Source organism: Bacillus suaedaesalsae (assembly GCF_016890225.1).
In the GTDB taxonomy this organism is placed as follows: domain Bacteria; phylum Bacillota; class Bacilli; order Bacillales; family SA4; genus Bacillus_BS; species Bacillus_BS suaedaesalsae.
Window position 1 is genome coordinate 57,672 of record NZ_JAFELM010000031.1, and the last position, 115,343, is coordinate 173,014.

Genomic DNA, 115,343 nt, shown 5'->3' on the forward strand with positions numbered 1-115,343 from the left:
TCTAGATTTGGATTCATCCAAAGTTTATACAAAACATCACAATGAGCATCGAATACCTTCACTTTTACTCCTCCTGTTTTAGAAGCTACTTTTTAAACTCTCCCTACCCTTTTAACCTATAATACTAATTGCATAAAAGAAAACCTGCTCGCATTGAAGCAAACAGGTTGAATGTATGAAAATCAATAAAGATAAGCATTATCTTGGTTCAACAATTAATTTAATTGCCGTACGCTCTTCGCCATCAATCATAATATCTGTAAAAGCAGGGATGCAAATAAGATCTACTCCACTTGGAGCTACAAATCCTCTTGCAATCGCAACCGCCTTCACCGCTTGGTTAAGCGCCCCAGCACCGATTGCTTGGATTTCTGCGCCACCACGTTCTCTTAGAACACCTGCTAGGGCACCAGCTACAGAATTTGGATTAGATTTTGCTGAAACCTTTAAAATTTCCATTTCTAGTTCCTCCTTGTACATTTCAGTAAATGATGTAAGTTCAATAGAACAGTTAGTAAAATATCATTCCACTGATACTATATTCACGAGGAACTTCGTGTATTCCTGCTTGTTTAATGTAATTTTTCTAAAAATTCTAAATAAGGGGAAGTTTAAGAGAAAAACGGATGGTCATCATTAATTAATAGACGTGAAATTGATTTAGCCATCCCTGTTTTAGGGTCTAAATCTATTATTACACCGTTTAATTGGTTTCTTCCTTCTTTCACCACTTCAAACCGAACTGGTAACTCGGTTAAAAACTTTTTTAATACTGCTTCTTTTTCTACCCCTAATATCCCATCATATGGTCCTGTCATACCCACATCCGTTACATAGGCAGTTCCTTTGGATAGAATACGTTCATCAGCTGTCTGCACATGTGTGTGTGTACCAACTACTGCTGACACACGACCATCTAAGTACCATCCCATCGCTTGCTTTTCACTTGTTGCTTCTGCATGAAAGTCAACGAAGATAAATGGTGTACGCTTTCTCGCTTGCTCAACAAGCTCATCTGCTTTTCTAAAGGGACAATCAATTGCAGGTAAGAACGTTCTACCTTGTAGATTAATAACTGCAACCTCTGTTCCATTTACTTGCAAATATACTATGCCTACCCCAGGATTACCTTCAGGAAAATTAGCAGGTCTTACTAAATATTTTGCTTCGTCAATAAACTCAAATACTTCTTTGTTATGCCACGAATGGTTTCCAAGTGTAACGGCCCCTGCACCCCATTCTAAAAATTGTCGATAAATTTTCCCCGTTATCCCTTTACCGCCTGCCGCATTTTCACCGTTAATTATGGAAATCGTCGGTTTATATTTTGCCTTCAATTGTGGTAAGTATTGCTGGACCATTTCTCTTCCTGGGGAACTTACAACGTCACCTATAAATAATATTCTCATAATTGTAATTCCTTTCCTTGCTCTACTATGTAATCTACCTTAATAATATGTACGACACCCTTACTAATAATGACTTAATTAAAGAAACTGTGTAAAACAATAATGTTGATTTCTGCGATGTCCACGCTTTTCAGTCGATGACACCTTCCACTACATTCACATTGTACTTTAATTCAGCAAATAAAAAAATAAAGCGACGAATAATCGCCGCCTTATTTTGCATATTCCACAGCTCTCGTTTCACGAATAACTGTTACTTTAATATGTCCTGGATAATCCAGTTCTTCTTCAATACGCTTTCGAATGTCTCTTGCTAAGCGATGAGCATGTACATCATCAACCGTATCTGGTTTTACTAATATACGTACTTCACGTCCAGCTTGTATTGCAAATGACTTCTCCACACCTTCATAGGATTCAGAAATCTCTTCAAGCTTTTCTAAGCGACGAATATAATTCTCCAACGTTTCGCTTCTTGCACCAGGTCTTGCCGCTGATAATGCATCGGCTGCAGCAACTAAAACTGCAATAATTGACTTTGGCTCTGTATCACCATGGTGGGAAGCTATACTGTTAATAACAACTGGATGCTCTTTATACTTAGTAGCAAGTTCTACCCCAATTTCAACGTGGCTACCTTCTACCTCATGGTCAATTGCCTTACCGATATCGTGAAGTAAACCAGCACGACGAGCTAGCATTTCGTCTTCACCTAATTCAGCAGCCATTAAACCAGAAAGATAAGCAACTTCCATTGAATGCTTGAGAACGTTTTGACCGTAGCTTGTACGGAATTTTAAGCGACCTAGAATCTTAATTAAGTCCGGATGTAGTCCATGAACGCCAACTTCAAATGTAGTTTGTTCGCCCACTTCACGTATATATTCATCCACTTCACGTCTGGATTTTTCTACCATTTCTTCAATACGTGCTGGGTGAATACGTCCATCTTGAACTAACTTATCCAGGGCAATACGCGCAGTTTCACGACGGATTGGATCAAATCCTGATAAAATAACAGCCTCTGGTGTGTCGTCAATGATGAGATCAATACCTGTTAACGTTTCAAGTGTACGAATATTACGACCCTCTCTACCGATGATACGACCTTTCATCTCATCATTTGGTAAGTTTACAACGGAGACAGTCGTTTCAGCAACATGATCAGCCGCACATCGTTGAATCGCAAGAGAAAGGATTTCCTTTGCCTTCTTGTCAGATTCTTCTTTTGCACGATTTTCACTTTCTTTAATCATCATTGCAATTTCGTGATTTAATTCATTCTCTAATTTTTCAATGATAATATTCTTAGCTTCTTCGCGAGTTAAGCTAGAGATGCGTTCAAGCTCAGTTTGCTGCTTCTTTATCATCTCTTCCACTTTGCTTTCCATCTCTTCAATTTGCTGTTGTTTTTGGACAAGCGATTGTTCTTTCTTTTCTTGCATCGATTCACGATTGTTTAACGTATCATCTTTACGATCAAGATTCTCTTCTCTTTGCAATAATCGATTTTCCTGCTTTTGAAGTTCGTTTCTACGATTACGAATTTCTTGTTCAGCGTCAGTACGAAGAGTGTGAATCTCATCCTTCGCCTCTAACAATGCTTCTTTCTTTAACGCATCGGCTTCACGTTTTGCATCCTCGACGATTTGCTCTGCGGAGCCTCTTGCTCCTACAATTTTCGCTTCTGCAATAGATTTTCGAACAAAATATCCAACAACTGCACTAATGATCGCGGTTAGCAAAATGGAGATGATAGTAGCGATAGTATTCATCATTTCACCTCCATTGCTTTAGAGATGTTCAAACGATCGAGAATATAGCCCATCTATGCGTTGGTTACTTCACTGATATTAATCAGTAATGTGCGTATCGTTTCATGTACCCCTCATAAGAACAAGGTGACTTAAAGATTACGACCTATAACATTATTAGCTAATAACCTCGTATTTGAACAAACTCTTATAATAGTTGAATACTATAATCGGCTAGCACATGACATACCAATTATATAATTCGAGTTTCGTTCAATAGTAGCTAACAAATGAATAAGCAAATAGCATGCTGTTAAATGGTGCTACTCAGTAGTAGATGCTCATTTGTTTTTTTGAACATTGGGTTTCAAATTGCGTAATTTCGCATCTTACAATTTTAATAAGATATAAAAATATACATTTTTATTGTATAGTTGGAAAAATTTATTGTCAAGGGTTGTCCCAATTCTCTGAGAATAAGAAATTTCTTTCTCTTTTTAGCTTAGTCAAGTATGACTATACCAAGGTTTTATTATACAAAAGGGGCTGTTAAAACAATAACGTTTAATGGAAGACACTCACCGGATACCACGGACGTCGGTGAGTCCCGCAGGATTCTCGCACCTTCGATAACAATCAACATATAGCCAAATTCTGTACTTTAACAGTTCTATACGAACAAAAAGTTCAGGGCCCCGCGTTTAGATTCGGGCATAGCAAATATCCAGGAGGGGCTTGGTGCTGGAGCTAGATTAAGAATACATCAATACATAAGATAGAATTTTAAACTTTTCTTAAACTGAAAAAAAGGAGCATTAAGCTCCTTTTCTTTCATTATCACGTTTATAGTCGAAGCCTATTCGTCCAATAAGTCGAATATTTCATCTTTATTTTCTTCTACTGTATTCACTTCATCAAGTTTGTAGTGATCACGGATTTTTTGTTGGACTTCTAAACGAATTTCAGCATTTTCTTTTAAGAATTGCTTTGCATTTTCACGCCCTTGGCCAAGACGCTCTTCATTATATGAATACCATGCTCCACTCTTTAGAATAATATCAAGGTCGGAAGCCATATCTACTATTTCTCCAACTCTTGAAATTCCTTCTCCATACATGATATCTACTTCAGCAACGCGGAAAGGAGGAGCTACTTTATTTTTTACAACTTTAATTTTTGTCTTATTACCTACAATGTCATTTCCTTGCTTTAATGCTTCAGCACGACGAACTTCTAATCGAACAGATGAGTAGAACTTTAACGCACGACCACCTGGAGTTGTCTCTGGGTTTCCGAACATAACCCCAACTTTTTCACGAATTTGGTTGATGAAAATCGCGATTGTATTGGATTTGTTAATTGCACCTGAAAGTTTACGTAATGCTTGTGACATTAGACGAGCTTGAAGACCAACGTGTGAATCTCCCATCTCCCCTTCAATCTCAGCCTTTGGCACAAGTGCTGCTACTGAGTCAATTACAAGAATATCAACGGCACCACTACGAACTAATGCTTCAGCGATTTCTAATGCTTGTTCTCCAGTGTCAGGTTGTGAAAGTAATAATTCATCTATGTTAACACCAAGCTTTTGTGCGTATACTGGATCCAGTGCATGTTCAGCATCGATAAACGCAGCTTGTCCACCTTTTTGTTGAACTTCTGCGATTGCATGAAGAGCAACAGTCGTCTTACCAGAAGATTCAGGACCATAAATTTCGATAATACGTCCTCTTGGATATCCTCCAACTCCTAATGCAACATCCAAAGCTAATGAACCACTAGGAATAGTTGAGATTCTACGATCTGTTTGTTCACCAAGCTTCATAATGGAGCCTTTACCAAATTGCTTTTCTATTTGTTTTAATGCCATTTCTAACGCGGCCTGACGATTATTCACCATATTTCCTCCCTTAACTATGAAACTATTATCTACTATACCCTTTTTTTCGTCATTTGCCAAGTAAAAAGTAGAACACTTATTCGGTTATTTTATTTGGTAAATATAAAGGAAAATTCCATTTCCTTGTGAGAGAAATGGAATTTTCCTTTAACTTTATAGTGATTAAATTATTTTTTATTGATTTAAAATTTCTTTTATTAAATACTGACATCCATATTTAACAGAGCGCTCTCTTATATTTTCACGGCTACCAGCTAACGATAACGGATATATTTTCACATTATCATTAGGAAGTGCAATGCCAATATAAACAGTACCAACAGGTTTTCCTTCAGAAGTGTCTGGTCCCGCTACTCCTGTAAAGCTAATCCCAATGTCTGTATTCATCAGCCTTTTCACATTTAAAGCAAGCTCGCTAGCACATTGCTCGCTAATCGCCCCATCGTTTTCAAGAGTAGCTTTTGAAACATGTAAGATAGAACGTTTTGATTCATTCGAATAGCAAACCACTCCACCTTGAACAACACTTGAAGCACCTTTAATTGCAGTTAAATACTGAGAAAACAAACCTCCCGTTAAACTCTCTGCACTAGAAATAGTTAGTTTCTTTTCCTTTAAAACTTTCATTGCTTCATTAGGCAGAGTTGTATCATTATAACCAAAGAAAAACTGACCAACACGTTCTTGGATTAGTTTTTCAACTACATCCAGAAGAGTTGTTGCCCTTTCTACCGTTGAATGTTTTGCAGTTAATCGGAGTGTTACTTCATTTTCTCCAGCTAAAGGTGCAATGGTTGGATTCGTCTGTGAATCTATTAAATCTGCTATATCTGTCTCTAATTGTGATTCTCCAATTCCGAAAAAGCGAAGAACACGAGATTCAATTACTTCGATAATTTTCATTTCCTGTAGAATGGCTTGTCTGCCAAACTCAAGAAACATTGGCTGCATCTCTTTTGGAGGTCCTGGTAACAGCATATAGTTCATTTCTTTTATAGAAAGGAACATACCCGGTGCCATTCCATTTTTGTTTGGCAAGACGATAGAACCTTCTAAAACGAGTGCTTGTTTTTTATTATTTTCAGACATCGCTCTGTTTACTTTACGATAATAATCCTCAATCGATTCTAGCGCTTCTTGATCCATACGTAATTTTTTCTCAAGCACTGAAGCGATTGTTTCTTTCGTTAAGTCATCCTTTGTAGGACCAAGACCGCCGGTGAAGATTAATAAGTCGGCACGAGTTTGTGCAACGTTTATGGCTTTTTTTAGGCGATCCGGGTTATCTCCCACAACCGTGTGATAATACACATTTACCCCGATTTCAGCGAACTGCTTGGATAGGAATTGAGCATTTGTATTTGCTATTTGTCCGAGTAATAATTCAGAGCCAACTGCAATAATCTCTGCATTCATGAACAATACCTCGCTTTAGCTACATTATTTCGATCTTAAAAGAGCATCTTTGTTTTTCACAAAATAATCCCATCCAGAGTAAATAGTGAAAATAACAGCAATCCATAGCGAGATCATCGCAAACGGAATATTCACCAATTCAAATGGCAGGTTATGTAGTAATAGTGCTGAAACTGCAATAATTTGAGCCCACGTTTTAATTTTCCCTAGCATATTTGCAGCCACTACTTCTCCTTCACCTGCTAACACCAGGCGAAGTCCTGTTACAGCAAATTCTCTACTAATGATAACAATAACCATCCAAGCAGGAGCTAATTGCAATTCAACCAATGTAATAAGTGCAGCTGAAACAAGTAACTTATCTGCTAGTGGATCTAAAAATTTCCCTAAATTCGTTACTAGATTAAGTTTTCTTGCATAATAACCATCTATCCAATCTGTACAAGATGCAATTATAAATATAATAGCACCTACTAGGTGTGTAACTGGTAGGCTATAATCTCCTACTTGTAAGTCTCCCCATGAAAATGGCACGAGCATGACAATTAAAAACAACGGAATTAAAAAAATACGTGAGATTGTGATTTTGTTAGGTAAATTCATATATGTATGCCTCCTTACTTCCATTTTGCCACAAAACATGAAAATAAGCCCACAATTTTAGTGGGCGTTTTTCAAAAATTATTGGGCAGCTTCCTTTTGGAAGTTTATGGTGATATTTTGAACGCTTTTTGGTTCCTTTGGAATTTCCACTACTTGACCATTAACTTTTATTGTTGCAGTTTCTGCATAGCCAAGTCTAATAACAGCTACTTCTTCATTTGTAAAATCATAAGATGTTACATTCGGAATATCATCCGTTTCCTTATTATTTAACAAAGCACTGTAGAACTTTTTGTTCTTTCCGTTTTTCAAGTCTAGCCATGTTTCAGTTGTTGTAGAAACTTCTACAACAAATTTATCTGTATTCGATAAAGTATAGGTTGAGTTTTTACCTGTTGATTGAACTAAATGAATCTGTTGAGTGAATTGAACTTCATCCTCAGCATTAACCTGATCTTCATCAGCCTCTTCTCCAGTAGATGCTACTTGATCAGTATCATCTTCCTGTTTTTCCTTTTCTTTATCTTCCTTCTCTTCTTTTGCAGCAGTCTTTAATGGATCGTTATTATTCTTTTCAATTTCAGAAGATTGTGTCTCTGTTTTAGGCGATTCTTGCACTTGATTATTTTGAGAATTTTGCAATAATGTCCATACTGTTATGGCAATACCAATAATAACAACAGCTACTAACACTTTGGGAAAAATTTGAAATACTTTCGATGTTGAAGCATTCACTTCATCTCTTGTCCGCTTTACTCTTGAAAGATGTTCTGGAATTGCTTCCTTTTGAGTACTAGGAATTTCGTGCTTATATTCCTCAAAGATCATTTCAGGATCTAGACCCACTGCTTCTGCATATTGTTTCACAAATGCACGAGCATAAAATACACCTGGTAAAGCATCAAAATTTCCTTCTTCAACATTCTGTAAGTACCTTTTTTGAATTTTGGTGATATTTTGGAGTTCCTCTAGTGAAAGATTCTTCTCTGTTCTCGCCTCTTTAAGACGTTGTCCTACTTCAGTCAATGATTACACCTACCATCTAAATTGCTTTTTTAACTATAATTATACATATTAAAAATCAAAGGTTGAAAATGATGCATCACTGGGCATTTGTTGTTGTTCTACTACTTCATACGTTATTTCTTCATCGGGATCATTTCGAAGCTCAATAATATAGTCAAAATCATCTAACGTATATTCTGTTTCACGAACAAATATATCTGGGTGTTCAACTACTTTTGTTGCAGGTAGTCTCATAATTTCCCTAACCAGTTGCCAGTGTCGTTCATTAGCTCTTCGTGTTGAGACAATTCCATCAATGATGAATAAGTTTTCTTCGTTATACTCATCCTCGATAAGCTGACTTCTAATTGTTTGTTTTAATAAAGTAGAAGATACAAATAACCACTTCTTATTTGCACATACACTAGCTGCTACGACAGATTCTGTCTTCCCAACTCGTGGCATCCCTCGTATTCCGACTAGCTTATGACCTTCTTTCTTATACAATTCAGCCATAAAATCAACGAGCAAACCAAGTTCATCTCTTACAAAGCGAAATGTCTTTTTATCGTCAGCATCTCTTTGGATATATCTTCCGTGTCTAACAGCCAGGCGATCACGAAGTTTAGGCTCCCTAAGCTTTGTAACGGTTATATTATCCATTGTTCGTAAAATTGATTCAAGTCTGAGGATTTGTTCCTCATTATCCGATAAAAGCAGCATACCTCTTCTCATATCTTCAACACCATTAATGGTCACAATATTAATGGAAAGCATGCCAAGCAATGAAGAGATGTCACCTAACAGTCCAGGTCGGTTAATATGTATTTCATATTCTAAATACCATTCCTTCTTCCCCACGTAGGCATCCACCTTTCATATCATAATTTCCTCACACATCTTAACTATAATATGAAAGCCTATACCTCCATATTAGCCAAAATGTTCCTTTGTAAGTCTATAATAAAGCATTTTATTTTAATATGAAAGTCTGGTAGGGAACAATTTACGACATCTACAGCTTTTTTACATGTATTTTATCATTGATGTCCATTTCTCGTACCTATTTTGAAGAAAATAAAAAAAAGAGGGGAAATTCCCTCTTTTTAGCGAGTACCATCATTTTGTACTAATTTTAACATCATATTCGCAATTGCATGTTGTTCTTCAGGAGTTGCAACGCTCCAAAGGTCAGCAAGAACTTTTTCTTGCTCATTTTTTGGGTCTACTTGCTTAGCTAAGTATCCACCAATTTGATAAGCGAGATCATTAATTGTGCTTTGTTCCATACCTTCGTTTTGAGCATGGTGTAAGCGATCACCTAAAAAGTCTTTCCATTGTTCCCAGTTATCTAAAACAGACATAAAGTTCCCTCCTTAAGATTGGTACAGAGTTATTTTGTCTGTTTCAAAAAAAATTATACAACATGCTAAACTATGCTGCTATGTATACCATGCTCCGTTGACTGAAACAATGTGCCCATTTATATAAGATGCCTGATCTGATAAGAGAAATGTAACTACGTTAGCTACTTCGTTTGGATATCCCATTCTTCCCATCGGGATATCTTGTTCTAATAACATTTTATCTTCTTCCCCTAGATGTTGAAGCATGTTCGTATTAATTGCTCCTGGAGCTATTCCATTCACTCGAATATTTGAAGGTGCTACTTCTTTTGCTAATGCTTTTACAAACGTATTTTGACCGCCTTTTAGCATTGAGTATAGAACTTCACAGGATGCTCCAACTTCGCCCCAAATAGAAGTGATTAAGACGATATTTCCAGCTTTCATTTTAACCATTGACGGTAGAAGTGACTGGGTTAGCAAAAATGGACTTGTACAGTGGAGCTGCACCATTTCTATAACTTCCCCTTCAGTCATATCGGTCATTAAACCGTAATAGCTATTTCCACTATTTAAGATGACATCATCAATCGGATCATGAATTTGAGACAAAAGTTTTTGAACACCATCTGGCTTTGATAAATCTGCTCCTACAAGTGTGATTCTTTCGTTACCAAATTCATTGGCTATTTCCTCTAGGTGTTTTATATTCCTGTGATAATGCAAATACAATTTATATCCTTGGTTGAGTAATTGAAAAGCAATTGCTTTTCCGATTCCACCACTAGCTCCCGTTAATAAGGCAGTTTTACTGTTCATTTATTTATTACCTCTTTTACTATAATCTCCTCAAACGAAAAAAGAGAGGACATTTGTATTGTCCTTCTCTTCTTCAACTATTGTCAAGTTACTTAGGAACAACTTGACATACCGTCATTCTTTCTTCAGCAATTAGATCTTTTGCACTCTTTTCAATATCCGTTATCGTTAGCGACTCTAACACTTTCACGACGTCAAACATGTTCATCTCATTAAACGAATATCTCGTGAATTGATTTGCAATATATTCAGGGGAGTTCAATGCGCGTAGGAATGAACCAATCTTCTTTTTCTTTACTCTTTCTAAATACTCTTCAGAAATTGTACCACTATAATTTAAAAGCATCTTAGAAAGGGTATCGGCTAACTCATCGGGTTTCATTGTATCTCCACCCACTAATCCAAAGCCAAACTCGTACTCTTCTGTATAGTCATAAGCAAAGCTTTCATCAATAAGACCTGATTGATATAGTTGTTCATAATTTTTCGAGCTTTTTCCAAACAACATATCTAATAATACATTTGTCGCAAGTTCATTACGTAATAATTCTTCACCTGATTTACCTGCATTCTTTACCTTAAGACCTACTAAGCATTTGGATGATTGTACTGACATTTTCAGGATAGTTTTCTTTTCAGCCACAGATTCTTGCTCATCATCGAAAAAGCGCTGGATTTCTTGTTGTTTCGTAAAATCCTTTTTCGCTTGGTTATCACGAATTTGTTTCATGATTTGCTCAGGGTTAACTGGACCAACGACAAATAAAAGCATATTACTTGGGTGGTAGAACGTTTCATAACATGTATAAAGCATATCCTTTGTAATTTTTGCAATAGAGTCAATTGTTCCGGCGATATCAATTGCGACAGGATGATTTTTAAACATATTTTGAATAAGTCCGAAATACAATCTCCAGTCTGCATTATCATCGTACATTGTAATTTCCTGTCCGATAATTCCTTTTTCCTTTTCGACTGTTTTCTCCGTGAAATATGGTTCTTGAACAAAATCTACTAACGTTTCAAGATTCAATTCTACATTCGAAGTACTCGAGAACAAGTATGCTGTTCTTGTAAAAGATGTAAATGCGTTCGCTGAAGCTCCTTGCTTACTGAATTGTTGAAAGACATCTCCGTCTTCTTTTTCGAATAACTTATGTTCTAGAAAGTGAGCGATTCCATCAGGTACATGGACTTGCTCATCTTTACCTGGCAGATTGAATCGATTATCAATGGATCCGTACTTCGTAGTAAATGTCGCATATGTTTTGTTAAAGCCTTCTTTCGGAAGAATATATACCTTTAATCCATTTTCCATCGTCTCATAGTATAGCTCTTCCTTTAGTTGTTCAAAAATCACCTTTTCCATTACGCCTCCCCCTTTCCTTTTAAGAAGTAGATCGTATCTAGTTCAATCTTTTCAGCCGCTTTTACGATATCCTCTTTTGTAACGCTATCGATTTGTTGTAAGTATACATCAACTGGATATGATTTTTTGGCCATTGCATCATTATATAACACCTCAATTAACCCTCTTGAAGTATCAATGGTTTCAAGTATTTGATTTTTAATTACAGCCTTTGTTTGTTCAATTTCCTTGTCAGTGAAGTCACCTTTTTTCATCGCATCCATTTGTTCTTTAATAATCGTCACGGCTTGTTCATAGTTTTTTGCATCTACTCCTGACATCACCATGAGCAGACCTTTGTGGCTTTCAACTCGTGAAGCTGCATAATAAGCAAGGCTTGCTTTTTCCCTTACATTTATAAATAACTTTGAATGAGAAAATGCACCATATATACCATTCATTACTTGCAATGCAAAGTAATCAGCATCATCATACGTAATGTTAGTTCGATAACCTGCATTTAACTTTCCTTGTTTTACGTCTTGTTCTTCAATCACTTCATTTTCTTTCTCGATTGAATGATGATTATCTGCAATTGTGATTGGATTACGCTCTTTCAATTGGAACATACTTGAAACCTTGTCTGTTAATGAATCACTATCTATATCTCCAACAACATATAAATCAACTCGATCTTCTGCTAATGCTTTTTTATAATAAGCATACAATGATTCTGCCGTTATTGACTCCACATCTTCTTTTATCCCATTTACATGAAGGGAGTATGGTTCATTTTTACACATTTCCTCAACTAAACGTAGACTTGCATATCGCATCTTATCATCAAATACGGATTGAATTCGTTGAACTAAAGATCTTTTTTCTTGTTCAACAATCGAAGAAACAAATGAATTTCCTTCCGTTGCCGGGCGAAGTAATACGTCAGCCAAGAGACCAAGTGCTTGTTCTAAGAGTGGAGTTTGATCTGATAAATAGTTTTCGTTCGCTACTTCAATACGTATCGTTATAATATGGTACTCACCTTTTTTGGATAAATCCACTTGCAACGACGCTCCATAAAGCTCATCCAAATACGTACGTAATGCTGAAGTTGTTGGATATTTATCGGTCGCACTTTGTAACACATACGGCAATAACGCCCGTTTTGTTACATCTTCTTTCGCTAGAGGAGCTCTCATTTTTAAAACAATGCTATTTGTTTTGTATTTTTTTGTATCTACAACGTGAACTGTCATTCCTTTAATCACTTCTGATTTTTCTTTATCAAGCTTCACCTTCATTACCTCCTTTTGGTAGGTTCGCCTACAGAATAGTGTTTCTTTTTCTACGTAAATTTAAACTATAACCACTATATCGATAAAAAGGAATTTTTTACAAGTGAAAGGATTTAGTGAATCATAACTTAAACAATACTCATCGACAGGTCATCCTATTCTCAAAATGAAAAAGAAAAAACCTCAGTAGAAACTGAGGTTCTCAAATTAACGCTTTCCTTTTTCGTAAGGAGTTCCTAATGCTTTAGGAGCTTCTGCTCTACCAACAAATCCAGCAAGAGCAAGGATTGTTAATACATAAGGAGCAATCGTTAAATAAATTTTAGGAATTTCTTGTAGTACTGGAATTGATTCACCCGTGATACTTAATGATTGAGCTAACCCGAAGAATAAAGCTGCTCCCATTGCTCCAAGTGGATGCCACTTACCAAAGATCATCGCTGCTAGTGCCATAAATCCTTGACCAGAAATTGTACCTGCAGCGAAGTTACCTGAAATGGAAGTCGCATATACAGCTCCTCCAAAACCAGCAAATACACCAGAAAGCATAACACCGATATAACGCATTCTATTAACTTTAATACCCATTGTGTCTGCAGCCATTGGATGCTCCCCAACGGCACGTAAACGAAGACCAAATGGAGTCTTATAGATCACATACCACACGACAATTGCTAAAAAGATTGCAATGTATGATGTAATATAAATATTCGAGAAGAATATTTTCCCAAGCACAGGTATATCAGATAGAACTGGAATATCACTTTTGTAAATACGGTTATCGATAAAGTCTGTTTGACCTTTGTTGAATATTAACTTAATTAAGAATACTGAAAGACCAGCAGCCAAGAAGTTTATGGCAACACCACTAACTGTTTGGTCAGCCTTAAAGGAAATGGTCGCTACCGCATGAATTAATGCAAATAGCCCACCAACTACTCCGGCAATTAGAATTCCAATCCATGGAGCAACATCCCCTAATGCAGCCTGTGTAAATAATGTTGTTAATATACCGATAAATGCTCCGAAAAGCATAAGTCCTTCTAAACCAATGTTAACGACACCAGATTTTTCACTAAATACTCCACCAAGTGCAGTTAAGATTAAAGGGGCAGCAGAGTATATTGCTGCTGGAATGATGATCGCTAAAATATCAAGAAAACTCATCTATTTCCCCTCCTTACTAAAACGCGTAAACAACCAACGAATAATATAACTTGAAGCAACAAAGAAGATAATTAAGGCAATAACAATTTCTACTAATTCTGTTGGCACTCCTGCTGCTGATTGCATTGTTAGAGCACCGATTTTTAAGCCTGCAAATAATAGAGATGCAAAAATAATACCTAATGCACTGTTTGCACCTAATAAAGCAACCGCGATTCCATCAAATCCTTGACCAGTAAAGCCACCATTAATGGTCATATACTGATATGTTCCTAGACCTTCCATTGCTCCAGCCGTACCTGCAAAGGCACCTGAAATCACCATTGCCAGGATGATGTTTTTAGAAACGCTCATACCTGCATATTGTGATGCATGCTGATTAAATCCTACTGCTTTTAACTCGTATCCTTTTGCTGTTCTTTCTAAAAGGAACCACATAATGATTGCACCTATAATTGCAACAATTATTCCATAATGAAGACGAGAGTATTGAGTTAATTGCATTAAGAAATCAGAAGCTAATGACGCACTAGTATTAATCGTACCTGTTCTTTCACCTGGAACAAGTAAATATGTTCTGATTAAAGCATTCGTTACGTGTAAAGCAATATAGTTCATCATAATTGTTACAATTACTTCATGAACTTTAAGCTTTGCTTTTAGTAAGCCAGGAATGAATCCCCATAAAGCACCTGCTAGTGCAGCAGCCAGGATAGCTAATGGAATATGAATGATAGCCGGTAGATCGAATGCAATACCTACCCATACAGATGCTAACCACCCTACAAGTAATTGCCCTTCAACACCAATATTAAATAAGCCAGTTCTAAAGGCAAAGCCTACAGCTAATCCTGATAAGATAAGAGGAGTCATTGCACGAATTGTTTCACCAATTTGATAAGAATCCCCAACAATCCCATCTAATAATGATACATAGCCTAGTATAGGGTTATATCCGCTTATAAGCATGATGATTGCCCCAACTAATAATCCTAAAATTACAGCAAAAATTGGAACTGCAATATGAAAGAAACGCTCATTTTTCATCATTTTTTGCATCATGCGTCACCTTCTCTCTTTCTCTTACCGCCTGCCATTAACTTACCTAGTTCTTGTTCGTTCGTTAATTTTGGATCTACGATATCAACAATTTTACCTTCGTAGATGACGGCAATACGGTCACTAACATTTAATACTTCATCAAGTTCTAAGGAAACTAGTAAAACACCTTTTCCTTTATCTCGTTCTTCAATTAATTTAGAATGAATAAATTCAATTGCCCCTACGTCTAAGCCACGAGTAGGTTGAGCAGCAATTAATAAATCTGGACTGCGGTCAACTTCACGTGCAATAATTGCTTTTTGTTGGTTCCCTCCCGATAATGCACGAGCAGGCGTATTTTCGCTCGGTGTACGAACATCAAATTCTGCTATTAAACTTTTAGCTTTTTCATGTATGGCTTTAAAGTTTAAGACCCCACTTTTAGAGAACGGTTGTTGGTAGTATGTTTGTAACACCATGTTTTCACCAATAGAGTAATCAAGGACTAGGCCGTGTTTATGACGGTCTTGTGGTATGTGCCCTATACCCGTTTCAGTAATTTTACGCGGTGTTAGTCCCGCAATGTTTGTGCCTTTTAATTCAATTGATCCAGCATTCACTTTTCTTAGACCGGTAATTGCCTCAATCAGTTCACTTTGACCGTTACCATCAACTCCGGCAATACCTAATATTTCACCGCGCTTTACCGTTAAGCTTAAGCCATTTACCGCTGGTACATTTCTAGCATCATTAACGACTAAGTTTTCAATCTTTAAAACTTCGTCTCCAACTTTTGCTTCTGTTTTTTCAGTTTTAAAGTTAACCGCACGTCCTACCATCATCTCAGCTAATTGGTCTGGATTTGTTTCAGAAACGGTAACCGAACCAATTCCTTGTCCTTTACGGATAACTGTACACTGGTCACACACTTCCATAATTTCTTTTAGCTTATGCGTAATTAAAATTATCGATTTTCCTTCTTTCACAAGCTTCTTCATAATTTGAATTAATTCTGATATTTCTTGTGGTGTTAATACCGCTGTCGGTTCATCAAATATTAAAATTTCTGCACCGCGATATAACGTCTTTAAAATCTCCACTCGTTGTTGCATACCAACAGAAATGTCTTCAATTTTTGCATATGGATCTACTTTTAATCCATATTGCTCAGAGATTTTTTGAACCTCTTCAGCCGCCTTAGCGATGTTAATACGTCCGCTAGCCGTAGGTTCGTTTCCAAGGATGATATTTTCAGTAACCGTAAAGTTCTCAACAAGCATGAAATGTTGATGAACCATCCCAATTCCTAGTTCATTCGCTACGTTTGGATCTGTAATTTTAACAGGTTTTCCATTAACGCGAATTTCACCTTTCTCAGGCTGATACAAGCCAAATAGAACATTCATTAACGTCGATTTCCCGGCTCCATTCTCCCCTAAAAGAGCATGAATCTCACCTTTTGCCAGTCTTAATGTAATGTTGTCATTCGCTACGATGCCTGGGAACTCTTTACGAATATTGAGCATCTCAATAACATATTCCAACATAATCACTCCTAAAAAAGCATGAATAGTATAATTCCATATTTCAAACAAACTTTGTAAAGTCGTTTTGTAACGGAAAGGTATATTTCTTCTTACGTATAAAAAGTAAGAAGTAAAAGGTCAAGCTCGTTTGTTTAACCTTTTACGTCCAACTTCTAAAAATGATTCAACTATAAAGGGAAAAATAAAGGCTAGTAGGTTTGTACTAGCCTTTATTAAAGAAATTTATTTCTTTAAGTACTCTTCGTACTCTTCATCTGTTGCAGGAACTTTGATTTCACCAGCAAGAATCTTTTCTTGGTACTCTTTAACTAGAGCTAAAGATTCTTCAGATACGTTTTCTTGAGTTGGAGCGATACCGATACCGTCGTTATCTAATCCAAACTCAACAATTGTTCCACCTGGGAACTTGCCTTCCTTTGCCATTTTAGATACTTCATAAACTGCTGTATCTACACGCTTAACCATTGAAGTTAATGTTACGTTTTCTGGCATACCTTCTTCGTGTTGGTCTTTATCAACACCGATTACCCATACTTTTTTACCTTGCTTTGCACGGTTCTTAGCTTCTGTGAATACACCGTTACCAGTTCCACCTGCTGCATGGTAAATGATGTCAATGTTTTGGCTATACATTGTGTTTGCAATTTGTGTTCCTTTTTCAGGAGCGTTGAAGTCTTCAGCATATTGAACTACAACTTCAGCGTTTGGATTTGCTGCTTTAACACCAGCTTTGAATCCGTTTTCGAATTTCTTGATAAGTTCACCTTCAACTCCACCAATAAATCCAACTTTCCCAGTTGTAGATTGCTTACCAGCGATAAGTCCTACCAGGAATGAACCTTCATGCTCTTTAAACGTGATGTTTGCAACGTTTGGTAAGAAATCACCATTGTCATCTGTTACAACCATATCTACAATTGCAAGATTAGCTTCTGTTTGTTGTTGAGCAACCTTTTTAACATCGTCCCCTAAAAGGAATCCGATTCCGTAAACTAGGTTAAAGTCTTCACGAACTAATGCATTTAAGTTTGGAGCATAATCAGTTGCTGCAGAAGATTGAAGATATTTAAATCCTTTTCCTTCTTCTAGGTTGTTGTCAGCACCAAATTGCTTTAAACCTTCCCAAGCAGATTGGTTAAATGACTTGTCATCTACCCCACCTGTGTCAGTTACCATTGCTACCTTGAATTCAGCAGCTTTGTCAGAACCATTTGTTCCTTTTGCATTGTCTTCCTTTTCTCCAGCTCCACAAGCACCTAAAATCGTACTTGCTGCTAAAAGAAGAGAAAGAGCTACACCATACTTACGCTTTGTCATTCTCTTTACCCCCTAATTTTAATTAATCTATTGTCACTAAAATAATGACCGAAATCGTTTTCAAAACCCTGTAACGTTTTCTAGTCCTCACCTCCTTAAAATGTACGGAAACTGAAAAAATTATTATACTCGTTTTCTGAGTACGTGGAAGCTAAACTTATCTGCTCTAAAATAATTTAATGAAAATAGAACAGGTACATCATTTTGATCAAAATGCATTTGTTTAAGTAATAGCAGTGCTGTTTCAGGTTCACATTCTAATATCGGTGAAATCTTTTCATGATAACCCAATGGTTCTATGTGCACCACTGCGTGAGAAATATAGCGCCCCTCTTGTTCAAGAAGGTGCAGTAATGACTCAACGTTATGATTAAAACCATTAGAAGGTAAATATTCGCTCGGAATTTTGTCAATACAATATACAACAGGTTCTCCGTCTGCCGTACGGACACGTTCTACTAATAAAATCTCATCATCAATGGAGCATTCGAATCTTTTGATATCTTCATCTGTAGGTCCCTGTTCTGAAGAGGATAGGAAAATTGTCCCTGCTTTCTTTCCAGCTTGGATAATCATATCCGTTACAGAATTTAATTGTTCGATCCCCGATGAGAATAATGGCTTTGCATTTACAAACGTTCCGACACCATGTCTACGAATGACAACGTTTTCTTCTTCAAGTATACGAAGTGCCTCTCGCAGTGTTGCGCGGCTAACTCCTAATTGCTTAGCTAAATCAAATTCTGAAGGAAGCTTTTCTTTTTCCTTATAGATTCCTTTTTCGATATCGCCTTTTAGCCTATCAATAACTTGTAAGTATAAATGCCGATTGTCTGACTTAATCGTCATATAAAGCCTCCTAAGTAAATAAATTGATAAGCAAACTGGAGGTACAAATAGGTATGATGTCTTACTTGTGTACTTCCTCTAATCGAAAATACTATAACACTTTTCCTAAAAGAAATAAATAGAAATTATATAAAATTTGTCGAAATGTAGTGAAAAATAAAGTAATAAATTCATAATAAAAATTCGTTACACGATTTTTTAGCGAAAATCCCTTCAATTCAAACTTTTCAGAAAAAATTTTCAGTAAAAATACATAAAAAAAAGGGGGATATCCCCTTTTTTAAGACGTTGCTTCTTCATTCGATTTTGTCATTAACACTTCTCTTGGTTTACTACCCTCATATGGTCCTACGATTCCACGTTCCTCCATAGCGTCTATTAAGCGAGCCGCACGGGTGTAACCGATCCTAAATCTCCGTTGCAGCATAGAGACAGAAGCAGTTTGCATTTCTAAAACAAGGCTCACAGCATCATCAAATATGTCATCTTCTACTTCAGTTTTTGAAGTAGGAGCATCTGTAGGAATCATATTTTCCTGATATTGTGCTTTCTGTTGAGAAATGACAAAGTCAACAATATCTTCTACCTCCTGATCGGATAGGAAAGCACCTTGAACTCTGACTGGCTTTGACATTCCAGCCGGTAAGAACAACATATCTCCTCTGCCTAAAAGCTTCTCGGCTCCCCCCATATCTAGAATAGTTCTTGAATCTGTTTGTGAAGAGACACTAAATGCAATTCTTGAAGGAATGTTGGCTTTAATGACACCGGTAATGACGTCAACTGATGGTCTTTGAGTAGCAATAATTAAGTGGATTCCTGCTGCACGAGCCATTTGTGCCAATCTTGTAATTGCATCTTCGACATCAGATGATGCCACCATCATTAAGTCAGCGAGCTCGTCTACGATTACCACAATAAACGGTAATAATGGTTGCTTCACTTCTTCTTCCTGGTTTTGCCTCTTAATATAATCATTATAACCCTCGATATTTCTCGTACCTGTATGAGAGAAAAGCTCATACCTTCTCTCCATCTCAGAAACAACCTTTTTCAATGCTTGTGAAGCCTTTTTAGCATCCGTTACGACAGGTGCTAATAGATGTGGAATGCCGTTATAAACATTCAATTCTACCATTTTGGGGTCAATCATCATCATTTTTACTTCATGTGGCTTTGTACGCATTAAAATACTAGTGATGATTCCATTAATACATACACTTTTCCCACTACCTGTTGCACCCGCAACTAGTAAATGTGGCATCTTATTTAATTCTGCTAGCACCGCTTCACCTGAGATATCGCGGCCAAGCCCTATCAATAGCTTCGAATCCTTGTTTGAAACCCGTGGAGCTTCAAGTACCTCTCTCAATGTTACCATGGATACTTCTTCGTTTGGAACTTCAATTCCAATCGCTGATTTCCCTGGTATTGGTGCTTCAATACGAATATCCTTAGCAGCAAGGGCTAAAGCTAAATCATCACTTAAGTTTACAATTTTACTAACCTTTACACCTACCGCTGGGTAAACCTCATATTTAGTCACTGCAGGACCTAAATGTACTTTTTTAACACTTGCTTTTACACCAAAGCTTTCAAACGTTCTTTCAAGCTTTTTAATATTCGTTCGAATTAATTCATTGTCATGCCCACTTTTTCGATTATTCGGTAAAGATAGTATATCAAGAGAAGGAAGGAGATAACTTAAATTTTCCTCCTCAATAAATGCTGATTGTGGAATAGGATCGATTTCCTCTACTTCAGTTTCTTCCTTCTTTACTTCAGACTTTACTTTGACAACCAGGTCAGAATCATCGTCTGTGGCACTATGATCTTGAAAGTTTGAAATAATTGGCTGGATAATCACTTCTTCCTCTTCTGGTTCAATAGTCATTTCATTTGACTGGTTATCCTTTGATAAAGGAATTGGTTGCTCTTTTTTATTCTTTGTTTTTGCCCGCTTGTTCGTTTGCTTTTTACCTATGTTACTGAACCATTCTTTTACATCAGTTGTGAATGCAAGATATTGCTCCTTAATAAAGGTAAACACGGGAGATACAATTTTCACCACTACATCCATTAGGGATCTTCCTGTAACTAAAATAATACCCACTAGCAAGAAGAGCAATGCAATAAATTCTGTACCTTTAGCGGCAAAGAGCACATGAAATAATGCAAATAAAACAGCACCTATCATACCACCGCCAATATCGTTTGTCTTCGTCTCACCCGTTGTCTCCATCCAAAATAATTCCCATGTATTTCGAATTACAGAAGGTTCTTTAAATACGCCATCTTTAATAAGTAATTCAAATAAGTTGACATGACTGAATAGCAAGAGAGCAGAAATAATAAAATACACTCCGATAAAGCGCTGTGAAAAAATATAAGGATGGTTTCGTTTCCAAATATAATATACCGATAGTATGAGTAATGATAATAGTAAAAGCATATACCATTCTCCCATAAAAAAACGAGTCAGAGTTGTTAGTAGTTGTCCAACTGCTCCAAGTCCTGAGATTCCAATACAAGTCATGGCAAATATAGTAAGTCCAGCTAGTTCGAACTTTAATGTATGCTTCCACTCCTGTTTCTTTCTTTTTTGTCGTTGCTTAGGCTTTGCCATTTTTTACACCTCAGTTTAGATATGTATCGCTTTATTATAAAAACATTTCTACTTACAGTTCAATCCTTGTTTCTTGATTATAAAGCCTTTCAGTCAATTTAAAAAGAGGAATAAGTACAAGCTTTTGTTCATTCACTTGTTAAATGAGGAAAAAAGTTAAGAGGCTTTCTTAATGATTTCGTAGAACAAAAGGCGCAAGCGCCACATTTAGCCTTTGGAAGGCCGGGGTTGGAGCTGGATTCAAATGACCCAAGCAAACATCACAAGTGATTTTATTATTATTTCCTAGGGCCAAAAAAAAGAGCTTATGAATACTCATAAGCTCTTTAAGGAAGTTTAACCGTCATCCCAGGTGAATATTCTGCTGTTAAATAATGCTGTGGATCTGTACTTAATAATCGAACTATTCGATATTGCAGTTCTTCATTTCGTTCCACAATCATCGAAACCCCATTCACTTCTACACATTGTTGATTCGTATAAACGTTTGTTTCTACTGGGTAAACAAGCTCATTCGGCATTATGGTATATAGAATCACTGTAGCAACTTCCCTTCTTGTTCAGAAACGCCTTTATGTTCTATAAGCTCATTTAATTTTGCAATTGCCTTTCCGATACCCCCAACTTCATTTATGAGTCCGTATTTCACTGCATCTTCACCCACAACATTTGTACCGATATCTCTTGTTAAATTTCCTTTTGAAAGCATAAGTTCTTTAAAGCGATCCTCTGTGACATTTGAATGCTTTGTTACAAATCTCACGACTCGATCTTGCATTTTATCTAAGTATTCAAAAGTTTGAGGAACACCAATCACTAGCCCTGTCAATCGAACTGGATGGATCGTCATGGTTGCTGTTTCAGCAATAAAAGAATAGTCTGTTGAAACTGCGATTGGAACACCGATCGAATGTCCTCCACCTAGAACAATAGAAACTGTTGGTTTCGAAAGGGATGCAATCATTTCTGCAATCGCAAGTCCAGCCTCTACATCTCCCCCTACTGTGTTTAAAATGATGAGTAAACCTTCAATTTTAGGATTTTGTTCAATTGCCACAATTTGAGGAATGAGATGCTCATACTTTGTCGTTTTATTTTGCGGAGGAAGTTGAATATGTCCCTCTATTTGTCCAATAATCGTAAGTACGTGTATTTTCGAGTCATTTGCTAACTGTGGTATGTTTGTTTGACCTAATGCTTGTATTTTATCTAGTAATCCTTCTTTATGTTCTTCTTTTTTTTCTTGTTCCTGTTCATTCATTTGCCCAGAAAAGATTTCGTTCTCCATTGAATGGATTTCCCCTTTCAAACAATAAGATAAACTTAGTATGAACTCTTCCATCAATTTCATTCCAAAACGTAAAAAACACAGGTACTTAACCAAACAGGTAACTGATTTACGTTCCTGCAACTAGCCTTCCGCAAAAGTTGGCCAAAAACCAAAGTACAGGACAAAAGCAACTTTAGCGGAAAAGTCTTATTAACAGGTTACCTAACCGTATAAGCCTTTCTTACTTAAATCTTATTTTCAAACCTAAAAAAAGCCTAATTCTACGATGCAGTAGAATTAGGCTTTATATTAAATTTCCATGATAATCGGTAAAATCATCGGTCTCCGCTTTGTTTTCTCATATAGGAACTGATTTAAAGAATCACGGATGTTTATCTTTAATGATGACCAATCCACAATCTGGTCTTCGATACACTTTTGCATAATCCCTTTTACTAGGTCCGTTGCTTCCACTAATAGCTTTTCCGACTCTCTTACATAAACGAAGCCTCTTGATATAATTTCTGGTCCAGCAATAAGCACATTCCTTGATCTACTTAATGTAACGACTACAACAAGAATACCATCCTGAGACAGTAATCTACGATCTCTCAATACAATGTTCCCAATATCACCGATTCCTAAGCCATCGATCAATACATTTCCAGCATAGACCTTTGATCCATAAGAAGCTTCTCCTTTATAAAAGTCAATTGCTTCTCCCTTGTCTAAAAGAAAAATATGATCTTCTGGAATACCGATGGATTGAGCAACCTTGGCATGAGCCTTTTGCATCCTATATTCACCATGTACAGGAATTACATATTTCGGCTTCATTAAATTCAGCATCAGTTTAATATCTTCTTGACTACCGTGTCCTGATACATGCATCTTGTTCTTACCAGACACAACATTCGCTCCTGCACGGTAAATTAAATCAACTGATTTTGCGATACTAATTTCAGTTGCAGGGGTAGGAGCTGCTGCAAGAATTACAGTATCACCTTCTGTAACTTGGATTTGCTTGTGTGTACCCTTTGCAATTTTCACAAGAGCACTTACAGGCTCACCTTGGCTACTCGATGTCACAATTACCACTTCACTTGGAGGTAATTTAGAGATTTCATTAAAGGAAACAACAACGTCCTCTGGCAGAGTTAAATATCCAAGGTCTTGAGCAATTTCCACCATTTTTTGAATCTTCGCACCAACAAAAGCGACTTTACGGCCACTTTCAGTAGCTGCTTGAAGCAAACCTTGTGTACGTTGAATATTTGTTGCATAAGTCACTACTAGTACTCGTCCAGATGCCTTATAGAACGCCTCACTAAATTCTTGGCCAACTTGTTGTTCTGAGCCAGAGAAACCTGGCCTCTCAGCATTTACACTGTCTGAAAGTAGACAAAGCACCCCTTTTTTACCTATTTGGGCCATCTTATCTAAATCTGCACCGAAAAGATTTGCAGAAGTAGGATCAAATTTATAATCCCCTGTATGAACTACCGCCCCTTGTGGAGTATCAATGATTACACCAACAGAACCTGGAATGCTGTGTGTTGTTCTAAAGAAACTAATGTTAATGCCATCAAATTCTAAATTACTTTCATGAGTAATTTCATGAAGGCTGTATGGAGTATTTACTCCTTCTAGTTCTTCTTTTACTAATTTAAGTGTTAAGTTAGTTCCATAAACAGGTACATTTAATTTTCTTAAAATGTAAGGTAGGGCACCTATATGTTCCTCATGCCCATGTGTTAGAAAAATACCTTTAACCTTTTCTTTGTTATCAACAAGATAGGTAATATCTGGTATCACCATATCAATTCCTAACATTTCATCTGCAGGAATCATTAAACCAGCATCAATCACGAAAATTTGGCTATTTGTTTCAAGAACGTACATGTTCTTTCCACTTTCCCCAACACCACCAAGGGCAAAAATTTTCACTTTATTTGTTTCTCTAGTACTCACTGTCATATCCTCCTATGTCATTTAGAAAAACCGCTTTCTTCTATTCCTAAAGAAACAGAGACTGCCTTTGTTTTCCTTCAACTATATCTATTTTTTTGAAAAACATTTAATTAAGGCTCTATTAAACAATGATGTTTTAAGTTTTATAAACACCGCTGGCACGAAAAAAAACCGTGAGATCTCCCTACTTGTCATGACAAGTTTTTTCGGTTCTCTTCAAAAATCTCCATTCATAGATTGCTTTAACACAGCCTTAACTAAATTTAAATATCAAAACATCATCTAAGTCGAAGGAGCTCCCTTAGATGTATTTGAACGAGTTTGAAAAGAAATATAGTATTCGAAACAGTCTACACAAGCTCCACCACTTATTTCTGTTATCGAAAAGTTATAATCCGTACAATACCTTATCCACATTATAACTGATGAAAGAATTGGAATACAAGTTAAATAATAGAAAGGGAAGCATGACCTTTATTAAATGTAGTTGTTCAAAAACTGTTACCTACAACTTTATTTAGCAACACCTCAAACATAATAAAAAAAACAGCCGAAGGCTGTTTTTAAAGGATAGGGTTAATCGTTGATACTAAGGTATTACGTTCTGTTTCATCTAGTGGAACAAGTGGTAACCTTACAGATCCAACATCTAGCCCTTTAAGCTGCAGAGCTGTTTTTACTGGAGTTGGACTTGGTGCTCGGAACAATGCTTTCATCATAGGTAAAAGTCTTTGATGCTCTTTTGCAGCTTCTTTATAATTTCCAGCTTCAAAGCTAGCAATCATTGCTTGCATTTCATTTCCGATAATATGAGATGCAACCGAAACTACACCAACTCCTCCAATCGCAAGTACTGGAAGTGTAATTCCATCATCTCCGCTATATAAAACAAAGTCATCTGGAGTATTTGCGATTATTTCTGTCATCGCATCAATGTCTCCACTTGCTTCTTTAACTGCAATAACATTCGGCAATTCAGCCAATCTAACAATTGTATCTACTGACATATTCACAACCGCACGACCTGGGATATTGTATAACATAACAGGAAGTTTTGTTGATTCAGCAATTGCTCTAAAATGCTGATACATGCCTTCTTGGCTAGGCTTATTATAATATGGTGCCACTAGCATGATAGCATCTACACCAGCTTCCTCAGCCTTTTTTGTTAATTCAATGGATTGTCTAGTATTGTTACTACCTGTTCCCGCAATAACTGGTACTCTTTTATCAACTACTTTCACTACATGTTTAAATAATGCTACCTTCTCTTCAGATGTTAAGGTTGGTGATTCTCCAGTTGTTCCTGCAATTACCAGGGAGTCCGTTCCGTTGCTTATGAGATAGTTTACAAGTTGTGTTGTTTTTGCAAAATCGATGTTTCCTTTCGTATCAAAAGGAGTCACCATTGCTGTAGATACTTTTCCGAAGTTCATGTAAAATCCTCCTACCTATTATTCATTTTCCGCTTCTGAAAGCTGGAAGGCATTGTGCAGGGCATTAACCGCTTCCACTAAGTCATCTTCTTTCACTAATACCCAAATGGTTGTATTGCTATCAGCTGATTGTAGAATTTGGATCCCGTTTTCTGATAATGCTGTTACAATTTTTGAAGTAACACCTGGCACTCCGTTAATACCTGCTCCAACCGCAGATACCTTAGCACAATTTCTGGATACAACAGGTTCATAACCGATATTAACGAGAACGTCGATTGCCTTATCCGTTTTTTCACCTGAGACCGTATACACTACCTCTGTTGGAGTAATGTTGAAGAAGTCTACACTAATTTCAGCGGTTGCCATCGCTTTAAATACTTCTTTTTGAGTATCGTAATGTCCTTCTTTCGAGAACACTTTAATTTGCGTTACATCTGAAACGTGGGCGATTCCTGTAATTAGACGCTCTTTAAACTCTAGGCCTTTTTTAGCGTCACTTAAAGTCGTTACGAGCGTACCTTCTGAATTAGAATAAGTGGACCTTACTCTCATAGGTACTTTCCCGTGCATCGCAATTTCAACTGCACGAGGGTGAATGACTTTAGCACCTTGATATGCCATATTACAAATTTCTGTATATGTCACAACGTTAATTGGACGTGCATTTTCTACAATACGGGGATCAGCAGTCATAACACCCTCTACGTCCGTGAAAATGTCTATCCATTCTGCTTTTAATGCAACACCTAGTGCAGATGCTGATGTATCGCTCCCACCACGACCTAATGTTGTTACATCTCCATTTTTTGAAACACCTTGGAAGCCGGCCACCACAACTACATCAAACTTGTTCAGCATCTCTTTTAGTTCGTCACATTCCATATCAATGATTTTAGCATGTTGATGGTCGTTATTTGTTCTAAATCCAGCCTTTGCACCCGTGATTGCCGTTGCATTTATACCAAGTTGATTTAACTCATTTGAGAAAACAACTGAGGAAATCACTTCGCCGCATGAAACTAATAAATCATATTCACGCTTACTAACGGAACCCTTTGTACCGTTAACTAGTCCGAGCAATGTATCCGTAGCATAAGGATCTCCTTCTCTCCCCATTGCCGATACAACGGTCACAACTTTATATCCTTCATTTAACGCTTCTTGAATATGCCTGACAGCATGCTTGCGGCTTTCTTCATTTTTCACTGAAGTTCCACCGAACTTTTGTACAATTATTCTCATTTCTCCACCTCGTCTTTTGCCTGAGGACTAAAGAAAGGGAGAATGAATCTCCCTACTTAACTAACCCAAGCTTCACTAAGCTTTCAGCAATTTGGACTGAGTTCCAAGCTGCACCTTTTAATAAATTATCTGAAACCACCCACATGTGGAAGCCTTTATCATCAGTTAAATCTTTACGAATTCGACCAACAAATACGTCATTTTTCCCAACAGAATGGGCAGGCATTGGATAAACTTGTTCTTTAATATTATCTTGCAAGGTAACGCCGTCAGCAGAAGCTAACAACTCTTGAATCTCAGTAGCTGTTACACCGTCTTTTTCAATTTCCACAAAGACACTTTCAGAATGCCCTGTTGCAACTGGTAAACGAACACATGTAGCGGCTACCGGTATATCAGCTTCCATAATTTTTTTCGTTTCATTAATCATTTTCATTTCTTCAAAAGTAAAGCCATTATCTTGAAACTTATCTATTTGAGGAATAGCATTGAATGCGATTTGATATTTTTTTTCATCTGAACCAACAGGCAAAATAGATGGAGTATGCTCTTCCCCATTTAAAATTGACTTCGTTTGATTCATTAGTTCCTCTACCGCAGCTGCTCCAGCACCAGATACTGCCTGGTATGTGGATACAATGATTCTCTTTAAGCCGTATGCCTTACGAATCGGTTCTAATGCAACAACCATTTGAATCGTTGAGCAGTTCGGGTTTGCAATAATTCCATTATGGTCATGAAGTGCATGTTCATTTACTTCTGGTACGACTAATGGAGTATTTTCATCCATTCTAAATGCACTTGTATTATCTACAACAATTGCACCACGTTTTACCGCTTCAGGAGCAAGTACTTTTGAAACAGATCCTCCAGCACTGAATAATGCAATTTGAACTCCTTCAAAGCTATCTGGTGTTGCTTCTTGCACCGTTACTTCTTCACCTTTAAATACAACTTTTTTACCTGCTGAACGCTTTGATGAAAGAAGTGTTAATTTTGATATAGGAAAATCTCTATTTTCTAGAGTTTTAATCATTTGTTCTCCAACTGCACCTGTTGCCCCAACAACTGCAACATGAAAACCTTTATTCATTATATATTCCCCTTCCAATAACTAATCAAATAGTAAATGCCAAGCCAATGAAGGAGAAAACTACTTATCTTCTCCTTCATTTATTACATTTAATTGTATCATATCGATTCGTTTTAGAAGAGTAAATTTTTCTATTCCTCATCTAAAAATCGTTCTACAACAACTGGCTGAACCTGCTTTCCTTCTAGCGCTGCTAAAACTGTATCGTGAAGGCTTTCCATTCTCGCTACCATTGAGTTTGGTTTCTTAACAGGTGCATCTTGACCAAACGGAATGAAGTAAATGTTCTTGGTTGCCATTAATCTCATTAAGTTTACCCCATTTAACCCAAGAGCATCATTTGTGGAAATACCAAGAACTACTGGTTTTCCGTTTCTTAATGTTGCTTTCGCTGCCATTAATACCGGACTATCTGTCATTGCATTTGCAAATTTACTCATCGAATTTCCAGTGAGTGGTGCAATAACCATACAATCTAGTGGGATTTTTGGTCCAAGTGGCTCAGCTTTTACAATGGAGTCGATGATTTTGTGTCCTGTGATTTCTTCTAATTTCGCTACCCAATCATCGCCTTTTCCAAATCTAGTATTTGTATTCATTACTGTATGTGTTGCAACAGGAAGCACTTCTGCTCCCTCATCTATTAATTTTTGTAATTGTGGCATTACCGCATCATAAGTACAATGTGAACCCGTTAAACCAAATCCGATTCTTTTTCCTTTTAAAGAAGTCATAATCTAATTCCCCTTTCTATTTAAAAGATCTTCTCTCAGCAACTGTGCCATGACATTCGCAACGATTTGACCTGCTGTTTTCGGGGCAACAACTCCTGGAAGTCCAGGTGCCAAGAGCGCCTTAATTCCTCTTTTTTCGGCATATCGAAAGTCTGTACCACCAGGTTTTGAAGCTAAGTCGATAATTAATGTGTTAGGTGGCATTTTCGAAATCACACTTGCCGTTACAATATGATGGGGGATGGTATTAATACAAACGTCAATATTTGCTACTTCATCTTCTAGCTTGCTAAGGTGAAATGGCTTCATCCCCATTTCAAATACGCGAGCAAGATGTTCACTTTTCCTTGCTCCAACTTTCACATTTGCCCCTAATGCGTCAAATGCTCTCGCTACACTAAAGCCAACACGCCCCAATCCTAAAACAGCAACCTTTGAATTGTGAATTGTTATTTCTGTATGTTGAATGGCCATCATAATGGTTCCTTCTACTGTAGGAATGGAATTATAAATCGCAACATCATCACGTTCAAAAAGCTTAACAAGCTTCCGGTTCGTTGACTTAATAATATCGTCTATATATTGGTTACTAATCCCAGAGTATATTGTGCAATGCTCCGGTGTTTTTGTAACAAGTTCTTCTGTAAATACGACAGTCTCATTGGAGAAGATTGTATCTACTTCACCTTCACTATTCGCTCCTGATGCAGGAAGAATAATAGCATCAATTGTTGAAAAGTCAACTTCATCAATCTGATCTTTTGAAGCTCCTGTAAAGTTATGATCAAGCTGATCAAAGCCAATTAATGATAGCTTTGCATCTAGCTCTGTTAACTTCTTGATAACTTCAAGCTGTCTTGCATCTCCACCTATAACTGCAATATGCAATCCAGTTAGCATGGTTTTATTCACCTTCTTTTTGTAGTGTGGCAAATTAGTACTAAAACCGTATTAACGCTCTCTTTACTCACTCATCTTATGTAAGTAAATAAAATTAGGTGAATGATTGAATGTAGAATCAAAAAATTAAATGTGCCTACTCAAAAAAAAGACCTTCCGCTCACGGAAAGTCTTGCAAGTTTTACTTATGTTTAGGCTCATACATGCTTTGATAGGAATGCTCTTCAGGTATATCTATTATGATCATATCTGTTCCAATTTTCTTTATGTGATGCCAGGGTACTTTAATCTCAGATCCTTGCTTTCTAAGTCCAAACCATTTTATGGTCGGGATTATGAAAGCCTTGATATGACCTGTCGTTTCGTCTATTTCCAAATCAGTTTGACCTAAAATACCCAATCTTTCTGCTTTTTTCAAGTCTACAATTTCCTTGCCGCTTAATTCACTAAGTCTCATTGAATAGATCCCTCCTAAGTGGACTGTCCCTTACTTACAATTGTATAAGCAGCACATCAAAAAAATACCTACAGATTTATTGTCTGTAGGCAATCGTCAATATTAAGAAAGAGAAGGTGGTAATTCACCGTCTGGGCTTACTAGTGATACAGAAGGTGCTGTGTTGAATAATTTTCTTCCTAATTCGTTTACAGTCTCTTCTGTTACCTCATTAATATTTTCTAATATTTCATCTAATGTACGATGTTGTTTTAACAGAAGCTCGTTCTTTCCATTTCTGCTCATGCGGCTATTTGTGCTTTCTAAACTTAGCATTAAGTTACCCTTAATTTGCTCTTTACTATTTTGTAGCTCTTTTGTTGTTATTCCTTTATCCATTAACGTTAGCAGGGTATTCTGGATTGTTTCATATAGCACGTTCAATTGTTGACTACCCGTACCACCGTAAACTGTTAACATTCCACCATCCTTATAGGATGAATGATAGGAATATACAGAGTATGCCAGTCCTCTTTGTTCACGAACTTCTTGGAATAGGCGGCTGCTCATGCTACCACCTAATACATTATTTAACACAATTAAACTATAAATATCCTGGTGCCCTACTGGCAGCCCTTCGTAGCCTAAACAAAGGTGAGCTTGTTCCGTATCTTTCTTACGTGTTAGCTTATCACTATGAAAAGATGGTACGATCGTTTCTTGGGGTGTAGCAGTAGATTCAAAGCTTCCAAAATAATTCTCTATTTCTTTAATAAAGGAGTCATCAATATTACCCGCTACTGAAACAACGACATTTTCCGGAGTATACGTTTCTCTCATATATTGACGTAAGCTATCGCCATTAAAAGCAGATAAGGTCTCTTCAGTTCCAAGAATTGGATATCCTAGTGAATGGTCTTTATATGTAGCACGACTTAATAAATCGTGAACGATGTCATCAGGTGTATCTTCGTACATCTTGATTTCTTCATACACAACATTTTTTTCTTTATTTAATTCTTCTTCATCAAATGTTGAGTTAAAGAACATATCAGCAAGAACTTCTAACGCATAGTTTGAATGATCGTCTAACACTTTTGCGTAATAGCATGTATATTCTTTAGATGTAAATGCATTCACTTGACCACCGATACTATCAAATGATTCTGCGATTTCTCTAGCGGAACGAGTTTTAGTACCTTTAAAAAACATATGCTCTAAAAAATGGGATACACCGTTATTTTCTTTCGTTTCATTCCGCGAGCCTGTTCCAATCCAAACACCTATTGCTACCGAACGAACATGTGGAATATTTTCTAGGACGATTCTAACTCCGTTGTTACAAGTAAATTTTTTAATCAAGAATGTTTCCTCCTATAATGTTGCATCTTCATCTGCGTTATAACAAGTATAAGATTAGTCTGCACGTTTTTCACTTAAAAGACTCGAAACTTCATCAATTCTAAGTTTCTTTGCTCTAATTTCGGTAATGAGTTTATCTAATGACTTGGCAGTTGATTCTGTTGGGTGCATTAAAACAAGTGCACCTGGATGGATTTTGGATAGCACTCGATTCGTTAACACATCAGGAGTAGGCTTTTGCCAGTCAATTGTATCAACACTCCACATGATTGTCTCCATATTGAGCTCGGCCGCAATATCCACAACCTCTTGTTTATAGCTTCCACTTGGCGGAGCAAATAATGTAGGTGTTTTTCCAGTCGTTGCTTCAATGACAGCATTTGTTTTCACCAATTCCTGTCGTACTAGTGACGTAGTTAGTGTTTTCATATTAGGATGACTGTATGAATGATTTCCTACCTCATGGCCTGCATCGACAATCATTTTTGCCATATCTGGGTTTTCCTTTACCCATCTGCCTTCTAAAAAAAATGTAGCATTAACATTGTGCTTCTTTAACGTTTCTAATATCGTGGGTATGTATTCATTTCCCCATGCAACATTAATGATAAAAGAAACCATTTTTTTATCTGGATGCCCTCTATATATAGCATTAGGAGGTAGATCCGATAAATGAACAGATGGTGGAATTTCCTTGAATACTAACTTTTGTGAATCGAATTCTTTTGATTTCTTCATATTTTCATAAGATGCTTTCACATCTACTTTTAATCCATTATATCCAGGTGTTGATTTCCATACTTTATGTACTTCTGCATTTTGCGGAGCTTTCTCATACTCCAGTGCTACTTCTTTTATTTCTTCATACAATGGATCCATTACTTTTGTTACCGGTAATGCATTCTGGTCCGTTTTTAATCCGGATACATATTGGGCAGTAAAGGGATTTTGTACTGTACTGTATGAAGCTAAGGCGATTAAAAAGAAAGCAACCCACTGTATATAAATTCTTTTCATCCTAAATGTCCCCCTTTGTACTAAAAATTATGTATGAGAAGGACAAGGTAGAACAAAAAGTATTGCTTTCACCCTATTTAGAAAGACTGTGTTTACTATGTATTTAATTTAGATGAACTAGAGATGTACCAGTATGACTCTCTGCTAAGGTATGTCACCTGCTGCAGCAAAACACTGGCTGATTACGTCCCTTGTGCAAGCTAAGGGGGCATCGGGACAAAAGACAAAGTAATTTCCGTTGTCTTTGGTGAGATCTCGCAGACAAAAAGTGCCGATATAACTCACCGCCGGAACCGATGAAAACAAGAACCCGTAACGAAATCAACATCATTTTTTAGCACAGCCTCTAGAAAAAAAGAAGCTGGGCTTCAGCTTCTTCATTTTTTATTACATTACGTTGTTGGATTTTTTTCCTTTTGTTCCTTCAGAACTGCTTTACGAGATACATTTACACGGCCTTGCTTATCGATTTCTGTAACTTTTACTAAAATCTCATCTCCGATCGCAACAACATCTTCTACTTTTCCGATGCGTTCTTCTGCAAGCTCAGAAATATGAACAAGTCCGTCCTTACCGCTGAATAGTTCAACGAAAGCACCAAATTTCTCAATTCTCTTTACTTTACCTAGGTACATTTGTCCGACTTCTACTTCACGAACGATGTCCTCAATAATCTTCTTCGCTTTTTCATTCATTGCTTGATCAACTGAAGAGATAAATACTGTACCATCTTGCTCGATATCAATTTTAACACCTGTTTCTTCAATGATCTTATTAATTTGCTTTCCACTTGGTCCAATAACATCTCTAATTTTATCAGGCTTAATTGCCATTGTTAAAATCTTTGGAGCGTATTTAGACAGTTCACTACGCGGTGTATTTATTGTAGCAAGCATAGATTCGAGAATTTGGTTTCTTCCCATTTTCGCCTGCATTAACGCCTCTTCTAAAATTTGGCGTGATAGTCCTTCTATTTTAATATCCATTTGAAGTGCAGTAACACCTTTAGCTGTACCTGCAACTTTAAAGTCCATATCTCCTAAGTGGTCTTCCATCCCTTGGATGTCGGTTAGGATTGTATAGTCTTCTTCTTTCTTAACTAACCCCATTGCAATACCAGCAACTGGCGCTTTAATTGGCACACCCGCATCCATCATCGCAAGTGTACTTGCACAAATACTTGCTTGTGATGTTGAGCCATTAGATTCTAATACTTCAGAAACTAAACGGATTGTATAAGGGAAATCCTTTTCATTTGGAATAATTGGTTCTAATGCACGCTCACCAAGAGCACCATGTCCAATTTCACGACGACCTGGTCCACGAATTGGTCCTGTTTCCCCTACACTAAACTGAGGGAAGTTGTAGTGGTGCATGAAGCGTTTTTCCTCTTCGATGCCTAAACCATCTAAAATTTGTACATCCCCTAAAGCTCCTAATGTACAAATACTTAGTGCTTGAGTTTGTCCACGTGTAAATAATCCAGATCCATGTGTTCTTGGTAATAATCCAATTTCAGAAAAAAGTGGACGAATTTCATCTGCACCACGGCCATCCGGACGAATTTTTTCTTTTGTAATTAGACGACGCACTTCTTCTTTTACAAGCATGTAAAGAACTTCAGATACTTGCTTTAGAACCTTTGCTTCTACTTCTTTTTCCTCGAAGTGTGCAATGATTTCCTTTTTCACTTCATTGATTGCAGCTTCACGCGCATGTTTTTCGTGAACCTGAACAGCTTGTTTCATTTTATTTTCAGCGAGTGTTCGAACTTCATTTTCAATGACAGAATCTACTTCATAAAGAGTGACTTCTGTTTTCTCTTTTCCTATTTCAGCTACGATTTCTTCTTGGAACTGAATTAAGCTCTTGATTTCTTCATGACCAAACATAATGGCTTCGAGCATTGTCTCTTCAGGAACTTCATTTGCTCCTGCTTCAACCATGTTTATAGCATCCTTTGTACCTGCTACAACTAGATGTATATCAGATTTCTCCATTAATTCAACAGATGGATTAATAATAAATTCATTATCAACACGTCCAACTGTAACCCCGGCAATAGGCCCTTGGAATGGAATGTCAGATACACTAAGTGCTAGTGAAGATCCAAACATTGCTGCCATTTCGGAAGAGCAGTTTTGATCCACACTCATTACGATACTGATAACTTGAACTTCGTTACGGAAACCATCTGCAAATAAAGGACGGATTGGACGGTCAATTAAACGACTTGCCAAAATAGCCTTTTCACTAGGTCTTCCTTCACGTTTAATAAATCCACCAGGAATTTTCCCTACTGCATATAAACGCTCTTCATAGTTCACTGTTAATGGAAAGAAGCTTAAATCCTTCGGTTCCTTTGAAGCTGTTGCTGTTGATAAAACAGCTGTGTCTCCGTATCTTACAAGTACTGCTCCATTTGCCTGTTTAGCTAACTGTCCAATTTCAACTGTTAACGGTCTCCCTGCCCAGTTGGTGGAAAAGATTTTTTTCTCTTGTCCCATATTCATTATTACCCCTCTCTTGCTAATGCTAAAAATTGTATGTAGTTATCACAAGTATCCATATTATGTAGTATTTCCTATATATAGATAAAACATATCAAATACAATTTATATATGTAAATAATTTTGTGCTAAAAGTCAGATTTGCGCAATATTATCTTATGTATAGAGTCGTATTCTAAAATTAATTAACTCATTAGATCACCATAGAAAAGAAGCTAACAAAAAAGCGGGATATTCTCCCGCTTTTTGTTATTATCGACGAAGACCAAGCTTGTTGATTAATTCGCGATAACGAGTAACGTCTTTGTTACGTAAGTAGTTAAGTAAGTTACGACGCTTACCTACCATCTTTAAAAGACCACGACGTGAGTGGTGATCCTTCTTGTGTGTACGTAAATGATCATTTAACGTATTAATTTGCTCTGTTAGGACAGCAATTTGAACTTCTGGTGATCCAGTATCAGTTGCATGAGTTTTGTACTCAGCAATGATTTCGTTCTTGCGCTCTTGTGTTAAGGCCATCCTTTTCACCTCCTATTAATTCATCCCCAATTACCGAGCAAGCGTCGGTGACTCGACTTGCCAAGCAATGGTTCATAACATACGCTTTTTAGCATACCCTTTTTTCACGAGAATTGCAAGTTTAATTCGTTACTCGTCCAATTAATATTTCTTTAGCAATCTTCATATCGATTTGAATTCTTTCAACAAGTTGGTCAATTCCCGTAAACTTTTGCTCGTCTCGAATTCGATAGAGAAAGGACAATTCAATAAATTCACCGTAAATCATGTCACTAAAGTCAAATAAATGAACCTCTATCGAAATATTTGCAAGGTTTTCATGAAATGTAGGCTTTTTCCCAATGTTACAAACACCGTTGTACCATTCATCCTTTATTTTCATCTTAACAGCATATACGCCGATTTTAGGAATATAGTAATCCTCTAATGGAGCAATATTAGCCGTTGGAAAACCGATCGTTGATCCCCTTTTCTCACCGTGGATCACGTTGCCTTTTATTTTATAAGGACGACCTAAAAGCGATGATATGACTGACACATTACCATCTTGTAATAGCTTTCGAATGTAAGTTGAGCTTACCTTTTCATCATCCTTTTCTACCTTCGGAACGATTGTTTGTGTAAATTGGTTTCTTGAATGAAAGGGTAACGTCTCCATTGTCCCTTTTCCCATTCGACCATAGGTAAAATCAAAGCCTGCAACCACGTGTTTGACGTTTAGCTTAATGATATAATCATCAACAAACTCTTGTGGTAAAAGCTGCGCAAATTGTTCTTTAAACTCTACAACATATAACTCGTCAATCCCAAGTCTTTCAATTTCCACAATCTTATCATTCAGAGGTGTGATGGCATAATGTACAGCATTCTCTCTTCTTAAAACAATAGAAGGATGAGGATAAAACGTCATTACAGCACTTTTTATACCCTTCTCATCCGCAATTTGTTTTGCAGAACCGATTACTTTTTGATGACCGATGTGAACACCATCAAAAAAACCAAGGGCCATTACTTTTGGCAAACTATTTTCTAGCTTGATTTCATGTGGATGTGAAATAAATATTGTCTTCATTTGTTTCATCACCTTTACTATAGAGAACACGTTCTTCTCTAGCGTTGAAAAAGGTATTAAGACATTTCATTGTATAATACCTTAGTTGGTTTCATTAAACCTTGTTTTGTTTGGTGCTTCTCATATATGGCTAATGCTAGCCCTTGTTGATCTAATAAAAGTAAAAGATCATGATTCTCAAGCAATGGGTCCATTTCTAGTACTGAACCATTCTTCACTTTCCCTGCTACTGTATCATCAATTGTAGTGTTAGGCAAATGTAAAAGGGCACGTTCAATGGGAATCAGAATATCAGAGATCGTACCATCTGCCATTCTATTTTCTACTTCCTCAAAGGTAACACATTCATTTAATGTAAATGAACCTGAAGCAGTTCTTATTAACTTTGACATATGTGAAGGGAACCCTAACATTTCTCCTATTGTAACAGCTAATGTCCGTACATATGTACCTTTACTACAAGTTACCCTAAAGGAAAAGGATACATTATCAGAACCAAACTCCTCACGATCGTCTAATAAAGTCAACTCATGTATAACAATGTTTCTAGTAGGTCGCTCTACCTCGATTCCTTTTCGAGCATACTCATATAGTCGTTTACCATTCACCTTTACAGCAGAATACATTGGAGGTGTTTGGCTAATGGTACCGGTTAGTTTCTGGAAAACAGACAATATTTCCTCTCTTTTTATGATTCGGTCTACAGGTTTTTCCTCAACTATTTCTCCAGAGAAGTCTTCTGTGGTTGTTGAATAACCAAGTGTGACTTCACCTTCATACGTTTTATCACTGCCTGTTACATACTCAGCAATCTTTGTAGCACGTCCAATACAGATTGGTAAAACTCCCGTCACATCTGGATCAAGTGTACCTGTATGACCTACTTTTTTTGTCTTTACTATTTTTCGTACCTTGAACACACAATCATGTGAAGTAAGTCCTTTTGGTTTATGTAGCAGAAGGATTCCGTTCATCATAGCCTCCTAAGTGTACAAATCTATATATTAAAAAGGGATAGACAAAATAAATTGTCTATCCTGCATAGGTCCGGGGAAAGTATTACTCTTCCTTCGGTAATGAAAACGTAGCATGCCTCTACTTAAAGATTTGCCATGTTCTCTCATCATTACAATTACATTTCATCACGGTGTGAAGATTTATTTAGTTCGGCTAAGAGTGATTCTATTCGGTTACCATAGTCAACTGATTCGTCAAACTCAAATGTAATTTCTGGTGTTTTACGAAGTCTAATACGTTGACCAATCTCCGAACGTATAAAACCTTTTGCTTTCGCTAAGCCTTTTAACGTATTTTGTCTCTTCTCTTCATCACCTAATACAGATATGAAAACTTTTGCTTGTTGAAGATCACCCGTTACTTCTACATCAGTAACCGTCACAAACCCAATGCGCGGGTCTTTAATTTTTCTGCCGATGATTTCTCCAAGCTCTTTTTTCATTTGCTCCCCTACTCGAGTAGCACGTATACTCATACGATCACCTCGCTTCAGTACCATTCAAAGCTTGTTTGTGCTCTTTCAATCTCAGGAAAAGAGTCAAGCAACTTCAGAGCATTTTGAAGCTCTCGTTCCGTTGCTTTTTTTGAAGATGTTATGGCAACAATTCCAATACAGGTTCGCTGCCACACATCTTGATGATCCATTTCTGAAACAGATACGTTATATTTTTGTTTTAGCCTTGTCATAATCCGTTGCAATACAGCGCGCTTATCTTTTAAAGATGCAGCGTCATAAATCATGCAATCACATTGGACAAAACCAATCATTTTCTTTCAATTTCCTGCATTACATAAGCTTCAATGATATCTCCTTCTTTAATATCATTGTACTTTTCGATCGTAATACCACACTCATAACCTTGAGCTACTTCTTTCACGTCGTCCTTGAAACGTTTTAACGTGTCAAGTTGACCTTCGAAGATTACGATTCCTTCACGAATTAAACGTACGCCACTGTCACGGCTAATTTTTCCGTCTGTAACCATACAACCAGCGATTGTTCCTACTTTAGAAACTTTAAATGTTGTACGAACTTCTGCTTGACCGATTACTTTTTCTTCGTATTCAGGATCTAGCATTCCCTTCATCGCTGATTCTATTTCTTCGATAGCGTTGTAAATAATTCTGTGAAGACGAATATCTACATCTTCTTGCTCTGCTGTACGCTTCGCATTCACATCAGGTCGAACGTTAAATCCGATTACAATTGCGTTTGAAGCGGAAGCAAGAATAATATCAGACTCAGTAATCGCTCCAACACCAGTATGAATGATTTTTACGCGCACACCTTCAACATCAATCTTTTGCAAGGAAGCAGCAAGTGCTTCTACAGAACCTTGTACGTCTGCTTTTACGATAATATTAATATCTTTAATATCACCTTGTTTAATTTGTTCGAATAAATCATCAAGGCTTAACTTAGCCTTGTCACCACGTTGTTCTGCAACTTGCTTTTGCATACGTGCTTCGCCAACAGAACGCGCAGTTTTTTCATCTGCAAATACCATAAACTGATCTCCAGCCAACGGAACTTCGTTTAATCCCGTAACTTCTACTGGAGTTGACGGTCCTGCATCCTTCACACGTCTTCCTAAATCATTAACCATCGCACGGACACGACCAAATGCATTTCCAACAACGATCGGGTCTCCTACTCGTAATGTACCGTTTTGAACAAGTAATGTTGCAACAGGACCGCGACCCTTATCTAATTGAGCCTCTACAACAGTACCAATTGCAAAGCGCTTAGGATTAGCTTTCCATTCTTCTACTTCACTTACTAAGATAATCATTTCCAGTAGTTCGTCGATACCTTCACCTTTTAAGGCAGACACTGGTACGAAGATTGTATCTCCCCCCCAAGCCTCAGGTACTAATCCACGATCTGTTAGCTCTTGCATCACACGATCAGGGTTTGCAGATGGTTTATCCATCTTATTCACTGCAACAATAATTGGTACTCCAGCAGCCTTAGCATGGTTGATCGCTTCAACTGTTTGTGGCATAACCCCATCATCAGCAGCAACAACAAGAATTGTAATGTCTGTAATTTGAGCTCCACGAGCACGCATCGTTGTGAACGCAGCATGTCCAGGAGTATCTAAGAATGTAACTTTTTTATCGTTAACGACAACTTGGTATGCACCGATATGCTGCGTGATTCCACCCGCTTCACCTTCAGTAACCTTTGTGTTACGAATTGAATCAAGTAACGTCGTTTTTCCGTGGTCAACGTGACCCATTATTGTGACGATAGGAGGACGAACTTGTAGATCCTCTGGCTTATCTTCAATATCATAGCCTTCAAATTCTGTTTCTTCGTATACGATTTCCGCTTCAACCTCAACACCGTAGTCAGATGCAATTAATTCAATCGTATCATTGTCTAGGTCTTGGTTAATTGTTGCCATTATACCTAACATGAATAGCTTCTTAATAATTTCAGAAGGCTCTTTTCCAAGCTTAGCAGCTAATTCTGCAACAGTTAGTGATCCAGTATACGTAATTCTATCTGGTAACTCCGTAACCTTTGCTTGGGTTTGCTGTTTTCCGCCGCCGCCCTTTTTGTGCTTATTTTTCTTGAAAGCTGCATTATCGTTAGCTTTTTTGTTGTCTTTTTCTTTACGCTTATTTGCACCTTTTTTCTTTGCAGGAACATTTACGACAACTTCATCATCGTCATCAGTGCTAAATACTTTTCCTTTAACCTGTGGTTGTTGCTTAACCTCAGGAGTAGCCTTTTTCTCTTGAGCTTTTTCTGTTGTTTCCTTCTTTTCAGGCTTCTCTTCTTTCTTTGTGAAGCGCTCATCTAATTTCTGTACCATATCGTCCTCTATTGTTGCCATATGATTCGACACTTCTACATTCAGTTCTTTTAATATATTAATCACTTCTTTACTTGAAATGTTTTGTTTCTTTGCATATTCATAAACACGCATTTTACTCATACGTTCACCCCCGAATTTATTCCTCGAGCAATGTGTTTAGCTTCTTCGCAAATCCATCATCTAGAATACCAATAACGACTCTTTCCTCTTTTCCAATCGCCTGTCCAAGCTCTGAACGATTTTCAACATAGCGAATTGGTACTTGGTAGTAAGAGCACTTATCTTTAATTTTCTTTTCTGTGTTTTTTGAGGCATCTTTTGAAAGTAAAACCAGTTTTGCTGATTTACGTTGAATCTCTTTTACAACTAATTCCTCACCAGAAATAATCTTCCTTGCTCGAGCTGCTAACCCTAAAAGAGATTTCCATGGTTTTTGATTCATATTATGATTGATTCTCCTTTTCAACAAGAGAAATCAATTCGTCATATAAAGATTCATTAACTTGTGCGTTCAGATGATTAGCTAAACTATTTTTCTTTTTTGCTTGTAATATAACTTCTTTATCTTTACTTAAGTAAGCGCCACGTCCAGATTTCTTACCTGTTAGATCGACGGAAACCTCTCCCTCTTTCGATCTGACAATACGGATAAGTTCTTTTTTCGGCTTCATTTCCTGACTAGCCACACACTTCCTTAAAGGAATTTTGCGATTACTCATCTATCTCACCCCTTATTCAAACTCTGGGGCATATCCGTCATCATCTGTAATGAGTCGGTTACCAGAACCAATAATTCCTAATTTCTCTGCGTCTGAATGACTTTTAATGTCAATCTTCCAACCCGTAAGCTTAGCTGCAAGTCTTGCATTTTGTCCTCGTTTTCCAATTGCTAATGACAATTGGTTATCGGGAACAATAACAGTCGTTGCTTTCTCCTCTTCATTTACAATTACTTCTTCAACTTGTGAAGGACTTAGAGCATTTGCTACGAACTCAATCGGGTCCTTTGACCATTTTACAATGTCAATTTTCTCACCTTTTAATTCGTTTACAATTGCTTGAACACGTTGTCCTTTTGGACCAACACAAGAACCAACTGGGTCTAGATCTGAATTATCAGTGTGTACAGAGATTTTAGAACGATCACCTGCTTCACGTGCAACAGATTTAATTTCAACTGTACCATCATAGATTTCAGGTACTTCTAATTCAAATAGTCGCTTTAATAGTCCAGGATGTGTACGAGATACAAAAATTTGAGGTCCCTTTGTCGTCTTCTCAACCTTTGTAATGAACACTTTAATGCGATCGTGCGGCTTGTAAGTTTCATTAGGCATTTGTTCAGCAGCAGGTAGCAACGCTTCTATTTTCCCTAAATTCACATAAATAAACCTTGCATCTTGACGTTGTACAATACCAGTCATGATATCTTCTTCACGGTCGATAAATTCAGTATAGATAACGCCTCTTTCAGCCTCACGAACACGTTGTGTTACTACCTGTTTAGCTGTTTGAGCTGCTATTCTTCCAAAATCCTTTGGAGTTACTTCTATTTCTAGTACATCTCCAACTACATAGTTAGGATTTATAAGTCTAGCTTGTTCTACTGAAATTTCTAAACGCGGATCGAACACTTCATCTACTACGTCTTTACGAGCAAATACCAGCATTGTTCCACGTTCTAAATTTACGTCTACTCTTACATTTTGTGCTTGATTAAAATTACGCTTATAAGCAGAAATTAAAGCTGCTTCAATTGCATCGAGTAAAACATCCTTGCTAATGCCCTTTTCTTTCTCAAGGATAACAAGGGCATCTAAAAGTTCGCTGCTCATTTATTGATCCCCCTTTAGTTTACACTTTTTTTATATAGTAGAAATCTATGGAAAAGCTATAATAGTTGATTATATAGCTTTACTAAAAACCTTAATTAAAAGTTACAGCTAGTCTTGCACTAGCAACCTTTTGATATGGAATGGTTACCACTTTTTTTCTTGTTTTAATTAAGTATGTGATCGTTACTGAATCACCATCAAAAGCAGTTAACTCTCCTTCAAATTGCTTTTCACCGTCAATTGGTTCATATGTTTTCACATATACTTGTTTTCCAATTGATTTTTCAAAATCCTGAGGTTTTTTTAATGGACGCTCAGCTCCTGGCGATGATACTTCAAGAAAGTATAAGTGATCAATCGGATCCAGTTCGTCAAGCTTTTCACTCAACATGTTACTAACTGTTCCACATTGCTCAATATCAATACCTTTTTCCGAGTCGATAAACACTCGTAAAAACCAGTCTTTTCCTTCTTTTACGTATTCAATATCCACAAGTTCTAATTGAAGGTCGTCTATTATTGGAGTAACGAGTCCTTCAACTATTTCCGTCACTTTTTTACTCATTCAAACCCTCCTTCAGTTTGCTTTGACATTTATTTGTGAGTAAAATTCCCTGCCAAGATAGCAGGGAACGCATGGACTATGTAGAAAAAAGTTGATAGTAATACGAAAGAGTGGGTTTCCCCACTCTCCGTTAACTTCCGTATTCATAGCATTTCCTATTAAACTATAACATAATCACCTAATTTATGCAAATATGACAATGTTGTCAAGAACATTGTTTTAGGCTGTTTACGCATACTTTGTTGCTATTTTTACAAAAAAAGAATTTATTTTAGGTCCGTTGATTTTCGCTTCAGGCACACGCTTTCCGCGGGGAGGGATCTGATGGTTATTTTCACTATTGTGAAAAAACCTACCTCCTCGGCTTCGCCTGCGGGTTCTCACGATTCCCTCTATCTCCCGCAGGAGTCGAGTGCCTTCCGCTCCAATCAACTCAATGTTTTAACAGAGCTATCCAAATAGCAACAATCTTTACGAAATGAGCCTTGTTTTAAAACAAGGCTCTTTTTAATACTGATGCTTATGTCCGTTTTATATGCATACTTTCAGCTAGGAAGCTGGTGAGGTTCCTTTGCGTTAGGAATGACAAAGACGTTACTTTGTCCTTTGTCCCGCTAAACTCTACTATAATCTACTATTAATACCATTATGACATTAATTAGCCTAAAATAATGATAATTGATTTTGCTCCGGAAGTGATTCTAAACAACCTTGACTATCTAAATATTCTAAGATTGTTTTAGAAATTTTGCTTCGTTGTTGAAGGTCTTCTTTTGATAAAAACTCACCCTGTTCCCGTGCTTTCACAATATTCAACGCTGCGTTAGTTCCAAGTCCAGGAATCGCATTGAATGGTGGAATTAAAGTATTCCCCTCTACAATAAAGTCTGTTGCACTTGAACGATAAAGATCAACCTTTTGGAATGAATATCCTCTTTCACACATTTCAAGGGAAATTTCTAAGACCGTTAATAAATTCTTTTCTTTCGTTGAGGCATCAAGACCTTTTGCATTAATTTCTTCAATCTTTGATTTTAACGCAGTTGATCCTCTAACCATTGCTTCAACATCAAAATCATCTGCTCTTACTGTGAAATATGCAGCGTAATATAGAATTGGATGATGAACCTTAAAGTATGCAATACGTACAGCCATTAATACATAAGCTGCCGCATGGGCTTTAGGGAACATATATTTGATTTTCAAACATGAATCAATATACCAAGCAGGTACATTGTTATTCTTCATTTCCTCAATCCACTCATCAGGAAGTCCTTTACCTTTACGTACATTCTCCATGATTTTAAACGCTAGAGATGGTTCTAAGCCTTTGTAAATTAGATACACCATAATATCATCTCGACAACCGATAACCTCACTTAGCGTACATGTACCGTTTGCGATTAATTCTGAAGCATTACCTAGCCATACATCGGTTCCGTGTGATAGACCGGAAATCTGAACTAATTCTGAGAATGTTGTTGGTTTCGTATCTTCTAACATTTGACGTACGAATCTTGTACCGAACTCTGGAATCCCTAGTGTACCAGTTTTACACATAATCTGCTCTTCTGTCACACCTAGAGATGATGTATTTGCAAATATTTGCATAACCTCTGGGTCATCGGTTGGAATGGTTTTCGGATCAATTCCACTTAAATCTTGTAGCATTCTGATTACAGTCGGATCATCGTGTCCTAGTATATCAAGCTTTAATAAATTGTCATGAATGGAGTGGAAATCAAAGTGAGTTGTTTTCCATTCTGACGTTTTATCATCAGCAGGAAACTGAATCGGTGTAAAATCAAACACATCCATATAGTCCGGGACAACAATAATCCCCCCTGGATGCTGACCTGTAGTACGTTTTACACCCGTACACCCCGATACTAATCGGTCAATCTCTGCACCACGAATGGTTAAGTTGTTATCACCTGCATAGCCCTTTACATAACCGTAAGCCGTTTTTTCGGCAACTGTACCAATCGTTCCTGCACGATAAACGTTATCTTCTCCGAAGAGCACCTTCGTATAATTATGAGCTTTAGACTGGTATTCACCTGAGAAGTTTAAGTCGATATCCGGTACTTTGTCCCCTTTAAAACCAAGGAACGTTTCAAAAGGTATATCATGGCCATCTTTCTTATAACGAGCTCCACATTCTGAACAATCTTTATCTGGTAAATCAAATCCTGATCCGACTGAACCGTCATCAAAGAAGTGAGAATGTTTACACTTTGGACATATATAATGCGGTGGCAATGGATTTACTTCTGTTATATCAGTCATTGTCGCAACAAGAGATGATCCAACAGATCCACGAGAACCTACTAGATATCCATCATTTAATGATTTTTTAACAAGCTTTGATGATATTAGATAAATTACTGCAAAGCCATGTCCAATAATTGATTTCAGTTCTTTTTCTAACCGATCCTCAACGATTTTAGGTAATTGGTCACCGTAAATAGAACGGGCTTTATCATAGCTCATTGAACGAACTTCTTCATCCGCTCCTTCAATTTTAGGTGCATACAAATCATCTTTTATCGGTTTGACTTCACCAATCATATCCGCTATTTTATTTGTGTTTGTCACGACTATTTCCTTTGCTTTTTCTCCACCAAGGAAAGCAAAGGCATCTAACATTTCATTTGTCGTTCTAAAGTGTACCTTTGGTAACGTATGTCGGTTTAATGGGTTTGCTCCACCTTGTGACCCGATTAAGATTTTGCGATAAATATGGTCATTCGGTTCTAGGTAATGAACATTCCCGGTAGCAACAACCGGTTTTCCGAGTTTTTCACCTAGTTTAACAATGTTAGAAATAATATCTTGTAATGCCTTCTGATCTCTAATTAACTCAGCTTCAATTAGTGGAGCATAAACCTCAGGTGGCTGAACCTCTAAATAATCATAAAAATGTGCAATATCTTCCACTTCTTCTGGAGATTTTTGCATCATCCCTTCGAATACTTCACCTTTGCTACAGGCAGAACCTATTAAAAGACCTTCACGGTATTTTGCTAGTTTTGAACGAGGGATTCTTGGAACACGATAGAAATAGTCTAGATGAGATGTCGATATTAGCTTAAATAGGTTTTTAAGTCCTCCATCATCCACGGCAAGTAACGTCATATGATATGGACGAGCTCGCTGGTAAGCATTTCCTTGACCCATGTTTTCATTCATTTGATCGTGATACTCAATTCCCTTTTCAAGTGCATCCTTTAACATTTTAATTACCAAGTAGCCTGTTGCTTCTGCATCATAAATCGCTCTATGGTGCTGCGTTAGCTCTATATCAAACTTTTTACACAATGTATTTAAACGGTGATTCTTCATATCAGGGAATAGAAATCTACCTAATTCAAGTGTATCGATAACAGGATTAGCCGCTTTCTCATAGCCTAACTTTTTAAACCCGACATTTAAAAAGCCCATATCAAAGCTTGCATTATGCGCAACTAAGATTGCGTCACCCATCCAAACTCTAAATTTCTCCAGTACTTCTCCAACTTCAGGTGCATCACGTACCATATCATCCGTAATACCTGTCAAATCAATCGTCGTTGCTGACAGCCGATGATGCGGATTTGCAAATGACTCAAATCGATCGATAATTTGCCCGTCCTTAACCTTTACCGCCGCAAGTTCAATGATCGTATCATAAACGGCAGATAAACCTGTTGTCTCAACATCAAAAACAACATACGTATCGGTTGCAAGAAAGCGGTGTTGTTCATTATAAGCGATTGGTACGCCGTCATCTACTAGATTTGCTTCAAGTCCATAAATCATCTTAATTCCATGCTTCTTGGCACTCGAATATGCCTCTGGAAAGGATTGTGCAACTGCATGATCTGTAAGTGCAATTGCAGGATGGCCCCATTTTTTTGCTTGTTCAATTAGCTTGCTTATTGGAGTAATAGCATCCATTTGACTCATTGGAGAATGAGCGTGTAACTCAACCCGCTTTTCTCCTTCTGGTGCAGTATCCTGTCTTTGAATAGGGAATATCTCTTGTATATCATTTGCCATCATGACCAAATCACGGACAAACGTATCATTTTGGATTCCTCCACGAACCTTAAGCCACATACCTTTTTTAATACTTTGGAATATCGGAATATCTTCTTTGTCACGAGAAAACATTTTCACTAGTATAGAACTAGTGTAGTCTGTAATTTTGAATGTTAATAAATGTCTACCACTTCTTAGTTCCTTCGTCTCAGCATCGAAAACATACCCTTGAACAACGACTCTTCTTTCTTCTTCTTGAATCGAATGAATCGTCACAGGCTCTTCTTTTATCGTATAACCAATTGTTAAAGGTCCACTTTGTTCAGTTGAAGCCTCTTTATCTTTCTTTTGCATTTCAACCATTGCTTCTAGTACCCTTGTGCGATCTTCTTGCTCCTTCTGCTCTACAAACTTTTCAAATTCTTCAGTAGAATGCTCGACAATTGTATCAAGTTGCATTGGTGAAAAACCCATGTTTTCATATTGAGTGGAAATAGCTTGTCCATATTTCTTTCTAACAGAAATTGCTTCTGCTTCATTACGAGTTTTAATGGTTAGCTTTGAGCCCGCAATTGCTGGAAGTTGGTCCTTCAATAGCGGTAAAAACATTGGAGATATCGAATCTAGCTGGTTTATACAGATTGGCCAGTATTCAATAATTTCATTTTCTAACACGTTTTTATCTATTGTTTTAACGGAGAAACTTACTGTAGCAAGATGAGAGAAAGTATCATTCAATTTATTTGCAAAAATTTCAAATATAGGTGCTGGTACAACTTTTTTCCAGACAAAATAAAAATGCCATCTCTTTGTTTGAGTTGTCACTTGTAATTTTTCAATTCCTGCACCGTGGAAATATTCACTTATATCAGTTGCCATATTCAATTGTTGAAGTAAAATATTAAATCTTTCTATTTGTTCATTTGAAAGCTCTATCACGGATAGATCTCCTCTCTCCATGTAATCCAAAATTCTATATCTATTTTACACGATTTTTACCTGATAAGGGAAAAAAATAGTTCATATTATAACTTCTGTAAGAACTACTCTTGTTTTGTTCAAGAATCATCATCTTTTCACATATGCCTTATTCCGACATTGATAGCTTTATATTATCTATATTTTTAATACACAATATTGAAAGGTACCTCCAGTCATGAGGTACCTTTTCATGTATATTTCTATTTTACAATATATTTTTCAATTGTGTTCACTAGATTTTCAGTAGTTATTTCCAGTGTTTCACCTGTTCTTCTAATTTTGATTTCTACAATACCTTCAGAAGCTTTTTTACCTACTGTTATTCTCAGTGGAAGTCCAATTAAATCACTATCGGCGAACTTTACCCCTGGACGCTCCTGCCTGTCATCATAAAGAACATCGAATTGTTTCTTTAATAAAGCATATAGTTCATCAGATAATTGTCTTTGCTCTTCTTGTTTTGGATTAACCGTAATAAGGTGTAATTCAAATGGAGCTACAGCCTCTGGCCATATTAACCCATTCTCATCATTAAACTGTTCAGCAATAGCTGCGACTGTTCTTGATACCCCAATTCCGTAACAACCCATAATAATTGGTTTACTTTTTCCGTTCTCATCCAGGAACGTTGAGTTCATAGATTCAGAATATCTTGTGCCAAGTTTAAAAACATGACCGACTTCAATTCCTTTGGCAAATACAATTGTACCCTTACCATCCGGTGACATGTCCCCTTCTTGAATGAAACGAATGTCTTCATAAATGACATGATGGAAGTCACGTTCTGGATTTACACCTTTAAAATGAACTCCTTCTTCGTTAGCACCACAAATACCATTTACTATGTATTTAACTGCATGATCGGCAAGAATTTTTATTTCTTCTGGCGCACCAATCGGACCTAGTGACCCAATTGGTCCCATTACTTTTAAGGCATCCTCTGGAGTTGCAAGCTCTACATTTGTCGCTTCAAAGAAATTTTTTAATTTAACATCATTTACTTCATGGTCACCTCGAACGATAACGATAACAAACTGTTCATCAATTTTAAATAACATTGTCTTTAAACAGTTCTGCGGTGCTACTTGTAGAAATGCAGATACCTCTTCAATTGTCTTTTGGTTAGGTGTATCTACTTTGTTCAATGAAAGCATTGGTTCATCACTTTTCTCATATTGTGCCATTACAGGTGCCATTTCAATGTTCGCTGCAAAATTTGAAGTATCAGAATACGCAATTGTATCTTCACCGATATCAGATAAAACCATAAATTCGTGTGTATCCTTGCCTCCCATTGCACCAGAGTCTGCAATAACCGCTCTAAAATTCAAGCCGCAACGTTCAAACACATTTGAATAGGCAGTAAACATTTTATTGTATACATCATCTAAGCTTTCATTAGATGCATGAAATGAATAAGCATCCTTCATGATAAATTCACGTCCACGTAGTAACCCAAAACGTGGTCTCTTTTCATCACGAAACTTTGTTTGAATTTGATATAACGTTAACGGAAGCTTCTTATACGAGTTAATTTCATCACGGACAAGGCTCGTAATCATCTCTTCATGTGTTGGTCCAAGAGCAAACTCACGATTATGTCTGTCCTTCATACGCATCATTTCCGGTCCATACGAATACCATCTACCAGATTCCTGCCATAATTCCGCTAATTGAAGTGCAGGCATGAATAATTCAACAGCCCCTGCTTTGTCCATCTCTTCTCTAACAATTTGCTCCACTTTATGTAACACTTTCTTACCCAGTGGTAAAAAACTATATACTCCTGCTGAGTTTTGACGGATAAAGCCTGCACGTAATAATAATTGGTGGCTTTTTACTTCTGCATCTGCTGGTACTTCTCGTAATGTTGGAATAAACGTCATACTTTGCTTCATTAATTGCACCTCTTTTTATTAATACATTTATAAAAACTTGGCTATTCGCCAAGTTTTTATGTGAATGCTCTTTTTTAGTCTGTTTTTTTGCAAACTACTTTACATCAACAACTATGTAAAGGATAGCCTACATAAAAATACGTTGAATGTCGTTCCATGTAACAAATAGCATTAAAAGCATTAAAAACGCAAAGCCAACGAAGTGTACGAGTCCTTCTTTTTGACGGTCGATTGGCTTTCCACGTACTGCCTCAACTGCAAAAAACATCAGTCTACCACCATCTAGTGCTGGAAGTGGTAGCATATTAATAATTCCTAGATTAATGCTTAAAATTGCTCCCCATCTCATTAAGTTGTATACACCGGTTTGCGCAACTTGATCTGTTGCCGAATAAATCCCCACAGGTCCAGACAGCATATCAATATTGAATTGTCCTGTAATTAGTTTTCCAAGACCAATAATAATTTCCTTTGTCCAAAAATAAGTTTCTGTGAATCCATATTTGAAGGAACTCAGTACATTCTTCTCGACTGGTCCATACACGCCAATTACGCCATATCCCTCTTCGCCAGGTGCCTTATCTGGAGTAATCACCGATTCAAAGCTTTCACCGTTTCGATTAATCGTAAACGCCAATTCTTCTTGTGGGTGCTCTCTAATAATTGTCACAACATCTTTCCATGTTGTGACACTAACTCCATCAATCGTTTCAATACGATCTCCCTGCTTTAAGCCTGCTTCTTGTGCAGGACTATTTTCAACAATTTTCCCAAGAAGGGCTTCATTTACAGGACTTCCTTGTAATAAGCCTAGTAATAAGAAAATAACAAAAGCTAGTACAAAATTCATCGCTGGTCCAGCAATAATTGCTAGAGTTCTTTGGCCTAAAGTTTTCGATCCAAATTGTCTATTATATGGAGCAATTTGTGTTTCAACTCCATCTACAACAAATACTGCCTTTTCATTGACTGTAAATGTTTCAAGTTTTTCGTCTTGCTCATAACCAGAAATGAACATTTTTTTCTCTACATCAGCATTTTCCACTTCGATAAGACGAGCGTTTGGAAACTTATCTTTATTGTTTAAAATAATCTTTGTCACTTGATCAGATTCATTAAGTATCAGTCCTACGTTAAACCCTGGTTTCAGTTCAATCGTTTCAGGATCCTCACCAGCCATACGAACAAATCCGCCTATTGGTAAAAGTCGAATTGTATAAACGGTTTCGTCCTTCTTAAAGGAAAATACCTTCGGACCAAAACCAATTGCAAATTCTCGACAAAGGATACCTGCTCGTTTAGCAAAAACTAAATGCCCTAACTCATGAAAGAATACTAAGGCGCCAAATATAACTACAAAGGCAATGACTGTGTTCAATGTTCTATCCCACCCTTTACGTTAGTAGTGATGTTACATACCTTCTTGCTTCCATATCAACTGCTTTTATCGTTTCTAAATCCGGGTTTGAAATGGACTCATGCTGCTCCAAAGATTGATCAATTAAATCCTCGATCTGCAAGAATGTAATCTTCCCATTAAGGAATGCGTCCACAGCAACCTCATTCGCGGCATTTAATACAGTTGGAAATGTCCCACCGGCTGTTCCTGCTTCGTATGCAAACCTTAGACATCTAAAACGTTCCAAGTCAATCTTTTGGAAATTCAATGACCCGATCTCCCAAAGGTTTAAACTTTTGGAAATTGGTAATGGTAAACGTTTTGGAAAGGTTAGAGCATATTGAATTGGAACTCTCATATCCGGAGAACCAAGCTGTGCAATTACACTTGTGTCATCATATTCAACCATCGAGTGAATAATACTTTCTTTATGTAAAATAACCTCAATATTTTTGTAAGGAATATCGAATAACCATCTGGCTTCAATAACTTCTAGCCCTTTATTCATCATCGTTGCTGAATCAATTGTGATCTTCGCACCCATCGACCAGTTTGGATGGGAAAGAGCTTGCCCTACCGTTACACCATTTAGTTCTTCTCTAGAACGATCTCTGAAACTCCCACCCGAAGCAGTAAGGATCAGTCTCTTAACTCTCGCTATATCTTGCCCGACCATAGATTGGAATATAGCTGAATGCTCACTATCAACAGGCAGGATCTCAACATTCTTTTCCTTTGCCAAACTCATAACAAGATGCCCTGCCGTCACCAATGTCTCTTTGTTTGCTAATGCAATAGTTTTGCCTTGATTTATCGCTTCTAGTGTTGGAATTAGACCGACACTCCCTATTACGGCATTCACTAAAATGGAAGATTCATGGTGAACGGCAACTTCCACTAAACCTTGTTCTCCATACACAATTTTTGTATCGCTTGAGATCATACCTTCAAGCTTTTCTTTATCGTCCTTTGTCAGTACAGAAACTATTTTCGGCTTAAACTCCTTGATGATCCCCACTCCTAGGGATAAGTTTTTACCAAAAGATAACGCAACTACTTGAAACTCTTCTGGATGTAAACGAAGTAAATCAAGTGTTTGAGTTCCTATAGAACCCGTTGCACCGAGTAGACTTATCTTTTTCATCATTCCAGCTCCTCATTAATTTGGCTATAACTATAATTAGAAAAAATGACTAGTATCTCGGGCAAAACAGATTCAGTCAATAATTTTCTCTATTTCGTAAAGCTAACTAACTCGTCCAATTTTTGCTCTACATGAATTGTAGAAAGTGAAAGATAGGCAATACAAATAATAAACTATCAAAGCGATCTAATATTCCACCATGTCCAGGAAGAATAGAGCCAGAATCTTTAACAGAATAATGTCTCTTCAACGCAGATTCTACTAAATCACCTAATTGCCCAAATACAGATAAAAGAACTGTAATGACAACGACCTTTAAAAATGACTCATCAATAGGAAAAATGAATTGAAATATGCACGCTACAATAACTGCACACACGACTCCACCTAAAGATCCTTCTACAGTTTTATTTGGACTTATTTCTGGCCATAGCTTTCTCTTTCCCCATGCTTTTCCAATAAAATAGGCACCAGAATCAGTAGCCCAAATAAGAAACATAGCAAAAAACAAATAGTGAATGCCTTGTTCTCTAATCTCAATGAAATAATAGAAACCAATTCCAATATATATGGTTGCTAATATAACAAACGCAGCATGATCAAATGTAAATTTATTTTTCGTAACAACCGTGTAGGAAAGTAAAAACAATACTGCTAATAAAGCAATTTCTGCTTTAGTAATATGTAGTTCTCCCAAAATATCTAACGTTCTATCAGGATAAAGTAAAACCCAAATCAAAAGAATACTTAAAATACCTGGAAAGGTAATCAATGAAATTTGCTTCATTCTGAGCAACTCAAATATTGCGATTGTTGCTAATAAATAAATGAAAACTGTAAATGGCAGACCTCCCCAAATAACAAATGGTAAAAATATAGCTGCCGCCACAACAGCTGTTAAAATACGTTGCATCATAAACTATTCATCATCCTTTTATATTCCGCCATACCTACGTCCACGCATTTGAAACTCACCAATTGCTTGAATAAGTTCTTCTTCTGAGAAATCTGGCCATAGCACATCCGTAAACCAAAATTCAGTATAAGCTAGTTGCCAGAGCATAAAATTACTAAGACGGTGTTCGCCGCTTGTACGAATCAATAAATCCGGATCTTGTAATGAACTCGTCATTAAGTATTCAGATAGAAGCTCTTCGGATATTCCCTCTTCAGTGAGCTTTCCATTCTGTACATCTTTAATGATATATTTTACGGCTTGGGTAATTTCGTCACGGGAACCATAGTTTAAGGCAAAATTCAAAATTAATCCTGTATTTTCTTTTGTCTTTTCCATCGCTTTTTCAACAGCACTTCTTGTATGCTTTGGTATTTCTTCAGGATTACCCATCATTTGGACCTTCACATTTTGCTCAATTAATTCTGGCAAGAATGTCCCTAAAAACTCTTCAGGAAGTTTCATTAAGTATTCTACCTCTTGTTTAGGGCGTTTCCAATTTTCAGTTGAGAATGCATAAAGAGTTAATACCTCAACGCCAAGTTCACTTGCTAGCTTTGTAATCTTCTTAACAACCTTCATTCCTTCATGATGACCCGCAACTCGTGGTAAGGCTCTTTTACTGGCCCAACGACCGTTTCCATCCATTATAATGGCAATATGTTTAGGAATAGGCTTTGACTTTACCGCTTCTTTTGTGAAAGATTCATTATTCTCTTTTTTATTCCAACGTCTAAGTTTATCAAGCATTTTCTTATCCCCCATCATTACCATTATAATCAAAGCGTATCCACAGTTCAAAGAAACTATCGATTTATTTTCATTATATGGACTGAATGAACCCGTATGTATTCATTATTACAAAATAATTAAGAACGCGTATATTACTTCATAATAAGTAAAAAACCCCCTAAAATAGAGGGTCTATTTATCCATATAGGTAATTTCACTATACACTATTAACCGATTGCTTAACTACAATAAAAGAGAAAGAATTCGTGTTTATAATTAAACAGCCATAATTTCCTTTTCTTTTTCCTTTGTAACTGCATCAACCTTCGCTATATGGATATCTGTTTCCTTTTGAATATCATCAGTAAAATTACGTAGTTCATCCTCAGTAATTTCACCATTCTTTTCTAGCTTTTTCAGATCATCATTTGCATCACGACGTATATTACGTACTGCAACCTTTGCTTCTTCTCCATACTTCTTAACTAGCTTCGTTAATTCAACGCGACGCTCTTCTGTTAGAGCAGGGATTACGATACGAATAACGGATCCATCGTTTGTTGGCGTAATTCCTAAATCTGATTTCATTATAGCCTTTTCAATTTCACCAAGAGATGTTTTATCATAAGGTGTAATAACAAGCATACGTGCTTCAGGTACATTTACTGAAGCTAATTGGTTTACAGGTGTTGGTGCACCATAGTAATCTACTGTAATTTTGTCTAATAAAGCTGCGCTTGCACGACCTGCACGGATTGTTGCAAGTTCACGTTGATAAGCCTGAATCGCCTTATCCATTTTCTCTTTAGCTGTTTTAATAACAGATTGACCCATTTTTATTTCCCCCTCACGACTGTTCCGATATTTTCTCCTTGAACTACACGTTTGATGTTTCCTTCTTCCATAATAGAGAATACGATTAAAGGAATATCATTATCCATACATAATGAGGATGCCGTAGAATCCATTACAGCAAGCCCCTCTTTTAATACATCTAAATATGATAGTGTTTCATACTTTATTGCATTTTTATCAATTGCAGGGTCTGCAGTGTAAACACCGTCTACATTGTTTTTTGCCATAAGGATAACTTCTGCCTCGATTTCAGCTGCACGTAATGCTGCAGTTGTATCTGTTGAGAAATACGGGTTCCCCGTACCTGCTGCAAAAATAACAACACGTTTCTTTTCTAAATGTCTGATTGCTTTTCTTCTTATGTATGGTTCTGCTACTTGTCTCATTTCAATAGAAGATTGAACTCGAGTTTGTATCCCTAAGTTTTCAAGGCTATCTTGCAGGGCTAATGAGTTCATTACCGTTGCTAGCATACCCATGTAGTCGGCATTTGCCCGATCCATTCCCATTTCACTTCCGGCTTTACCTCTCCATATATTCCCAGCCCCAACAACAACAGCAACCTCAACATCCATTTCAGCAATTTCTTTAATTTGATTCGCAATGGATTGAATAATTGAAGGATTAATACCGAAGCCTTGATCACCTGCAAGCGCTTCACCACTTAATTTTAAAACAACACGTTTATATTTTGCAGTACTCATCTTTACCTCCTATGAACCAATTAAGTATTAGCAAGAATGGCTAGTTTTCAAAAAAAGGGGAACACATTGTGTCCCCTATCCTCCTAAAGTGGTGATTCTTACAATTTGGTAAGGAACAGTATTAGTTAGGTAAGGATAAACAATACCCTTTCCTAACTATACCGAAATCACTATTTAGGACTTTTTATGATTTACTTGTTCACTTGGCTCATAACTTCTTCAGCAAAGTTATCTTGACGCTTCTCGATTCCTTCTCCTACTTCGTAACGAACGAAGTTTACTACAGTAGCCCCTTTGCTCTCAACAAATTTGCGTACTTTTTGATCTGGATCTTTAACGAAACTTTGGTCTAATAAACAAACGTCCTCGAAGAATTTACCCATACGTCCTTCTACCATCTTATTTACGATGTTTTCAGGCTTACCTTCGTTTAGAGCTTGTTGTGTTAGCACTTCACGCTCACGAGCAATCTCTTCTTCTGTTACAGCATCACGATCAATATACTTAGGGTTTACTGCCGCAATATGCATAGCAACATCCTTAGCCACTGATTCTTCAGTAGTTCCTTCAAGAGTTACTAGAACACCAATACGTCCACCCATGTGTAAGTAACCACCGAATGCACCATTGTCACCTTTAGTAGAAATTGTGAAACGGCGTAATGTGATTTTTTCACCAATTTTTGCAATTGCAGAGCTAATGAAATCTGCAACTGTAGAACCGTTATCCATTGTTTGTGTTAAAGCATCTTCAGTTGTAGCAGGCTTGTTCTTTAAAAGGTGCGCAGCTAATTCTTTAACTAACTGTTGGAATCCTTCGTTTTTTGCAACGAAATCCGTCTCAGAGTTAACTTCTAAAATAACCGCTTCATTTCCTTGGACTTCAATGTATGAAATTCCTTCAGCAGCGATACGGTCAGATTTCTTAGCAGCACTTGCCATACCCTTTTCACGCAGGAAGTCAATTGCTTTTTCCATATCACCATTTGTTTCTGTTAAAGCTTTTTTACAATCTAACATACCAGCGCCAGTTTTTTCACGTAATTCTTTAACCATTTGAGCTGTTACAGCCATCGTAAATTCCTCCTTGACTTTATCATTTATGTATTTTTGGATATTTGTATATAATATATCCGAAAAAAGTGAGAATGAACCGTATTTATCCCTTAAAAAAGGTGATAAAAAGGCTTGTGTCCCTCTTATCACCTATACGTATTACTTAAGCAGTTGGTGCAGTTTCTTCACCTTGTTTTGCTTCAAGGATTGCATCTGCAATTTTAGCAGTAAGTAGTTTTACAGCACGAATTGCATCGTCATTTGCAGGGATTACATAATCAATTTCATCCGGATCACAGTTTGTATCAACGATACCAACGATTGGGATGTTTAATTTATGTGCTTCAGCAACTGCAATACGCTCTTTACGAGGATCAATGATGAATAAAGCATCTGGAAGTTGCTTCATATCTTTAATTCCGCCTAAGAACTTTTCAAGACGTTCTAATTCCTTCTTAAGGTTAATAACCTCTTTCTTAGGAAGTACATCAAATGTACCGTCTTCTTGCATTTTTTCAATATCACGAAGGCGCTTAATACGCTTTTGGATTGTTTCGAAGTTTGTTAATGTACCACCTAACCAACGTTGGTTAATAAAGTACATTCCTGAACGTTCTGCTTCTTCCTTAACAGAATCTTGAGCTTGTTTCTTAGTACCAACGAATAACATAGTACCACCATTAGCTCCTAGTTCTTTAACGAAGTTGTAAGCTTCTTCAACTTTTTTCACAGTTTTTTGTAAGTCGATGATATAGATCCCGTTACGTTCTGTGAAAATATACTTCTTCATTTTTGGGTTCCAACGGCGAGTTTGATGACCGAAGTGAACACCAGCTTCAAGTAATTGCTTCATTGAAATTACTGACATGTGTTTTTTCCTCCTAATGGTTTGTATTCCTCCGCTTTTATCATTTTTGAATACAACTGTTAGTACAGCACCAATATCCAAATCTAAAAGCGTGTGTAATTAACACCAAAAACTAATATAACATAAGAACAACTTTCAATCAAGCTTGTTTTCTAAGATTAAGTATTAAATTTTAAAAATAACTCGATTTCTGTCTTTCCTTTGTTCAGTCTTTTTGCAATTTCTTCTACTGTTAGACCTTCTTTGGATAGCAGCTGTACTTGTACATTTAATGGTAAACTTTCAAACGGAGGTTCTTTTGGCTCTTCTTTTTCTTTTATCTTTTCCTCAACTGTTTTTGATTCCTTTTTATCCGTAGTATCATTTGTTATTTCGTTATCTTTCATTATATGAGGCTGTTGTGGCTTTGTTTTCACTTCTCTTTTGAAGGTAGGTAAAAGTTCCATTAAATCTTCGTTTGATATTTCGTCTTCTATCGTGTCAATTTTCGCTTGTGCTACTTCTATTTTTGGAGATGCTTTTTTTGATTTTTCAGCTGGAGTTTTTTTCGTTGATTTCTTAGGTTTATCATTATTTGTTTTTACTTCTTGTATAAATTTCTCATTTTCTTCCTTCATTTCTAGGATATATGATGATAATATATCCTCCATGTCCTTCATAATAGACGCTTGCTTTCGTTCAATATCTCTCATTTTCTCGATTCTAAAGTAAAGTAAAACAATACTTAAAAATGAAATGACATGAAGAATGAAACTTACCACAAGTAGAAATGTACTCATATTGACTCCTTATAAACTAATATCAATCGACTTCCCTTTAAATGGGTGATTCTCTTTGTTCTTCTTTTTTTGATATTGTTTTTCTTCGTGATTGTGTTCTGAACGTAAGTGAAGGGAAGCACCATCCTTTTGCTTTGCATTTACCACTTGACGCCGCTTTCGATCTTCCTGTTTTTGTACTTCCTCTGCAATATGATCTTGCATATGCTGACCTCTATTTTGCATTTGCTCTACTATTTTACTTACGTCCTGTGTTTTTGGTAATGCAACCTGTAATTCCGCTAACCGAATCCCCATAAAAACACATCCTTTTGCTCCGGCTGTTGTATTATTCGTATATGGTATCTAGTATCTTCTTCATTTTGAAGAGAGCTTTTGAATGAATTTGTGAAATGCGTGATGTAGATAAGCTCATTACTTGACCTATCTCTGTTAACGTTAACTCTTCCTTATAAAATAAACTGACAACAAGCTGTTCCTTGTCATTTAACTGTTCAATTACAGAAGTAAGCTTCTCTACAAGTTCATCTTTAAGCATCTTATCTTCTGGAGTAAGTGTCTTTTCATCTTTTATTGTAAATTTAGGAGCATCTGTAGCATCGTCATCCTTTAATCCGTCATCTAAGGATAAAACGTTTGCGAAAAATCCTTCCGTAACTGTTTGTTGTACTTCTTCTTCTGTCATCCCTAATTCTTCTGCAACTTCACTCGGAGTAACTGTGCGCATGTGTTTTTGTTCTAACTTTTCAATTACAGAATCTATTTTCTTTGATTTTTCTCTTGAGCTTCGCGGGAGCCAATCTTCCTTTCGGAGGCCATCTATAATGGCACCTCTTATCCTAAAAGAAGCGTATGTATCAAACTTTAAGTCCCGTGTAGGATCAAACTTTTCTAAAGCATCATACAGGCCAAGCATCCCTAAACTCATTAAATCATCACGATTAACACTTTTCGGTAAACCAACTGAGATCCGTTGCACATGAAAATTAACTAACGGCATGTACAATTTGATCAGGGAATCACCTGCGTTCGTATCACGAGATTCAGTCCATTTTTGCCAATATATTTGATCCTCGTTTGAGGTTACCTGTGTCATTACATCCTCTCCTTTGCCGGACCCGATTCCAAGATAACTTGAAACTAAGTTCCCCTTACATAGTTAGTCCTGCTCTTTTAGCAAGTCTTTTATATAATGAGAAACAGCTTCTGCATCTTCGTCAGTTAAATGATCCATGGAATGACGCAATTGTTCAGCATCCACGCTATCCTTTGGATTTGATTGATTGATATTAGGTTTAGTATTGCCCTTCGGGTTACTGATTATAAAATGAATCATCCATCTAAATATGTAGGCAATTAGAAAGAAAGATACGTAGGCAATCAGCCCTCGTATCAAAGATGTCAAAAATCCGTTATTTGCAAATGCAGAAAAAAAGACAACGATAAAGCCAATCATTGCGAAGATAAAATTCAATACCAATGTGCCAAACATTATAAGATAGACACTCCTTGATTTACAGTGCGGATAGAAAGCTCACATGTTATTGGGTCAAATTCAATTGTTCGACCACTATTTCCACCGGTATCTTCCCCGACTAACGTAATATTTAAGCGCTTTAACTCTTCTTTCACAGCCTCTACATTCCTTGGACCTATTCTCATTAGGTCACTACCAGAAGTGAACTGAAACATTTGTGCACCACCAGCTATTTTCGCTTTTATCTGAGGTTTTTTTCCACCTGATTTCACTATTAATTGTATAAGTTCCTCTATGGCAGTATTTGCATATTTTGCTTTGTTCATATCCCCAGTTTTTGCAAGCTGAGAGTCTGGAAGCATAATATGGGCTAGTCCTGCTACTTTACTCAATGAGTCATAAAGGACAACTCCTACACATGAACCCAATCCAGAAGTTCTAATAATGTGAGGAGGTTTTACTATATTCATATCTGCAATACCAACCTTCACCACTTCTTGATTAGTCATGATCTGTAACACCTAAGGCTTTAAATATAATGGAGAATGAATCAGGATCAGGTAAAAAGAAAAAGTGACCTTTTACACTCTCGCTTATCGGCTGGTCTTCCTCTATTAAAGTTGTATCAATCACAATGGCATAATCACTAACTGTCGATAATTCAATTAATCCAAAGCTAATAATTGCACCAATCATATCTACGCTTATAGCTGGCACTGAAGGATATAAATTAAGCTTTGTAAAATCTGAGAAAGATGATAAATAAGAACCAGTGAGAATGTTACCAAGCTCTTGAAGAGCAGATATAGCAAGTTCTGAGTATGGGGTCTGCTCCATTGAAAATGATGGGTCATTTGTTAAGTGCCGTATAAATCGTGAAGCTTGCTCTAGTGAAAGTATAAAAAACATACTCCCAGGAGCATCTCCTTCTACACGTAAAAAAACACTAGCCACAACATTTTCCGATCCACCAACTAGATCCATCACTTCATTAAATGAAACAACTTTTACACTAGGAACTTTCATATCAACTTTTTTATCAAGCAACTTCGATAGGGATGTTGCTGCATGTCCAGCTCCTATATTTCCTACCTCTTTTAGTATATCTATATGTGTAGAATTCAACTTTTTAATAAATGACATATCCCCATAACCTTCTATCCGTTAATTTCAGTTAATTCTTTAACACTTAAGACTTTCTCAAGTTTTAACAGTACTAATAAACGTCTATCCAGTTTAGCAACTCCGTTTAAATAATCTGCTTCCACTGTACCTATTACCTCAGGAGCTGGCTCAATACTTTCACTTTGTAAATCAATTACATCATTTGCTGCATCGACAATGAGACCAACATCCATTGTTTCTAAAGAAACGATAATTACGCGAGTACTATCATTAAAAGGCAATTCATCTAGCCCAAACCTTACTCTTAAATCAATGATTGGAGTAACAACACCTCGAAGGTTTATTACACCCTTCACATATTTCGCAGTTCCAGGAACTCTTGTAATGTGTAATACCTTCTCAATGGATTGAACTTGCTGAACAGGTATTCCATATTCTTCATCAGCTAATTGAAAGACAATAACTTTAAGATTGTTCGTCAATTCTTCAGACATAACTCGTTCCTCCCTTCTTATTTGATTAACGCATTAGAATCAATAATTAGAGCAACTTGTCCATCACCTAATATAGTTGCACCTGAAATCGCAAATATTGAAGATAAATAGTTACCAAGTGACTTTAGTACAACTTCCTGTTGTCCGATAAATGAATCAACAACAAGTGCCGCAATTTTATCTCCTTTACGAACAATTACTACTGAAATATAGTCGTTATCTGGTTCTTCACCTGGCACATCAAATATTTCTTTCAAGCTAATCAGTGGTATTACTTTACCTCTAAAATCTATTACCTTTTGGCTATGTGCACTTAAAATATCTTCTTTTTTTACAATGGCAGTTTCGATAATAGAAGATAACGGTACTGCATATTTTTCTTTTTGAAGTTCAACTAACATTACTGAAATAATAGACAGTGTTAATGGTAGTTGAATTGAGAAAGTTGTTCCTTTTCCCTCGACTGAATCAATAGTAATTGAACCACCTAATGACTCAATTGTATTTTTCACAACATCAAGGCCGACTCCACGACCGGAAATATCCGAAATAGTTTCTGCAGTAGAGAAGCCTGATGACATAATCAATTCGAATACTTGCTTATCACTTAAAGTAGCAGCCTGTTGTTCTGTTACTACACCTTTACTAATCGCTTTGCTCAGAACTCTCTCTTTGCTAATTCCGCCACCATCATCTTGGATCTCAATAAATACATGATTTCCGCTATGATAAGCCCTTAAAATAACGGTTCCTTCTTCGTCTTTTCCGTTCTTTTTCCGAACTTCTGGCATTTCTACGCCATGATCTAAAGCATTACGTATTAAATGCACAAGTGGATCACCAATTTCGTCTACCACTGTTCGATCTAGTTCCGTCTCTGCACCGACAATACTTAAGTTAATTTTCTTTCCTAAATCTCTTGCTAATTGTCTTACCATACGAGGGAAGCGGTTAAAGACTGTTTCAACAGGCACCATTCTCATATTTAAGATGATGTTTTGCAAGTCCCCTGAAATTCTAGACATATGCTCGACGGTTTCATGTAGTTCTGAGTTGTTAAGTTCTCTTGAGATTTGCTCTAATCTTCCTCTATCAATAACAAGCTCTTCGAATAGGTTCATCAAAATGTCTAAGCGCTCAATATTTACACGAATTGTTTTATTGCTTGCAGCTTTTGCATGAGGTGCTGCTGCATTCTTTTCCTTCTCTGGTGTCGACACTTCTGCTACTGCTTCTTTCTCTTCAAAAGTTGTTGCTTCTACATTTTCTACTACATCTTCAAATGCTTCCCTAGAGAAGTCAATAGCTTGTACCTCTACCTTCTCTACCTCTGATACCTTAAGTACTTTACCTTGAACATCCTCTGGTGAATCCTTCGATACAATTGTTACTGTAAAGGATTGATCAAACTTTTCATCTTCTAGTAATTCAACAGCTGGATTAGATTTAATTACTTCACCAATTTGTTCTAATATTTCAAATACCATAAACACACGTGCTGCCTTTAGTAAACAGTCTTCACGTAAAGATACTGTAACTTCGTAACTATTAAAACCTTGTTCAGTTGATTGCTTTAATACCGTTAACTCAAATTGGTCGTAGCTTTGAGTAGGAGCTGAAGCTGTTGTTACTTCTTCTTGTGCTGCAGGAGCATTTAGAGAAGAGGCACTGGTTGCAATCGGTTGTCCCTTTTCGATGGCTACTAGTTTTTCTACAACACTTCGAACATCACGCTTTCCACTTCCACCTTCAGCAATTGAATGGACCATTGCTTCAAGGTCATCTACTGATTGAAAGACAACGTCCAAAATCTCTGGAGTGACCATAAGCTTATTATTTCTGATTCCATCAAGTACATTTTCCATTTGGTGAGTTAAGCTTGCCAAATCCTCATAACCCATCGTAGCGGACATACCTTTTAATGTATGTGCAGATCGGAATATCTCATTTACAATTGCAATGTTGGTAGGGTTTTTTTCTAATTCTAACAAGTTGCTGTTTACAGCTTGAAGATGTTCCTTACTTTCTTCTATAAAAACTTCCAAGTACTGATTCATTTCCATAAAATCACACACCCCTTTACGTATGTAGCATTTTCATTATTTGTTCTGCTATTTCATCTAATCGTACGATGCTGTCTACTTTATTAGAAGCTACAGCAGCTTTTGGCATTCCGTAAACAATTGAAGTTTCCTCAGATTCGGCAATACTGCGAACCTCTCCGGTATTTTTCAGTTTCACCAGTCCATCTGTCCCATCTGAGCCCATACCCGTCATAATAACAGCCACCTTAGCATAATCCGACAGCTGACTTACAGAATCGAATAATAAATCAACAGAGGGACGGTGTCCATTTTTAGGTGGTGACAGATCTAAACTTACAGCTAATGATGTTCCAATTCTCTTTACTAAGAAATGATATCCACCAGGTGCAATATATGCTATGCCCTTTTTTATAATTTCTCCGTCTTCAGCTTCCTTGACTTCAATTTGACTTAAGGAATCTAACCTAGAAGCTAAAGACTTAGTAAATCCAGCAGGCATATGCTGAACAACAAGTATAGGAGCATCAATATCCTTGGGTAACCTAGTAATAACTTGCTGTAGTGCGCGAGGGCCACCAGTTGATGTCCCAATGCAAATGACCTTTTTTGACAAATTAAGTGGTTTTTTGTCGAAAAATTCATTATTATTTATTTTACTATAATCATTACCATTCGGTATAGTGGTAATCTTCATTTCATTCATTCGATTTAATTTTGCCTTTTTTACCGTTGATGCGTGATAAACTTTGTCCTTTATTTCTTCCTTTACTTTATGTAAGTCAAGAGAAATGGCACCAGAAGGCTTTTCAACAAAGTCAACTGCACCATATTGCATTGCTAGTATAGTATTCTCAGCCCCTTCTTTTGTCGTACTAGATAGCATAACGACAGGAACTGGTTTTATTTTCATTATTTCTTTTAGTGCTTGCAACCCATTTAATATTGGCATCTCTACATCTAAAGTAACGACGTCGGGTTTTAACTCTAGTACTTTTTTGACTGCATCTTGACCGTTACGGGCAGTTCCCACAATATGAAATCTGCTATCTTCTTCAAGAAAGTTAGTGATAAGCTTTCTCATGAATGCTGAATCATCTACAACTAGCACATTGATTCTATCCATAGGTACCTACCTTTCTTGGAAGTAATGTCTTAGCCTGGAGATAAAACTAAATGACTTTGGTTTTTGCTTTCCATTCTCGATGGAGTTTCCGTCAATATAACGGTCAGCAATTTCTTTCAGTGCGATACTAACCTTTGATTTCGGATCAAATACAGAAAAAGGAGTTTGTCTGCTTACAGCTTTATTAACATTACGATCATCAGGTAAATAACCTAACTGCACAATTTCCTTCTTTAAAAATTGTCTCATCACTTCGCTCAGTCTTTTCAACGTACTTGTTCCTTCTTCATGTGATAGTGCTCTGTTGACGATAAGGTAAAATTCTGCATTATTCTCTTTCGTGCAAATATACTTCATCATGGAATATGCATCTGTAATAGCAGTAGGTTCAGGTGTTGTGACAACAAATATTTCATGTACAGATAGTAATAATTGAAGACTATCTTCTGTAATACCTGCGCCCATATCAAACAAAATATAATCATAATCTAATGCAAGCTTACCAAGTTGATTCAAAAAATAGGAAAGCTTTTCTGAATCAAGCTTAAACAAGGTCGATAATCCAGATCCTCCTGATATAAAATCAACACCCTCTGGTCCTTCCTTTATTATGTCTTGAATTGATATACCTTGCTTAAATATATCCACAAAGCTTCCTCTTGAAGGTAGCCCCATTAAAATATCTATATTTCCCATGCCAATATCCATATCAAAGATTAGGACCTTTTGTTTGTTTCTAGAAAGATTTATCGCAAAATTAAGTGAAAAATTGGATTTTCCGACTCCACCTTTACCACTAACAACGGCAATAACCTTTGCTTCGGTACGGTCTTTCATACGTTGAAGTCGCTGGCGTAAGCTTTCAGCTTGATCTCTCATTTGGTATCTACCTCAAGAATCGTATTTACAATTTCAGTTGGAGTTGCTTCCATAATATCATCTGGAACATTTTGACCAGTTGTTAAATATGCAACTCCTTTTTTGTAAGTAGTCATTAAATTTAAAATCGATCCAAATTGTGATGTTTCATCAGTTTTTGTAAAGATTAACCTATTTATAAAAATTAGGGAAAACTGACGATAAATTTCTTCCATATCTCTTTGTTTTGCAGTCAAGGATAATACGAGAAATGTTTCCATCTCCTCAGTAAAATCGATAACCTCTTTTAAGTCTTCAACGTACTGTTTGTTTCTAAAGTTTCGACCAGCTGTATCGATAAATACTAAATCGTAAGAGGAATATTTCTCCTTCGCCTTTTTAAAATCATCTAAGTTATAGCAGACTTCAATTGGGACATCCAAAATTTTGGCATATGTCTTTAACTGCTCAATAGCGGCAATTCTGTAAGTATCAGTAGTAATAAAAGCTACCTTTTTTTTATGTTTTATCACACATTGGGCAGCAATTTTTGCAAGTGTTGTCGTTTTCCCGACGCCTGTTGGCCCAACTACATTAATATATTTTTTCTTGAAAGAAATGCCACCATGTTCGTATTGTTCAACTCTTGTAAGAAGTTCTTCTCTTACCCATTTTTTAATTTCAGTATTACTGCTACTCGCATTATTTTTATACCACTTCTCTAGTAGCTTCGACATAATATCAGATTGCTGCTCTTCGTTTATCTCTTGATCTTCGAGCTCCAATAAGATTTTCTGTAACGGTTCAGGATAAATGGATGTACGGACTGTTGGTTTTGATTGTGTATCTTTTATTAATAATTTGAGTTCACTAATTTCTTTCAATAAATCCATGTCATTTTTTTGATTTAACGATTTCACTAAAGGTGTAATATCTTCAAGCAGAGATGGTTCCCTTTTTGGTTGAATATTTACTGGAACAGTTCGTTCCCTATCTTTCTGAATGGGTTCTTTATCAAATGGTGAAGGATCAACTGCTGCCATCACTTCTATATTTTTCTTAGTAAAGAAGCCGAAGAAACCACCTGTATGAACAACCTTTGAATTTAATATTACGGCATCCTTCCCCAAGTCGGCTCGAACCTTTTTCATAACCTCAGGCATGGAAGGTGCAACATACTTTTTTACTTTCAATCTATATTCACCACCCCAACACTTTGCACTTCAACATTAGCTTCTAGTTCGTTGTAAGATAAGACCGGTACATTTGGTAAATACCTCTCGATTAATTGCTTCACATACATTCGAACAGCAGGAGAGCAGAGTATGATTGATTGCTGTTCTTGCAATGACAACTGTTCTACTTGACTTGCCACTGATGAAATGATAGCTTGGGATACGTTTGGATCTAAGGCTAAATAGTTGCCGTGTTCAGTTTGTTGAACTCCTTCTGCTATTGCCTTTTCAACTTTCCCTGATACCGTTACTACACGTAACACATCTCCTTCGCTAACAAATTGTGAGGTAATTTGTCTAGCTAATGCTTGCCTTACATATTCAGTTAATATATCTGTATCGGTCGTCATTTTTCCAAAATCCGCTAATGTTTCAAATATTACTGGTAAGTTTCTAATTGAAACTTTTTCTCTTAATAGCTTACCCAATACTTTCTGAACATCTCCTATAGATAGAGGATTTGGTGTCACTTCTTCTACTAGTATTGGATATGCTTCCTTTATATGGTCCACAAGTTGCTTTGTTTCTTGTCTACCTAGTAACTCATGTGCATTTGATTTGAGTATTTCTGTTATATGAGTGGAAACAACAGATGGCGGATCGACAACTGTGTACCCAAACATTTCTGCTTGTTCTTTTGTTTCTTCTGTAATCCATTTCGCAGGTAATCCAAATGATGGCTCGATCGTGTCGATACCTTGAACGATGTCATCATCCATTCCTGGACTCATCGCTAAATAATGATCTAGCAGAAGTTCCCCCCTTGCTACTTCATTACCTTTTATTTTTAATCGATATTCATTTGGTTGTAATTGAATATTATCTCGTATTCGAACAACTGGAATGACGATCCCTAATTCGATCGCTAATTGTCTACGAATCATGACGACACGGTCCAATAAGTCTCCACCTTGATTCGTATCTGCTAATGGGATAAGTCCATAACCGAATTCAAACTCTATCGGATCAACATTCAACAGATTTACCACACTCTCTGGACTCTTCATTTCATCTGTCTCAATTTGTTCCTCAAGCTCTTCTAAATCTGTCTTATCCGGTTGCTTTGGCTTACCAAGCATATACCCACCAAAAACTAATAATCCTGCAATTGGAATTGTCAGTAGATCATTAAGTGGTGTGAACAAACCTAGAATAAATATGCTAGCACCAGCTACGTAAAGCATTTTAGGGAAAGCGAATAATTGCGTTGTAATATCTTGACTTAAATTTCCGTCTGAAGCAGCTCGAGTAACGATAATCCCTGTAGCTGTAGAAGTCATTAAGGCTGGGATTTGAGATACTAATCCATCACCGACTGATAATATCATGAACGTATTAGCCGATTCTCCAATACTCATGTCCATTTGTAACATACCAATAACAATACCAACTAAGATATTGATAATTGTAATGATAATTCCCGCAATAGAATCTCCTTTAACGAACTTACTCGCACCATCCATTGCTCCATAAAAGTCCGCTTCACGACCTACCTTTTCTCTTCGTGCTGTTGCATCTTTTTCTGAAATCAGACCAGCGTTTAAATCTGCATCAATAGCCATTTGTTTTCCTGGCATTGCATCTAACGTGAAACGTGCTGCAACTTCAGAGACACGCTCTGAACCCTTCGTAATAACCAAAAATTGTATAATAACTAATATTAAAAAGATTACAAAACCTACTAGTACATTTCCTCCAACTACGAAATTCCCGAAGGTATGAACAACATTCCCTGCATCTCCATGGCTTAATATCGCTCTCGTAGTCGACACGTTTAAACCTAGACGAAATAATGTTAATACGAGTATTAATGAAGGAAAAACAGATAACTGAAGTGGCTCCGTCATATTCATAGAAGTTAACAAAACCACTAGAGCCAGAGCAATGTTAATCATAATTAAAATATCTAATAATAGACCTGGTAATGGTAAAATTAACATCATGATAATTAAGACAACACCAACTATTACGGGTAAGTCTCTTGCTTTCACATTAAACACTCCTTACCTACTGCGTTAGACTTTATGCTTTAATCGGTATACATAAGCTAAAATCTCCGCTACAGCTTTAAAAAATTCTTCCGGAATTGCGTCCCCAATTTCAGTTTGCTCATATAAAGCTCTGGCAAGAGGACGATTTTCTATAGTAGGTATATCATGATTATTTGCAATTGACCGTATTTTTAATGCAATATAATCGACACCACTCCCTACTACATATGGTGTATCCATTTTTTTCTCATCGTACTTTAATGCAATAGCATAGTGAGTAGGATTTGTAATAATTACATCCGCCTTAGGAATATCCTGCATCATCCGAGACATCGCCATCTCTCGTTGTTTCTGCTTAATCTTTCCTTTAATAAACGGATCTCCTTCTGTATTTTTATATTCATCCTTTATATCTTGTTTAGACATTCGGATATTTTTTTCATAGTCAAACTTTTGGTAAGTATAATCAAACACCGATAACAACAATAATGTTATCGTGGCAGCAAACCCCATCTTCATTACTAGTTTTGCCAAGAACAACAGTGATTCTTCAAGGTCTGTTTGCGATAGGCGCATAATGCCATCCCAATCTCCCCAAAGAACAACAAAGGTTACCATTCCAACAAAGCTAATTTTTAATGTAGACTTTATTAGCTCAACAATTGCTCTTATCGAGAAAATATTTTTTGCTCCTTTGATTGGGTCTAGCTTCTCTAACTTGAATTGAATGGTTTCAGTGGAAAATAGAAATCCAACCTGCATATAATTTGCAACCACTCCTCCTACCATTGCTACTACCATAATAGGAGCTAAGATCATAGCTAATTCAGGGAGCAATGTATGCATTAAGCTAAATACATTTTCCTCTGTTAGCTCAATATGCATAAAATCTTCAAAACTCCGGACAAGTATATCCATAATCTTACCTAAAATAAATCCTCCGCTAAACCAAAAAAAAAGGAAAACAAATAGGAGAAGTATGGCTGTATTAACATCCTGACTTTTCGCTACTTGCCCCTTTTTCCTTGATTCCTGGCGCTTCTTTGGAGTTGCCTTCTCAGTTTTTTCTCCGGCAAAGAATTGAAGATTTAGCGAATATCTATACAATTTCTATGCCCCTCCTATAATTTGCATTAACCCTCTCATTGCATATAATGCCTGTTCAAATAAATTACCAACAAGCATAAAGAAAACTGACATTAACACAATTAGCATGATAAATGCAGCACCAATTTTCAATGGCATACCAACGACAAATATGTTTAGTTGCGGTACAGTACGTGCAATAATACCTAATGCGACATCAATTAAAAAGAGTGAACCAACAAGCGGCATTGACATTTGAAATGCTATTATAAACATTGAATTAAATGTTTTGATCATATGATTAAGCAGCTGTTCATCTCCAAACGGTACCCATATCTGATCTAGTGGAATCATTTTATAACTATAAAAAATTCCATCGATTAGCAGGTGATGTCCATTTACCGATAATAGAAATAATAAAGATACTATGTATAAAAATTGGCCCATTAATGGTGACTGTGCACCAGTCTGCGGATCCACTACATTTGCAATGGCAAATCCCATTTGGAAGTCGATAAAACCACCAGCACTTTGAATAGCCGACATAATAATATAAGCAATAAGTCCAATTGATAAACCGACAGCGATTTCCTTTAAGATAAGTAAAATATAAAATTCATCAAGTTGAAGTGAAGGAATCTCGACTGTATAGTACATAATCCAAGATAAAAAAAAGGCCATTCCTACTCGATGCATAGCAGGTATCGTCCTATATGAAAAAATCGGTACTGTTACGAAAAAGGATGTTACTCGGACTAGAATCAATATAAATGCTGATATTTTAACAACAAATTCTTCCATTCCAATTACCCTATATACTTATGAAGATTACTAAATATTTGATAAGTAAAACTAATCATTCTTGAAAGCATCCATGGTCCAAAGAAAATTATGCCAACAAAAACAGCAACTATTTTCGGGACAAAAGCTAATGTTTGCTCTTGGATTTGAGTTGTTGCCTGAAAAATACTCACAAGTAATCCTATGCCCAAAGCTAAAAGCAGTAGCGGTCCACTTATCATTAATACGGTATAAATCGCTTGTTCAGCTGTTGATATTACAAATTCCGAACTCAACATTAATCACTTCCTATAAATCACACATTTTCACTTTTACGATATGTAGACCATGTTAAAAACTGATAAGTAAAGACCTGACTACTAAGTACCATCCATCAACTAATACAAATAATAAAATTTTGAATGGTAAGGAAATCATCACTGGCGGAAGCATCATCATCCCCATAGACATAAGGACACTGGCAACAACCATATCAATGACTAAGAAAGGGATAAAAATCATAAATCCGATTTGAAAGGCTGTTTTCATCTCACTAATAGCAAATGCCGGTACTAACGCAGTTAGTGGTATATCTTCTACTGTTTTAGGTCTTTCTATTCCTGAATAGCCTAAAAACAATGCCAAATCTTTTTGCCGGGTATGTTTACTCATGAATTCTTTCATCGGTAATGAAGCTCGATCATACGCTTCCTCTAGGTTTATTTCATTATTAAAAAGAGGAGTTAAGGCACGATCGTTAACCTCATTAAAGGTTGGTGTCATGATAAAAAACGTCATAAACAGAGCTAAACCGATAATTACTTGGTTTGGTGGCATTTGAGGAGTACCAATTGAAGTTCGTACAAACGACAGGACAATCATTATTCTTGTAAAACTAGTCATTAAAATGAGAATACTTGGAGCTAATGACAGGAACGTCATGAGAAGAAGCAATTTTACAGACGTTGAAACATTTTCTGGACTATTCGTATTAAAAAATTCCATAAATTCATTCATTGTCTTGTTTCCCTTTCTTCTCTAGCTCTTTCAAAATCACTTTTCTCCCATTTGATAACTCCGATAGTTGCTTTGTTAAGTGTGATTTAAAGTCATGTTGTTCTTTACGATGATCACCTTTAAAATCCTTTATTTTCTCTACAACCTTACTAATGATATCAGTTGGTTGAAGCATTTGCTGAACCTCGTTTTGTTGAGACTTCAGAATTTGCTCTATCTCTTCTTTCGAATCAATCTCTTTTAATAATTGTATATCTTCGCCTACACCGACGACTAAAATCCGGTCTCCAACTTTTACTAGTTGAACAGAACGATTTGCGCCAAGACTCGTACCACCAAGGTTCATCATCGTTTTAGTGTAAGTGAAAGCTTGATTCTTCTTTTTAATGAAACGAAGAGTTACATATAAAAGAGCGAGCACAAGAAACAGAGAAAAAAGCAGATTGATAAAATCAAAGGCACCAAATGATGTATCTGGCGTCTCAATAGCCTCTTCGTCCTCAAGAGGAGTTAAAGGGTCTTCCGTCGTTTCATCAGTTTTATCTTCTGTTGTAGTTGAGTTATCGTTTTCTTGTTTTTTCTCTTTTTCTAGTGAATCGAATACACTCGCATTATCGTCTGCACCCGCCTGTACATTTTCATGTTGTACAAGCGGTGAAAGCAGACAAGTAATCATTATTATCATTATAAAAATCAGTTTACGTAGCAATTGCTGCCACCTCTTATTTTTAATTGGAGTTTCTTGCTGAAAACTTAAGATAGTGCCTTACCAATCGCTTCAAGTACACGATCTGCCTGGAAAGGTTTTACAATGAAATCTTTTGCCCCTGCCTGGATTGCATCAATAACCATTGCTTGTTGTCCCATTGCAGAACACATAATAACCTTTGCACTTGGATTTAATTTCTTTATTTCTTTTAAAGCTGTAATACCATCCATTTCTGGCATCGTAATATCCATTGTTACTAAGTCTGGTTGATGCTCTTTATATTGTTCAACTGCTTGCATTCCATCAGCAGCTTCACCTACTATCTCATATCCATTTTTTGATAAAATATCCTTAATCATCATTCTCATAAATGCAGCGTCATCTACGATTAAAATTTTGTGTGCCATTGACCATATCCCCCTACTAATTAACGTAAATTTTTAATTCTGTCGCTTTGACTCATGATATCAGTAACACGTACACCGAAATTTTCATCAATAACTACAACTTCACCTTTTGCGACTAGTTTGTTATTCACTAGTATGTCTACTGGTTCACCTGCCAGCTTGTCTAATTCCAAGATAGAACCTGATGAAATTTCAAGTATTTCTTTAACCGAACGTTTCGTTCTTCCTAATTCCACTGTTACATGTAGAGGAATGTCAAGAAGCATATCTAAATTTTTCGATTCTGATTCTGGTAAGGTTGTTGTTTGAAAGCTCGAGAATGCTGCCGGTTGAACGTTTGGTTGATATCCAGCTGGCATTCCTTGTGATGAAACTATTTGTTGTCCACTTCCACCTTGATAAGGAACCTGATATTGCGTTTGATACATATCTTGAGGCTGTTGATAGCCACCATTCCCTTGATGAGGAACGTACTGATTGTTAGGTGGTGCCTGTTGCATTGGTGGTTGTTGATACTGCATCTGACTACTCTCTTGCTGTACAGGTTGTGCACTTTGTGGAGTGACTGCCTGTGTAGGTGCAGGAGGAGCTTGTTGCTCTGTTTGTTTTGGTGCTTCACTAGGGTTTAGTAGTTCATCCACTAAACTTTTGGCGAATGATAACGGAAGGATTTGCATGATATTTGAATCAATTAAATCACCAATCTTTAACTTAAAGGCAACCTGAACAAGTATGTCTTGGTTCGGAATTGATTCTCCGCCTTCTCCAGCTGCTAAATCCATCATCTCTATGCTAGGTGGAGAAATATCAACTTTTTTATTAAAGATAGTAGACATTGATGTTGCCGCAGAACCCATCATTTGATTCATCGCTTCTTGTACAGCACTTAATTGAATCTCACCTAGTAAATCTTGAGGATTTCTACCATCACCACCGAGCATTAAATCCGCAATAATTGCTGCATCACTCATTTGTATTACTAAAACATTAGAACCTATAAAACCAGTTGTATAACTAACTTGTATTGCAACATTTGGCTGTGGAAACTCATCCACTAATTCATTCTTAGGTATAACAGTTACGGTCGGTGTTGTAATGTCGACCTTCTGATTTAATAATGTTGATAATGCTGTAGCTGAACTACCAAATGAAATATTTCCAATTTCCCCTAATGCATCTTGTTCTAATAACGAAAGATACTCTTCTGCAGGGGGATTTTCATCGGAAAGATCACCTGGATCACTATCGTCACTTCCTCTTAATAGAGCATCAATCTCATCTTGAGATAGCATATCTTCACTCATCATTATCTTCTCCCCCCTTAATTTCTTCCATAACCTGAATGGCTACCTTTTTATTCAGTTTTCCTGGTTGTCCATAAAATTTTGGCTCATTTCCTACATTTATAGTAATTGGTTTATCAATTCCTTGATCTAACTGAATGACATCACCAATTCCTAATTGTAAAAACTCTTGTATTGTTAATGCAGATGTACCCAACTGTGCAATAATAGGTAAATCTGCTGTTTTTATACTTCTTTCTAGTAAAGAAACCTCATGAGGCTCTCGTTCTTTATTTGTGTTCTGCATCCAATAATGAGCAGAAAGCTTTGGCATAATTGGTTCTAATACAACGTGTGGAATACAGATGTTGATCATTCCACTCGTATCACCAATCTGAGTGTTCAAAGAAATTACAACCACAGTATCATTTGGTGAGAACATTTGTAGGAACTGTGGGTTAACTTCAAATTCTGTTAGTATTGGTTCAATATCAGCAATTGTTGTCCAAGCTTCTCGTAAATTATCGACCGCATGTTCAAATAACTGTGACATGATCTTTGTTTCAATTTCAGTTAGATTCTCTACCTTGTTTATGCTCACTCCTCGTCCACCTAATACACGATCTAACATCGCGTAGGCAATGTTTGGATTAATCTCTATTATGATTCTTCCATCCAGTGGAGCAAGCTCAAATACGTTTAGTATCGTCATCTTCGGTATTGATCTAATAAACTCCTCGTAAGGAATTTGGTCTGCTGATGCAACATTAATTTGAATATACGTTCGTAATTTTGCTGAAAAGAACGTTGTTAGCAGTCTTGCAAAGTTTTCATGAATTCTAGTTAAGCTTCTAATTTGGTCTTTCGAGAAACGAAGGGCTCGTTTAAAGTCATACGTTCTAACCTTTTTAGTTGACTCTTCTTTTTTGAGCTCGTCCGCATTCATTTCTCCAGTTGAAAGTGCCGAGAGAAGGGCATCTATTTCATTTTGTGATAAAACTTCTCCTGCCAAAAGCTTCACCTCCTCTTAACGTTTCCAATTTTTACGTTTTTATTGAAGTACGAATGAAGTTGTATACACTCTTACAACTTTCCCTTCATGCATCAATTCATTTAGTTCAGTTTTAATAAGGGTTTCCAGATTAGCTATTCCTTCTTTCCCTTTAAATTGTTCTGAAGTCATTTCAGAAAGCTCTTGGATAATAATATTTTTTGTTTGAAAATCACGTTTTGTAAGTTCTTCTTTTGCTTTTGCGTTTTCTGTTTGAATCTTAAATTGAATTTTAACAAAATCCCCGTCAAGAAGATTTGTCGTAATTTCTGGGACGTCAACGGAGTATTCAACAATTTCATCAATTGTCGGTTCTTTTACTTCTTCTTTCCCTGAGTCATTAAACTTCATAATTAAGACTACAGCCACTGCACCAATAAGTATGATTGTAACAATAATGATTAACATCGTCATAAGCAATTTGTTTTTCTTCAAAATTACGAACCCTCCTTATCAGTATGAAGTCCCAGTATCGAAATTTGTCGATAAAAGTCTTTCACTAAAAGAATAACATCATCTTCCGACTCTCGCACGACAATTTTTTTTCCATTCGTTAACGAAATTGTTGTGTCTGGAAATGACTGTACTTGTTCTATGTAAATTGCATTTAAACTAAAGCTTGTACCATTAAGTCTCGTAAGTTTAATCAAATTATGTGGGGGCTATAGGCCATCCTATGCCCCCTACCTCCTTGCATTATCGTTTTAGATTAACAAGCTCTTGTAGAATCTCATCAGAAGTTGTAATAATACGAGTGTTTGCTTGGAATCCACGTTGTGCTGTAATCATTTCTGTAAATTCCTCAGATAAATCAACGTTTGACATTTCAAGTGCTGCTGATTGAATAGCTCCAGATCCTTGGCCAGGAACACTCATCAATGCTTCACCAGAGTTATTCGATGGCTGATACATGTTACCGCCAGCTTTAACTAAACCACTTGTGTTTGAGAATGTAGCTAAAGCAATTTGACTTAACACATTTACTTCACCGTTCGTGAATACTCCTACTACCTCACCAGATGCACTTATATTAAAGCTTTCTAGGTAGCCTTCAGAGTTTCCGTCACGGTCACGAAGAGCTACTGTGTTAGCAGTGTTTACTTGTGTTACTGTCGATAAGTCAATATTCATATTGATGGGAGCAACACCGTTTGGAAGTCCAGTTACTTCTAAATTACCCATTTGTCCAGCATTCACACTTCCGTTGGTATTGAATGTAATTGTCCCACCATTTGGTGCAGTGATCGTTCCATTTCCTGATTTAAGTGCATACGAGTATGTCCACTCATTTGGATTTGCAGTTTTTTCGTATGTTACTGTTACTTCGTGATCAAATCCAAGTGAATCTTTTACAGTAAAATCAGCTGATGTTGTTTCGCCTGATGCTGCACCTGCGAATAGATTCCCACTAAACATAACATTTTCAGTTGCCTTTGGAGCCATAAATGTGCTTGTATCAATTTTGATATCCTGCAGTCTGTTTGTTACAACTCCATTTTCAGTTGCAAATCCTTGTACTTTATACCCTTCAGATGTTACAAGTGATCCTTCACGATCAAGATAGAAGTTACCTGCTCTTGTATAAAGTGATTGATTTCCGTTTTTCACTGTGAAATACCCATCACCATTTACAGCAAGGTCTAGCTGACGACCAGTAGTTTGTAAGCTTCCTTGCGTTGTAATCGTATCAATAGAACCCATTGTTGCCCCTAAACCAACTTGTTGAGGGTTTGTTCCACCACGGTTTGCAGTTGGTGTACTAGCGCCTGCTACAGTTTGGCTCATTAAGTCTTTAAATGTTACTCTTCCTTTTTTGTAGCCAAATGTATTGACGTTAGAAATATTGTTCCCAATTACGTCTAATTTTGTTTGAAAATTTCTCATTCCAGAAATTCCTGAGTACATTGAACGTAGCATATATCTTTTTCCCCTTTCGATTGTTGGCTGTTTCTGTCAGTCCACAGCCAGTGGCTTCCTTATCGGTCCAGCCTATTGATCTAAAATAATCGTTCCGTTTATATTCGTAAATATTTGAGAACTAGCTTCTTCTCTTCCCATTGCGGTTACTACTGTATTATTTTTTGTATTTACAATAAGTGCTGCTTTTTCCATCACAACAAGTGAATCAATAATCCCCTTGTTTTTTGCTTCAAGCATCTTTTCTTGAAGTTCAACCCATTTCTCATCTGCAATTTCAATTTTTCTATCAGACAATCGTTTCTGTGCATGTTTACTAATTTTAATTCCAACAACATCCTGTAAGACATCTCGAAATGAAGTCGTTACTTCTTTGGATTGTCCTATATTTTTATTTGTGAGTGATAAAGGATGATGCTGTAATTGACGTATTCGATGATCCATCTTCATTCACTCCTATCATAACTCAGGAGCAGGGTTAGACACTTTTGTAATTGAAGATGTTGGTATAGTTGTTCCATCTTGTAATTCAATAAATGTTTGTGTTCCTTTTTGTTGCACTGATTTTACTATACCTGAGATGTTAGTGACATTTTGTTCACCATTTTCCCCTATAGAAACAGAATTATATTGAACTTCTTTCCCAATCATTTCACTGTATTTCAAAATACCATCTGCTGTTTGACTGTTAATGAAAGTTTCAAGCATTTTGTTCATATTTGTCATCTGCTCTAAAGAAGTAAAGGTTGCCATTTGTGCAATAAAATCTTTATCCTGCATTGGATTCATAGGATCTTGATTTTGCAGCTGTGTCATTAGGATTTTTAAGAAGTCATCTTTTCCTAACGCATCTCCTTTTGCTTTTCGCTCAACCGTCTGATTTTGTAAATATAGACTCGGATCCATTTTCACGGTCATACATTTCACCTACACTTCCGTATTCAATAATTCTTCCTTAAAAGCATCCTCAAAGGTAGATTGTGATTCATTACCTTGTTCATCTTTTCCATTGCCCTCTTTATTCGAATATCCTCGTTGTCCATTACTATCACGGTCAAGTGATCGTTCGAATTGCTGCTGAAGAGATGCTGAGTTAATAATTTCCAACTTCTCTACTTGAATATTTTGGTTTGCAAAGGCATTTTTTAATCCTTGAAGTTGAGATTCTAAAAGCTCTTTTGCTTGTGTAGAAGATGCAATCATTCTAGCAACTAAAACTCCCTGTTGTTGAATAAGCTCTATTCTTAAAGAGCCAAGTTGTTCTGGGTATAATTTAATTAACAATCTCATACCATTTGTACCGTTTTGTAGTGAACTCTTGGATAATATATTTTGAAAATCTTTTATAAACTGCTCTTGGTTCAATGGCTTTGAACTTTGCTCGACAAATAGTGCAAATTGTTGAACACGGTTCATCGAATTTTGCGGTTCTACCCCCATAACCATAACCTTACTAACCGAATCTTGTGAAGGAGTCTTTTTCACTGCATCTTCAGAACCTAATGTTCGCTGGTAAAGAGCTTTTACATAATCGAGCTTGGAATTGTTCGCATCTATCGCGATTGGCTGCTGACCAGTAAGCTTTGTATGAAATTTAGAAAGAAACACTTCTACTTCTTTCGCTACATCTTCATTTGCTGTCTGCATAAAGCCTTGAATGCCACCTTCAAGCTTATTCAATTGGTTCGTCAAATGGTTAAACAATGGTAAAAGCGCTTGTTGGTCTTCTGGAATCGCTTGAGTATGACTTGCATGGTTTAAATAAATTAAACTAGCTAAAATATTTACTAGTGGTAGTTGTTCCCCATCCATAACCATGACTTCTTGAATTGGAGTTTGATCTAGAAACAATTGTTGCAGGTTAGAAACCAACTCTTCTGGCAATAGCTCAAGTATTGGTGTTATATTAGCATTTTGTAGCATTTCAACATCTAGATTTTGCGGAAGTAACCCTTGCTCCGCTAGCTGGGCCAATAGTTCTTCTAACTTTTCTACATTTAACTCTTCTCCACCCATCAAGGCAGCTTGTACGTCCTTCGCGATTGGATGAATTAGTTCACCTGTCTTCGGATCTTTTTTCATTACAGAAGGAGCATTGTTACCTTCATTTACATTGTTCAGTAACGTCGCAAATGGTGATTTCTCTTTTCCTTTTGTAACCTCTTTTGGCAACGCGGTTACTGGTAACGACTGATTTGTTGCTAAACCTGCAATTTTCATCTTTTCACCTCCTCTCAGATCGTGACTAAAGTGAATTTGATAGTAATTCAGTATATTTAGCTGCTTCTACTGGATCCATTTTTTCAAGAATAGAACTTAATGTATCCGTAGAAAGTGCTTGAAGTATTTTTAATGCTTCTGAAGCTTGCATTTCTGCAACAATTGCAGCTGCATTTTTTGCAGACATACTTTCAAATGCCTTAGAGATTTCCTTTTTGGTTTGTGTACTATTTGCTTGTTCACTTTCTTCGTCATTTAGTTGTTCCGTAAGTTCGTCAATCTTAGATTTAAGCTGATCAAGCTCTTTATCCCTTTGTTCAATCTCTTTTTCTAGACTAGAAATTTGATCAATCTGTTCTTTATTTGTAGCTTCTAAATCTCCAATATCTTTACGAAGTTTATCTTCTATATTTATTGTGTTTTTATCAGCAACAAGTTTTGAAACACCAGGGACATGTGCACCGTATTTCTTAACAGCTCCTTCTACATCGACTCCTGCAATATTTAGAACGACTAATGTAACGGCAATAGCAAAAAGCAATGGAATGAATACAACGAAGAATAACCATTGTATTTTACCTAGGAAAGTAGATTCCTTTTCTTCTTGGATTTCCATGCCTTCACCTAGCTTTCTTTATTCATATACTGTTGGATTGAGATCTCATCCATAAGACGGTTGTCAGCCGCAGATACTAATTCTTGAAAATCTTCCTGTTGCTTGTCCTTCAACTTCTCGTATTTCTTTACTTCAATGTTTTTCTCCAGTAATTGTGCTTCTTGACCAAGCATGTTTTGACGAGCTGAAGCTACAAGGTTTTGGAAATGAGAGATTGTCTTTTCAAGGTTCGTAATAAACGTTTGATGATGTTTTATTTCTGTCACGTTTAATCCTACCGAAAGCTTTTGTAACTGTATAGACTCAAGATCTTCCTTCTGTTTCAAATAATGGTACAGCTTTTCGGCAACCTCCTCGAACTGCTTTACTGTCAGTTGATAAGCTTCCAAAGCACGCTGTTTTTCCGTTTCTTTAATTGATAGTATTTTTTGGAACTTGTATTTAAAACTCAAATTTGCTCACCTATCCTATTAAAGACTTTAATCTTTCCACACTTTCATCAATCGTTACTTTTTCATGTGTACCTTGTTTTAAGAAGGATAGAATCGTTGGATAATGACGAATTGCTTCATCGATTTCTTTGGAAGAGCCACGTTTGTATGCTCCAATATTTATTAAATCTTCTGAGTTGATATATGTCGCCAGCAAATCTCTAACCTTTTCGGCAGAACTTCTATGTTGTTCAGAAACAATGTGATTCATAACACGACTAATACTTTTCAATACATTTATAGCTGGAAATTGTCCTTTATTAGCAAGGTTTCGATCAAGAACTATATGTCCATCCAAAATTCCACGTACCGTATCGGCAATTGGTTCGTTCATATCATCACCGTCTACTAATACAGTATAAAACGCAGTGATACTTCCATGTTTGTTCGTCCCTGTTCTTTCTAATAATTTTGGAAGAATGGCAAATACTGAAGGTGTATATCCCTTTGTTGTAGGCGGTTCGCCAATCGCTAACCCTACCTCACGTTGCGCCATGGCTACACGTGTAACAGAGTCCATCATTAACATAACGTTTAAGCCTTTATCTCTGAAATACTCTGCAATTGCTGTAGCTGTATATGCACCTTTGATTCTCATTAATGCAGGTTGATCAGATGTAGCAACTACAACGATTGAGCGTTTTAAACCTTCAGGACCTAAATCACGTTCAATAAACTCCCTAACTTCTCTTCCACGTTCACCAATAAGGGCAATTACATTAAGATCTGCTGTCGTGTTTCTAGCAATCATCCCTAGTATCGTACTTTTACCTACACCACTTCCGGCAAAGATACCAACACGTTGCCCATTCCCAACAGTGAGTAGGGAATCAATGACCCTAACTCCAACTTCAATCTTCTCATCAATAGGTGGTCTTTCCATCGGATTTGGTGGTGCTTGATCTGTTGGTACATTAGATAAGCCCTTAGGTAAGCTACTGCCGTCTAAAGGCATTCCGAGTGAATCTACAACTTGTCCAATTAAAGAACTACCAACTTTAACTTGCAGCGGTTTAGATGTTGCTTCAACAATACTACCAGGAGAAATATCATTCACGTTTGTGAAGGGCATTAAGATCACATACTCATCGCGGAAACCTACCACCTCAGCAAGAACTTTTCGTACCTTCTTCCCACCACCAATATGAATATGACATACATCTCCAATTGAGCTCTCAGGACCTTTCGATTCAATCATTAATCCTACAACTCTAGCGACCTTACCGTAACGCTTATATGAATCTATTACATCAATTGAATCTAAGAGTTCGATTGCTTTCATGAGGTTATTCCTCCTCTAGTAATTCTAGAAGCTTATTCTTCAGTTCCGTCAATTGGCTATCGACACTAGCATCTATTCGGCCAAATGAAGATTCAATAACACAACTTGAATCTTCTATATCTGCATCTGGATAGACATATAAATTTTTATCTCCAGTAAACAATGTCAGTAATTCATCCCTTTGTGATGAAACTAACTCATACATCGAAGGATGAACCTTTATCGATACATCAGCATGGTCTTTTACTTCTTTAATTGCATTTTTTACAATCCGCATAAAATTTTCTTGGTTATCTTTGAGATGAACCTTAAGAATTTTTTCAGCAACTTTAATTCCTAGCTTTAAAATGGTTTCTTCTGATTGCTCTATTTGTTTTATATAATCAGTCTTTGCAAGATCTACTATAGAATTTGCTTCATCGATTAAATGTGTTAGTTGGCTAAAGACCTCTTGTTGTCCTATTTGAACACCTTCTTGAAAGCCTTCTTGCTTCACTTGTTCAGTAAGCATAGCCTTTTCTTCTTCCCAGGTAGATTTCATCTTGGATATTTGTACCGTCGCTTCTTGTAATTGAATCTCTGCATTTCTAACTAGTTCATCGGCTTTCATTCTCGCAGCATGAAGTATTTGTTCTGCTTCAGCATGCAACTTCTTAACTTGAGCTTCAGGTGATTCATCTACAATTGTTTCAAACGCTAATGATTGTATATGAATCACCTTTTTTTCAGCATGTTGAAGATGATTATATTGAGATTTAATCAATCTAGACAATGATATCATCTCCTCCACCACGCGCAATTACGATCTCACCTGCTTCTTCTAGACGACGGATTACAGCAACAATTCTAGATTGAGCTTCTTCAACATCACGCAAACGAACAGGTCCCATGAATTCCATTTCTTCTTTAAATGTGTCAACCATACGCTTAGACATGTTGCTAAATACAATTTCTTTAACTTCTTCGCTAGCAACTTTAAGTGAAAGCATAAGATCTTGATTCTCAACATCACGTATAACACGTTGAATTGCACGGTTATCAAGCGTAACAATATCTTCGAATACAAACATACGCTTCTTAATTTCTTCAGCTAATTCTGGGTCTTGTATTTCTAACGCATCTAAAATCGTTCTTTCTGTACTTCTATCAACACCGTTAAGCACCTCTACTACTGCCTCTACACCACCAGTGTGTGTGTAGTCTTGTGTAACAGTTGTAGAAAGCTTTCGTTCAAGAATTTGCTCAACTTCGTTAATTACTTCAGGTGAAGTACTATCCATAAGAGCAATTCTTCGTGCCACATCAGCTTGCATATCCTGAGGCAATTCAGATAGTATTTGTCCTGCTTGTGCTGGATCTAGATAAGAAAGAACTAACGAAATCGTTTGTGGATGTTCATTTTGAATAAAGTTTAAGATTTGCGCTGGATCTGCTTTACGAGCAAAGTCAAACGGTTTAACCTGCAGTGAAGATGTTAATCTGTTAATGATATTTGCCGCATCTTCATTTCCAAGTGCTTTTTCTAAAATTTGTTTTGCGTATGCAATACCACCTTGAGCAATATAATCTTGCGCAAGTGCAATTTGATGAAACTCATCTAATACATCTTCTTTAGCTTTTGTATCCACTTTTCGTACACTAGATATTTCAAGAGTTAATTTTTCAATCTCTTCTTCAGAAAGGTGCCGATATACATTAGCAGAAACATCCGGCCCCATAGAGATGAGGAGGATGGCTGCTTTTTGTCTTCCTGTTAGCTCGCCGTTATTATCTTTTCTTGCCATAATAATATCCCCCTTACTCTTCTGCGATCCAAGTTCTTAATAGCTTAGCAAAATCTCCTGGCTTTTCTTTCGCTAATTTTTCAAGTTGTTGCTTAATAACATCAGATTCCTTTTCTTGTTCAGTGTTAATATCTTGAACATGAATAGCTGCTGCTGTTTCATCAAAGATAAACTCAGTTTCTTTATTTTTCTTTTTCTTTCTAAATAATAGGATTACTAGAAGAATAATGATTACTAGTAGTGCCCCAGCTGCGATATAAACCCACATAGGGATTACAGGTTCTGTATTTGTTGCTGAGTAATCAGCTTTCCCTTTTAATTCTTGTACAGATACTGCTACCTTAGCCGCAATTTCATCATCAGTTAATTCTGCTTGGTTTGCGTCTTTTGCAATTGAAGTACGAACGATTGTACCAAGAATTTGCTCAATATCTGCCACTGCTTCTGGAGTTAACCCTTCTTCAGCATTCGGTGGTTCAACCATTACTTGAATTCCAAGATCACGAACCTTATAAGGACTTTCAACGATTTCTTTTCGGATTCTGTTTACATCATTATTAATTCTCTCTTCTATTCTTTCATAATCTCCGTTAGCACCTTCAGTTCCAGTAGCGTAGTTCGGAATATCTGTCTCACCCGCACCTACAACTCCACCTGCTGCAGCACCGTCTCCAGTAAATGTTTCTGTAATTCTTTCAACACTTACTGCGATCCCTTCCATGTTTTCAGGATTAACAGGCGTTACTAAGTTTTCTTCTCGATTTTCTTGTGAGAAGTCAACATCAGCAGTTACGGAAACAACTACTTTATCTTGCCCCATCATCATACCTAACATTTGTCCAACTTGACGTTGAATATCTTTTTCAATTTGCTTTTTGATTTGATATTGATTATCAAACGTATAGGCTGAATTAGAATCATTTGAATTTTTTAGATCAAAGTACTCAAACATTTGGTTCATGATGACGATATTCTCAGTAGGAAGGTTTGGTACACTCTTCGACACTAAATTATAAAGAGCTTGAATTTGTTGTTCTTGAAACTTATACCCAGGTTTTGTATCTAAAACAATTGAAGCAGAAGCTTGTTCTGGTGTGTCAGTCATCCACACAGATTCTTGTGGAAGATTGATCATAACCTTAGCATCTTGCACACCGTCAATACCTTTCATTAAGTCTGCAAGCTCTGTCTGCATTGCTTCAAGTTTTAACACGTTAAATTCATTATCTGTCATACCAAACCCAGCATTTTGACTGAAGAATTTATAGTCAATGCTACCGCTATTTGGAAAGCCTTCAGCTGCTAACTCTACTTTTAACGTATCCACAACTTCTTCTGGCACAAGAATAGAAGTACCATTTTCAGCTACTTCAGACTTAATACCTCTACCATCAAGTTGTGCTTTAATTTCCCCAATTTCTGCAGTAGTTAAATTACTGTATAAAGGAACAAAGTTCACTTTCGAAGAAGCCATTGAAACTGCTGTGATAATAATAACAAACAGTAAAAGGGAACCGATCATCATTCCCTTTTGAGCAACTGAACGGTTCTTCCAAAATTCTTTAACTTTATTTACGTTCATTTGTAATTTTTCGTTCATATTATTCCCCCGGTTATTATGACGTTTTTTCTAGATGTAAAATAACCGCTTCCCAGTTATTGTGTTTTCTCTCTCTATCTCTCTCTATTTATCTATTAAACTTGCATTCTCATAACTTCTTGATACGCTTCAATCACTTTATTTCTGATCTCGAGTGTTGTCTGTAATGTGATACTTGCTTTTTGCGATGCAATCATCACTTCATGTAAGTCAATTTTCTCCCCTGCCGCTAACTTCTCTGTAGCTACATCAGATTGAATTGCCGTTTCATTTACTTTATTAATAGAATCTGCTAAGAAGGAAGCAAATTTCTTTTGAGATTCTGCTGGTGCTATTTTGACAGTTTCTGTAGTAGTTGGTAGTACTTTTAACGAATTACTAACACTATTTATCATTTAACTCACCTCTTACTTCCCAATTTCTAAAGCTTTCATTAACATACTTTTATTTGCATTAAACACGGTAACGTTCGCTTCATATGAACGAGTTGCACTCATTAAATCAACCATTTCCTTTAATGGATCAACATTCGGCATTTCAACATAACCATCTTCATTTGCATCAGGATGATCTGGATTGTAAACAAGTTTATTTGGTGTTTGATCTTCAACAATACCTGTGACCTTCACACCATTCCCTACCGTTCCATTTTGTGAAGTTGTTTTCATTGCACTGTTTAAAAAGCTAGAGAATCCGGGTTGATTCGGCTGTGTGACTACCATCTTTCTCTTATACGGTTGCCATTCACCATCTACCAACTTCCCTCTAGTAGTATCAACATTCGCCATGTTAGAGGAGATCACGTCCATACGAAGTCGTCCTGCTGTTAAAGCAGATGCTGTTATATTAAGACCATTGAATATCGACATTAATGTCTACCTCCTGTCACGACTGTTTTTAATGTATTGAATTTCCCATTTAATCTATCAATTAATGCATTGTAATAAATTTGATTTTCAGCAAGCTCTGACATTTCTTTATCTATATCAACGCTGTTTCCGTTATGATTGTATAATGAACTCGGTTTCGATACTACTGGGAATTTACTCTGAGTTGAGTTAGAAAATTCCATATGTCTAGAATCTGTTCGGTTAGCTTGCATTGCAGATTTTAACTCACTTGAAAATGAAGGTTTTAATACTTCTTTTGCTTTATAGTTAGGTGTGTCGACATTTGCAATATTTTGCGAGATCACATTTTGTTTTAATGTGGAATATTTTAGCGAATTTTCTAGTGTGTTTATCGTTCCAGAGAATAATTTCATTTCGCATCTCCTCCTTAACTTGTATCTATTAGTCAAACTATTTCTATTCTTCTATATTAATAATTTTAATTCAATGTATATCGTACCAATATCTAATCATAAAGAAATCGATAGAAAGAACTATTTTATACAAAACTTTTGTTTTAAAAGTTTTATGTATATCCTCATTATATACAATGTCGAATTTTGTAACAGTATAAATTTTAAACATTTCATGATTTTTTTCCCATTTTCGACATAAAAGCGTCATAAAATATCTATCTCATTCGAATACGCTTTTATTTTTAGGCCAAATGGATTACTTTTCTTATTTAATCGTAAGTAATGAAAGAAATCTATGCGAAAGTTTTTCCATTAGGATTCTGTGCACAGGCAATAAAAAACCACTTCCCAAAAGGAAGTGGTTAAAATTCGAGTTATGAAGTCTTAAGTTTAGCTAATTCATGTAAGAATTTATCGTTTAGAACTTTAATGTAAGTTCCTTTCATCCCTAGAGAACGTGATTCGATTACACCTGCACTCTCAAGCTTTCTAAGTGCGTTTACGATCACTGATCTTGTAATACCAACTCGGTCAGCAATTTTACTTGCAACTAAAAGACCTTCGTTACCATTTAACTCTTCAAAGATATGTTCAATTGCTTCTAATTCACTATATGACAGAGAACTAATTGCCATTTGAACGACTGCCTTACTTCTTGCTTCTTCTTCAATCTCTTCAGATTTCTCACGAAGGATTTCCATTCCTACAACTGTTGCACCATACTCACCTAAAATAAGGTCATCATTTAAGAATGGATCATTAATTCTTGCTAAAATTAATGTTCCCAACCTTTCTCCCCCACCGATGATTGGTACAACTGTAGTTAATCCAGTCGCAAACAACTCTTTGTTTTCTACAGGAAATGCAGTATAAGGGCTATTGATATCTAGGTTAGAAGAAGTTTCTGAAATATTGAACAAGCTGTTCGTATATTCTTCAGGAAATTGACGGTCTTCTAACATCTTCTTCATACGTTCATTCTCAATTGTTTGGTTGATGGCGAAACCTAAAAGCTTCCCTCTTCTACTAACAACAAATACATTTGCGACAATAACATCACGCAGAGTTTCAGCCATTTCCTTAAAGTTTACAGGCTTACCCGCTGCACGCTGAAGCATAGCGTTAATTTTTCTTGTTTTATCCAATAGTTCCATGATAAATGTTCCTCCCAAAGACAGACATCTTTAATGTCGTGTTCTTTCTTATAATATAAATTGACTCAGATCACGATTGCTAGCAATTGTGCCAAGTTTTTCTTCAACATATTTTGGTGTGATCGTAATTTTTTCAAGATTTATATCTGGCGCTTCAAACGATAAGTCCTCAAGAAGTTTTTCCATAATTGTATGTAGCCTTCTTGCGCCAATATTATCTGTATCTTGGTTTACTTGGTAAGCAACTTCTGCTATCTTACGAATAGCATCGTCAGAAAATTCAATTTGTATACCTTCTGTTTCTAATAAAGCGATATATTGTTTTATGATCGCATTATCTGGCTCAATTAGAATTCGTACAAAGTCGTCTATCGAAAGTTTCGTTAGTTCGACTCTAATTGGAAATCTCCCTTGAAGCTCAGGAATTAAATCAGATGGTTTTGCCATATGAAATGCCCCTGCAGCAATAAATAAAATATGATCGGTTTTCACAGTGCCATATTTCGTAACAACCGTGGATCCTTCAACAATCGGTAGGATATCACGTTGTACACCTTCACGAGAAACATCTGCCGAACTACTTTGGCTCTTACCAGCTATTTTATCGATTTCATCAATAAAAATAATACCTGATTGCTCTGCACGATAAATGGCATCTTGCGTTACCTCATCCATATCAATTAGTTTTTGAGCTTCATCGTTTGTAAGAACTTTTCTAGCTTCCCTAACAGATAGCTTTCTTTTCTTCTTCTTTTTCGGCATTAATCCACCGAGAGCATCCTGCATATTCATACCCATTTGCTCAAGCCCAGAACCTTGAAGCATATCAAACATGGCTGGGGTAGATTCCTCAATTTCAATTGTAACTAGGTGATCTTCCAGTTCCCCTAAAGCAAGTTGATGAGCCACTTGTCTTTTTCTTTGAGTTACGGTCTGTTCTTCTTGATTATCTTCTTCTTCTAGATTGGTAGGATTTTGCCCACCAAAAAGCATTTCAAATGGGTTTTTATATGCTTGCTGTTTTGTTTTTTGTGGTACTAAGAGGTCTACAAGACGTTTATTTGCATTTTCTAATGCCTTTTCCTTCACAGAATTCATTTTATCTTCTTTTACAAGTCGAACCGATGTTTCAATCAAATCTCGCACCATTGATTCAACATCTCTACCTACATATCCGACCTCTGTAAACTTCGTTGCTTCAACCTTAATAAATGGCGCACCAACTAGCTTTGCCATTCGGCGAGCAATTTCTGTCTTCCCTACACCTGTTGGTCCAATCATGAGGATGTTCTTCGGTACAACTTCATCACGTAACTTCCCACTAAGCAAACCTCTACGATAGCGATTACGCAAAGCTACTGCAACCGCTTTTTTTGCATTTGTTTGGCCAACAATGTACTGATCAAGTCGCTCAACAATTTGACGTGGAGTTAAATTCATCATCAGGCCTCCCCTTAAATTTCTTCTACAATAATATTTTCATTCGTATATACACAAATTTCACTTGCTGTCTCGAGCGCTGCTTTAGCAATTTCTTTTGCACTAAGATGATCGCCTGCATGTTTCATCAATGCTCTTCCAGCTGATAAGGCATAATTTCCACCAGAACCAATAGCTAAAATACCATCATCTGGTTCAATTACCTCACCAGTTCCTGAGACTAACAAAAGGTGTTCTCTATTCATGACGATTAACATAGCTTCTAACTTTCGGAGTACTTTGTCGCTTCTCCATTCTTTTGCTAGTTCAACGGACGCTCTTTGTAAATTCCCATTATACTCTTCAAGTTTTGCTTCGAACATTTCAAACAACGTGAAAGCATCTGCTACAGAACCTGCAAAGCCAGCTAACACCTTTCCTTGAAAGATTTTTCTAACCTTTCGAGCAGTATGTTTCATTACTACCGCATTTCCAAAAGTAACTTGACCGTCTCCTGACATTGCACATTCCCCTTTATGGTGAATGGCAAATATAGTCGTTGCATGAAAAGTTGACATGACATTTGTCTCCTTCCGATATCCTTCTTTATGCTCTAGGATGATGCGTCATATAGACATTTTTTAGTCGATCTTTTGTTACATGTGTATAAACCTGTGTTGAAGAAAGATGGTTGTGACCTAATAACTCTTGAACAGTACGTAAGTCTGCACCTTCATTTAACATATGTGTCGCAAACGTGTGTCGCAATACGTGTGGACTTATATGCACAGAGAGACTAGACTTCTCGATAAGTTCATTTAATACTAACCTAACGCCTCTTGTTGTAAGTGGGTTTCCTCTAAAGTTCACAAACAATGTGTTCGTACTAGTAGAAGCTTGCTTTACTAACTCTTCTCTTCCGTTATGAATGTATAACTCAAGAGCATCACTAGCAAAGCTACCAAATGGAACGTATCTTTGTTTGTTTCCTTTCCCGTTAACAAGGATTGTACCAATTGAAAAATCAATATCTCCTAGTTGAAGTTTACAACACTCACTTACACGAATACCTGTAGCATACAATAACTCAAGAATTGCTTGATTCCTTTGTCCAAGTGGCGTTGTTGTATCCGTAACGTGAAACAATTTATCAAGCTCATCCTCATATAAAAATTGGGGAATTCTCGTTTGTTTCTTCGGCAAAGATACAAGTGCAAACGGATTATCATGTACAATATCTTCTCTCATAAGAAACTTAAAGAAGCTTCGTAAACTTGATATTTTTCTTGCGACAGTTTTTCTTGCAAGTTTTTGGTTATATAGTTCAGTTAAATAAAGGCGAACATCAACATATGTAGTTTTTGTTATGTGATCAATGGACTGCTGCCCTAAAAATAAGACAAACTCTTCAATGTCTTGATTATAGTATACGATTGTATAAGCAGAATAGTTTCGCTCTATTTGTAAATATTCTGTAAAGGATTGTAGTAGTTCCTTCGTCGTCATACCTATCACCTCACAAGGGCGAATAAATCGTAACACAATTTACTCGCCCTTGCAATGAAAATCCATTATTTTTTTACAAAATTCTGAATTGTTTCTAGCGCTCTATTAGCTAGTGCTTCATTTCGAGTTTGTTTATTACGGATCTTTTTATCCAATTCTTTGAATAATCCAAAGTTCGCGTTCATTGGTTGAAAGTTATTTGGATTTGCGGTCGTAATATATCTTGCCATACTTCCAATAGCAGTTTCATGAGGAAAAACCACTAATTCATCACCAAGCACAAGGTTCGCTGCATTCAATCCAGCAACTAAACCGGAAGCTGCTGATTCTACGTACCCTTCTACACCTGTCATTTGACCAGCAAAAAACAAATCGTCTCGGTCTTTATACTGATAGGTTGCTTTTAACAACTTTGGTGAGCTTATGAACGTATTTCGATGCATTACTCCATATCTTACGATTTCTGCATTCTCAAGTCCTGGGATTAATTGAATAATTTCTTTCTGTGAACCCCATTTTAAATGAGTTTGGAAGCCAACAATATTATACAACGTACCAGCTGCATCATCTTGACGTAATTGGACAACTGCATATGGAATCTTCCCTGTTTTTGGATCTTCTAAACCAACAGGCTTCATTGGACCAAATAATAACGTCTTCTTCCCTCTACCAGCCATAACCTCAAAAGGCATACAGCCTTCAAAAAATATTTCCTTTTCAAACTCTTTTAGCGGCACTGATTCCGCATTCATAATTGCTTCGTAAAACCGATCAAATTCCTCTTCAGTCATTGGACAATTTAGATAGGCTGCTTCACCTTTATCATATCTAGATTTTAAGTACACCTTGTCCAAATTGATACTATCTTTTTCAATAATCGGTGCTGCTGCATCGTAAAAGTATAAATATTCTTCACCTGTCATCGTTTTGAGCTTTTCAGCTAAGTGTGGTGAGGTTAGTGGTCCAGTTGCAATAATTGTTGGTCCTCCTGGAATTTCTGTTACCTCTTCATTCATTACCGTTACGTTTGGATGGTTTTTCACTGCATCAGTCACGTGCGCTGCAAATTCATGCCTGTCCACAGCTAGTGCCCCTCCTGCAGGAACTGAGCATGCATCCGCAGCTTTAATAATAATAGAATCTAATATTCGCATTTCTTCTTTAAGTACACCAACTGCATTTGTAAGTGTGTTAGCACGTAACGAATTACTACAGACTAGCTCAGCAAATTTATCAGTGTGATGAGCTGGAGTTTGTTTAACTGGTCTCATTTCAAATAAATTAACTTTTATACCACGCTTTGCAATTTGCCAAGCTGCCTCACTCCCCGCAAGTCCAGCACCAATTACATTAATAATTTGATTACTCATGTTTTAAGCTCCTTACAACGAATTTCACGAACGATTCAAACAATTCGGTAAATAAAAGACAAAGATGCGAGCAAAAATGCTCACATCATTATTTTTGTTGCTCCTCTTTATAGTCGCACGAGATACATTGAACTTGAATTCCCTTTTTAAGCTTTTTCTCAACAAGTAGGCTTTCACATTTTGGACATTTACGAGCAATCGGTTTATCCCATGATAAAAATTCACATTTTGGATATTGATCGCAACCGTAAAAAATTCTACGTTTTTTACTTTTTCGTTCTATAATCTTCCCTGTTTCACAGCTAGGACAGTCAACGCCAATATCCTTTACAATCGCTTTCGTATGTCGACATTCCGGAAAATTCGAACAAGCCATAAACTTTCCGTATCTTCCCATTTTATAAACCATTCCATGTCCACATATTTCGCAATCTTCACCGGCTGGTTCATCTTTAATTTCGATTTCTTCCATTTCTTTTTCAGCTATCTTCAGTCGCTTTTCGAAATCACCGTAGAATTCATCAATGATTTTTACCCAATCAACATTACCATCCTCGATTTCATCCAAGCTGCTCTCCATTTTAGCAGTGAAATCGGCATCAATGATTTCTGGGAAGAAATCCATAACTAAACTTACAACTATTTCTCCTAATTCAGTAGGTATGAAGCGTTTATTATCTAATGCGACATAACCTCTCTTTTGAATTGTATCAAGCGTTGGAGCATAAGTTGACGGTCTGCCTATCCCTAGTTCCTCTAATGTTTTCACAAGTCTCGCTTCTGAATAACGAGGTGGCGGCTGTGTAAAGTGCTGATTTTCTTCAGCATCTTTCAACACTAACTTTTCCCCTTGTTCTAAAGGAGGTAATATACGATCCTTTTCTTCATCTTGATCGTCATTTCCTTCTACATATACTTTCATAAAGCCTGGAAACTTAATTTTCGAACCATTTGCTCTAAAGATAATGCCATTGTTTTCTATATCGACCGTCATTGTATCTAATACTGCTGGTGCCATTTGACTGGCTACAAATCGTTCCCAAATCAATTTGTATAGCCTTAGTTGATCACGAGATAAAAATTCCTTTAATTCATTTGGTGTACGAAGTGTTGAAGTTGGACGAATGGCTTCGTGGGCATCTTGGGCTTTTTGATTTTTCTTTGCAACTTTTGTTTCTGTCGATAAGAATTCTTTACCAAATGTAGTCACAATATATTCAGACGCTTCTTGCTTTGCTGTATCTGAAATACGTGTTGAATCAGTTCTCATATATGTAATTAGACCAACTGTTCCTTCTTTACCTAGGTCGATACCTTCATAAAGTTGTTGTGCAATCATCATCGTTTTCTTTGCACGGAAGTTTAGCTTACGAGCCGCTTCCTGTTGAAGAGATGACGTGATGAATGGAACAGCAGGATTACGTTTACGTTCCTTTTTCGTTACTGACTGAATGGCAAATTGGTTGCCTTTTATTTTCGATAGAATTTCTTTTACTTCCTCTTCAGTCTTTAACTCCTTCTTCCCGTCCTTTGTCCCATAAAAGCTTGCTTCAATTTGCTCATTATCTTTTACAAACTCACCTTTGATTGTCCAATATTCTTCAGGAATAAACGCTTTAATTTCATTTTCACGTTCTAGGATAAGACGTACAGCAACAGATTGAACTCTTCCTGCACTTAAACCCTTTTTCACTTTCTTCCATAACAGTGGACTAATGTTGTATCCAACGAGGCGATCAAGAATTCGTCTCGCTTGCTGGGCATCAACTAGGTCCATATTTATTGGACGAGGATGTTTAAAAGATTCTTTAATTGCATCCTTCGTAATCTCATTAAATACAACTCGACAATCAGAAGAGACATCAACATCAAGAGTATGTGCTAAGTGCCATGCAATTGCTTCCCCTTCACGATCCGGGTCAGCCGCGAGATAAATTTTCTTTGCTTTTTTTGCAGCAGACTTTAAATCCTTTAATACTGGTCCTTTTCCACGTATGGTGATATATTTTGGTGTAAAGTGATCGGTCACCTCTACCCCCATTTGACTTTTCGGTAAATCACGAACGTGTCCCATCGACGCTTTCACTTGGTATTTTTTCCCTAAATATCGCTCTATTGTTTTTGCCTTTGCAGGCGACTCTACTATTACTAGGTAATCAGCCATCTGTTTGTTTCCTCCTTAGAGGTAAAATTGCCATAATTTTTTATGTATGAAATCTTCACTTATATTAAATACTACGCTGCCATTTGTCAAACACAATTCTAAGCTTATTCTATAATTAATTCAATTTTATACAATTTTCATTTGAAATTCTGTAACAATATCCTCAGGATTTAATACCAATTTTGCTCCCTGTTGAATTAGCAAATTCGTGCCTCTTGAGCATTCAGAATTAATAGGTCCTGGTACAGCAAATACCTCACGATTTTGTTCTAGTGCTAAATCAGCTGTTATTAAAGAACCGCTTTTTTCTTTCGCTTCAACTACAACTGTTCCAAGCGAAAGTCCACTAATAATTCGATTTCTCTCTGGAAACTGCCACTTCCTCGGTTCTCTATTAGGAGGATATTCCGATAGCATCAATCCATCATTCATCACAATACTTGCTAATGATTGATTTTCTTTAGGATATATATGTTGAAATCCTGATCCTAAGATAGCAATCGTCTTGCCACTGTGTTGTAAGGTGTAGTGATGAACAAGTGCATCAATACCTTTTGCTAAACCACTTATCGTTACAAAATCATAGCTAATAAGGGATTGGACTAACGAATTCGTTATAGTTCTTCCATAATACGTTGGATACCTTGTCCCAACTACAGCTACCATTCTCGAATGCCCCAGAAGCTCGATATTGCCTTTTGCGTACAACACCCAAGGTGGATTCGATATTTGTTTTAGTAAGGAAGGATACAGATCATCAAATATACTTATGCACTGAATATTTTGACTTTTATACTGTTCTAGCATACTTGCAATTGTTATAGATTGCAAATCATTATATAATTTTTTAACTTTTTCAAAGGGTAACTTTATTTTTTCGTGAAGTTCCATTGGAGTTAATTGATAGAGGGAATTGAGTGTAGGATCGAATTTTAATATCCGAAGAATGGTTGTCCATGATGCTTGTTCACTTCGATGTAAATGTAGTAACCGTTGTTTAATTTGATTCATATTTAACCTCCTTAGTCATATTAATGATATCTACGAATGAAATCGCACTTTAGTTTTATCGTGTAATATTATCAATTGTTATCAATATTAAAGGAAAAGTTAGGAAAAGTAGCCCCTACATTTAATAGGGGCTACTCACATTATTATTAGTGTGTTTTACACTTTTCGTAAATTCCACGTTCTTTTAGAACTGAGATTAATGTTTCACCCATTACTGATGGAGTATCTGCTACTTGAATTCCGCATTCGTTCATAACACGGATTTTTTCGTCAGCAGTTCCTTTACCACCAGAGATGATTGCACCTGCATGACCCATACGCTTACCAGGAGGCGCTGTACGTCCACCGATAAACCCAACTACAGGCTTAGTCATGTTAGCTTTTACCCATTCAGCCGCTTCTTCTTCAGCTGTTCCACCGATTTCACCAATCATGATTACTGCATATGTGTTTTCATCTTCGTTAAATGCTTTTAACACATCGATAAAGTTTGTACCGTTAATTGGATCTCCACCGATACCTACAGCTGTAGATTGACCAATACCAGCTTGTGATAGCTGATGTACAGCTTCATATGTTAACGTTCCAGAACGAGAAACTACACCTACATGACCTTTTGTATGAATGTATCCTGGCATAATACCAATTTTACATTCTTCAGGAGTAATAACACCTGGGCAGTTCGGTCCTACTAGGCGAGTTTTCTTGCCTTCCATGTAACGCTTAACTTTAGCCATGTCTAATACAGGAATATGCTCAGTAATACAGATTGTTAAGTCTAATTCTGCATCTACTGCTTCCATAATTGCATCTGCTGCAAATGGAGCTGGAACATAAATTACAGATACATTCGCACCTGTTGCTGCAACTGCTTCTGCCACTGTGTTAAATACAGGAACACCTTCAACCTCAGTGCCGCCTTTACCTGGAGTTACACCACCAACAATTTGAGTGCCGTACTCTAGCATTTGCTTTGTATGGAAAAGCGCAGTTGAACCTGTAATACCTTGTACAATAACTTTTGTATCTTTATTAATAAATACGCTCACGATTGTCCCCTGCCTTTCTTATCCTACTAGTGATACGATTTTTTGTGCGCCGTCTGCCATTGAATCTGCAGCATTTATATCTAAACCTGATTCAGCAAGAATTTTCTTACCTAATTCAACATTAGTACCTTCTAAACGAACTACTAATGGAACTTTTAATTCCACTTGCTTAGCAGCTTCAACTACACCAGTAGCGATAACGTCACACTTCATAATTCCACCAAAGATGTTTACGAAAATACCTTTAACCGCTTGGTCAGAAAGAATGATTTTAAATGCTTCTGTTACCTTTTCAGCTGTAGCACCGCCCCCAACATCCAGGAAGTTTGCAGGGTCTCCGCCGTAATGCTTAATGATGTCCATTGTAGCCATTGCTAGTCCAGCGCCATTAACCATACAACCGATGTTTCCATCTAAAGAGATATAAGAAAGGTCATATTTAGAAGCTTCGATTTCCTTTGGATCTTCTTCTTCAAGGTCACGATATTCTAAGATATCCTTATGACGATATAATGCGTTAGCATCAAAGTTAAGTTTTGCATCTAATGCCATTACGTTACCGTCACCAGTTACGACTAGTGGGTTAATTTCAGCAATCGAGCAATCCTTCTCAACAAATGCATTGTATAAGCCCATCATGAACTTTACTGTTTTACCAACAAGTTCATTTGGAATATTAATATTGAAAGCAATTCTTCTTGCTTGGAAGCCTTGAAGACCTACAGCAGGATCGATTACTTCTTTAAAGATTTTTTCAGGAGTTTTTTCTGCAACTTCTTCAATTTCAGTTCCGCCTTCTTCAGAAGCCATAAGAACTACACTAGAAGTAGCACGGTCTACAACTAAACCTACATAATATTCCTTCTTAATATCGCAGCCTTCTTCAATAAGTAAACGCTTTACTTCTTTACCTTCTGGACCTGTTTGGTGCGTAATTAGTGTTTTACCTAAAATTTCGTTTGCATATGTACGAACTTCATCTAAGTTCTTTGCAACCTTTACACCGCCAGCTTTCCCACGTCCACCTGCATGGATTTGAGCTTTAACAACACATACTTGTGTTCCTAATTCTTTTGCAGCTTCTACCGCTTCTTCAACTGTAAAAGCAACTTTTCCATTTGGGACTGAAACCCCATATTGTCTGAGGATCTCTTTACCTTGATACTCATGGATATTCATTCTTCATCCTCCTATCATTATGTAAGGCAACCTTCTTGCTATTAGTAATATTTTACAAAAATTCAGCAAAAACTACCTTAAATTAAACAAAAATAATAGACTGCGCTTTCATTGTATAAAATGAAAAGTACATTGTCTACCAAAAGTGACGATTTCGCCCTTCTGTTTTAATATTAAGAATATTAACAATATTAAATACTGAAAAAACTATTATAAATTATGGAAATTCCCGCAAATATGTTTCAACAAAAAAGCAGTCTACTTTTAACAAATAGTAGACTGCTTATACTCTCGATCAACTCGATAAACAAACGCAAACACTTCCGCAACTGCTTGATAAAGTTCTTCTGGAATAGTTTCGTTAATTTGCAATTGACTTAATAACTCTACTAAAGATGCATCCTCTTGAATCGGCACTTTATTTTCTTTTGCTTTCTCAATAATCGTATTCGCAATGATTCCTTTTCCTTTCGCAATAACCTTTGGAGCATTGTTTGGAACGGTAGGGTCATATGATAAAGCAATGGCTTCAGAGCGTTTATATTTATGTTTCATATTTTTAAATCCACCCCTTGATAGGAATCATGATTGATTGAATGAGATAGCTCCTGCTTAAAAGATTCCCTTTTCTCCATTTGCGAAACAACCCTAACTGTTGAAAGCTTATAATTCATTTCGGCTAACTGTTCCTTTAATACATCTTCAAACGTTGAAACAATTCCATCAAGTCCAGTTGAATCATTCATTAATGTAATTGATACTATTCTATTTTGCACATGCATATCAATAATTGTTTCCTCAATATGCTGCAAATCCAAGTAAAAGAGGACTCGACAATACCCCGGATCTATCTTACCTTCCTTATCCTTTCTACCATTCCATTGTAAAGTTAGCTCCGTTTGCTTCGTTCCAAGTGATAGAGGAATATGCATCATTATTTGCTGCATAGGACTATTTGACTCGTGAGATTGAAGCTGAATACCCGTTAACTTATGAAGAAGTGGCTCCAGCTCTTTTCCCGGAACTCCCAGTTCATTTATTGCCCTCATAAGTAGCGGCTTTAATGAGTCGAGTTTTTCTAACGGTACTGTCTCAGCTTTTACTCCCTCAAGGCTTTTTTCATATTCTAATCCTAAGGAGGAAATCATTTGTTTCATCATATTTTTTACTTCATGACTGTTTTCGAAATTAACTGGTTTTTGTACAGTTTGCTCAATTACTTGTTTCAGCAGGGAAAATCGTTCGATCTTATCATTATTTTGCCTTTGCAGAAGTTCATTCATTATTTTTCCAATTTTATTTATATCTTGCGTAGATGTAGCCATTACAGCTTGCTTAGCAAAAGAATCTAAGTTAGTAGCATCTCCTCGATCAAGTTTTAAAAGCTTGGCCATTTCTTGGATAGATGAATTGATAGAAGCAGATTTTGGGAACACCCCTAACTGTTGTAATAACTGGAAGGATGAATCTTTTATTGAGCCTGTGTTAGATCCCCATACCTTTACCAACTCACTGATCGAATTTCTTGTTTGTTCTTGAGTCAATTCACCTTGTAGCTTCGATATCATGTCTTTTAATTGAGTAATAGATTCTGAATTAGGAATTGTGCTTCTATTCAAGACTGTAGAAACCTGATTGAGTTCGGATGAGATTCCTTTTCCACCTTGAACTGCCACCATTGCCTTGAATGTTCCTTCTGTTAATGGAAGTTCTTTTTTGATTAATTGTTCAATTGCTAGTAACCCTTTTGTCATATCCTTCGCTTCCTTGAGTAATGTTGAAGCACTTGTTAAGTGGTCTTTGGTGAACGGAATATTTTTTGATAATAGAAACTGTAGCAATTGTAGGTTTTGTTTTGTTTCTGGTAAATGAAACTGTTGTAGCAAGGCTTTCATTGCGTCATTACCTTGCGACGAGGAATTCCCTTTATATTTCACTACACGTAATTGAAAATCTCCGTTTTTTGTACCAACAACTTCAAACCAGTTATTCTCCATAACAGAAATAGCAGCTTCTAATTGAGCAGTCATCTTCATTGCTCCTAGCCTTACTAGTGCCAAATTGTTAGGGAACAGCTTCTCCACTCTACCGTGGATCAATTGACCCGGCTTTAATACAACCCCTTTGACGTCTTGAAGTTGACCACTAGTGGCGATTGATTGCATAATTTTTATAGGATTCACTATGTTCCCTCCCTAGTTAAAGGCTACTTTAGACCATCCTTGATTGGAGCAAAGGAAAGACGATGTTCTGGCGTAACCCCGTATGTAGTTATTGCCTCTAGATGTTGTTTCGTTCCATACCCCATGTGACTTTCAAAGCCAAATTGTGGATAATCTTGCCCTAACCTTTTCATATATCTATCGCGTATTACCTTCGCAATTATAGAACTTGCCGCAATAGAGATACTTTTTTCATCTCCTTTTACGAGCGATAGCTGCGGAATATCTATCTCAAGCTTCATTGCGTCAATTAATAAATAGTCTGGCGTTACCGCTAATTGACTAATTGCTTTTCTCATCGCAAGCTTTGTAGCTTGATAGATATTCACTTCATCAATCTGCTGCGGGGGAATAATGCCTATCCCTATACTAATAGCATGTTGATGGATAAGCTCGAAAAGCTCTTCTCTTTTCCCTTCTGAGAGCTGTTTAGAATCATTAATTCCTAGTATATAAAAATCATCTGGCAGCACCACTGCGGCAGCTACAACCGGTCCAGCTAATGGTCCTCTCCCCACCTCATCGACTCCAGCTAAGTTTTTAAATCCTTGTTTGTATAGTTCTTTCTCATATCTAGACATCTCAACAAGCTTTTCTTTTTGTTTCTTTATAGCCTCTTTCTTTCGTTCCCACTTTTCTAGTAATTTAATAACTCCAATTCTAGAGTCTTTTTTAAGCTCATTAATGAGTTCCCTGTCAACATCATCTTCTGATAATAAGTCAGTAATCTTAGTGATTGTGTAGTTTTGCATGGTTCTTACACTCCCTTATAGCATATATCGGTTATTTATATGAAAAATAAAGCCAAAAATCGATTTGATTTTGTAGACGATCTTTACAGGTTATTTGGCTCTATAGAACAATGATATTGATTTCCGTTACAGGTGCTTTCCTTCCCCGATGAGGTCGGAGCTTTCTTAGCACCAAGTCCATGGACGCAGGGGGAAAGCATAGTCTATTTTATGCGATAAAAATTACGAATTAAATTCTGATACGCAAAAAAAACCACAGGATTTCCTGTGGAATCGTTATTCTTTGTTTTTATAAAAGTATGCAATTAACAAAACCATAAGAGGTGCGAGCACGGACCATTTCAACAAGCCCTCAGCACCACCAACATATAATGAAAGCGTTGGGCCGAAAAGCGATAGTCCACTAATTAATAAAGCTTTCCATGATTTTCTCCAAATTCCCCATATTAATGATAGGATTGAAATACCGATTAACAACCAATATAATATTGCTATTAAAAATAATCCCATGCCGTAATCTCCCCCGATGTCTCTATCGATAATAATGTTCAAAATAGTATATGCATATATCTATCTAGAGACACTAATATAGGAGAAAAATTGTACTATGAACACTAATCCCTTCAAATGTGCAAGTAAACTAAAAAAGAAGCACACTTCCCGTGCTTCTGCATCAATTAGTTTTATTCTACAGCTTCCCAATCAGCAGGTAATTCAAATGTAAGCTTACCAAGTTTTCCAGCACGAAGTTCCCTTAATACGAGTTCCGACGTTTTGTCATAATCAATCATGCCGCCTCCCATTAAGCAGCCTCTTCGCTTACCGATTTCGTCAAATAGCTCTACTATCTCTTCGGGTATGTCCTGCAAGCTGTATCTTTCCTTAAGTTCATTTGGATAATGCTCCGTTAAATAACGCAATGCATAAACGGTAACATCTTGGAGGTTTAATATATTATCCTTAATCGCCCCCGTTGTCGCTAGTCTTAGACCCACCATTTGATCTTCGAATTTTGGCCATAGTATTCCAGGTGTATCAAGGAGCTCTAATTCTTTTCCAACTTTAATCCATTGTTGTGCCGTTGTTACTCCTGGACGATCTCCCGTTTTGGCAATATTCTTTTTCGCTAATTTATTAATAAGGGTCGATTTACCGACGTTTGGAATTCCTACGATTAATACTCGGATTGCACGTGGTGTTACCCCTTTAGACTTCCACTTATCCCATTTTTCCTTCACAAGCTCCTGACAGCTTTCAACAATTGCTTTCATGCCTTTTCCAGCTTGTGCATCAATCGCAAGTGCTTTAATTCCTTTACTTTTGTAGTACGATAACCATTCTCTTGTTTTCGTATCGTCAGCTAAATCAGCTTTGTTTAATAGAATTAGACGTGGTTTTGATGATATTATTTCATCAATCATCGGATTCCGAGAAGAGTTAGGTATTCTCGCATCTGCTAATTCGATTACTACATCAATTAATTTTAATTTTTCTTGTACTTGTCTTCTTGCCTTGGCCATATGGCCAGGAAACCATTGAATTGTCATGTGTACACCACCTTGTTGATCATTAAATAAGAACAAAAAGCGCAAGCGCCCCGTTTAGCTCCGACAAGCAAATGTTCCGGAGAAAATAAAAGGGTGCATTTCCCTTTTATTCTTCTCTCTGGGTTATTTGACCTCGAGGTGCTGGGTGCTGGAGCCGGATTAAGGATACACAAATACATAAGATACACTCAAAATTTTATTTTATCTTAAACTGTAAGAAAGGGAAGGAGTCACCTCTTTCCCTTTCTTTCTATTCTACGAAGCCAATTTCAGACGCCGGCCAGTAGATTATATTTGTTTTTCCTATTACTTCTTCCATAGATACAAACCCTATACTACGACTATCCTTACTGTACCTACGATTGTCCCCCATCACAAAAAGATGACCCTCAGGTACAGTCTTTTGACCAGTAAGTTCTTGTAATTCAAAATCAAAGGTTAGTGGAGCATCTATTATTTCACCTTTAGCTCCAACTAAATATGGTTCCTCTACAGGCTCTCCATTTATGTATAACGTATCATTTTTATATTCAACATGCTCACCAGGTAATCCAATTACACGTTTAATGTAATCTTTTTGTTCTGGAGCATGAAATACAATGATATCAAAACGGTTTGGCTCTCCTATATTATAACTCAATTTATTTACAATCATTCGATTTTGATGCTCTAATGTTGGCATCATGGATAGTCCGTCCACTACGATTGGTGCAAAAAGAAAGTATCGTATTCCTGCAGCTAATATTACTGCAATAGCAAGAGCTTTAATCCATTCCCAAGCTTCACTTTTTTGACGGGTCATTTCATTAGCCTCCACTTAATTTTACGTGTGAAAAAGGAGCTTGATATTCAAGCTCCTTGTTTCTCTTATCGACGGATTTCTTTAATACGTGCAGCTTTACCACGTAGATCGCGTAAATAGTACAGCTTCGCACGGCGAACTTTACCATGACGAATAACTTCGATTTGCGCAATTTTTGGTGAGTGCACTGGGAATGTACGCTCTACACCAACACCGTAAGAAATCTTACGTACTGTGAATGTTTCGCTGATTCCACCACCACGACGCTTGATCACAACACCTTCAAAGAGCTGGATACGCTCACGAGTTCCCTCGATAACCTTTACGTGTACACGTACAGTATCACCAGAACGGAAAGCAGGTAGATCTGATTTAAGTTGATCTTTAGTGATTTCTTCAATTAATTTTTGCATCGTTTTCAACTCCTTCCAACAGATGCTCATTACAATGCATAATATCATCGCAGCGGAACACCGTTATAACAGACTGGCTTTATAGCCTAAGTCACAAGAAATATCTTAACATATCAGCACTTTACATGCAATAGCTAGTCACGTTCTTTTCGAAACTCTTCAAGCCATTTCTTTTTAACGTCACTTAATTGCTCCTCTACTAACAAGTCTGGTCTTCTTAAAAATGTTCTACGCAACGATTCCTTTTCTCGCCATTCATCAATGAGCTTATGATTCCCTGATAATAAGACATCAGGAACCTTTAAACCTCGAAATTCCGAAGGTCTAGTATATTGGGGATGCTCTAAATACCCAGTACTAAATGAATCTTTCTTATGAGATGTTTCATTACCAAGAACACCAGGGAGAAGTCTTACTACACTGTCTACTATGACCATGGAAGCAAGCTCCCCACCCGTTAAAACATAGTCACCAATTGAAATTTCATCTGTCACGACATGCTCTCTTATTCTTTCATCATAACCTTCATAATGACCACAGATAAAGATAAGGTGCTCTTCATTCGCTAGCTCTTCTGCTTTCTTCTGATTATACCTCACGCCTTGAGGACACATTAAGATCACTCGTGGCTTCACAGTTGAATCTTTTGATAAATCATCAACAGCATCGAAAATCGGTTGAGGTGTCAGCACCATCCCCGCACCTCCGCCGTATGGATAATCATCAACATTGTTATGCTTATTCGTTGAGTAGTCTCTAAAATTCACTACAGAAAACTCTACTGCGCCTCTATCCTGTGCATTTTTCATAATTGAATGTTGCAGAACACCTGTAAACATCTCAGGGAACAAGGATAAAATATTGATTCTCATTTATGATAGCAATCCTTCCATTAAGTGAATGACTATCTTCTTATTTTCCACGTCAATTTCTTTCACGACATCCTCGATATAAGGAATTAATACATCTTTTTCACCAATTCTTTGAAGTACCCAAACATCATTTGCGCCAGTTGATATGATTTCTTTTACTTTCCCTATTTCTAGACCTTCTTCAGAATAAACGACACATCCGATAATCTCATGGTAATAAAATTCACCCTCGTTTAGATCACCTAGTTGATCCTCTGATACCTTTAATGTTGCACCTTTAAACTTTTCAACATCATTAACAGTTGTATATCCATCAAACATTAATAAATCAAAGTTTTTATGGACACGATGAGCTGAAATTTTCACTTCGATAGGATCTGCATTATTTTCTTTGAAAATATATAGTGTATTCCCTTTCACATAACGTTCATCTGCAAAATCTGTTGTAGAAATGACCCTTACTTCTCCACGTATTCCGTGGGTATTTACTATTTTACCGACGTTAAAGTAATTAGCCAAAAACATCACCTCTATCTGATTTCAATTACACGGCCATCTTTAATAATAATGGTCTTCTGAAGTGAATCCCATTGATTTCCTACTTCAACGCGTATAATTGCTTGAACTTCTTTTTGTTTAATCTCACTACCTATGGGTAGGATATGTAATTGCTTCAATCTAAACTCAAGCATCTTTATTTCCTCTTCACGACTGTTTAGTTCCTTCTTGAAGAAGTCATGATTTGGAGAAGGTCCCTTTTTCTTATACTGTAACTTTTTTTGTTCAAACTGCAGTTGTTCACATTCCTTTTTAAGCTGTAAAATCTCACTATTAAAAAAATCTAGCAACTGTTGTTTACTTAATTCAGTGAGGATTTGTTTGACGATGACTGTTTGTATAATTTCCATGTTCACCATCCTAATTAAATTGTTCCCTTTTTTTGTAAGCATTACTTACTTTGAAACAACTCTTATATCTTATAAGGTAGACAGTGCTGTTAACTTTCTTTAAGGAAGTGTAGTCTATGTAAACTGGTTATAAGTAGCGAAAAAAGGGAGAGGAAATATCCTCACCCTTTCTTTCTGAATCATAAATTCGAAACTTATTGTATATCTAGTTGAATACGCTTTTCGCTCTTAGTAGCGGCAGCATAGATTACTGTACGGATTGCCTTTGCAACTCGTCCATTTTTACCTATTATTTTACCCACATCTTCTTTATGAACAGAAAGTTTATAAGAGATGTGGTTGTTGTCTTCTACTTCAGTAATGACAACATCATCTGGATAGTCAACTAAAGGTTTTACAATCGTTTCAATTAGATCCTTCATAGCATTCACATTCATTACTTACTGTTTTTTGCTACGTGGAACTTTTCCATGATACCTTGCTTAGAGAAAAGGTTGCGAACTGTATCAGATGGTTTCGCACCAGTTTGTAACCACTTAAGAGCTAGAGTTTCATTGATATCAACGATTGCTGGCTCAGTAACTGGATTGTAAGTTCCGATTTCTTCGATGAAACGGCCATCACGTGGTGAACGAGAATCTGCTACTACCACACGATAGAAAGGACTTTTCTTTGAACCCATACGCTTTAAACGAATTTTAACTGCCATTTGTATATAACCTCCGAAATAATAATTTATGTTTTTTAATGGATATATATTTTATCCTTGTTATTGACAACAAAATATATAATATCAGTATAAGAAATGTTTGTAAAGTATTTTTTCTTAACAGTGGTATAAAAAGTAGTTATTATTCTATTTGTTTACATAAAAGGAAGCTTGAAACCGCCTTTTTTCTTCCCTTTTTGCATGTTTGTCATTTGCTTCATCATTTTCTTCATGTCTTCAAATTGCTTAAGTAAGCGATTTACTTCTTGAACAGATGTTCCACTTCCTTTAGCTATACGTTTTTTACGACTTGCATTGATGATTTCAGGTTGAACTTTTTCTTTTTTCGTCATGGATTTAATAATTGCTTCTACATGACTAATTTGCTTCTCATCAACTTTCATATCCTTTAGACCTTTTATTTTGTTTGCACCAGGCATCATGCCTAATAACTCATCAAGAGGTCCCATACTTCTAACTTGTGCAAGTTGATCAAGGAAATCATCCAATGTAAACGACATTGTACGCATCTTTTGTTCTAATTCTTTTGCTTTTTCTTCATCTACGGAAGCTTGTGCCTTTTCAATTAGAGTAAGCACATCTCCCATTCCTAATATTCGCGAAGCCATACGTTCTGGGTGGAATGGTTCAATCGCATCCATCTTCTCCCCTAAACCAACGAACTTAATTGGCGTGTTTGTTACTGCCTTAACTGATAAAGCAGCACCGCCACGTGTGTCACCATCAAGCTTTGTTAACACAACACCAGTTATGTCCAGCTGTTCATTAAAGCTTTGCGCGACATTTACCGCATCTTGACCAGTCATCGCATCAACAACTAAGAAAATTTCATTCGGCTTTGAAATTTCTTTAACTTCTTTAAGTTCATTCATTAAGTTTTCATCTACGTGAAGTCGACCTGCTGTATCGATTAGAACATAATCATAATGCTCTTTTTTTGCGTGTTCGATCGCTTGTTTTGCAATTTCAACAGGACTTACTTGGTCTCCTAATGAGAAGACAGGCATGCTTAGTTGCTTTCCAAGAGTCTCTAACTGCTTAATAGCAGCTGGTCTATATATATCTGCTGCTACGAGTAAAGGATTGCGATTATACTTCTTTCTTAATAGATTTGCTAGTTTTCCTGTTGTTGTCGTTTTACCGGCACCTTGCAAACCTACCATCATCACAACTGTCGGTGGTCTGTTTGAAACTGCAATCTTACTTTGCTCTCCACCCATTAACGCTGTAAGCTCTTCTTGTACAACCTTAATAACTTGTTGTCCAGGAGTTAAGCTTTTCATCACTTCTTGTCCAACGGAACGCTCGGAAACCTTTTTGACAAAGTCTTTTACCACTTTGAAGTTTACATCAGCTTCAAGAAGCGCCAAGCGTACTTCTCTCATCATTTCTTTTACATCAGCTTCTGTAACTTTTCCTTTACCTTTAATCTTCTGAATGGTACTTTGCAAACGGTCGGCTAATCCTTCAAATGCCATTACTGCCGCCCCCTAATCTAATTTCTCGATTTCTTCGATTAAATGAATTGCTTTTGGATTATCTTTCATTAGTTGTTTACATTCATTTAACAGCGACATTCTACTTTGGAATTTCTCTAGTAAACAAAGTTTGTTTTCGTATTCTTCAAGCATTGCTTCGGTCCGTTTGATATTATCATAGACTGCTTGACGACTAACCTCATACTCTTCTGCGATCTCTCCTAAAGAATGATCGTCTAAATAATATTGCTCCATATAGCTTCGTTGCTTAGGAGTGAGGAGCGATTGATAGAAATCAAACAAGTAATTCATTCTTGTTGTTTTCTCTAGCATAAGAGACCCCTCCATCATTACGTACATACCTTTAAACTAACATATTACATGATTTAACGTCAAGTTATTACACTTGACGAACTGTTCATCTTATAGTATGTGACATTGTTTGTTAGCTCCATGATGACACTAAAAATGTGGCCCCCTTTTCAATGTAAGGAGGCCATAATAACTATTCGTTCTCTGCTTCAATCATTTCACTAAATAATCCATATACAAATTGCTCTGCATTAAATTCTTGTAAGTCATCCATTTGCTCACCTAAGCCAACAAATTTAACTGGTGTTTGTAGTTCATTCCGAATCGCAAGAACAATTCCACCCTTAGCTGTTCCATCAAGTTTCGTTAATACAATACCAGTTACATCCGTAGCTTCTGTAAAAGTCTTTGCCTGGCTCATTGCATTTTGTCCGGTTGTCGCGTCTAACACTAACAATACTTCATGAGGGGCACCTGCAACTTCTCTTTCAATAACACGTTTCACTTTTTCTAACTCTTTCATTAAGTTTACTTTGTTTTGCAGTCGACCAGCCGTATCACATAGAAGTATATCAACATTTCTAGACTTTGCTGCTTGGAGTGCATCGTACATGACAGCTGCAGGATCTGAGCCTTCAGATTGTTTAATCACATCTACTCCGACTCTTTCACCCCAAACTTCAAGTTGTTCGATTGCACCCGCTCTAAACGTGTCTCCCGCTGCCAATAAAACTTTCTTACCATCTTGCTTTAACTTATGAGCAAGCTTTCCGACAGAAGTGGTTTTCCCAACTCCATTTACCCCTACAACAAGAACGACAGTCAGTCCATTTTTTTGAATATTGAGCCCCTCAGTTTCTCTATCGTCACCTTGATAAATCTCAACAAGCTTTTCAGAAATGACGGCTTGTACATCACGAGGCTCTTGTATATTTCTTTTCTTTACTTCATCCTTCAGTTCGTCGATTAAATCCATAACCGTCGTTACCCCAACATCAGCAGAAATTAAAATTTCTTCTAATTCTTCGAAGAAATCTTCATCTACTTTTCGATAACGGTATACTAAGTCATTTACTTTTCCGGAGAAGGAGTCTCTTGTTTTGGATAAACCATCCTTAAATTTTTCAGTTACAGAATCAGTTTGATTTGAGATTTTTTCTTTTAACTTTTTAAAGAAGCTCATTTCTTAACCCCTCTTTATCTTTTATGTACTCTTGTGTTGAATAACACTAAAATACGCTATATATCTCGTAAGTTCCCTCACAAGCACTCAGAAGGAGAATTCGCTGATTTTAGGTTATTCAACAATTAAAAATAAAATTAACTAATTCCAATAAGTTCCTTTGAATCCTCAAGTCGAACAGAAACAAGTTTTGAAACACCCGATTCCTGCATTGTTACTCCATATAAGACGTCACTTTCTTCCATTGTTCCTTTACGGTGAGTAATGACAATAAATTGAGTTTCTTTACTGAACTTTTTTAAATATAAACCAAATCGGTGTACGTTTGCATCATCCAATGCCGCTTCAACTTCATCTAGAACACAGAACGGAACTGGACGCACCTTTAAAATTGAAAATAATAATGCTATGGCAGTAAGTGCTCTTTCCCCACCTGATAAGAGTCCAAGATTTTGTAACTTTTTACCTGGGGGCTGAGCAACGATATCAACGCCGGTATTTAATAAATCATCAGGATTTGTTAAGCGAAGATCTGCTCTTCCACCACCAAATAATGATTGGAACACTTGCTCAAAATGAGAACGAATGCTAGTAAACGTTGTTTCGAAGCGTTTCTTCATTTCGTCATCCATTTCATGAATGACTCTAAATAACGTATCCTTCGCTTCAACTAAGTCTGTTTTTTGCTCATGCAAGAAATGATGACGCTCAGACACACGTTCATATTCCTCAATTGCACCTAAGTTTACAGAACCTAACTCATCAATAGCTAGCTTAACTAACTTTACCTTTTTCTTCGCCTCACTATACTCCACTGTTAGTGGGTATTTTTCTTTTGCCGCTTCAAAGGAAAGCATGTATTCTTCACGCAAATGAGTTAGATGATTTTCAAGCTCTACATCTAGACGATTACATTTAACTTCTTCATCCTTAATGACCTCAACAATTTGCTTATACATACGTCTTAGTTCTTTTAATTCGTTCTCCATATCTTCCATTTTCGTTTGGAGATTAAGTCTCTCTTCTCTTCTTGTAGAGATTAACGAAAGTGTATCATTTTTATCTTGGAGCTTTTGCTTCGCTTGTAGCTCTAGCTGTTCTTCACCCGAATCAGTAGAACTCATTTCACTTGAGAGAAGGTGTAAATCTTCTTTTATTGAGTTTAACTGGTGTATAGTCTCTCCTAATTCAGCTTTAACTCGATCTACTTTTTCCTGGTGATTTGAAAGGAGTTGTCTCTTTTCCGCAAGATGGATACGAACGTCTGTTATTTCAGATTGTAACGTTTCCTTCGAAGTTTGTTGTTCAGTTTTCAATGAGGTTAATTGTTTAATTTCTTCATCAAGGTTATTAATTGTTTCTTCAAGCGTAACAAGATCTTCTCTCAGCTGCTCTTTTCTCTTTGAAAGATCGTGTTGGTCTACCTTGAACAATTCTTTTTCTTGATCATACATAGCTAAACGCTCATTTAAACTCTTTTCTTCAACCTCTACTTCTCGGATACTTGATTTAATGCCTTGAACGGCAAAACGCAATTCTTCGCCTTCATTTCTTGCTTCGTTTAGGCTTGTCTCATCATCTAGTATCGTCTTCTTTTGTGTTTTTACATACTCTTCAAGCTGAGCTGTTTTTTCTTCAATTTCTTGAAGCTTTGTAGAAAGTTGCTCAAGCTCACGCTGTCTACTTAAAAGCGAACTTGATTTCTGCTTCACCGCACCACCTGTCATAGCACCACCAGGACTAACAACGTCCCCTTCTAGTGTGACTAAACGATAACGGTAGTTAATGATTTTCGCTAGATCGTTCGCACTTTTTAGATCTGTCGTAATCATTACATTACCTAGTAGACTTCCAATAACGCTATCATATTTTTCATCATATGAAATTAAGTCAGATGCTATTCCGACAAATCCTGCTTGTGACTTAACACGTGCTAAAACATCACCTGGCATTGATTTCTTCGATACAACTGACAATGGTAAGAAGGTTGCACGTCCAAAATGGTTCTGTTTTAGGAATTGAATTGCTTGTCTTGCATTGGATTCATTTTTCACAACAATATGCTGCATAGATGCTCCAAGCGCAATTTCAAGTGATGTTTCATATTCTTTCGGCACCGTTATTAACTCTGCAATTGCCCCTTCAATTCCATCAAGTTTATGGTTTCTTGCTTTCAGTACTTCCTTAACACCTTGGAAAAAGCCAGAATAATCCTCTTGCATTTCTTCTAGTGTTTCCTTACGAGATTTCGTTTGTTGTAATACTTGATATGCTTGATACAGCATTGATTCTCGTTTTTGGAAATCTTCCTTAGACTTCTCAATCTTTACTTGTAGCTTTCGATAATTGTCGACTTTATCGTTTAGAGCTTCAGTTTGTTCATCAAGTTGTATTTGGAGCTCTTGCTTTTTCCCTTCTAACTCTTGACGTAATACGATGTACTTTTCATTTGAGTGATCTAGCCTCTCATTTTTTGCATGTTGTTGTTTTAATTGTTCATCAATGTTTGAGAGCTCATTTCGTTTCGATGCTTGATGATTTAAGTGCTCGATGTAATCACTTTTAATATTTTCTAATTGCTCGTCAATGTTCTCTGAATAGGCACTGTAAAGCTTTTCCTTTTCATCTAGTTCAGCCTTAAGCTTCTTAACTGTGGCTTTCATTTCATTTAATAATTGTGTTTCTTTAGTTAACAGCTCTTTGTATGTCACAATTTTATGTTCATTTTCGGTTACTTGCTTTTCAAGCTGACTGCGGTTTTGCGAAGCATTTTTCTTTCGTTCTTTAAGTACTTCTTTTTTTCCTTCAACTTTTTCAAGCTCTTCACTTACAAGCAATAGTGTTTCCTGAAGCTGCGAAACAGAATCATCTAGTTCTCGAATAGAGGCACGAATCCCCTCAATTTGAGCTTCTTCACTTTGTATTTTTGAGGCCATTTGAATTTCTTGATCTTTACGGGCTTCCACTTGCTTTAATAGAGTTTCCCACTTTTCATGTAGGTCCTCAATTTCAAATACGGTTAAGGCCACTTCAAACTTTTCTAGTTCTTCTTTTTTCTCTAAAAAGTCTTTAGCAATAGAGGATTGAAGTTTTAATGGCTCTAGCTGATTTTCTAGTTCGTGTAAAATATCTTCCACACGATTTAAGTTTTCTTGCGTTTCGAATAACTTTTGTTCTGCTTTCTTTTTACGCGTTTTATATTTAAGTACGCCAGCTGCTTCTTCGAAAATTGTTCTTCTCTCTTCAGCTTTGCTACTTAAAATCTCTTCTACTTTTCCTTGCGATATAATAGAAAAAGCTTCTCTTCCTAATCCAGAATCCATTAATAAATCTACGATATCCTTTAAACGACATGACTGTTTATTAATATAAAATTCTGATTCACCCGATCTATATACACGTCTAGTAATACTTACTTCATGATAATCTATCGGTAAAAATTGATCTTCGTTGTCAAGTGTAAGCGTAACTTCTCCTACGTTAAGTGCTTTTCTTGAATCACTTCCCGCAAAAATAATGTCTTCCATCTTCGCCCCACGTAATGACTTTGCTGATTGTTCACCTAGTACCCAACGAATGGCATCGGTAATGTTACTTTTCCCACTTCCGTTTGGACCTACTACAGCCGTAACACCCGGCACAAAGTCGACAGAGACACGCTCAGCAAACGACTTGAATCCTACAATATCTAAACGTTTGAGGAACACGTTCTTTCCCTCCTACTATAGCTCTATTAATCTATAAAATTAGTTTACCCTTTATCCCGTTCTAACTTGGGCTAATCCACCATTTCACTTAAAGATAATTTCACAAGCTTTAGTGAAGGATAAGCGCCAGTAAGAACCCGATTGGTTCAACTAGCATCAGTGAGGGAAGAAAATCCCCCACTGATATAAGTTTCACTTTATTCTACCATGAAATAAAAAAGGAATCCCTATTTTTCAAGGGATTTCCTTAATTTTCACAGGCAAGATACATTAGTAATTTTTGTTATTGAAATCTCTATTATGAATGTTACTTACTGCCTTTTAATAGTTGCAGTGCTTCTTGAGCAGCATGTTGTTCTGCTTCTTTTTTCGATTTCCCAACACCTGTCCCTAACGTTTCACCATTAAGATAGACTTGTGACTCAAAGATCCGATTGTGTGCTGGACCTTTTTCATTTAATATTTTGTATTCAATAGCTCCCTTTCCATCCCGCTGTACTAACTCTTGTAATTGACTTTTATAATCCATCACATGAGAAAAAGCACCATTTGCAATTTTAGGAAATACTACCTTCTCTAAAAACTTCCATACAATATCAAGGCCTTGATCTAAATACAATGCCCCAATAAATGCCTCAAAAACGTCTGCTAGAAGAGCTGGGCGCTCTCTCCCTTTTGTTAGTTCTTCACCTTTTCCAAGCAAGACTAACTTACCAAAGTGTAAACTATTCGCAAACTGCACGAGAGACGGTTCACAAACAATGGAAGCGCGTAATTTTGTTAATTGCCCTTCACTCATTGTTGGGTATAGTTCAAATAAGTATTTAGACACGGTTAATTCTAATACTGCATCCCCTAAAAACTCAAGCCGTTCGTTATCTTCAAATGGTCTTCTACGATGCTCATTCACATAAGATGAATGTGTAAATGCCTGGTACAAAAGCTTTTCATTTAGGAAGTGTATTCCAATCTCATCTTGAAAGGCTAGAAAGGCTGCTTTTTGTGTTGAAAATGATTTTTTATTTGTTGATTTCATGGAAACCTTCCTCCAAGGCAATTAGTGTTACTTTGACTCACTATTTCCGATTGTACTCCTTGTAAAATAAAAAAGCTAGGAAAGTCCCGCATTTTGATACGGGACTTTCCTTCTTCTTTAATACGTGCCTCAATTATAATTATAGAGAGCTTTGTATGTAATTAACAGCATCTCCTACTGTTACAATCTTTTCAGCATCTTCGTCTGAAATTTCCATATCAAACTCATCTTCTAATTCCATAACTAGTTCAACTACGTCTAGTGAATCTGCTCCTAAATCGTCCTTGAATTTCGCTTCTGGCTTAACCTCAGCCTCATCAACACCTAGACGATCTACAACAATCTTCGTTACACGCTCTAAAACATCTGCCATCTGTGTTCACCTCCCCTCAAGTAGTCATTATAGTCAATGCTAGTAAAAATTACTAGCCGTTTCCTAAACTAATAGTATTACATTACCATTCCGCCATCAACATGAAGCGTTTGTCCTGTCATGTACTTACTATCTTCCGAAGCAAGGAACGAAACAACTTTTGCAATATCCCCAGGCTCACCAAATCGAGATAGTGGAATTTGCTTTAACATTTCTTCCTTCACTTCAGCAGGAAGTTCATCTGTCATATCAGTTGTGATAAATCCAGGAGCAATAGCATTCACATTAATGTTACGTGCTGATAATTCCTTAGCAGTAGTTTTCGTTAACCCGATAACTCCTGCTTTTGCAGCTACATAGTTTGCTTGCCCTGGGTTTCCACTCACTCCGACGATAGACGCAATATTAATGATTTTACCGCTTCTTTGCTTCATCATTTGTCTTGTTACAGCCTTTGTACAAAGGAATACCCCTTTTAGGTTCGTGTTAATAACCGCATCCCACTCGTCTTCTTTCATTCTCATTAATAGATTATCTCTCGTTATTCCAGCGTTATTAACAAGGATATCTAGACTACCAAACGTATCGATTACTTGTTTCACCATACTTGAAACAGACTCTGAAACCGAGACATCCGCTTGAATCGCAATTGCTTCTTGACCGAGTGACTTAATTTCATCGACTAACTCATTCGCCTTTGATTCACTTCCAGAATAGTTAACTGCTATCTTAGCTCCTTTTTGAGCTAGTTCAATCGCAATCGCACGACCAATTCCGCGAGATGCTCCTGTTACTAAGGCTACTTTACCTGTTAACATAGGATTACTCCCCCTTTAACGTTGTAATTGTATTTGCTAGTGATTCCTCATCATAAACTGAGAAGATTTTGACAGAACGGTCTACCTTTTTCACCAATCCTGATAATACTTTACCAGGACCGATTTCAATAAAAGTATCGACTCCTAAGTTAATCATCTCTTCCACTGATTGTTGCCACCTTACAGGTGAATACAATTGTTCAACAAGTTTTTCTTTTATAACTTCTGCATCTGTCATTTGAGAAGCAGTTACATTTGCAATGACAGGTATTTTTGCCTCTTGAATTGATATCGAATCTAACACACTCTTTAATTGCTCAGCAGCTGGCTTCATTAATGAAGAGTGGAATGGCCCACTAACTTCTAGTGGTATAACACGTTTTGCTCCTGCTTCTTTTGCTAAAGAACCTGCTAACTCAACTCCTTTAGCTGATCCAGAGATAACAATTTGCCCAGGGCAATTTAAATTTGCAAGTTGTACAGGATTTCCTTCTTCCGTAACTTGATTCGTTACATCCTGTAGTGGATTTACTTCAATTCCTAGTACTGCAGCCATTGCACCAATTCCAGCAGGCACAGCTTCCTCCATGAATTCTCCTCGTTTTCTGACTGTATAAACAGCATCTTCAAAGGAGATGGATTCTGAAGCAACAAGTGCAGTATATTCTCCTAAACTATGACCAGCTACGTAGGAAGGAATAATTCCTGATTGCTTGAAACGTTCATAAATGGCCATACAAGTTGTTAATAATGCTGGCTGTGTGTTTACAGTTAATGTTAATTGGTCTTGGGG

General features: G+C 36.8%; 115 protein-coding genes (2 of these 115 cut by a window edge). All 115 read right to left on the bottom strand.

Features of this window, described 5'->3' with window-relative positions; all coding sequences use genetic code 11:
• Window positions 1–62 carry the start of a membrane dipeptidase gene (locus JR050_RS11920; RefSeq protein WP_204203724.1) on the bottom strand. It extends 862 nt beyond the left edge of the window, so 62 of the gene's 924 nt are visible here — the first part of the coding sequence; its start codon is at window positions 60–62; the stop codon falls past the left edge of the window.
• 136 nt (window positions 63–198) lie between these two features.
• A complete protein-coding gene (spoVS, locus tag JR050_RS11925; protein WP_007202614.1) occupies window positions 199–459 on the bottom strand; it encodes a stage V sporulation protein SpoVS in 261 nt (86 codons plus the stop codon).
• Between the two features lie 152 nt (window positions 460–611).
• On the bottom strand, window positions 612–1,409 hold the full coding sequence (locus JR050_RS11930) for a TIGR00282 family metallophosphoesterase (protein WP_204203725.1): 798 nt from the start codon (window positions 1,407–1,409) through the stop codon (window positions 612–614).
• A gap of 212 nt (window positions 1,410–1,621) precedes the next feature.
• Window positions 1,622–3,184 carry a ribonuclease Y gene (gene rny / locus JR050_RS11935; RefSeq protein ID WP_430392882.1) on the bottom strand — a complete coding sequence of 521 codons (1,563 nt, stop codon included), beginning with the start codon at window positions 3,182–3,184 and terminating at the stop codon, window positions 1,622–1,624.
• A gap of 835 nt (window positions 3,185–4,019) precedes the next feature.
• On the bottom strand, window positions 4,020–5,060 hold the full coding sequence (gene recA, locus JR050_RS11940; RefSeq protein ID WP_204203727.1) for a recombinase RecA: 1,041 nt from the start codon (window positions 5,058–5,060) through the stop codon (window positions 4,020–4,022).
• 177 nt (window positions 5,061–5,237) lie between these two features.
• Window positions 5,238–6,479, bottom strand: a complete 1,242-nt coding sequence (locus JR050_RS11945; protein ID WP_204203728.1) for a competence/damage-inducible protein A — start codon at window positions 6,477–6,479, stop codon at window positions 5,238–5,240.
• Between the two features lie 24 nt (window positions 6,480–6,503).
• A complete protein-coding gene (gene pgsA, locus JR050_RS11950; protein WP_204203729.1) occupies window positions 6,504–7,082 on the bottom strand; it encodes a CDP-diacylglycerol--glycerol-3-phosphate 3-phosphatidyltransferase in 579 nt (192 codons plus the stop codon).
• A 78-nt stretch (window positions 7,083–7,160) separates the two neighbouring features.
• Entirely contained in the window at window positions 7,161–8,108 is a 948-nt protein-coding gene (locus tag JR050_RS11955; protein WP_204203730.1) for a helix-turn-helix domain-containing protein, read from the bottom strand.
• A gap of 48 nt (window positions 8,109–8,156) precedes the next feature.
• Window positions 8,157–8,948: a DUF3388 domain-containing protein gene (locus JR050_RS11960; protein WP_204203731.1), complete on the bottom strand. Its 792-nt coding sequence runs from the start codon at window positions 8,946–8,948 to the stop codon at window positions 8,157–8,159.
• Between the two features lie 245 nt (window positions 8,949–9,193).
• Entirely contained in the window at window positions 9,194–9,451 is a 258-nt protein-coding gene (locus tag JR050_RS11965; RefSeq protein ID WP_149219152.1) for a DUF3243 domain-containing protein, read from the bottom strand.
• 78 nt (window positions 9,452–9,529) lie between these two features.
• Window positions 9,530–10,252 carry an elongation factor P 5-aminopentanone reductase gene (ymfI, locus tag JR050_RS11970; protein ID WP_204203732.1) on the bottom strand — a complete coding sequence of 241 codons (723 nt, stop codon included), beginning with the start codon at window positions 10,250–10,252 and terminating at the stop codon, window positions 9,530–9,532.
• An 88-nt stretch (window positions 10,253–10,340) separates the two neighbouring features.
• Window positions 10,341–11,621, bottom strand: coding sequence for an EF-P 5-aminopentanol modification-associated protein YfmH (yfmH, locus tag JR050_RS11975; protein WP_204203733.1), 1,281 nt, complete (start codon window positions 11,619–11,621; stop codon window positions 10,341–10,343).
• Window positions 11,621–12,856, bottom strand: a complete 1,236-nt coding sequence (yfmF, locus tag JR050_RS11980) for an EF-P 5-aminopentanol modification-associated protein YfmF (RefSeq protein ID WP_430392883.1) — start codon at window positions 12,854–12,856, stop codon at window positions 11,621–11,623. The genes yfmH and yfmF overlap by 1 nt, the downstream gene beginning before the upstream one ends.
• Window positions 12,857–13,102: 246 nt before the next feature.
• Entirely contained in the window at window positions 13,103–14,062 is a 960-nt protein-coding gene (locus JR050_RS11985; protein WP_204203735.1) for an ABC transporter permease, read from the bottom strand.
• Window positions 14,063–15,121 carry an ABC transporter permease gene (locus JR050_RS11990; RefSeq protein WP_283244078.1) on the bottom strand — a complete coding sequence of 353 codons (1,059 nt, stop codon included), beginning with the start codon at window positions 15,119–15,121 and terminating at the stop codon, window positions 14,063–14,065.
• Window positions 15,121–16,647 (bottom strand): ABC transporter ATP-binding protein, encoded by a 1,527-nt coding sequence (locus tag JR050_RS11995; RefSeq protein WP_204203957.1) that lies wholly within the window; start codon window positions 16,645–16,647, stop codon window positions 15,121–15,123. The genes JR050_RS11990 and JR050_RS11995 overlap by 1 nt, the downstream gene beginning before the upstream one ends.
• Before the next feature lie 225 nt (window positions 16,648–16,872).
• Window positions 16,873–17,967, bottom strand: coding sequence for a BMP family lipoprotein (locus tag JR050_RS12000; RefSeq protein ID WP_204203736.1), 1,095 nt, complete (start codon window positions 17,965–17,967; stop codon window positions 16,873–16,875).
• A gap of 123 nt (window positions 17,968–18,090) precedes the next feature.
• Complete coding sequence (locus JR050_RS12005; protein WP_204203737.1) at window positions 18,091–18,816, bottom strand: GntR family transcriptional regulator; 726 nt, start codon at window positions 18,814–18,816, stop codon at window positions 18,091–18,093.
• Window positions 18,817–19,096: 280 nt separating this feature from the next.
• Window positions 19,097–21,442 (bottom strand): FtsK/SpoIIIE family DNA translocase, encoded by a 2,346-nt coding sequence (locus JR050_RS12010; RefSeq protein WP_204203738.1) that lies wholly within the window; start codon window positions 21,440–21,442, stop codon window positions 19,097–19,099.
• 326 nt (window positions 21,443–21,768) lie between these two features.
• On the bottom strand, window positions 21,769–21,981 hold the full coding sequence (locus tag JR050_RS12015) for a YlzJ-like family protein (RefSeq protein ID WP_204203739.1): 213 nt from the start codon (window positions 21,979–21,981) through the stop codon (window positions 21,769–21,771).
• Window positions 21,978–22,730, bottom strand: coding sequence for a ClpP family protease (locus JR050_RS12020; RefSeq protein ID WP_204203740.1), 753 nt, complete (start codon window positions 22,728–22,730; stop codon window positions 21,978–21,980). Before JR050_RS12020 ends, JR050_RS12015 begins: the two co-directional genes overlap by 4 nt.
• Before the next feature lie 291 nt (window positions 22,731–23,021).
• Complete coding sequence (locus JR050_RS12025) at window positions 23,022–24,683, bottom strand: RNase J family beta-CASP ribonuclease (RefSeq protein ID WP_204203741.1); 1,662 nt, start codon at window positions 24,681–24,683, stop codon at window positions 23,022–23,024.
• A gap of 563 nt (window positions 24,684–25,246) precedes the next feature.
• Entirely contained in the window at window positions 25,247–26,119 is an 873-nt protein-coding gene (gene dapA / locus JR050_RS12030) for a 4-hydroxy-tetrahydrodipicolinate synthase (protein WP_204203742.1), read from the bottom strand.
• An 18-nt stretch (window positions 26,120–26,137) separates the two neighbouring features.
• Window positions 26,138–27,364 carry an aspartate kinase gene (gene dapG, locus JR050_RS12035; RefSeq protein WP_204203743.1) on the bottom strand — a complete coding sequence of 409 codons (1,227 nt, stop codon included), beginning with the start codon at window positions 27,362–27,364 and terminating at the stop codon, window positions 26,138–26,140.
• Window positions 27,365–27,416: 52 nt separating this feature from the next.
• Entirely contained in the window at window positions 27,417–28,457 is a 1,041-nt protein-coding gene (asd, locus tag JR050_RS12040) for an aspartate-semialdehyde dehydrogenase (RefSeq protein ID WP_204203744.1), read from the bottom strand.
• Between the two features lie 131 nt (window positions 28,458–28,588).
• A complete protein-coding gene (gene dpaB / locus JR050_RS12045; RefSeq protein WP_204203745.1) occupies window positions 28,589–29,191 on the bottom strand; it encodes a dipicolinate synthase subunit B in 603 nt (200 codons plus the stop codon).
• Window positions 29,192–29,194: 3 nt separating this feature from the next.
• Window positions 29,195–30,091, bottom strand: coding sequence for a dipicolinic acid synthetase subunit A (gene dpaA / locus JR050_RS12050; protein WP_204203746.1), 897 nt, complete (start codon window positions 30,089–30,091; stop codon window positions 29,195–29,197).
• 181 nt (window positions 30,092–30,272) lie between these two features.
• Window positions 30,273–30,548 carry a YlmC/YmxH family sporulation protein gene (locus JR050_RS12055; protein ID WP_204203747.1) on the bottom strand — a complete coding sequence of 92 codons (276 nt, stop codon included), beginning with the start codon at window positions 30,546–30,548 and terminating at the stop codon, window positions 30,273–30,275.
• 102 nt (window positions 30,549–30,650) lie between these two features.
• The gene (locus tag JR050_RS12060; RefSeq protein ID WP_204203748.1) at window positions 30,651–31,889 is read right to left on the bottom strand and encodes a M16 family metallopeptidase; all 1,239 of its coding nucleotides are present in this window, start codon (window positions 31,887–31,889) and stop codon (window positions 30,651–30,653) included.
• A 54-nt stretch (window positions 31,890–31,943) separates the two neighbouring features.
• Window positions 31,944–32,906 (bottom strand): polysaccharide deacetylase family protein, encoded by a 963-nt coding sequence (locus tag JR050_RS12065; RefSeq protein WP_204203749.1) that lies wholly within the window; start codon window positions 32,904–32,906, stop codon window positions 31,944–31,946.
• 392 nt (window positions 32,907–33,298) lie between these two features.
• Entirely contained in the window at window positions 33,299–35,413 is a 2,115-nt protein-coding gene (pnp, locus tag JR050_RS12070) for a polyribonucleotide nucleotidyltransferase (RefSeq protein ID WP_204203958.1), read from the bottom strand.
• Between the two features lie 255 nt (window positions 35,414–35,668).
• Complete coding sequence (gene rpsO / locus JR050_RS12075; protein ID WP_149219169.1) at window positions 35,669–35,938, bottom strand: 30S ribosomal protein S15; 270 nt, start codon at window positions 35,936–35,938, stop codon at window positions 35,669–35,671.
• A gap of 121 nt (window positions 35,939–36,059) precedes the next feature.
• The gene (ribF, locus tag JR050_RS12080) at window positions 36,060–37,010 is read right to left on the bottom strand and encodes a bifunctional riboflavin kinase/FAD synthetase (RefSeq protein WP_204203750.1); all 951 of its coding nucleotides are present in this window, start codon (window positions 37,008–37,010) and stop codon (window positions 36,060–36,062) included.
• 56 nt (window positions 37,011–37,066) lie between these two features.
• Window positions 37,067–37,984 carry a tRNA pseudouridine(55) synthase TruB gene (gene truB / locus JR050_RS12085; RefSeq protein WP_204203959.1) on the bottom strand — a complete coding sequence of 306 codons (918 nt, stop codon included), beginning with the start codon at window positions 37,982–37,984 and terminating at the stop codon, window positions 37,067–37,069.
• 158 nt (window positions 37,985–38,142) lie between these two features.
• Window positions 38,143–38,502: a 30S ribosome-binding factor RbfA gene (gene rbfA, locus JR050_RS12090; RefSeq protein ID WP_204203751.1), complete on the bottom strand. Its 360-nt coding sequence runs from the start codon at window positions 38,500–38,502 to the stop codon at window positions 38,143–38,145.
• 14 nt (window positions 38,503–38,516) lie between these two features.
• Window positions 38,517–38,795, bottom strand: a complete 279-nt coding sequence (locus JR050_RS12095) for a DUF503 domain-containing protein (RefSeq protein WP_204203752.1) — start codon at window positions 38,793–38,795, stop codon at window positions 38,517–38,519.
• Entirely contained in the window at window positions 38,792–40,975 is a 2,184-nt protein-coding gene (gene infB, locus JR050_RS12100; RefSeq protein ID WP_204203753.1) for a translation initiation factor IF-2, read from the bottom strand. The genes JR050_RS12095 and infB overlap by 4 nt, the downstream gene beginning before the upstream one ends.
• Window positions 40,976–40,991: 16 nt before the next feature.
• Complete coding sequence (locus JR050_RS12105; RefSeq protein ID WP_204203754.1) at window positions 40,992–41,297, bottom strand: YlxQ family RNA-binding protein; 306 nt, start codon at window positions 41,295–41,297, stop codon at window positions 40,992–40,994.
• Window position 41,298: 1 nt separating this feature from the next.
• A complete protein-coding gene (gene rnpM, locus JR050_RS12110) occupies window positions 41,299–41,574 on the bottom strand; it encodes an RNase P modulator RnpM (protein ID WP_204203755.1) in 276 nt (91 codons plus the stop codon).
• Between the two features lie 12 nt (window positions 41,575–41,586).
• Window positions 41,587–42,690, bottom strand: a complete 1,104-nt coding sequence (gene nusA / locus JR050_RS12115; RefSeq protein ID WP_204203756.1) for a transcription termination factor NusA — start codon at window positions 42,688–42,690, stop codon at window positions 41,587–41,589.
• A gap of 91 nt (window positions 42,691–42,781) precedes the next feature.
• Window positions 42,782–43,255: a ribosome maturation factor RimP gene (rimP, locus tag JR050_RS12120; RefSeq protein ID WP_204203757.1), complete on the bottom strand. Its 474-nt coding sequence runs from the start codon at window positions 43,253–43,255 to the stop codon at window positions 42,782–42,784.
• Window positions 43,256–43,918: 663 nt separating this feature from the next.
• Entirely contained in the window at window positions 43,919–48,214 is a 4,296-nt protein-coding gene (locus JR050_RS12125) for a PolC-type DNA polymerase III (protein WP_430392884.1), read from the bottom strand.
• 245 nt (window positions 48,215–48,459) lie between these two features.
• Window positions 48,460–50,157 (bottom strand): proline--tRNA ligase, encoded by a 1,698-nt coding sequence (locus tag JR050_RS12130; RefSeq protein WP_204203759.1) that lies wholly within the window; start codon window positions 50,155–50,157, stop codon window positions 48,460–48,462.
• A 127-nt stretch (window positions 50,158–50,284) separates the two neighbouring features.
• On the bottom strand, window positions 50,285–51,535 hold the full coding sequence (gene rseP, locus JR050_RS12135; protein ID WP_204203760.1) for an RIP metalloprotease RseP: 1,251 nt from the start codon (window positions 51,533–51,535) through the stop codon (window positions 50,285–50,287).
• Between the two features lie 16 nt (window positions 51,536–51,551).
• Complete coding sequence (gene dxr, locus JR050_RS12140) at window positions 51,552–52,700, bottom strand: 1-deoxy-D-xylulose-5-phosphate reductoisomerase (RefSeq protein ID WP_204203960.1); 1,149 nt, start codon at window positions 52,698–52,700, stop codon at window positions 51,552–51,554.
• Between the two features lie 127 nt (window positions 52,701–52,827).
• A complete protein-coding gene (locus JR050_RS12145; RefSeq protein ID WP_204203761.1) occupies window positions 52,828–53,616 on the bottom strand; it encodes a phosphatidate cytidylyltransferase in 789 nt (262 codons plus the stop codon).
• 18 nt (window positions 53,617–53,634) lie between these two features.
• Window positions 53,635–54,405, bottom strand: coding sequence for an undecaprenyl pyrophosphate synthase (gene uppS / locus JR050_RS12150; protein WP_204203762.1), 771 nt, complete (start codon window positions 54,403–54,405; stop codon window positions 53,635–53,637).
• Between the two features lie 258 nt (window positions 54,406–54,663).
• Window positions 54,664–55,221, bottom strand: coding sequence for a ribosome recycling factor (frr, locus tag JR050_RS12155; RefSeq protein ID WP_204203763.1), 558 nt, complete (start codon window positions 55,219–55,221; stop codon window positions 54,664–54,666).
• A gap of 2 nt (window positions 55,222–55,223) precedes the next feature.
• Window positions 55,224–55,946 (bottom strand): UMP kinase, encoded by a 723-nt coding sequence (gene pyrH / locus JR050_RS12160; protein ID WP_204203764.1) that lies wholly within the window; start codon window positions 55,944–55,946, stop codon window positions 55,224–55,226.
• A 191-nt stretch (window positions 55,947–56,137) separates the two neighbouring features.
• The gene (tsf, locus tag JR050_RS12165) at window positions 56,138–57,019 is read right to left on the bottom strand and encodes a translation elongation factor Ts (RefSeq protein ID WP_204203765.1); all 882 of its coding nucleotides are present in this window, start codon (window positions 57,017–57,019) and stop codon (window positions 56,138–56,140) included.
• 145 nt (window positions 57,020–57,164) lie between these two features.
• Window positions 57,165–57,869, bottom strand: coding sequence for a 30S ribosomal protein S2 (gene rpsB, locus JR050_RS12170; protein ID WP_204203766.1), 705 nt, complete (start codon window positions 57,867–57,869; stop codon window positions 57,165–57,167).
• Window positions 57,870–58,027: 158 nt separating this feature from the next.
• A complete protein-coding gene (locus JR050_RS12175; protein WP_204203767.1) occupies window positions 58,028–58,648 on the bottom strand; it encodes a hypothetical protein in 621 nt (206 codons plus the stop codon).
• Window positions 58,649–58,657: 9 nt separating this feature from the next.
• Window positions 58,658–58,945 carry a hypothetical protein gene (locus tag JR050_RS12180; RefSeq protein WP_204203768.1) on the bottom strand — a complete coding sequence of 96 codons (288 nt, stop codon included), beginning with the start codon at window positions 58,943–58,945 and terminating at the stop codon, window positions 58,658–58,660.
• A 31-nt stretch (window positions 58,946–58,976) separates the two neighbouring features.
• The gene (locus JR050_RS12185; RefSeq protein WP_204203769.1) at window positions 58,977–59,744 is read right to left on the bottom strand and encodes a FliA/WhiG family RNA polymerase sigma factor; all 768 of its coding nucleotides are present in this window, start codon (window positions 59,742–59,744) and stop codon (window positions 58,977–58,979) included.
• A gap of 63 nt (window positions 59,745–59,807) precedes the next feature.
• Window positions 59,808–60,140, bottom strand: coding sequence for a hypothetical protein (locus JR050_RS12190; protein WP_204203770.1), 333 nt, complete (start codon window positions 60,138–60,140; stop codon window positions 59,808–59,810).
• A complete protein-coding gene (locus JR050_RS12195) occupies window positions 60,140–60,634 on the bottom strand; it encodes a chemotaxis protein CheD (protein ID WP_204203771.1) in 495 nt (164 codons plus the stop codon). Before JR050_RS12195 ends, JR050_RS12190 begins: the two co-directional genes overlap by 1 nt.
• Window positions 60,627–61,268 (bottom strand): chemotaxis protein CheC, encoded by a 642-nt coding sequence (locus tag JR050_RS12200; protein WP_204203772.1) that lies wholly within the window; start codon window positions 61,266–61,268, stop codon window positions 60,627–60,629. Before JR050_RS12200 ends, JR050_RS12195 begins: the two co-directional genes overlap by 8 nt.
• A gap of 14 nt (window positions 61,269–61,282) precedes the next feature.
• The gene (locus JR050_RS12205) at window positions 61,283–61,744 is read right to left on the bottom strand and encodes a chemotaxis protein CheW (RefSeq protein ID WP_204203773.1); all 462 of its coding nucleotides are present in this window, start codon (window positions 61,742–61,744) and stop codon (window positions 61,283–61,285) included.
• A gap of 17 nt (window positions 61,745–61,761) precedes the next feature.
• Window positions 61,762–63,807 (bottom strand): chemotaxis protein CheA, encoded by a 2,046-nt coding sequence (locus tag JR050_RS12210; protein WP_204203774.1) that lies wholly within the window; start codon window positions 63,805–63,807, stop codon window positions 61,762–61,764.
• Between the two features lie 16 nt (window positions 63,808–63,823).
• A complete protein-coding gene (locus tag JR050_RS12215) occupies window positions 63,824–64,912 on the bottom strand; it encodes a protein-glutamate methylesterase/protein-glutamine glutaminase (protein ID WP_204203775.1) in 1,089 nt (362 codons plus the stop codon).
• Window positions 64,913–64,918: 6 nt separating this feature from the next.
• Window positions 64,919–65,791, bottom strand: coding sequence for a MinD/ParA family protein (locus tag JR050_RS12220; RefSeq protein ID WP_204203776.1), 873 nt, complete (start codon window positions 65,789–65,791; stop codon window positions 64,919–64,921).
• A complete protein-coding gene (gene flhF, locus JR050_RS12225) occupies window positions 65,788–66,963 on the bottom strand; it encodes a flagellar biosynthesis GTPase FlhF (protein WP_204203777.1) in 1,176 nt (391 codons plus the stop codon). The genes JR050_RS12220 and flhF overlap by 4 nt, the downstream gene beginning before the upstream one ends.
• Window positions 66,960–68,996, bottom strand: coding sequence for a flagellar biosynthesis protein FlhA (gene flhA / locus JR050_RS12230; protein WP_204203778.1), 2,037 nt, complete (start codon window positions 68,994–68,996; stop codon window positions 66,960–66,962). Before flhA ends, flhF begins: the two co-directional genes overlap by 4 nt.
• 24 nt (window positions 68,997–69,020) lie before the next feature.
• Window positions 69,021–70,103, bottom strand: a complete 1,083-nt coding sequence (flhB, locus tag JR050_RS12235) for a flagellar biosynthesis protein FlhB (protein ID WP_204203779.1) — start codon at window positions 70,101–70,103, stop codon at window positions 69,021–69,023.
• 3 nt (window positions 70,104–70,106) lie between these two features.
• Window positions 70,107–70,883, bottom strand: a complete 777-nt coding sequence (fliR, locus tag JR050_RS12240; RefSeq protein WP_204203780.1) for a flagellar biosynthetic protein FliR — start codon at window positions 70,881–70,883, stop codon at window positions 70,107–70,109.
• A gap of 5 nt (window positions 70,884–70,888) precedes the next feature.
• Window positions 70,889–71,158, bottom strand: coding sequence for a flagellar biosynthesis protein FliQ (fliQ, locus tag JR050_RS12245; RefSeq protein ID WP_204203961.1), 270 nt, complete (start codon window positions 71,156–71,158; stop codon window positions 70,889–70,891).
• A gap of 55 nt (window positions 71,159–71,213) precedes the next feature.
• Entirely contained in the window at window positions 71,214–71,879 is a 666-nt protein-coding gene (gene fliP / locus JR050_RS12250; protein WP_204203781.1) for a flagellar type III secretion system pore protein FliP, read from the bottom strand.
• Window positions 71,872–72,588 (bottom strand): flagellar biosynthetic protein FliO, encoded by a 717-nt coding sequence (locus JR050_RS12255; RefSeq protein WP_204203782.1) that lies wholly within the window; start codon window positions 72,586–72,588, stop codon window positions 71,872–71,874. The genes fliP and JR050_RS12255 overlap by 8 nt, the downstream gene beginning before the upstream one ends.
• Window positions 72,589–72,632: 44 nt before the next feature.
• Complete coding sequence (locus JR050_RS12260; RefSeq protein WP_149219206.1) at window positions 72,633–72,995, bottom strand: response regulator; 363 nt, start codon at window positions 72,993–72,995, stop codon at window positions 72,633–72,635.
• A 20-nt stretch (window positions 72,996–73,015) separates the two neighbouring features.
• Window positions 73,016–74,302 carry a flagellar motor switch phosphatase FliY gene (gene fliY, locus JR050_RS12265; RefSeq protein ID WP_204203783.1) on the bottom strand — a complete coding sequence of 429 codons (1,287 nt, stop codon included), beginning with the start codon at window positions 74,300–74,302 and terminating at the stop codon, window positions 73,016–73,018.
• Window positions 74,292–75,290, bottom strand: coding sequence for a flagellar motor switch protein FliM (gene fliM, locus JR050_RS12270; RefSeq protein WP_204203784.1), 999 nt, complete (start codon window positions 75,288–75,290; stop codon window positions 74,292–74,294). The genes fliY and fliM overlap by 11 nt, the downstream gene beginning before the upstream one ends.
• 39 nt (window positions 75,291–75,329) lie before the next feature.
• Entirely contained in the window at window positions 75,330–75,764 is a 435-nt protein-coding gene (gene fliL, locus JR050_RS12275; RefSeq protein WP_204203785.1) for a flagellar basal body-associated protein FliL, read from the bottom strand.
• A gap of 2 nt (window positions 75,765–75,766) precedes the next feature.
• Window positions 75,767–75,979, bottom strand: a complete 213-nt coding sequence (locus JR050_RS12280) for a flagellar FlbD family protein (protein ID WP_204203786.1) — start codon at window positions 75,977–75,979, stop codon at window positions 75,767–75,769.
• 46 nt (window positions 75,980–76,025) lie between these two features.
• Entirely contained in the window at window positions 76,026–77,246 is a 1,221-nt protein-coding gene (locus JR050_RS12285) for a flagellar hook protein FlgE (RefSeq protein WP_204203787.1), read from the bottom strand.
• Window positions 77,247–77,318: 72 nt separating this feature from the next.
• Entirely contained in the window at window positions 77,319–77,690 is a 372-nt protein-coding gene (locus JR050_RS12290; protein WP_204203788.1) for a TIGR02530 family flagellar biosynthesis protein, read from the bottom strand.
• Between the two features lie 15 nt (window positions 77,691–77,705).
• The gene (gene flgD / locus JR050_RS12295) at window positions 77,706–78,164 is read right to left on the bottom strand and encodes a flagellar hook assembly protein FlgD (RefSeq protein ID WP_204203789.1); all 459 of its coding nucleotides are present in this window, start codon (window positions 78,162–78,164) and stop codon (window positions 77,706–77,708) included.
• A 9-nt stretch (window positions 78,165–78,173) separates the two neighbouring features.
• On the bottom strand, window positions 78,174–79,466 hold the full coding sequence (locus JR050_RS12300; RefSeq protein ID WP_204203790.1) for a flagellar hook-length control protein FliK: 1,293 nt from the start codon (window positions 79,464–79,466) through the stop codon (window positions 78,174–78,176).
• A gap of 25 nt (window positions 79,467–79,491) precedes the next feature.
• Window positions 79,492–80,082 carry a MotE family protein gene (locus tag JR050_RS12305; RefSeq protein ID WP_204203791.1) on the bottom strand — a complete coding sequence of 197 codons (591 nt, stop codon included), beginning with the start codon at window positions 80,080–80,082 and terminating at the stop codon, window positions 79,492–79,494.
• 8 nt (window positions 80,083–80,090) lie between these two features.
• A complete protein-coding gene (gene fliJ / locus JR050_RS12310; protein WP_204203792.1) occupies window positions 80,091–80,534 on the bottom strand; it encodes a flagellar export protein FliJ in 444 nt (147 codons plus the stop codon).
• A 10-nt stretch (window positions 80,535–80,544) separates the two neighbouring features.
• Window positions 80,545–81,855: a flagellar protein export ATPase FliI gene (gene fliI / locus JR050_RS12315; RefSeq protein ID WP_204203793.1), complete on the bottom strand. Its 1,311-nt coding sequence runs from the start codon at window positions 81,853–81,855 to the stop codon at window positions 80,545–80,547.
• A gap of 4 nt (window positions 81,856–81,859) precedes the next feature.
• Window positions 81,860–82,627 (bottom strand): flagellar assembly protein FliH, encoded by a 768-nt coding sequence (gene fliH, locus JR050_RS12320; RefSeq protein WP_204203794.1) that lies wholly within the window; start codon window positions 82,625–82,627, stop codon window positions 81,860–81,862.
• Window positions 82,620–83,639, bottom strand: coding sequence for a flagellar motor switch protein FliG (fliG, locus tag JR050_RS12325; RefSeq protein WP_204203795.1), 1,020 nt, complete (start codon window positions 83,637–83,639; stop codon window positions 82,620–82,622). Before fliG ends, fliH begins: the two co-directional genes overlap by 8 nt.
• A gap of 13 nt (window positions 83,640–83,652) precedes the next feature.
• Window positions 83,653–85,239 (bottom strand): flagellar basal-body MS-ring/collar protein FliF, encoded by a 1,587-nt coding sequence (fliF, locus tag JR050_RS12330; protein ID WP_204203796.1) that lies wholly within the window; start codon window positions 85,237–85,239, stop codon window positions 83,653–83,655.
• A 95-nt stretch (window positions 85,240–85,334) separates the two neighbouring features.
• Window positions 85,335–85,634 carry a flagellar hook-basal body complex protein FliE gene (gene fliE, locus JR050_RS12335; RefSeq protein WP_204203797.1) on the bottom strand — a complete coding sequence of 100 codons (300 nt, stop codon included), beginning with the start codon at window positions 85,632–85,634 and terminating at the stop codon, window positions 85,335–85,337.
• Between the two features lie 12 nt (window positions 85,635–85,646).
• Window positions 85,647–86,108: a flagellar basal body rod protein FlgC gene (flgC, locus tag JR050_RS12340; protein WP_204203798.1), complete on the bottom strand. Its 462-nt coding sequence runs from the start codon at window positions 86,106–86,108 to the stop codon at window positions 85,647–85,649.
• Window positions 86,108–86,503: a flagellar basal body rod protein FlgB gene (gene flgB, locus JR050_RS12345; protein ID WP_204203799.1), complete on the bottom strand. Its 396-nt coding sequence runs from the start codon at window positions 86,501–86,503 to the stop codon at window positions 86,108–86,110. The genes flgC and flgB overlap by 1 nt, the downstream gene beginning before the upstream one ends.
• Before the next feature lie 416 nt (window positions 86,504–86,919).
• The gene (codY, locus tag JR050_RS12350; RefSeq protein ID WP_204203800.1) at window positions 86,920–87,699 is read right to left on the bottom strand and encodes a GTP-sensing pleiotropic transcriptional regulator CodY; all 780 of its coding nucleotides are present in this window, start codon (window positions 87,697–87,699) and stop codon (window positions 86,920–86,922) included.
• Window positions 87,700–87,747: 48 nt separating this feature from the next.
• Entirely contained in the window at window positions 87,748–89,142 is a 1,395-nt protein-coding gene (gene hslU, locus JR050_RS12355; RefSeq protein WP_204203801.1) for an ATP-dependent protease ATPase subunit HslU, read from the bottom strand.
• 11 nt (window positions 89,143–89,153) lie between these two features.
• Window positions 89,154–89,696, bottom strand: a complete 543-nt coding sequence (hslV, locus tag JR050_RS12360; protein ID WP_204203802.1) for an ATP-dependent protease subunit HslV — start codon at window positions 89,694–89,696, stop codon at window positions 89,154–89,156.
• Between the two features lie 28 nt (window positions 89,697–89,724).
• Window positions 89,725–90,624, bottom strand: coding sequence for a tyrosine recombinase XerC (gene xerC, locus JR050_RS12365; protein ID WP_204203803.1), 900 nt, complete (start codon window positions 90,622–90,624; stop codon window positions 89,725–89,727).
• 65 nt (window positions 90,625–90,689) lie between these two features.
• Window positions 90,690–91,994 (bottom strand): FADH(2)-oxidizing methylenetetrahydrofolate--tRNA-(uracil(54)-C(5))-methyltransferase TrmFO, encoded by a 1,305-nt coding sequence (gene trmFO, locus JR050_RS12370; RefSeq protein WP_204203804.1) that lies wholly within the window; start codon window positions 91,992–91,994, stop codon window positions 90,690–90,692.
• 88 nt (window positions 91,995–92,082) lie between these two features.
• Window positions 92,083–94,158: a type I DNA topoisomerase gene (gene topA / locus JR050_RS12375; RefSeq protein ID WP_204203805.1), complete on the bottom strand. Its 2,076-nt coding sequence runs from the start codon at window positions 94,156–94,158 to the stop codon at window positions 92,083–92,085.
• 126 nt (window positions 94,159–94,284) lie between these two features.
• Window positions 94,285–95,169 (bottom strand): DNA-processing protein DprA, encoded by an 885-nt coding sequence (gene dprA, locus JR050_RS12380; RefSeq protein WP_204203806.1) that lies wholly within the window; start codon window positions 95,167–95,169, stop codon window positions 94,285–94,287.
• A gap of 146 nt (window positions 95,170–95,315) precedes the next feature.
• On the bottom strand, window positions 95,316–96,218 hold the full coding sequence (sucD, locus tag JR050_RS12385; protein ID WP_204203807.1) for a succinate--CoA ligase subunit alpha: 903 nt from the start codon (window positions 96,216–96,218) through the stop codon (window positions 95,316–95,318).
• An 18-nt stretch (window positions 96,219–96,236) separates the two neighbouring features.
• On the bottom strand, window positions 96,237–97,397 hold the full coding sequence (sucC, locus tag JR050_RS12390; protein WP_204203808.1) for an ADP-forming succinate--CoA ligase subunit beta: 1,161 nt from the start codon (window positions 97,395–97,397) through the stop codon (window positions 96,237–96,239).
• A gap of 264 nt (window positions 97,398–97,661) precedes the next feature.
• Window positions 97,662–97,952, bottom strand: a complete 291-nt coding sequence (locus JR050_RS12395; protein WP_204203809.1) for an EscU/YscU/HrcU family type III secretion system export apparatus switch protein — start codon at window positions 97,950–97,952, stop codon at window positions 97,662–97,664.
• The gene (locus JR050_RS12400) at window positions 97,949–99,580 is read right to left on the bottom strand and encodes a hypothetical protein (RefSeq protein WP_204203810.1); all 1,632 of its coding nucleotides are present in this window, start codon (window positions 99,578–99,580) and stop codon (window positions 97,949–97,951) included. Before JR050_RS12400 ends, JR050_RS12395 begins: the two co-directional genes overlap by 4 nt.
• 23 nt (window positions 99,581–99,603) lie before the next feature.
• A complete protein-coding gene (gene rnhB / locus JR050_RS12405) occupies window positions 99,604–100,371 on the bottom strand; it encodes a ribonuclease HII (RefSeq protein WP_204203811.1) in 768 nt (255 codons plus the stop codon).
• 276 nt (window positions 100,372–100,647) lie between these two features.
• Complete coding sequence (locus tag JR050_RS12410; RefSeq protein ID WP_204203812.1) at window positions 100,648–100,881, bottom strand: hypothetical protein; 234 nt, start codon at window positions 100,879–100,881, stop codon at window positions 100,648–100,650.
• 173 nt (window positions 100,882–101,054) lie between these two features.
• Window positions 101,055–101,918 (bottom strand): ribosome biogenesis GTPase YlqF, encoded by an 864-nt coding sequence (gene ylqF, locus JR050_RS12415; protein ID WP_204203813.1) that lies wholly within the window; start codon window positions 101,916–101,918, stop codon window positions 101,055–101,057.
• Between the two features lie 250 nt (window positions 101,919–102,168).
• Window positions 102,169–102,720: a signal peptidase I gene (lepB, locus tag JR050_RS12420; RefSeq protein ID WP_204203814.1), complete on the bottom strand. Its 552-nt coding sequence runs from the start codon at window positions 102,718–102,720 to the stop codon at window positions 102,169–102,171.
• A gap of 65 nt (window positions 102,721–102,785) precedes the next feature.
• A complete protein-coding gene (gene rplS, locus JR050_RS12425; RefSeq protein WP_204203962.1) occupies window positions 102,786–103,133 on the bottom strand; it encodes a 50S ribosomal protein L19 in 348 nt (115 codons plus the stop codon).
• Between the two features lie 134 nt (window positions 103,134–103,267).
• Window positions 103,268–104,005: a tRNA (guanosine(37)-N1)-methyltransferase TrmD gene (gene trmD, locus JR050_RS12430; RefSeq protein WP_204203815.1), complete on the bottom strand. Its 738-nt coding sequence runs from the start codon at window positions 104,003–104,005 to the stop codon at window positions 103,268–103,270.
• The gene (rimM, locus tag JR050_RS12435) at window positions 104,006–104,524 is read right to left on the bottom strand and encodes a ribosome maturation factor RimM (protein WP_204203816.1); all 519 of its coding nucleotides are present in this window, start codon (window positions 104,522–104,524) and stop codon (window positions 104,006–104,008) included. It abuts the gene before it with no gap.
• A gap of 11 nt (window positions 104,525–104,535) precedes the next feature.
• Window positions 104,536–104,913: a YlqD family protein gene (locus tag JR050_RS12440; protein WP_204203817.1), complete on the bottom strand. Its 378-nt coding sequence runs from the start codon at window positions 104,911–104,913 to the stop codon at window positions 104,536–104,538.
• A 194-nt stretch (window positions 104,914–105,107) separates the two neighbouring features.
• Window positions 105,108–105,335, bottom strand: coding sequence for a KH domain-containing protein (locus JR050_RS12445; protein ID WP_204203818.1), 228 nt, complete (start codon window positions 105,333–105,335; stop codon window positions 105,108–105,110).
• A gap of 14 nt (window positions 105,336–105,349) precedes the next feature.
• Window positions 105,350–105,622, bottom strand: coding sequence for a 30S ribosomal protein S16 (gene rpsP / locus JR050_RS12450; RefSeq protein WP_204203819.1), 273 nt, complete (start codon window positions 105,620–105,622; stop codon window positions 105,350–105,352).
• Window positions 105,623–105,777: 155 nt separating this feature from the next.
• Window positions 105,778–107,121, bottom strand: a complete 1,344-nt coding sequence (gene ffh, locus JR050_RS12455; RefSeq protein ID WP_204203820.1) for a signal recognition particle protein — start codon at window positions 107,119–107,121, stop codon at window positions 105,778–105,780.
• Window positions 107,122–107,133: 12 nt separating this feature from the next.
• Window positions 107,134–107,454, bottom strand: coding sequence for a putative DNA-binding protein (locus tag JR050_RS12460; RefSeq protein WP_204203821.1), 321 nt, complete (start codon window positions 107,452–107,454; stop codon window positions 107,134–107,136).
• 172 nt (window positions 107,455–107,626) lie between these two features.
• Window positions 107,627–108,616: a signal recognition particle-docking protein FtsY gene (ftsY, locus tag JR050_RS12465; RefSeq protein ID WP_204203822.1), complete on the bottom strand. Its 990-nt coding sequence runs from the start codon at window positions 108,614–108,616 to the stop codon at window positions 107,627–107,629.
• 137 nt (window positions 108,617–108,753) lie between these two features.
• A complete protein-coding gene (smc, locus tag JR050_RS12470) occupies window positions 108,754–112,323 on the bottom strand; it encodes a chromosome segregation protein SMC (RefSeq protein ID WP_204203823.1) in 3,570 nt (1,189 codons plus the stop codon).
• 307 nt (window positions 112,324–112,630) lie between these two features.
• On the bottom strand, window positions 112,631–113,380 hold the full coding sequence (rnc, locus tag JR050_RS12475; RefSeq protein ID WP_430392880.1) for a ribonuclease III: 750 nt from the start codon (window positions 113,378–113,380) through the stop codon (window positions 112,631–112,633).
• 118 nt (window positions 113,381–113,498) lie between these two features.
• On the bottom strand, window positions 113,499–113,732 hold the full coding sequence (gene acpP, locus JR050_RS12480) for an acyl carrier protein (RefSeq protein ID WP_204203825.1): 234 nt from the start codon (window positions 113,730–113,732) through the stop codon (window positions 113,499–113,501).
• Window positions 113,733–113,809: 77 nt separating this feature from the next.
• On the bottom strand, window positions 113,810–114,550 hold the full coding sequence (gene fabG, locus JR050_RS12485) for a 3-oxoacyl-[acyl-carrier-protein] reductase (protein ID WP_204203826.1): 741 nt from the start codon (window positions 114,548–114,550) through the stop codon (window positions 113,810–113,812).
• Window positions 114,551–114,554: 4 nt separating this feature from the next.
• On the bottom strand, window positions 114,555–115,343 hold the 3' portion of the coding sequence (fabD, locus tag JR050_RS12490; protein WP_204203827.1) for an ACP S-malonyltransferase. The gene runs 153 nt beyond the window's last position; the window shows 789 of its 942 coding nt (coding positions 154–942); its start codon lies off the right edge, out of view; the stop codon is at window positions 114,555–114,557.

Bases quoted from the DNA above. Each gene is read 5' to 3' on its own strand.
- asd (WP_204203744.1), bottom strand. From the start codon at position 28,457: ATGAATAAAGGTTTTCATGTTGCAGTTGTTGGGGCAACAGGTGCAGTT.
- JR050_RS12205 (WP_204203773.1), bottom strand. From the start codon at position 61,744: ATGTCTGAAGAATTGACGAACAATCTTAAAGTTATTGTCTTTCAATTA.
- JR050_RS11990 (WP_283244078.1), bottom strand. From the start codon at position 15,121: ATGCAAAAAATGATGAAAAATGAGCGTTTCTTTCATATTGCAGTTCCA.
- JR050_RS12290 (WP_204203788.1), bottom strand. From the start codon at position 77,690: ATGGATCATCGAATACGTCAATTACAGCATCATCCTTTATCACTCACA.
- codY (WP_204203800.1), bottom strand. From the start codon at position 87,699: ATGGAACTATTGGATAAAACAAGAAAAATTAACGCTATGCTTCAGCGT.
- fliP (WP_204203781.1), bottom strand. From the start codon at position 71,879: ATGAATGAATTTATGGAATTTTTTAATACGAATAGTCCAGAAAATGTT.
- JR050_RS12185 (WP_204203769.1), bottom strand. From the start codon at position 59,744: ATGACACAGGTAACCTCAAACGAGGATCAAATATATTGGCAAAAATGG.
- JR050_RS12445 (WP_204203818.1), bottom strand. From the start codon at position 105,335: ATGAAGGATCTAATTGAAACGATTGTAAAACCTTTAGTTGACTATCCA.
- pyrH (WP_204203764.1), bottom strand. From the start codon at position 55,946: ATGAGTACTGCAAAATATAAACGTGTTGTTTTAAAATTAAGTGGTGAA.
- flgB (WP_204203799.1), bottom strand. From the start codon at position 86,503: ATGAAATTATTCTCTGGAACGATAAACACACTAGAAAATTCGCTAAAA.
- JR050_RS12010 (WP_204203738.1), bottom strand. From the start codon at position 21,442: ATGGCAAAGCCTAAGCAACGACAAAAAAGAAAGAAACAGGAGTGGAAG.
- JR050_RS12145 (WP_204203761.1), bottom strand. From the start codon at position 53,616: ATGATGCAACGTATTTTAACAGCTGTTGTGGCGGCAGCTATATTTTTA.
- JR050_RS11965 (WP_149219152.1), bottom strand. From the start codon at position 9,451: ATGTCTGTTTTAGATAACTGGGAACAATGGAAAGACTTTTTAGGTGAT.
- dprA (WP_204203806.1), bottom strand. From the start codon at position 95,169: ATGAATCAAATTAAACAACGGTTACTACATTTACATCGAAGTGAACAA.
- infB (WP_204203753.1), bottom strand. From the start codon at position 40,975: ATGAGTAAAATGCGTGTTTATGAATATGCAAAGAAACAAAACATTTCA.
- trmD (WP_204203815.1), bottom strand. From the start codon at position 104,005: ATGAGAATCAATATTTTATCCTTGTTCCCTGAGATGTTTACAGGTGTT.
- JR050_RS12305 (WP_204203791.1), bottom strand. From the start codon at position 80,082: ATGGAAATCCAAGAAGAAAAGGAATCTACTTTCCTAGGTAAAATACAA.
- rplS (WP_204203962.1), bottom strand. From the start codon at position 103,133: ATGCAAAAATTAATTGAAGAAATCACTAAAGATCAACTTAAATCAGAT.
- rimP (WP_204203757.1), bottom strand. From the start codon at position 43,255: ATGAGTAAAAAAGTGACGGAAATAGTTGAAGGACTCGTTACTCCAATA.
- dpaB (WP_204203745.1), bottom strand. From the start codon at position 29,191: ATGACTTCTTTAAAAGGAAAAAGAATCGGATTTGGTTTAACGGGTTCA.
- xerC (WP_204203803.1), bottom strand. From the start codon at position 90,624: ATGACGACGAAGGAACTACTACAATCCTTTACAGAATATTTACAAATA.
- JR050_RS12055 (WP_204203747.1), bottom strand. From the start codon at position 30,548: ATGAGACTTAGTGAATTAAGCGGCAAGGAAATTGTAGACTTGAAAAAA.
- JR050_RS12210 (WP_204203774.1), bottom strand. From the start codon at position 63,807: ATGGAAATGAATCAGTACTTGGAAGTTTTTATAGAAGAAAGTAAGGAA.
- lepB (WP_204203814.1), bottom strand. From the start codon at position 102,720: ATGACCCGTCAAAAAAGTGAAGCTTGGGAATGGATTAAAGCTCTTGCT.
- truB (WP_204203959.1), bottom strand. From the start codon at position 37,984: ATGAACGGAATCCTTCTGCTACATAAACCAAAAGGACTTACTTCACAT.
- ftsY (WP_204203822.1), bottom strand. From the start codon at position 108,616: ATGAGCTTCTTTAAAAAGTTAAAAGAAAAAATCTCAAATCAAACTGAT.
- topA (WP_204203805.1), bottom strand. From the start codon at position 94,158: ATGGCTGATTACCTAGTAATAGTAGAGTCGCCTGCAAAGGCAAAAACA.
- hslU (WP_204203801.1), bottom strand. From the start codon at position 89,142: ATGATGAATTTAACTCCACGTCAAATTGTTGAGCGACTTGATCAGTAC.
- rpsB (WP_204203766.1), bottom strand. From the start codon at position 57,869: ATGTCAGTAATTTCAATGAAGCAATTACTTGAAGCTGGTGTTCACTTC.
- pnp (WP_204203958.1), bottom strand. From the start codon at position 35,413: ATGGGACAAGAGAAAAAAATCTTTTCCACCAACTGGGCAGGGAGACCG.
- fliE (WP_204203797.1), bottom strand. From the start codon at position 85,634: ATGATAAATAGTGTTAGTAATTCGTTAAAAGTACTACCAACTACTACA.
- tsf (WP_204203765.1), bottom strand. From the start codon at position 57,019: ATGGCTGTAACAGCTCAAATGGTTAAAGAATTACGTGAAAAAACTGGC.
- spoVS (WP_007202614.1), bottom strand. From the start codon at position 459: ATGGAAATTTTAAAGGTTTCAGCAAAATCTAATCCAAATTCTGTAGCT.
- rnpM (WP_204203755.1), bottom strand. From the start codon at position 41,574: ATGAGTAATCGCAAAATTCCTTTAAGGAAGTGTGTGGCTAGTCAGGAA.
- JR050_RS12220 (WP_204203776.1), bottom strand. From the start codon at position 65,791: ATGAGAGATCAAGCTGAAAGCTTACGCCAGCGACTTCAACGTATGAAA.
- fliG (WP_204203795.1), bottom strand. From the start codon at position 83,639: ATGGCAAGAAAAGATAATAACGGCGAGCTAACAGGAAGACAAAAAGCA.
- JR050_RS12000 (WP_204203736.1), bottom strand. From the start codon at position 17,967: ATGACAAAGCGTAAGTATGGTGTAGCTCTTTCTCTTCTTTTAGCAGCA.
- sucC (WP_204203808.1), bottom strand. From the start codon at position 97,397: ATGAATATCCATGAGTATCAAGGTAAAGAGATCCTCAGACAATATGGG.
- JR050_RS11945 (WP_204203728.1), bottom strand. From the start codon at position 6,479: ATGAATGCAGAGATTATTGCAGTTGGCTCTGAATTATTACTCGGACAA.
- uppS (WP_204203762.1), bottom strand. From the start codon at position 54,405: ATGCTTGATAAACTTAGACGTTGGAATAAAAAAGAGAATAATGAATCT.
- JR050_RS12190 (WP_204203770.1), bottom strand. From the start codon at position 60,140: ATGTTTGGCACATTGGTATTGAATTTTATCTTCGCAATGATTGGCTTT.
- JR050_RS12095 (WP_204203752.1), bottom strand. From the start codon at position 38,795: ATGATTGGTTTTGTCCAATGTGATTGCATGATTTATGACGCTGCATCT.
- rny (WP_430392882.1), bottom strand. From the start codon at position 3,184: ATGAATACTATCGCTACTATCATCTCCATTTTGCTAACCGCGATCATT.
- JR050_RS11985 (WP_204203735.1), bottom strand. From the start codon at position 14,062: ATGAGTTTTCTTGATATTTTAGCGATCATCATTCCAGCAGCAATATAC.
- fliR (WP_204203780.1), bottom strand. From the start codon at position 70,883: ATGGAAGAATTTGTTGTTAAAATATCAGCATTTATATTGATTCTAGTC.
- JR050_RS12260 (WP_149219206.1), bottom strand. From the start codon at position 72,995: ATGGCACACAAAATTTTAATCGTAGATGACGCTGCATTTATGAGAATG.
- JR050_RS12005 (WP_204203737.1), bottom strand. From the start codon at position 18,816: ATGACGATTAAGTCAGACAATCGGCATTTATACTTACAAGTTATTGAT.
- JR050_RS12020 (WP_204203740.1), bottom strand. From the start codon at position 22,730: ATGGAGAACGAAATCTTTTCTGGGCAAATGAATGAACAGGAACAAGAA.
- yfmH (WP_204203733.1), bottom strand. From the start codon at position 11,621: ATGGAAAAGGTGATTTTTGAACAACTAAAGGAAGAGCTATACTATGAG.
- hslV (WP_204203802.1), bottom strand. From the start codon at position 89,696: ATGTCAACTTTTCATGCAACGACTATATTTGCCATTCACCATAAAGGG.
- ffh (WP_204203820.1), bottom strand. From the start codon at position 107,121: ATGGCATTTGAAGGATTAGCCGACCGTTTGCAAAGTACCATTCAGAAG.
- dxr (WP_204203960.1), bottom strand. From the start codon at position 52,700: ATGAAAAAGATAAGTCTACTCGGTGCAACGGGTTCTATAGGAACTCAA.
- JR050_RS12440 (WP_204203817.1), bottom strand. From the start codon at position 104,913: ATGGAAATTATACAAACAGTCATCGTCAAACAAATCCTCACTGAATTA.
- ylqF (WP_204203813.1), bottom strand. From the start codon at position 101,918: ATGACAATTCAATGGTTTCCTGGCCATATGGCCAAGGCAAGAAGACAA.
- JR050_RS12285 (WP_204203787.1), bottom strand. From the start codon at position 77,246: ATGCTACGTTCAATGTACTCAGGAATTTCTGGAATGAGAAATTTTCAA.
- JR050_RS12395 (WP_204203809.1), bottom strand. From the start codon at position 97,952: ATGAAACATAAATATAAACGCTCTGAAGCCATTGCTTTATCATATGAC.
- flgC (WP_204203798.1), bottom strand. From the start codon at position 86,108: ATGTCGATATTCAATGGTCTTAATATAACAGCATCTGCTTTAACAGCA.
- JR050_RS12180 (WP_204203768.1), bottom strand. From the start codon at position 58,945: ATGGGGATTCGGTTAGCGGAATTACAGGTTGCATTACCAAAAACACAG.
- rbfA (WP_204203751.1), bottom strand. From the start codon at position 38,502: ATGAGTATACGTGCTACTCGAGTAGGGGAGCAAATGAAAAAAGAGCTT.
- rpsP (WP_204203819.1), bottom strand. From the start codon at position 105,622: ATGGCAGTTAAAATTCGTTTAAAGCGTATGGGTTCAAAGAAAAGTCCT.
- rpsO (WP_149219169.1), bottom strand. From the start codon at position 35,938: ATGGCCTTAACACAAGAGCGCAAGAACGAAATCATTGCTGAGTACAAA.
- JR050_RS12200 (WP_204203772.1), bottom strand. From the start codon at position 61,268: ATGTCATTTATTAAAAAGTTGAATTCTACACATATAGATATACTAAAA.
- JR050_RS12175 (WP_204203767.1), bottom strand. From the start codon at position 58,648: ATGAGTACATTTCTACTTGTGGTAAGTTTCATTCTTCATGTCATTTCA.
- JR050_RS12300 (WP_204203790.1), bottom strand. From the start codon at position 79,466: ATGAAAATTGCAGGTTTAGCAACAAATCAGTCGTTACCAGTAACCGCG.
- yfmF (WP_430392883.1), bottom strand. From the start codon at position 12,856: ATGACAGTTCACGTTGTAGATACAAAAAAATACAAAACAAATAGCATT.
- JR050_RS12065 (WP_204203749.1), bottom strand. From the start codon at position 32,906: ATGAAAAGAATTTATATACAGTGGGTTGCTTTCTTTTTAATCGCCTTA.
- acpP (WP_204203825.1), bottom strand. From the start codon at position 113,732: ATGGCAGATGTTTTAGAGCGTGTAACGAAGATTGTTGTAGATCGTCTA.
- JR050_RS12410 (WP_204203812.1), bottom strand. From the start codon at position 100,881: ATGGGATTATTTTTAATAGCAATATTATATTGGTTGTTAATCGGTATT.
- pgsA (WP_204203729.1), bottom strand. From the start codon at position 7,082: ATGAATTTACCTAACAAAATCACAATCTCACGTATTTTTTTAATTCCG.
- fliY (WP_204203783.1), bottom strand. From the start codon at position 74,302: ATGATGAGTGAAGATATGCTATCTCAAGATGAGATTGATGCTCTATTA.
- JR050_RS12130 (WP_204203759.1), bottom strand. From the start codon at position 50,157: ATGAAGCAAAGTATGACGTTTATTCCAACATTACGAGAAGTACCAGCA.
- dapG (WP_204203743.1), bottom strand. From the start codon at position 27,364: ATGAGAATAATTGTACAAAAGTTCGGTGGAACTTCAGTGAAAAATGAA.
- ribF (WP_204203750.1), bottom strand. From the start codon at position 37,010: ATGAAGACAATATTTATTTCACATCCACATGAAATCAAGCTAGAAAAT.
- flgD (WP_204203789.1), bottom strand. From the start codon at position 78,164: ATGACCGTGAAAATGGATCCGAGTCTATATTTACAAAATCAGACGGTT.
- dpaA (WP_204203746.1), bottom strand. From the start codon at position 30,091: ATGCTAACTGGATTGCATATTGCAGTTATAGGTGGAGATGCAAGACAG.
- trmFO (WP_204203804.1), bottom strand. From the start codon at position 91,994: ATGAGTAATCAAATTATTAATGTAATTGGTGCTGGACTTGCGGGGAGT.
- JR050_RS12105 (WP_204203754.1), bottom strand. From the start codon at position 41,297: ATGAATCAAAAACCATGGAAATCTCTTTTAGGGTTAGCAGCTCGAGCA.
- dapA (WP_204203742.1), bottom strand. From the start codon at position 26,119: ATGAACTTCGGAAAAGTATCTACAGCAATGGTGACTCCTTTTGATACG.
- JR050_RS12215 (WP_204203775.1), bottom strand. From the start codon at position 64,912: ATGGATAGAATCAATGTGCTAGTTGTAGATGATTCAGCATTCATGAGA.
- fliI (WP_204203793.1), bottom strand. From the start codon at position 81,855: ATGAAAGCAATCGAACTCTTAGATTCAATTGATGTAATAGATTCATAT.
- frr (WP_204203763.1), bottom strand. From the start codon at position 55,221: ATGGGTCAATCTGTTATTAAAACAGCTAAAGAGAAAATGGATAAGGCG.
- fabG (WP_204203826.1), bottom strand. From the start codon at position 114,550: ATGTTAACAGGTAAAGTAGCCTTAGTAACAGGAGCATCTCGCGGAATT.
- JR050_RS11930 (WP_204203725.1), bottom strand. From the start codon at position 1,409: ATGAGAATATTATTTATAGGTGACGTTGTAAGTTCCCCAGGAAGAGAA.
- nusA (WP_204203756.1), bottom strand. From the start codon at position 42,690: ATGAGCAGCGAACTTTTAGATGCCCTTGTTATCCTTGAGAAAGAAAAG.
- rnhB (WP_204203811.1), bottom strand. From the start codon at position 100,371: ATGCAAAACTACACAATCACTAAGATTACTGACTTATTATCAGAAGAT.
- JR050_RS12195 (WP_204203771.1), bottom strand. From the start codon at position 60,634: ATGACTAATCAAGAAGTGGTGAAGGTTGGTATTGCAGATATGAATATA.
- JR050_RS12460 (WP_204203821.1), bottom strand. From the start codon at position 107,454: ATGCTAGAGAAAACAACAAGAATGAATTACTTGTTTGATTTCTATCAA.
- fliF (WP_204203796.1), bottom strand. From the start codon at position 85,239: ATGAACGAAAAATTACAAATGAACGTAAATAAAGTTAAAGAATTTTGG.
- ymfI (WP_204203732.1), bottom strand. From the start codon at position 10,252: ATGAACAGTAAAACTGCCTTATTAACGGGAGCTAGTGGTGGAATCGGA.